The sequence below is a fragment of the Variovorax sp. RCC_210 genome (assembly GCF_041355175.1).
GTDB lineage: Bacteria > Pseudomonadota > Gammaproteobacteria > Burkholderiales > Burkholderiaceae_C > Variovorax.
Genome location: NZ_JBFUPJ010000015.1, coordinates 115,344 through 229,751 on the forward strand (window position 1 = coordinate 115,344; position 114,408 = coordinate 229,751).

103 protein-coding genes and 6 pseudogenes (1 of these 109 cut by a window edge) are annotated in these 114,408 nt (G+C 64.8%); 58 read left to right on the top strand and 51 right to left on the bottom strand.

Annotation, left to right across the window (positions count from 1 at the left end):
* From AB6807_RS31310 to AB6807_RS31360, 11 genes are all read left to right on the top strand, one after another.
* Positions 1-918: the 3' portion of a LysR family transcriptional regulator gene (locus AB6807_RS31310; protein ID WP_371087629.1), read on the top strand. The gene continues 27 nt to the left of window position 1, outside the view; the window shows 918 of its 945 coding nt (coding positions 28-945); its start codon lies off the left edge, out of view; its stop codon occupies positions 916-918.
* Between the two features lie 842 nt (positions 919-1,760).
* Positions 1,761-3,260 carry an aldehyde dehydrogenase family protein gene (locus AB6807_RS31315; protein ID WP_371087630.1) on the top strand — a complete coding sequence of 500 codons (1,500 nt, stop codon included), beginning with the start codon at positions 1,761-1,763 and terminating at the stop codon, positions 3,258-3,260.
* A gap of 56 nt (positions 3,261-3,316) precedes the next feature.
* Positions 3,317-4,282: a tripartite tricarboxylate transporter substrate binding protein gene (locus AB6807_RS31320; RefSeq protein WP_116912556.1), complete on the top strand. Its 966-nt coding sequence runs from the start codon at positions 3,317-3,319 to the stop codon at positions 4,280-4,282.
* A gap of 64 nt (positions 4,283-4,346) precedes the next feature.
* The gene (locus AB6807_RS31325) at positions 4,347-5,162 is read left to right on the top strand and encodes a coniferyl-alcohol dehydrogenase (protein WP_116912555.1); all 816 of its coding nucleotides are present in this window, start codon (positions 4,347-4,349) and stop codon (positions 5,160-5,162) included.
* Entirely contained in the window at positions 5,159-5,566 is a 408-nt protein-coding gene (locus AB6807_RS31330; protein WP_371087631.1) for a RidA family protein, read from the top strand. Before AB6807_RS31325 ends, AB6807_RS31330 begins: the two co-directional genes overlap by 4 nt.
* Positions 5,567-5,608: 42 nt before the next feature.
* Complete coding sequence (locus tag AB6807_RS31335; protein WP_116912554.1) at positions 5,609-6,598, top strand: amidohydrolase family protein; 990 nt, start codon at positions 5,609-5,611, stop codon at positions 6,596-6,598.
* Positions 6,599-6,606: 8 nt separating this feature from the next.
* Positions 6,607-7,608, top strand: a complete 1,002-nt coding sequence (locus AB6807_RS31340) for an extradiol ring-cleavage dioxygenase (RefSeq protein ID WP_116912553.1) — start codon at positions 6,607-6,609, stop codon at positions 7,606-7,608.
* A gap of 18 nt (positions 7,609-7,626) precedes the next feature.
* Complete coding sequence (locus tag AB6807_RS31345) at positions 7,627-9,171, top strand: acyl-CoA synthetase (RefSeq protein ID WP_371087632.1); 1,545 nt, start codon at positions 7,627-7,629, stop codon at positions 9,169-9,171.
* Between the two features lie 7 nt (positions 9,172-9,178).
* Entirely contained in the window at positions 9,179-9,841 is a 663-nt protein-coding gene (locus tag AB6807_RS31350) for an RraA family protein (protein WP_116912551.1), read from the top strand.
* 18 nt (positions 9,842-9,859) lie between these two features.
* Positions 9,860-10,519 (top strand): RraA family protein, encoded by a 660-nt coding sequence (locus tag AB6807_RS31355; protein WP_371087633.1) that lies wholly within the window; start codon positions 9,860-9,862, stop codon positions 10,517-10,519.
* A complete protein-coding gene (locus AB6807_RS31360) occupies positions 10,516-11,181 on the top strand; it encodes a 4-carboxy-4-hydroxy-2-oxoadipate aldolase/oxaloacetate decarboxylase (protein WP_116912549.1) in 666 nt (221 codons plus the stop codon). Before AB6807_RS31355 ends, AB6807_RS31360 begins: the two co-directional genes overlap by 4 nt.
* A gap of 423 nt (positions 11,182-11,604) precedes the next feature.
* Here AB6807_RS31360 and AB6807_RS31365 read toward each other — a convergent pair whose 3' ends face one another.
* The 4 genes from AB6807_RS31365 to AB6807_RS31380 all read right to left on the bottom strand — a co-directional run bounded on the left by AB6807_RS31365 (position 11,605) and on the right by AB6807_RS31380 (position 13,948).
* A complete protein-coding gene (locus AB6807_RS31365) occupies positions 11,605-11,838 on the bottom strand; it encodes a hypothetical protein (protein ID WP_116912548.1) in 234 nt (77 codons plus the stop codon).
* Positions 11,839-11,931: 93 nt separating this feature from the next.
* The gene (locus AB6807_RS31370; RefSeq protein WP_132748979.1) at positions 11,932-12,144 is read right to left on the bottom strand and encodes a hypothetical protein; all 213 of its coding nucleotides are present in this window, start codon (positions 12,142-12,144) and stop codon (positions 11,932-11,934) included.
* 26 nt (positions 12,145-12,170) lie between these two features.
* Complete coding sequence (locus AB6807_RS31375) at positions 12,171-12,941, bottom strand: tetratricopeptide repeat protein (protein WP_132748981.1); 771 nt, start codon at positions 12,939-12,941, stop codon at positions 12,171-12,173.
* Between the two features lie 71 nt (positions 12,942-13,012).
* Complete coding sequence (locus AB6807_RS31380) at positions 13,013-13,948, bottom strand: Ku protein (protein WP_371087634.1); 936 nt, start codon at positions 13,946-13,948, stop codon at positions 13,013-13,015.
* Between the two features lie 344 nt (positions 13,949-14,292).
* On the opposite strand from AB6807_RS31380, the gene AB6807_RS31385 reads away from it, so the two are divergent.
* The 4 genes from AB6807_RS31385 (at position 14,293) to AB6807_RS31400 (ending at position 15,764) form a co-directional block, all read left to right on the top strand.
* Entirely contained in the window at positions 14,293-14,517 is a 225-nt protein-coding gene (locus AB6807_RS31385) for a hypothetical protein (RefSeq protein ID WP_371087635.1), read from the top strand.
* A gap of 429 nt (positions 14,518-14,946) precedes the next feature.
* On the top strand, positions 14,947-15,123 hold the full coding sequence (locus AB6807_RS31390; RefSeq protein WP_286518122.1) for a DUF3606 domain-containing protein: 177 nt from the start codon (positions 14,947-14,949) through the stop codon (positions 15,121-15,123).
* Positions 15,120-15,383, top strand: coding sequence for a hypothetical protein (locus tag AB6807_RS31395; RefSeq protein WP_116912545.1), 264 nt, complete (start codon positions 15,120-15,122; stop codon positions 15,381-15,383). Before AB6807_RS31390 ends, AB6807_RS31395 begins: the two co-directional genes overlap by 4 nt.
* Positions 15,384-15,482: 99 nt before the next feature.
* The gene (locus tag AB6807_RS31400; RefSeq protein WP_371087636.1) at positions 15,483-15,764 is read left to right on the top strand and encodes a DUF3606 domain-containing protein; all 282 of its coding nucleotides are present in this window, start codon (positions 15,483-15,485) and stop codon (positions 15,762-15,764) included.
* Here AB6807_RS31400 and AB6807_RS31405 read toward each other — a convergent pair.
* Positions 15,753-15,989 carry a hypothetical protein gene (locus AB6807_RS31405; protein ID WP_371087708.1) on the bottom strand — a complete coding sequence of 79 codons (237 nt, stop codon included), beginning with the start codon at positions 15,987-15,989 and terminating at the stop codon, positions 15,753-15,755. The genes AB6807_RS31400 and AB6807_RS31405 overlap by 12 nt on opposite strands.
* A 1,124-nt stretch (positions 15,990-17,113) precedes the next feature.
* On the opposite strand from AB6807_RS31405, the gene AB6807_RS31410 reads away from it, so the two are divergent.
* Together AB6807_RS31410 and AB6807_RS31415 are read left to right on the top strand one after the other, a co-directional pair.
* On the top strand, positions 17,114-17,386 hold the full coding sequence (locus AB6807_RS31410) for a hypothetical protein (RefSeq protein ID WP_371087637.1): 273 nt from the start codon (positions 17,114-17,116) through the stop codon (positions 17,384-17,386).
* A gap of 80 nt (positions 17,387-17,466) precedes the next feature.
* Complete coding sequence (locus AB6807_RS31415; protein WP_371087638.1) at positions 17,467-17,685, top strand: hypothetical protein; 219 nt, start codon at positions 17,467-17,469, stop codon at positions 17,683-17,685.
* 271 nt (positions 17,686-17,956) lie between these two features.
* Here the strand turns inward: AB6807_RS31415 and AB6807_RS31420 are convergent, their stop codons facing one another.
* Positions 17,957-18,217: a DUF3606 domain-containing protein gene (locus AB6807_RS31420; protein WP_371087639.1), complete on the bottom strand. Its 261-nt coding sequence runs from the start codon at positions 18,215-18,217 to the stop codon at positions 17,957-17,959.
* Positions 18,218-18,717: 500 nt separating this feature from the next.
* Between AB6807_RS31420 and AB6807_RS31425 the strand changes: the two genes are divergently transcribed.
* On the top strand, positions 18,718-19,110 hold the full coding sequence (locus AB6807_RS31425; RefSeq protein WP_371087640.1) for a hypothetical protein: 393 nt from the start codon (positions 18,718-18,720) through the stop codon (positions 19,108-19,110).
* Between the two features lie 147 nt (positions 19,111-19,257).
* Here the strand turns inward: AB6807_RS31425 and AB6807_RS31430 are convergent, their stop codons facing one another.
* From AB6807_RS31430 to AB6807_RS31440, 3 genes and pseudogenes are all read right to left on the bottom strand, one after another.
* The gene (locus tag AB6807_RS31430) at positions 19,258-19,515 is read right to left on the bottom strand and encodes a hypothetical protein (protein WP_371087641.1); all 258 of its coding nucleotides are present in this window, start codon (positions 19,513-19,515) and stop codon (positions 19,258-19,260) included.
* A gap of 234 nt (positions 19,516-19,749) precedes the next feature.
* Positions 19,750-20,054, bottom strand: a pseudogene (locus AB6807_RS31435) (zeta toxin family protein).
* Positions 20,055-20,154: 100 nt separating this feature from the next.
* A complete protein-coding gene (locus tag AB6807_RS31440; protein ID WP_371087642.1) occupies positions 20,155-20,439 on the bottom strand; it encodes a hypothetical protein in 285 nt (94 codons plus the stop codon).
* 200 nt (positions 20,440-20,639) lie between these two features.
* Here AB6807_RS31440 and AB6807_RS31445 point away from each other — a divergent pair.
* Together AB6807_RS31445 and AB6807_RS31450 are read left to right on the top strand one after the other, a co-directional pair.
* Positions 20,640-20,972 (top strand): annotated as a pseudogene (locus AB6807_RS31445) (multidrug efflux SMR transporter).
* 752 nt (positions 20,973-21,724) lie between these two features.
* Positions 21,725-22,906 (top strand): porin, encoded by a 1,182-nt coding sequence (locus AB6807_RS31450; RefSeq protein ID WP_165840539.1) that lies wholly within the window; start codon positions 21,725-21,727, stop codon positions 22,904-22,906.
* A 418-nt stretch (positions 22,907-23,324) separates the two neighbouring features.
* Here AB6807_RS31450 and AB6807_RS31455 read toward each other — a convergent pair whose 3' ends face one another.
* A complete protein-coding gene (locus AB6807_RS31455) occupies positions 23,325-24,305 on the bottom strand; it encodes a tripartite tricarboxylate transporter substrate-binding protein (protein ID WP_165840538.1) in 981 nt (326 codons plus the stop codon).
* Between the two features lie 197 nt (positions 24,306-24,502).
* Positions 24,503-25,861, bottom strand: a complete 1,359-nt coding sequence (locus AB6807_RS31460) for an FAD-dependent oxidoreductase (protein WP_116913855.1) — start codon at positions 25,859-25,861, stop codon at positions 24,503-24,505.
* Between the two features lie 107 nt (positions 25,862-25,968).
* On the opposite strand from AB6807_RS31460, the gene AB6807_RS31465 reads away from it, so the two are divergent.
* The 3 genes and pseudogenes from AB6807_RS31465 (at position 25,969) to AB6807_RS31475 (ending at position 27,542) form a co-directional block, all read left to right on the top strand.
* Positions 25,969-26,853 carry a LysR family transcriptional regulator gene (locus AB6807_RS31465; protein WP_371087643.1) on the top strand — a complete coding sequence of 295 codons (885 nt, stop codon included), beginning with the start codon at positions 25,969-25,971 and terminating at the stop codon, positions 26,851-26,853.
* A 417-nt stretch (positions 26,854-27,270) separates the two neighbouring features.
* Positions 27,271-27,333: pseudogene (locus AB6807_RS31470) on the top strand (transcriptional regulator); the annotation flags it as partial.
* A gap of 86 nt (positions 27,334-27,419) precedes the next feature.
* On the top strand, positions 27,420-27,542 hold the full coding sequence (locus AB6807_RS31475) for a hypothetical protein (protein WP_371087714.1): 123 nt from the start codon (positions 27,420-27,422) through the stop codon (positions 27,540-27,542).
* Between the two features lie 373 nt (positions 27,543-27,915).
* On the opposite strand, the gene AB6807_RS31480 is transcribed toward AB6807_RS31475, so the two are convergent.
* The gene (locus tag AB6807_RS31480) at positions 27,916-28,281 is read right to left on the bottom strand and encodes a response regulator (RefSeq protein ID WP_371087644.1); all 366 of its coding nucleotides are present in this window, start codon (positions 28,279-28,281) and stop codon (positions 27,916-27,918) included.
* Between the two features lie 179 nt (positions 28,282-28,460).
* Here AB6807_RS31480 and AB6807_RS31485 point away from each other — a divergent pair, with 179 nt between their 5' ends.
* Positions 28,461-28,745: a hypothetical protein gene (locus AB6807_RS31485; RefSeq protein WP_371087645.1), complete on the top strand. Its 285-nt coding sequence runs from the start codon at positions 28,461-28,463 to the stop codon at positions 28,743-28,745.
* A 1,038-nt stretch (positions 28,746-29,783) separates the two neighbouring features.
* Here AB6807_RS31485 and AB6807_RS31490 read toward each other — a convergent pair.
* Positions 29,784-30,506, bottom strand: a complete 723-nt coding sequence (locus AB6807_RS31490) for a TetR/AcrR family transcriptional regulator (RefSeq protein WP_371087646.1) — start codon at positions 30,504-30,506, stop codon at positions 29,784-29,786.
* 100 nt (positions 30,507-30,606) lie between these two features.
* Between AB6807_RS31490 and AB6807_RS31495 the strand changes: the two genes are divergently transcribed.
* The 6 genes from AB6807_RS31495 (at position 30,607) to AB6807_RS31520 (ending at position 39,578) form a co-directional block, all read left to right on the top strand.
* Entirely contained in the window at positions 30,607-31,749 is a 1,143-nt protein-coding gene (locus AB6807_RS31495; protein WP_371087647.1) for an FAD-dependent oxidoreductase, read from the top strand.
* A 1,477-nt stretch (positions 31,750-33,226) separates the two neighbouring features.
* Positions 33,227-33,559 carry a hypothetical protein gene (locus tag AB6807_RS31500; RefSeq protein ID WP_371087648.1) on the top strand — a complete coding sequence of 111 codons (333 nt, stop codon included), beginning with the start codon at positions 33,227-33,229 and terminating at the stop codon, positions 33,557-33,559.
* Positions 33,560-33,612: 53 nt separating this feature from the next.
* Positions 33,613-34,740: an efflux RND transporter periplasmic adaptor subunit gene (locus AB6807_RS31505; protein ID WP_371087649.1), complete on the top strand. Its 1,128-nt coding sequence runs from the start codon at positions 33,613-33,615 to the stop codon at positions 34,738-34,740.
* Entirely contained in the window at positions 34,733-37,861 is a 3,129-nt protein-coding gene (locus AB6807_RS31510) for an efflux RND transporter permease subunit (protein ID WP_371087650.1), read from the top strand. Before AB6807_RS31505 ends, AB6807_RS31510 begins: the two co-directional genes overlap by 8 nt.
* A complete protein-coding gene (locus tag AB6807_RS31515) occupies positions 37,858-39,192 on the top strand; it encodes a TolC family protein (RefSeq protein WP_371087651.1) in 1,335 nt (444 codons plus the stop codon). The genes AB6807_RS31510 and AB6807_RS31515 overlap by 4 nt, the downstream gene beginning before the upstream one ends.
* A 17-nt stretch (positions 39,193-39,209) precedes the next feature.
* On the top strand, positions 39,210-39,578 hold the full coding sequence (locus tag AB6807_RS31520) for a hypothetical protein (protein ID WP_371087652.1): 369 nt from the start codon (positions 39,210-39,212) through the stop codon (positions 39,576-39,578).
* 600 nt (positions 39,579-40,178) lie between these two features.
* Here AB6807_RS31520 and ubiA read toward each other — a convergent pair.
* A complete protein-coding gene (ubiA, locus tag AB6807_RS31525) occupies positions 40,179-41,102 on the bottom strand; it encodes a 4-hydroxybenzoate octaprenyltransferase (protein WP_371087709.1) in 924 nt (307 codons plus the stop codon).
* A 621-nt stretch (positions 41,103-41,723) separates the two neighbouring features.
* Positions 41,724-42,030, bottom strand: a pseudogene (locus AB6807_RS31530) (ABC transporter ATP-binding protein); the annotation flags it as partial.
* A 451-nt stretch (positions 42,031-42,481) separates the two neighbouring features.
* Between AB6807_RS31530 and AB6807_RS31535 the strand changes: the two are divergent.
* Positions 42,482-43,219, top strand: coding sequence for an IclR family transcriptional regulator (locus AB6807_RS31535; RefSeq protein WP_371087653.1), 738 nt, complete (start codon positions 42,482-42,484; stop codon positions 43,217-43,219).
* A gap of 1 nt (position 43,220) precedes the next feature.
* Here AB6807_RS31535 and AB6807_RS31540 read toward each other — a convergent pair whose 3' ends face one another.
* The 4 genes from AB6807_RS31540 to AB6807_RS31555 all read right to left on the bottom strand — a co-directional run bounded on the left by AB6807_RS31540 (position 43,221) and on the right by AB6807_RS31555 (position 47,113).
* Positions 43,221-44,360: an MFS transporter gene (locus AB6807_RS31540; RefSeq protein WP_371087654.1), complete on the bottom strand. Its 1,140-nt coding sequence runs from the start codon at positions 44,358-44,360 to the stop codon at positions 43,221-43,223.
* Between the two features lie 104 nt (positions 44,361-44,464).
* Positions 44,465-45,112: an RraA family protein gene (locus tag AB6807_RS31545; RefSeq protein WP_371087655.1), complete on the bottom strand. Its 648-nt coding sequence runs from the start codon at positions 45,110-45,112 to the stop codon at positions 44,465-44,467.
* Between the two features lie 32 nt (positions 45,113-45,144).
* A complete protein-coding gene (locus AB6807_RS31550) occupies positions 45,145-46,809 on the bottom strand; it encodes a peptide ABC transporter substrate-binding protein (RefSeq protein WP_371087656.1) in 1,665 nt (554 codons plus the stop codon).
* 88 nt (positions 46,810-46,897) lie between these two features.
* Positions 46,898-47,113 (bottom strand): hypothetical protein, encoded by a 216-nt coding sequence (locus AB6807_RS31555; protein ID WP_371087657.1) that lies wholly within the window; start codon positions 47,111-47,113, stop codon positions 46,898-46,900.
* Between the two features lie 26 nt (positions 47,114-47,139).
* Here AB6807_RS31555 and AB6807_RS31560 point away from each other — a divergent pair, with 26 nt between their 5' ends.
* The 3 genes from AB6807_RS31560 (at position 47,140) to AB6807_RS31570 (ending at position 51,544) form a co-directional block, all read left to right on the top strand.
* Positions 47,140-47,571, top strand: a complete 432-nt coding sequence (locus AB6807_RS31560; protein ID WP_371087658.1) for a hypothetical protein — start codon at positions 47,140-47,142, stop codon at positions 47,569-47,571.
* 282 nt (positions 47,572-47,853) lie between these two features.
* Positions 47,854-49,647 carry a hybrid sensor histidine kinase/response regulator gene (locus AB6807_RS31565; RefSeq protein WP_371087659.1) on the top strand — a complete coding sequence of 598 codons (1,794 nt, stop codon included), beginning with the start codon at positions 47,854-47,856 and terminating at the stop codon, positions 49,645-49,647.
* A 562-nt stretch (positions 49,648-50,209) separates the two neighbouring features.
* Positions 50,210-51,544 carry a methyl-accepting chemotaxis protein gene (locus tag AB6807_RS31570; RefSeq protein ID WP_371087660.1) on the top strand — a complete coding sequence of 445 codons (1,335 nt, stop codon included), beginning with the start codon at positions 50,210-50,212 and terminating at the stop codon, positions 51,542-51,544.
* A 428-nt stretch (positions 51,545-51,972) separates the two neighbouring features.
* Here the strand turns inward: AB6807_RS31570 and AB6807_RS31575 are convergent, their stop codons facing one another.
* Together AB6807_RS31575 and AB6807_RS31580 are read right to left on the bottom strand one after the other, a co-directional pair.
* Positions 51,973-53,709 carry a YadA family autotransporter adhesin gene (locus tag AB6807_RS31575; protein ID WP_371087661.1) on the bottom strand — a complete coding sequence of 579 codons (1,737 nt, stop codon included), beginning with the start codon at positions 53,707-53,709 and terminating at the stop codon, positions 51,973-51,975.
* A gap of 142 nt (positions 53,710-53,851) precedes the next feature.
* A complete protein-coding gene (locus AB6807_RS31580) occupies positions 53,852-54,202 on the bottom strand; it encodes a hypothetical protein (protein ID WP_371087662.1) in 351 nt (116 codons plus the stop codon).
* Between the two features lie 421 nt (positions 54,203-54,623).
* On the opposite strand from AB6807_RS31580, the pseudogene AB6807_RS31585 reads away from it, so the two are divergent.
* From AB6807_RS31585 to AB6807_RS31635, 11 genes and pseudogenes are all read left to right on the top strand, one after another.
* Positions 54,624-56,066 (top strand): annotated as a pseudogene (locus tag AB6807_RS31585) (AMP-binding protein); the annotation flags it as partial.
* A 99-nt stretch (positions 56,067-56,165) separates the two neighbouring features.
* Positions 56,166-56,963, top strand: coding sequence for an enoyl-CoA hydratase/isomerase family protein (locus tag AB6807_RS31590; protein ID WP_371087710.1), 798 nt, complete (start codon positions 56,166-56,168; stop codon positions 56,961-56,963).
* Between the two features lie 10 nt (positions 56,964-56,973).
* Positions 56,974-58,647 (top strand): ABC transporter ATP-binding protein, encoded by a 1,674-nt coding sequence (locus tag AB6807_RS31595; RefSeq protein ID WP_371087663.1) that lies wholly within the window; start codon positions 56,974-56,976, stop codon positions 58,645-58,647.
* A gap of 50 nt (positions 58,648-58,697) precedes the next feature.
* On the top strand, positions 58,698-60,302 hold the full coding sequence (locus AB6807_RS31600) for a class I adenylate-forming enzyme family protein (RefSeq protein ID WP_371087664.1): 1,605 nt from the start codon (positions 58,698-58,700) through the stop codon (positions 60,300-60,302).
* A 6-nt stretch (positions 60,303-60,308) separates the two neighbouring features.
* On the top strand, positions 60,309-61,463 hold the full coding sequence (locus AB6807_RS31605) for a thiolase family protein (RefSeq protein WP_371087665.1): 1,155 nt from the start codon (positions 60,309-60,311) through the stop codon (positions 61,461-61,463).
* Between the two features lie 12 nt (positions 61,464-61,475).
* Positions 61,476-61,889: a Zn-ribbon domain-containing OB-fold protein gene (locus AB6807_RS31610; RefSeq protein WP_371087666.1), complete on the top strand. Its 414-nt coding sequence runs from the start codon at positions 61,476-61,478 to the stop codon at positions 61,887-61,889.
* Complete coding sequence (locus AB6807_RS31615) at positions 61,886-62,836, top strand: ABC transporter permease (protein WP_371087667.1); 951 nt, start codon at positions 61,886-61,888, stop codon at positions 62,834-62,836. Before AB6807_RS31610 ends, AB6807_RS31615 begins: the two co-directional genes overlap by 4 nt.
* A gap of 16 nt (positions 62,837-62,852) precedes the next feature.
* A complete protein-coding gene (locus AB6807_RS31620; RefSeq protein ID WP_371087668.1) occupies positions 62,853-63,716 on the top strand; it encodes an ABC transporter permease in 864 nt (287 codons plus the stop codon).
* Positions 63,717-63,757: 41 nt separating this feature from the next.
* Positions 63,758-64,537, top strand: a complete 780-nt coding sequence (locus AB6807_RS31625) for a class II aldolase/adducin family protein (protein ID WP_371087669.1) — start codon at positions 63,758-63,760, stop codon at positions 64,535-64,537.
* 8 nt (positions 64,538-64,545) lie between these two features.
* Entirely contained in the window at positions 64,546-65,688 is a 1,143-nt protein-coding gene (locus AB6807_RS31630; protein ID WP_371087670.1) for an alpha-hydroxy acid oxidase, read from the top strand.
* A 71-nt stretch (positions 65,689-65,759) separates the two neighbouring features.
* The gene (locus AB6807_RS31635) at positions 65,760-66,545 is read left to right on the top strand and encodes an IclR family transcriptional regulator (protein ID WP_371087671.1); all 786 of its coding nucleotides are present in this window, start codon (positions 65,760-65,762) and stop codon (positions 66,543-66,545) included.
* 48 nt (positions 66,546-66,593) lie between these two features.
* Here AB6807_RS31635 and AB6807_RS31640 read toward each other — a convergent pair whose 3' ends face one another.
* A complete protein-coding gene (locus AB6807_RS31640) occupies positions 66,594-67,577 on the bottom strand; it encodes a Bug family tripartite tricarboxylate transporter substrate binding protein (RefSeq protein WP_371087672.1) in 984 nt (327 codons plus the stop codon).
* 200 nt (positions 67,578-67,777) lie between these two features.
* Here AB6807_RS31640 and AB6807_RS31645 point away from each other — a divergent pair, with 200 nt between their 5' ends.
* A complete protein-coding gene (locus tag AB6807_RS31645) occupies positions 67,778-68,749 on the top strand; it encodes an ornithine cyclodeaminase family protein (protein ID WP_371087673.1) in 972 nt (323 codons plus the stop codon).
* A 615-nt stretch (positions 68,750-69,364) separates the two neighbouring features.
* Here the strand turns inward: AB6807_RS31645 and AB6807_RS31650 are convergent.
* The 5 genes from AB6807_RS31650 to AB6807_RS31670 all read right to left on the bottom strand — a co-directional run bounded on the left by AB6807_RS31650 (position 69,365) and on the right by AB6807_RS31670 (position 74,745).
* Positions 69,365-70,144, bottom strand: a complete 780-nt coding sequence (locus AB6807_RS31650) for a hypothetical protein (RefSeq protein WP_371087674.1) — start codon at positions 70,142-70,144, stop codon at positions 69,365-69,367.
* A 250-nt stretch (positions 70,145-70,394) separates the two neighbouring features.
* Positions 70,395-72,701: a HEAT repeat domain-containing protein gene (locus AB6807_RS31655; RefSeq protein WP_371087675.1), complete on the bottom strand. Its 2,307-nt coding sequence runs from the start codon at positions 72,699-72,701 to the stop codon at positions 70,395-70,397.
* A gap of 2 nt (positions 72,702-72,703) precedes the next feature.
* Positions 72,704-72,901: a hypothetical protein gene (locus AB6807_RS31660; protein WP_371087676.1), complete on the bottom strand. Its 198-nt coding sequence runs from the start codon at positions 72,899-72,901 to the stop codon at positions 72,704-72,706.
* 337 nt (positions 72,902-73,238) lie between these two features.
* The gene (locus AB6807_RS31665) at positions 73,239-73,877 is read right to left on the bottom strand and encodes an NADPH-dependent F420 reductase (protein WP_371087677.1); all 639 of its coding nucleotides are present in this window, start codon (positions 73,875-73,877) and stop codon (positions 73,239-73,241) included.
* A gap of 52 nt (positions 73,878-73,929) precedes the next feature.
* A complete protein-coding gene (locus tag AB6807_RS31670) occupies positions 73,930-74,745 on the bottom strand; it encodes an inositol monophosphatase (protein ID WP_371087678.1) in 816 nt (271 codons plus the stop codon).
* Between the two features lie 80 nt (positions 74,746-74,825).
* On the opposite strand from AB6807_RS31670, the gene AB6807_RS31675 reads away from it, so the two are divergent.
* Positions 74,826-75,779, top strand: coding sequence for a LysR family transcriptional regulator (locus AB6807_RS31675; protein WP_371087680.1), 954 nt, complete (start codon positions 74,826-74,828; stop codon positions 75,777-75,779).
* Positions 75,780-75,988: 209 nt separating this feature from the next.
* On the opposite strand, the gene AB6807_RS31680 is transcribed toward AB6807_RS31675, so the two are convergent.
* The 10 genes from AB6807_RS31680 to AB6807_RS31725 form a co-directional block, all read right to left on the bottom strand.
* Entirely contained in the window at positions 75,989-76,537 is a 549-nt protein-coding gene (locus AB6807_RS31680; RefSeq protein WP_371087681.1) for a cytochrome b, read from the bottom strand.
* Positions 76,534-78,096: an MFS transporter gene (locus tag AB6807_RS31685; protein WP_371087682.1), complete on the bottom strand. Its 1,563-nt coding sequence runs from the start codon at positions 78,094-78,096 to the stop codon at positions 76,534-76,536. Before AB6807_RS31685 ends, AB6807_RS31680 begins: the two co-directional genes overlap by 4 nt.
* An 83-nt stretch (positions 78,097-78,179) precedes the next feature.
* Entirely contained in the window at positions 78,180-78,749 is a 570-nt protein-coding gene (locus tag AB6807_RS31690) for a MarR family transcriptional regulator (RefSeq protein ID WP_207786853.1), read from the bottom strand.
* Between the two features lie 111 nt (positions 78,750-78,860).
* Entirely contained in the window at positions 78,861-79,958 is a 1,098-nt protein-coding gene (locus AB6807_RS31695; RefSeq protein ID WP_116913801.1) for a Rieske 2Fe-2S domain-containing protein, read from the bottom strand.
* Positions 79,959-79,986: 28 nt separating this feature from the next.
* Positions 79,987-80,943, bottom strand: a complete 957-nt coding sequence (locus AB6807_RS31700; RefSeq protein WP_371087711.1) for a 2Fe-2S iron-sulfur cluster-binding protein — start codon at positions 80,941-80,943, stop codon at positions 79,987-79,989.
* A gap of 25 nt (positions 80,944-80,968) precedes the next feature.
* Positions 80,969-81,682 carry an ABC transporter ATP-binding protein gene (locus AB6807_RS31705; protein WP_371087683.1) on the bottom strand — a complete coding sequence of 238 codons (714 nt, stop codon included), beginning with the start codon at positions 81,680-81,682 and terminating at the stop codon, positions 80,969-80,971.
* A gap of 1 nt (position 81,683) precedes the next feature.
* Positions 81,684-82,424: an ABC transporter ATP-binding protein gene (locus AB6807_RS31710; protein WP_371087684.1), complete on the bottom strand. Its 741-nt coding sequence runs from the start codon at positions 82,422-82,424 to the stop codon at positions 81,684-81,686.
* Positions 82,421-83,413, bottom strand: coding sequence for a branched-chain amino acid ABC transporter permease (locus tag AB6807_RS31715; RefSeq protein WP_371087685.1), 993 nt, complete (start codon positions 83,411-83,413; stop codon positions 82,421-82,423). Before AB6807_RS31715 ends, AB6807_RS31710 begins: the two co-directional genes overlap by 4 nt.
* Before the next feature lie 5 nt (positions 83,414-83,418).
* Positions 83,419-84,276, bottom strand: coding sequence for a branched-chain amino acid ABC transporter permease (locus AB6807_RS31720; protein WP_371087686.1), 858 nt, complete (start codon positions 84,274-84,276; stop codon positions 83,419-83,421).
* Between the two features lie 33 nt (positions 84,277-84,309).
* Positions 84,310-85,488 (bottom strand): ABC transporter substrate-binding protein, encoded by a 1,179-nt coding sequence (locus tag AB6807_RS31725; protein ID WP_371087687.1) that lies wholly within the window; start codon positions 85,486-85,488, stop codon positions 84,310-84,312.
* Between the two features lie 182 nt (positions 85,489-85,670).
* On the opposite strand from AB6807_RS31725, the gene AB6807_RS31730 reads away from it, so the two are divergent.
* From AB6807_RS31730 to AB6807_RS31760, 7 genes are all read left to right on the top strand, one after another.
* Positions 85,671-86,477 (top strand): LuxR C-terminal-related transcriptional regulator, encoded by an 807-nt coding sequence (locus AB6807_RS31730; RefSeq protein ID WP_371087688.1) that lies wholly within the window; start codon positions 85,671-85,673, stop codon positions 86,475-86,477.
* 92 nt (positions 86,478-86,569) lie between these two features.
* Positions 86,570-87,607: a Rieske 2Fe-2S domain-containing protein gene (locus AB6807_RS31735; protein WP_371087712.1), complete on the top strand. Its 1,038-nt coding sequence runs from the start codon at positions 86,570-86,572 to the stop codon at positions 87,605-87,607.
* A gap of 30 nt (positions 87,608-87,637) precedes the next feature.
* Positions 87,638-88,618, top strand: a complete 981-nt coding sequence (locus tag AB6807_RS31740; protein ID WP_371087689.1) for a Bug family tripartite tricarboxylate transporter substrate binding protein — start codon at positions 87,638-87,640, stop codon at positions 88,616-88,618.
* 172 nt (positions 88,619-88,790) lie between these two features.
* Positions 88,791-89,171, top strand: coding sequence for an FCD domain-containing protein (locus AB6807_RS31745; protein ID WP_371087690.1), 381 nt, complete (start codon positions 88,791-88,793; stop codon positions 89,169-89,171).
* A gap of 523 nt (positions 89,172-89,694) precedes the next feature.
* Entirely contained in the window at positions 89,695-90,087 is a 393-nt protein-coding gene (locus AB6807_RS31750) for a transposase (protein WP_371087691.1), read from the top strand.
* A gap of 337 nt (positions 90,088-90,424) precedes the next feature.
* Positions 90,425-90,793 (top strand): XRE family transcriptional regulator, encoded by a 369-nt coding sequence (locus AB6807_RS31755; protein WP_371087692.1) that lies wholly within the window; start codon positions 90,425-90,427, stop codon positions 90,791-90,793.
* The gene (locus AB6807_RS31760) at positions 90,794-92,107 is read left to right on the top strand and encodes a type II toxin-antitoxin system HipA family toxin (protein ID WP_371087693.1); all 1,314 of its coding nucleotides are present in this window, start codon (positions 90,794-90,796) and stop codon (positions 92,105-92,107) included. It begins immediately after the preceding gene.
* A gap of 485 nt (positions 92,108-92,592) precedes the next feature.
* Here the strand turns inward: AB6807_RS31760 and AB6807_RS31765 are convergent, their stop codons facing one another.
* The 13 genes from AB6807_RS31765 to AB6807_RS31825 form a co-directional block, all read right to left on the bottom strand.
* Positions 92,593-92,919 (bottom strand): hypothetical protein, encoded by a 327-nt coding sequence (locus AB6807_RS31765; protein WP_371087694.1) that lies wholly within the window; start codon positions 92,917-92,919, stop codon positions 92,593-92,595.
* A 64-nt stretch (positions 92,920-92,983) separates the two neighbouring features.
* Entirely contained in the window at positions 92,984-93,448 is a 465-nt protein-coding gene (locus tag AB6807_RS31770; RefSeq protein WP_371087695.1) for a hypothetical protein, read from the bottom strand.
* Positions 93,449-93,946: 498 nt separating this feature from the next.
* Positions 93,947-94,225, bottom strand: a complete 279-nt coding sequence (locus AB6807_RS31775; protein ID WP_371087696.1) for a diguanylate cyclase domain-containing protein — start codon at positions 94,223-94,225, stop codon at positions 93,947-93,949.
* Positions 94,144-94,440 (bottom strand): diguanylate cyclase, encoded by a 297-nt coding sequence (locus AB6807_RS31780; protein WP_371087697.1) that lies wholly within the window; start codon positions 94,438-94,440, stop codon positions 94,144-94,146. The genes AB6807_RS31775 and AB6807_RS31780 overlap by 82 nt, the downstream gene beginning before the upstream one ends.
* A 119-nt stretch (positions 94,441-94,559) precedes the next feature.
* Complete coding sequence (locus tag AB6807_RS31785; RefSeq protein ID WP_371087698.1) at positions 94,560-94,835, bottom strand: GAF domain-containing protein; 276 nt, start codon at positions 94,833-94,835, stop codon at positions 94,560-94,562.
* A 687-nt stretch (positions 94,836-95,522) separates the two neighbouring features.
* Positions 95,523-97,718 carry a putative bifunctional diguanylate cyclase/phosphodiesterase gene (locus tag AB6807_RS31790; protein WP_371087699.1) on the bottom strand — a complete coding sequence of 732 codons (2,196 nt, stop codon included), beginning with the start codon at positions 97,716-97,718 and terminating at the stop codon, positions 95,523-95,525.
* 586 nt (positions 97,719-98,304) lie between these two features.
* Positions 98,305-100,116, bottom strand: coding sequence for a tannase/feruloyl esterase family alpha/beta hydrolase (locus AB6807_RS31795; RefSeq protein ID WP_371087700.1), 1,812 nt, complete (start codon positions 100,114-100,116; stop codon positions 98,305-98,307).
* A 516-nt stretch (positions 100,117-100,632) separates the two neighbouring features.
* Positions 100,633-101,133, bottom strand: a complete 501-nt coding sequence (locus tag AB6807_RS31800; protein WP_371087701.1) for a hypothetical protein — start codon at positions 101,131-101,133, stop codon at positions 100,633-100,635.
* A gap of 93 nt (positions 101,134-101,226) precedes the next feature.
* Positions 101,227-101,580 carry a hypothetical protein gene (locus AB6807_RS31805; RefSeq protein WP_116914489.1) on the bottom strand — a complete coding sequence of 118 codons (354 nt, stop codon included), beginning with the start codon at positions 101,578-101,580 and terminating at the stop codon, positions 101,227-101,229.
* A 109-nt stretch (positions 101,581-101,689) separates the two neighbouring features.
* Complete coding sequence (locus AB6807_RS31810; protein ID WP_116914490.1) at positions 101,690-101,974, bottom strand: hypothetical protein; 285 nt, start codon at positions 101,972-101,974, stop codon at positions 101,690-101,692.
* The gene (locus AB6807_RS31815) at positions 101,964-102,188 is read right to left on the bottom strand and encodes a hypothetical protein (protein WP_116914491.1); all 225 of its coding nucleotides are present in this window, start codon (positions 102,186-102,188) and stop codon (positions 101,964-101,966) included. The genes AB6807_RS31810 and AB6807_RS31815 overlap by 11 nt, the downstream gene beginning before the upstream one ends.
* Positions 102,189-102,506: 318 nt before the next feature.
* Positions 102,507-103,490 carry a tripartite tricarboxylate transporter substrate binding protein gene (locus AB6807_RS31820; RefSeq protein WP_116914492.1) on the bottom strand — a complete coding sequence of 328 codons (984 nt, stop codon included), beginning with the start codon at positions 103,488-103,490 and terminating at the stop codon, positions 102,507-102,509.
* A 2-nt stretch (positions 103,491-103,492) separates the two neighbouring features.
* Complete coding sequence (locus tag AB6807_RS31825) at positions 103,493-104,323, bottom strand: hypothetical protein (protein WP_132749219.1); 831 nt, start codon at positions 104,321-104,323, stop codon at positions 103,493-103,495.
* A 112-nt stretch (positions 104,324-104,435) separates the two neighbouring features.
* Here AB6807_RS31825 and AB6807_RS31830 point away from each other — a divergent pair, with 112 nt between their 5' ends.
* Complete coding sequence (locus tag AB6807_RS31830; protein WP_116914494.1) at positions 104,436-105,341, top strand: LysR family transcriptional regulator; 906 nt, start codon at positions 104,436-104,438, stop codon at positions 105,339-105,341.
* Between the two features lie 286 nt (positions 105,342-105,627).
* Here the strand turns inward: AB6807_RS31830 and AB6807_RS31835 are convergent, their stop codons facing one another.
* The gene (locus tag AB6807_RS31835) at positions 105,628-106,971 is read right to left on the bottom strand and encodes an MFS transporter (RefSeq protein WP_116914495.1); all 1,344 of its coding nucleotides are present in this window, start codon (positions 106,969-106,971) and stop codon (positions 105,628-105,630) included.
* A 176-nt stretch (positions 106,972-107,147) separates the two neighbouring features.
* On the opposite strand from AB6807_RS31835, the gene AB6807_RS31840 reads away from it, so the two are divergent.
* The 3 genes and pseudogenes from AB6807_RS31840 to AB6807_RS31850 all read left to right on the top strand — a co-directional run bounded on the left by AB6807_RS31840 (position 107,148) and on the right by AB6807_RS31850 (position 114,150).
* On the top strand, positions 107,148-107,462 hold the full coding sequence (locus AB6807_RS31840; RefSeq protein ID WP_371087702.1) for a helix-turn-helix transcriptional regulator: 315 nt from the start codon (positions 107,148-107,150) through the stop codon (positions 107,460-107,462).
* A 1,000-nt stretch (positions 107,463-108,462) separates the two neighbouring features.
* Positions 108,463-108,585 (top strand): annotated as a pseudogene (locus AB6807_RS31845) (ESPR-type extended signal peptide-containing protein); the annotation flags it as partial.
* Positions 108,586-109,134: 549 nt separating this feature from the next.
* Positions 109,135-114,150, top strand: a complete 5,016-nt coding sequence (locus AB6807_RS31850; protein WP_371087713.1) for an autotransporter-associated beta strand repeat-containing protein — start codon at positions 109,135-109,137, stop codon at positions 114,148-114,150.
* Positions 114,151-114,408 lie beyond the last annotated feature (258 nt).

Here is a 114,408-nt window from a genome sequence, read left to right on the forward strand (position 1 = left end):
TCGGATGGGCTGACGCTCGATCAGGTGCAGGTGTTCTTGGCGGTGGTGGAAGCGGGTAGCTTTTCCGCCGCGGCCCGACGACTGAGCCGCGCGCAATCGGCAGTCACCTATGCCATTCAGAAGCTGGAAGAACTCTTTGGTATCGAGCTTTTCGACCGGACTGCTTATCGACCTACGCTCACGCCGGCTGGACAGGGGCTTCTTCCGCGGGCGCGCCGCATTGCGAATGAAGTTGGTGCATTTCGCGCGCAGGCACATGGGTTGGGCGCCGGGCTCGAATCCGAAGTGGCGATTGCCCTCGACGGATTGTTCCCGATGGAACGATTCGTAGATGCCATCCAACGCTTCAAGCTCGTTTTCCCATCGGTCGCCCCACGGGTGCTGGTCGAGAACCTGGGTGCCGCGACGGCCTTGGTGCTCAATGGGAGTGCGGTTCTCGGGCTGCTGTCTCCAGCAGCGTCTGAGACGCCGGCACTGGTGCGATACGCGGCAGCGCCGGTGAAGCTCATGTCCGTCGCTGCGCCGGATCACCCACTTGCCCAGATGCTCGGAAGGATCCCGGTTGAAGTTGTCAGCGAACATGTCCAACTGGTTCTCACGGACAGCTCCTCGCTGCTCGCGGGACGTGACTTTGGTGTGATCTCGCCGCTCACCTGGAGACTCGGAGATCTGAGTGCGAAGCATGCAATGCTGCTCGCAGGCTTGGGATGGGGAGGGATGCCGGAGCACATGGTGGCCAAGGATCTTGAAGCAGGCCGACTCGTGCAGATCCATCCGTCCGGACTTGAGGGACTTGGAGCGATCACGATGTACGCCGCCCATCGTCTCGGTGCCAGCCTGGGACCCGCAGCCCGCTGGTTGCTGGAGGAGTTTCATGCTGTTGATGCGCACAACGGCGACGCACATGCCGGAACATGAACGGTGGCTGAAGGCAGGTTTCGAGGCGAGCGAGTCGTCGGCTCGCTTTCGGCTTGGAGTCGCGGCAAAACGCAGATGCCGGTGCTTGGCAACGCAGCGCGCTTCGAATTCCCCCTGCCGAAACGCTGCAGTGCTGGGCGCCGCCCGACGGCCGCTTGAGTCGCTCACTTGGAACATCGCCCGCTGGTGAGGCAGATGAGCGTGCTCGCCGGTAGACCGCGGCTGAGGCCCGGCGGTCGAGTTGTCCACCGCGAAAGGCAACCTGAAACGTTGGCTCAGGCGCCTACAGCGTTCACGTCTGCCACGCATGCGGTACCGCGCCGGCATCGTTCCCGGGCAGGTCACTGACCCAGCGAGTCGAGCCGTGGGCGTCCTTCACGGCCTACCGCATTGAATCAGTCCCTCCGCCGCGGCGCTGCCGCCCACTCAGGATTTTGAAGTGCCGCCTGTGCAGAGGTGGCATCGCTGAGCACTGCGGGCCCCGCGTCGCGGGACCTGTGAGCCTGGTGATCGGCGCCTGCCGCATCTCAACTTCACGCGCCTGCGGCGGCATGGCGTGCGCGGCGCTTGTTCCAGGAACACGCGGGCCGGGGCCGCCGGCGTCCTGCTTCAGGATATTGATGACAGCTGGCGCGGCGCGGTCGTGCGCCAGCGCAGCTGATCCAAGACATCGCACCCGCAGTATTGCGGATCCCGTTTGGGACTATCGGTTCTATTGCATTGTTGAAACATGATGGTCGGCTGAAACTTCGAGTTCGCCAACCAGCGCGGACCTTTCATGCTGAACCCCAAGTCAATGAACACAAGCCATCTTCATGCCTGATACGAGACCAGAGACGTCCATGGAAGGTGCACGGATCTTTTGCGATTCGGCCGCTGTGATGCAAGCCAAAGAAAGCTGGGCGCGCGAACTGTCGTTCGGCCACACCGTCGGCGGCGCTGCGTGCGGGGGTGGTGCGTGTTTTTCGGTGGTCAATCCTGCGACCGGGTTGCCTTTCGTTGAGGTCGCCGCAGCGGGCCGCGCCGAGGTAGACCTCGCCTTCGAAGCTGCGAGCGCCAGCTTCAGCGATTGGCGCCGCACCAGCTGGGCCGAGCGTGCGGCGTTGCTGCGGAATTTCGCCGATGCCGTCTCGGCGGATGAGGAGACGCTGGCGACCTTGGTGACCCTGGAGCAGGGCCGGCCGTGGGCGTTTGCGCGTGCCGAGGTCCGGCGCAACGCGCAGGCGATCCGTCAGATGGCGGATCTGAGCGTGCTCCCTGAATGCCTGAGGGACGACGACAGCTTCCGCTCGATGCTGCACTACCGCCCGCTGGGCGTGGTAGCGGCGATCGCGCCTTGGAACGTACCGGTCACGATGGCGGTGGGCAAGCTGGTCCATGCATTGCTTGCCGGCAACACCCTGGTGCTCAAGCCGTCGCCCTACACGCCCCTGGTCACCCTGAGGCTCGGAGAGCTCGGGCGCGGCATCTTCCCGTCCGGAGTCTTCAATGTCCTGGCCGGCGGCAATGAAATCGGGCAGTGGATGTCGGAGCATCCGGCGGCCGCCAAGGTCACGTTCACCGGTTCCATGGCGACGGGGCGCAAGGTGGCCCAAAGCGCGGCCAGCGACTTCAAACGGCTGACCCTCGAGCTCGGCGGCAACGATGCGGCGCTGGTGCTCGACGATGTGGATGTCGATGCGGTCGCGGCACGCTTGTTCGGCGCAGCCTTCGTGAACAGCGGCCAGGTCTGCATGGCCATCAAACGGCTGTATGTGCAGGACGGCGTCTACGACAAGGTCGTCGAGCGGCTCGTGACCTACGCACGCAACGCAAGCGTGGGGGACGGCTTTGCACCGCAGACCCAGATCGGCCCTGTGCAGAACGAGGCGCAGTGGCGAATCGTGCAGGACTTCCTTGCCTCTGCCCGTGCCGATGGCGCCGACTTCGCAGCGGGAGGCGCCGCGCTGGATCGGCCCGGCTATTTCGTGGCCCCCACCATCGCGCTGGGTTTGCGCGAGGGCAGCCGACTGGTGGACGGGGAGCCGTTCGGCCCCGTGTTGCCGATCCTGCGTTTTCGTGACGCGGAAGAGGGCGTTGCGCGTGCCAACGCCACGCCTTACGGGCTGGGCGCCTCCGTGTGGTCGGATGACCCTGATCGGGCCGAGCAGGTTGCCGCCAGTCTGGAGGCGGGCACCATCTGGGTCAACGACCATGCCGCGCCGGACCCGATGGTGCCCTTCGGCGGTATCAAGCGCTCCGGGATCGGGCGTGAGTCGGGGCTGCTCGGGTTGAAGAACTTCATGGAGCCAGTCTCGGTGATCACGTCGCGCACACCGCGGATGTCGTGGTTCGTGCCGTGACTGTGTCCTTGGCAACCTCGAAACGAACCAGAGATAACCCATATGGAGACATCGACATGACAACTCGTCGAAGCGTCATCGCGTCGCTGATTGCCACGGGTGCGTGGACAGGCAGCGCCTGCGCCCAACTGGTGGGCGCCAAGCCGCTCACGATCATCCTGCCTTATCCGCCGGGAGGACCGGGAGACATGATGGCGCGCGCCCTCAGCGAAGGGTTGGGTGAGCGGTTGGGCCGGGCCGTGATCGTGGACTACAAACCGGGCGCGATCGGGGTGAGCGCCGCGTCGGCACTGCTGCAGCAACCGCCGGACGGCAACACCCTGCTGGTGGCGGAGATGTCGATGTTGTGCACCAACCGGCTGCTGTACCCCAAGCTCCGATACGACCCTATGACGGATTTCACTGCGGTGGCCGCGCTGCCGCGAATGCCTGCAGTTCTGTACGTCCCCTACAGAAGCGCGCTCAATTCCATCGCCGACCTGACAGCCATGTCGCACTCGCGCACCCTGAACTACGCGACCCAAGGCAATGGATCCGTCGGCCACATCCTCGGCCAACTGCTGGCGACCGCGACGGGCGCCCAGCTCAATCCGATTCCGTACAAGGGGGCTGCTCCCGCCATCACGGACCTTCTGGGCGAGCAGGTCGATTTCCTCTTCGACGGGATCGGCCCGGGACTGCAGTATGTGAACACTCAGAAGCTCAAGGTGATCGCGGTGGCGGGTCCCCGGCGACTGCCGCAGGTCCCTCAGGCGCCGACGACGGCCGAGGCCGGCGCCCCTGCGGTCTCGCTCACCGTATGGTTTGGCGCGGTAGCCCGCGCCGGCACGCCAGCTGCGGTGGTGCAACGCCTGAACCAGGAGATCAGCGCGGTGATGGCAATGCCGAAGAACGTGAGCCGCTTTGACGATCTGGGTTTTCAGTTCATCAGCCAATCAGCGGGCGCGTTCCAGAAGTTCATGGTCGGCGAGTCGGCGAGATGGGGCGCCTTCTTCAAGGAGCGAAACATCGTGCTGGAGTGACGCGGCGCACTGGCCAAGACTTCTTCGTGTTCTCTTCTTTTTCTTCGAAACGGTCCTCGATCCCATGCTCAACAAAAAGATCTTCGTCGTCACCGGCGTCAGCTCCGGCATCGGTGCCGAGACGGCCCGACTCCTCCGCTCCCAGGGAGCCCGGGTGCTGGGTGTCGACATGCGTGAGCCCGCCAGCGACGTTGACGACTTCCACCGGATCGACCTGAGCGACCGAGCCTCGCTGGATCGCCTGGTGGCCGCCTTGCCGCACGCGATCGACGGACTCGCGAACATCGCCGGGTTGCCGCCGACCCATGCCGCCGCACAGGTGCTGCGCGTGAACCTCCTGGCACCCCGGTACCTGACCCTGGCGCTCGTGCCCAAGTTGAGCGACGGCGCATCCATCGTCAATCTGGCGTCGGCGGCCGGCGCTGGATGGCCACACGCAGTGGCGGATATCCGGGACAGCGCAGCGCTCGAGTTCGAAGATGCCGAAGCGTTCTGCGTGGGACACCGCATCGAGGGCTCCCGCAGCTACTTCTTCTCGAAGGAGGCGTTGATCGCGTGGACGATCCAGAATCGTTGGACATGGCGCTCCCGGGGGATCCGTATGAATGCCGTCAGTCCCGGTCCAGTGGACACGCCCATCCTCGGCGACTTCATCCGCACGCTCGGGCCGCAGGCCGCCGAGCGGACGCGCGACCTGGAGCGCCACGGAACGCCCGCCGACATCGCCCCTGTGGTGGCATTTTTGTTGAGCCCGGCCTCCGTCTGGATGCGCGGCGCCAACCTCGCGGTCGATGGGGGGCTGTCTGCGCACATGCTCGACGAGGTGCACGGGCTGTCGGCCGGCGCATCTCAATCGCAACCACTGCAGGGTACCTGGTGAGCGCAGTATCCCCGCCGAGCGCTCGCCGCTCCATCGAGATCGATGGCGTGTCGCACAACGCGCCCATACCCGCAGGTGCTCGGGTCGGCAACATCCTCTACTCGTCCGGAATCATGGGCAAGGATCCGCAAACGGACCAGCTGCCGCCAGATGCTGCTTCGCAAGCGCGTTTTGCGTTCCAGAACCTGCACACGTTGCTCGCCAATGGCGGTGCAACCCTGAGCGACGTGGTCCGCATCACTGCCTACGTGAAAGACAACGCCCAGCGCGAGGCGCTGAACGCCGAGTGGCTGCGTTGCTTTCCGCACCCGGAAGACCGGCCCGCTCGCCACACCCAGGTGGCCGACCTGCCCGGCGGCATGCTGCTGCAGATCGAAGCAGTGGCGGTGATCCGCGAACGCTGACCGGCTTCGAGAAGAACAACACACTCCCGAGAAACCGCTTCAATGATCATCGATTCCCACGCTCACGTCATCGTGCCGCCCGAGAGCTACAAGTTCATGAGCGAACTGGTCGCCAGCAGGGCCAACCCCGCGATGTCGGCCAAGCTGACTGACAACGCGGTGCGCGAGGCGGCGCAGTCCATCCTGGACATCATGGACAGCGTCGGCACCGACATCCAGTTCCTCTCGCCGCGCCCCTACATGCAGATGCACTCGGTCAAGCCGGCTGCCGTGACCGCGCTGTGGACCCAGCACATGAACGACCTGGTCTTGCGCACTGTGCAGCTGTTCCCCAAGCGCTTCCGCGCGATCGCGGGCTTGCCCCAGTACCGTGACGAGAGCCCGGTCAACTGCCTGGAGGAACTCGAGTTCCGGGTCAAGGAGCAAGGATTCATCGGCTGCCTGCTGAATCCGGACCCGACCGAAGGCGACGGCGCGCCGCCGCCGGGGCTCGGGGACGAGTTCTGGTACCCGCTGTACGAGAAGCTGTGCGAACTCGACATCCCCGCATTGATCCACTCGGCCGGAAGCTGCAGTCCGCGCGAGAGCTACACACTGAAGTTCATCAACGAGGAGAGCATTTCCATCATCTCGCTGATGAACTCGCGGGTGTTCGAGAAATTCCCGAATCTGAAGCTGATCGTGCCGCACGGGGGCGGCGCGATCCCGTACCAGATGGGCCGGTTCCGGGCGTGGACGGTGCGCGCAGGCGGCGAGTTCTTCGACGACAAGCTCAAGCGCCTGCACTTCGACACCACAACTTACGACAAGGATGCACTCGAATTGCTGTTCAAGGTGGTCGGGCCCGACCGCGTGCTGTTCGCCACCGAGAATCCCGGCACGGGCAGCGTCCTCGACCCGAAGAGCGGCCGCGCCTACGATGACCTCAAGCCCGTGATCGAGGAGATGGCATCGCTGACGGAGCGGGACCGTCGCAACGTCTTCGAGTGCAACTGCACCCGCCTGTACACCCGTTTCCGCAAGGACGAGTGAGGAGCGGCATGGCACAAGTTGTACTTGGCATCGGCGCTTCGCACACGCCGCTGCTGACCTTGACCGTCGAGCAGTGGCAGCACCGTGCCGCGGCGGACTACGACAACCCTGAGCTCAACCTCTCCGACGGTCGGCTGTTGACGTACCAGCAGGTGCTGGCAGAGCTCGGCCCGCGCTGCACCACCGTGATCACGCCCGAGGTCCTGGCCGCGAAGGAGCGTGCATGCGCCGCTGCACTGGAACGCCTGGCCGATGAGCTCGAGCAAGCCGACCCCGACGTGGTCGTGATCGTGGGCGACGACCACCACGAACTGTTCACCTCTGCCAACCAGCCGGCCATCTCGATCTACCACGGCGTGGAGATCCTGACCAGCGATTCGTTCGGCCACGAGGATGCAGCGCCCTGGGTGCAGGACATGGGCCGTGGCTACCTGATGGATGCGCAGCACCGGCTGGCGGGCGCTCCGGCGTTCGCGCTCGATCTGATCCGCGGGCTGGTGGACGAACACTTCGATGTCGGCGCCTGCAGCCACATCGAGGCGCATGGCCATGTCGGCCTTGGGCACGCCTACGGATTCATAGTTCAGCGGCTGTTGCGCGGGCGCCGTGTGCCGATCGTGCCCATCCTGCTGAACACCTATTTCGGGCCCAACGTCCCCACAGCTGCCCGCTGCCACGATCTCGGCCTGGCCATCCATCGTGTGATCGAAGCCATGCCGGGCGACCAGCGGGTGGTCGTGGTTGGCTCCGGCGGCCTGAGCCACTTCGTGGTCGACGAGGCGCTGGACCAGCGCGTGCTTGGCGCGATCTCCAGCGGGGATCATTCGGCTCTGCGCTCGATTCCGCGAGGAGCGTTGAACTCCGGCTCCTCGGAAATCCTGAACTGGATCGTGGCCGCTGGCGCCGTTGGGTCCTTGCCGCTCGCATGGAGCGAGTACCAGCCTCTGTTTCGCACGCCGGCCGGCACGGGCGTTGGTGCGGGGTTCGCGGCCTGGAAAGCCGCTGGCTGATCACACGAGGAGAGCGAGATGATCAAAGACCCTCAACGCCAGACGCTGGCTGACCTGCTGCGCCGCACGGCGCGCCGCCACCCCCACAAGCTCGCCGTGCGCTGCGGCGAGGTCGCGTGGACCTACGCTGAGTTGGATGCCGTTGTCTCGCGCCTGGCGGCCGGCCTGGCAGCCAAGCGGGTGGAGATCGGCGACCGGGTGGCGGTGCTGGCGCGCAACTCCCACGCCTTCGCTGCGGTGCGCTTCGCCCTGGCGCGCCTGGGTGCAGTTCTGGTCCCGATCAACTTCATGCTGAATGCGGAAGAAGTCAGGTTCATTCTGGCGCATTCCGGGGCGCTGCTGCTGTGCGTGGACTCCAGTTCGGTTGCGCTCGGCCGAGAGGCCAGCCAGGGGACTGCCGCCGATGACCTGGTGTGGCTGCCGTCGGAAGACCCGACCTCACCCGAGGCGGGCCTGCTGGACTTCAATCACCTGCTACAGCACGGCGATCAAGCGCCGGAACGCGAGCTGCGCGGATCGATGCTGGCGCAGATCGTCTACACCAGCGGTACTGAGGCGCGCCCGAAGGGCGCGATGCTGACACACGACGCGGTGATCTCGGAGTACGTCACCTGCCTGGTGGATGCCGAGATCGCCGAAAGCGACACGGTGCTGCACGCCTTGCCGCTTTACCACTGCGCGCAGCTGGACGTGTTCCTCGGGCCGTGCGTGTACGTGGGGGCGACCAGCGTGATCACCTCCAAGCCCACGGCCGACAAGGTGCTGGCGATGATGGCGGCCAACGCCATCACCTCGTTCTTCGCGCCCCCTACGGTGTGGATTTCCCTGCTGCGCTCGGAGGCCTTTGATGGCACCGACCTGAGCCGCCTCGCCAAGGGCTACTACGGCGCATCGATCATGCCGGTGGCGGTGCTCCAGGAGATGCAGCAGCGCCTGCCGCAGGTGCGGCTGTGGAATCTTTACGGGCAGACCGAGATCGCGCCCGTGGCGACCGTGCTCAAGCCCGAGGATCAGCTGCGCAAGGCGGGCTCGGCGGGCCGGCCGGCGCTGAACGTGGAGATCCGCGTGGTCGACGACGAGATGAGTGACGTGGCCGTCGGAGAGGTGGGTGAGATCGTGCACCGCTCGCCGCAGTTGCTCAGCGGCTACTACCAAGACGACGAGCGCACGCGAAGCGCCTTCGAGGACGGCTGGTTTCACAGCGGCGACCTCGCCACCATGGACGCGGAGGGCTATCTCACGGTCGTCGATCGCAAGAAGGACATGATCAAGAGCGGCGGCGAGAACGTCGCCAGCCGAGAGGTCGAGGAAGCGATGTACGGAATGCCAGGCGTGTCGGAGGTGGCCGTGATCGGCCTGCCCGATGCGCGCTGGATCGAGATGGTCACCGCGGTGGTGGTGGCCAAGCCCGGCCATGTGCTGACGGAAGCCGCTTTGCTGAGCGCGTGCCGGGAACGCCTGGCCGGGTTCAAGGTGCCCAAGCGGATCATCCTCGTCGACACCCTTCCCAAAAACCCCAGCGGCAAGCTGCTCAAGCGCGAACTGCGCCAGCGTTATGCCTGAGGAAGCGATGAACAACATTCCCCAGCGCCTGCTGCGCATCGACTGCTGCGCCGTGTCCGACGCGATGGACAAGCTCGGCTTCCAGGACCGTGTTGCCAGCGGGCTCGAACAGCGCGCCACCACGCAGCGCATTGCCGGGCGCGTCGTGACCTACCGCCTGGTGGCCGCGGCCGACGCGCCGCCAGCGACCGGTGCGCCACGCCACTTGGGCACCACGGCCATCGAATTGGCGTCACCGGGTGACGTGATCGTGGTGGAGCAACGCACCGGCATCGATGCCGGCAGCTGGGGCGGAATCCTGACGCTGGGCGCCAAGGTCAAAGGCATCGCCGGCGTCGTCGCCGAGGGGCCTGTGCGCGACATCGACGAAGCGCGTGCTTGCGGCTTCCCGGTCTACTGCCGTTCGCTCACGGCCCGCACGGCGCGTGGCCGGGTGGCCGAAGTCGAGGTGAACGGCGTGGTCACCATCGGCGGCGTCCGGGTGCGCGCCGGCGACTATGTCATCGCGGATGCCAGCGGGGTGGCCTTCATCCCCGCGGTCGACGTCTTGCGGGTGCTCGACGCCGCCGAAGGCATCGCATCGCGCGAGGCGGCGATGGCGAAAGACCTGCTTGCGCACCAGCCCATCACGCAGGTCATGGGCACTGACTACGAACACATGCTGCGCTGAAGGCGCCAGGAGACATTCATGAAAGAAGACGCCAATGTGGCTCGGGCGTCCCGCCTGGACACGGCAACCCTCAGCGACGCGCTCGACCGTCACGGCCTGGCTGGGCAGTGCTACAGGATCAAGCCTCGCTCTTCCTCGTTCCGACTGGCAGGCCGCGCTTGGACGCTTCAGTACGGTCCGGCCGGTCAGCCTCCGGGCACGGTGGGCGACTTCATCGACGACATCGGACCGGGCACTGTCATCGTGTTGGCCAACAACGGTCGAGACGATGTCACTGTGTGGGGCGACATCCTTACCGAGGTGGCTCACCACAAAGGCATCGCGGGCACGGTCATCGACGGAATCAACCGCGACGTCGCGCTCGCGCTGGAGCTCAACTACCCGATCTACAGCCGGGACAGCTGGATGCGAACGGGCAAGGACCGGGTGCAGGTCGAGGCGACGCAGATCCCGGTGAGCATCGGCAACGTGCGCGTCGCGCCAGGCGACCTTTTGCGCGGGGATGCCGACGGCGTGGTGGCGATTCCACGCGCATTCGAGGACAAGGTCCTCGCCTCGGCCGAGCAGATCCAGCAGGCAGAGGATGCGATCCGGCACTCGGTGCGCTCCGGCATGAGCCTGCGCGATGCGCGCGAGCAGCACCACTACCACCAGCTGCAAACCCGGGAGGCGAAATGAGCATGCTCGCCATGCCCAGCGGCCCCGGCATCGCGCAGCAGATCACGCGGCCGTCGGCGGCCACTCTGGACGCGGCACGCCAGCTGCCTGTGGCCACCCTGCACGAGGCTGGCGGGCGCATCGGCGTCATGCCGCACCAGATCAAGCCTGTGGCGCCGGCGTTTCGTCTCTGCGGGCCGGCCGTGACGGTCCACTCTCCGGGCGGTGACAACCTGTGGCTGCATCGGGCCATCTATGTCGCACAGCCCGGCGATGTGCTGGTAGTGCACGTGAGCGATGCGCATGATTTTGGCTACTGGGGCGAGATCATGTCCGCTGCGGCCCGGGCCCAGGGTCTGGCAGGCTTGGTGATCGACGGCTGCGTGCGCGACGGCGCCATCCTGGCAGACTTCGGTTTTGCGGTGTTTGCGCGCGGGCTGTGCATCCGCGGAACCGGCAAGGATTTCGGCGCCCGTGGTTGGATCAACCACCCCATACTGTTCGGCAACCTCATTGTCCAGCCGGGCGATCTGATGGTGGGCGACACGGATGGCGTGGTCGCCATCCCCCGCGCGAGGGCCGATGAAGTGGTGAAGGCGGCGGCGGCGCGTGAGCGCAAGGAGGCGGATGTGATCGAGCAGATTCGGCGTGGCGCCCGCACCCTCGAGGTGTATGGATTCTGAGGCGCTTTGAAGCGTGTCAGGACACCGACATTGAGGATGAAACCGCTGTCCACAAAAAATGGAATTCATGCCGTACGTCCCGGCCGAGGACACGCCGATCTGTCAGACATTCAACGCGCCGACACGGTGGGCGTTTTCCAGGTCGAAAGCCGGAGCAAATAACCACGCTCCCGCGCACGAAATCGGTCCTTTTCTATGACCTGATCTTTAAGGTGATGGCCATTGTCCGGCCGGGCACGATCCACGGACCGAGGTCCACCTATACCTTCCCCGGCGCGCTGGCGAAGAAGCAACCCGGGGCAAGTCGGGGCGCTCCGAAGCTATCGATAGCGCCCATTCGGCGCCAGGCGGTGGCCACCCCACAGGAGATGGTCGCCTCATGTCGTTGAATTCGAATCAAGGTGGACGGCTGCCCGATCACGCTCACTCGTCGCGCTGCGGCTTTTCCTTGCGCGAGCGATCGGAATAGGGAGAACTGCCTTCGTTCTCGGTCGTCCCTACGCCCGCATCCCCCTTGCGCACAGGTTGCGACGGCTCAGGTGTGCCGGCCTGATCGTCCGGCCCTTCACCTCGCTCGCTTGAAGTCTTCGCTGTCTGCTTCATCGCCTTCTGCGCGGGAAGCGCATGGTCGGATTCGGGCTTCGAACGATTGGTCATAGATGCTTGTCCTTAAAAATTCGACCCTCTATCCACACTCGATGCAATGGTGTCGGACGCCGGCCTGTTTGCTCGTGGCCATGCAGTCCCGCCTCACCGCCTCTTAGCGATGCGCTGCGAAGGCAGCCCGGTAATCAGGTGATCGGTGAGCGAAAGCCAGGTCTGATAGTCGATCACCAGGATTTTTCGCTTCGGGTTTTGCACGCGCCGCTTTCCAGCCCGCCCTCGTGCTTCTCGGACAGGCGCCGTGAGATTCAAGGCGTGCTGATAATTTTCTTTCATACCGTTGAAAATGATGGTGAGCAATCACTGGGTGGCGGGGCGTCACTTGGCTATAGAGACTGCCCAGCTTGAAGACGCCGAAACGCACTGAAATGCCGGATGGCCTTTTGCTTCTCCCCGACATCCGCGTAGAGCAAGGCAGCATTGCGGTGAGCATCAAGAAGATCCGGTTGCAAACGGAGCGCCTCCTCATAGCTCACCAGCGCACCTTCGACGTCGCCCGTGCCTTCATGCGCGACGGCCCGATTGAAATGCATCAACGGATCGTCGGGGCAAAACCGAATCCCATCCTCGTACAGCTCGACCGCAGCGTGGCAACGTCCTGCTTCACAGAGCATGAATCCGAGATTCAGGTACGCATGCGCGTGGGTCGGCTCCTCCACCAGGATCTGCCGGTACATGTCCTCCGCAGCATCCGGTGCGCTCTCTTCCAACGCTTCGGCCCGGGCGAACAGGTCACTGAGGTCGACGCCGCTCTGCATGGGCAGCGGAGGCGCCGGCAGACGGCTGACGGAGCCGACACCGGCCGCAAGCTGCAGGTCCAGGATCAGCTGACCTGTTTCAGGCTCCCAGTGCGCTTCTGCAGAGCGCACTGTCAGCCTGTCTCCCTCGGCGGTGATGCGAATGCCTGCCAGAGGAACTTCCGGCGGCATCGACGCCTTGAGAAGACGCAGTGAACGCAGAATCTGCCTCGTCGGAATGCGCGCTGCTCGCAGCTCGTTGGCAGAGCGCAAAAGGACCTGGTCTTGAAAGGAAAAGCGCCAGCCCTTGCCTTCTTCCTTCTCGGGCGCGACAAACCCCAATTCGATGAGCCGGAGCACGGCGTGCCTCGAGAGGCCAAAGAATTGGCTCACAGCGCGCTTCGCAGTGGTGGAGGAAGTCTTCGTTCGGGTCACCGCTTCATCTTCGCGCGGGCGGTGGGCGTCGTCTTCGTCGGCGCCACCGCTTTGGGTGCCCGCTGCGCCTTGGCCGCGGGGCGCCGCATCGGTGTGACCACCTGGCTCGAAGCGGCCTGCGCAGCTCGCGGTTTTTTCGGTGCCGTGCTGGACTGCTTATCCAGGCTGGCCATCAGCATCTGCGTGAGGTCGATGATCTGGGCCGAGCCACCATCCTCGGCGTGCTCCGCGGCGATGATTTCTTCACCGGCAATCTTCGCGTCTATCGCCTCGAGGATGCGCCTCTTTTCCTCGTCCTCGAACATCGTCGCGTCGTAGGCGTCCTGCGAAATCTGGTCGATCAGCTGCAGCGCCAACTTGAGCTCGGCCGCAGAGGGCTCGAGCTTCTCGATCTTGAGGTCCTTCAGCGAGCGAACTTCCTCCGCGTACAGCAGCTGCTGGAGCACCAGGCCGTCTTCCTCGGCGCGCACCTGGACCACGTACTGTTTCGACTTCCACGCCCACTTCGCCAGCGCGCAGCGGCCACTTTCCTGCATGGCCTTCTTGAGCAGGTTGTACGGCTTGCCGCCGCGCTTGTCCGGCGCCAGGAAGTAGGGCTTGTCGTAGTAGATCGGATCGACTGCATCTGCAGGGATGAAGGCCACGATATCGATGAGATGGCTCGCGCCTTCCTCGAGCGCTTTCAATTCTTCCGGCTTAAAGATCACGAAGCGGTCTTCCTCGAATTCATAACCCTTGACCATCTCCGCGCGCGGCACGATCTTCTTTGGGTTGTTCGCGGCGACGTACTGCTGCTTGACCCTTGAGCCTTCCTTGGAAAGCATGTTGAAGTGGACTGCGGCTGAGCTCTCCGTTGCGGTGTAGAGGCGCACCGGGATCGACACGAGACCGAAGCCGAGAGAAAGCGAAGCGATCGAGCGAGGGGCGGCCATGTTGTGCTCCTTGTGCTGGGAATAACAACATGCCACTTTTCGAAGCGCCCGGAAAGAGGCGGGATTCCCCTCCTTTGCGGCGTCCCGGCGGGCAGCATGGCTCATGCCGTTACAAAACCTCCCCGGACGGTCAGCCTAGCGAAGAGGGGGGCAGCGCACCGTCGCGTTTCAGATCGAGCGCTCTTTCGGCCAGGCCCGGAGGGCAGGGCAGGGCCTCTTTGTTGGTGGCAGCTGGGTGCCGGCTGGCTGGGCGAACTCGGACCTGGGACATCACTGTTCGCACCTTGTAGCGCGTCGAGAGGTCCCCATCTCACGTCGGTTGAAAAAATGAGGAAGCCAGAAAGATGCCAACGGACTTTTTTTGCAGGATCGAGAAGGCGGACTTCCCGTTGACGGTCGAGGAGTTCGCTGACGTCAACGGTGTGGCCGTCCTTCGGGCGGCCGGACTGGTCGAGGCAGAGACGGTTGAAGCGGTGGATGGTGACCCCGAAGCAGCTTGCGCCATCGTCCTTCGAATGACTCCTGAAGGGCATGCCGCGCTTGCCGGGAACGTCCCCCCCGACCTCTAGCTCGGAGGCGAAAGGCGCGCCAGGAAATAAAGCAGGCTGTCCATCTCGGTGGACTTGTCGAACACCGCGTCAGCGCCCAGCGTGGGGGCGCGGCGCCGAATCGCCCTTCACGCCGCCCATCGCCTGTTGTTTCAGAGAATCATCTTGTGGCGTCCGACCCGCTGCGCTTGCGAAGCTGCACCGTGCCGCGGTTGAACTCTGCCGTCGCCTGTAGCCGTCGCACTTGATCTCCTAAATTCACCCTTGCTCCTCGAAGTCGAGGGGCCGTTTGCAGCATGGGCGGACAGTCGGCAAGGTGCGGCATGGCTGCAAAGTCGTGCGCGCGTAGGAGACCCGCTGTCAGCCGGAATCGCTTTTCGACGATAGGCAGGGCCCTGCCGCGGTCCCATGTTCATGGCTCGGCGCCGTGCCGAACATCAGAGGAACACCATGACCGACGACCCGAAAAAGACCGGCCTCGACAGGAAGCTCATCGCCCTGAATGAGCCGCACGAGGTTCTCTCGTGGACCAAGTCCCTTGGCTGCACGGAGGCGCAACTCCGAGAAGCTGTCAGAGCCGTAGGCAACTCAGCAGAAGCCGTGCGCGTCTACCTGAAGAAAAAATGACTTCGCACATCCGACGCATCGCTGTCCACGTCGACGAGCCCGACCCGGGGCGCTTCTACTGGGTGCTCATGGAAGAAGGTGACGACGCTTCGCAGTGGCGCGAACTGGAGTCGGCGCCCGAGGGCTACGACATGTGGCTTGATGCGCTGCAGGCCGGGACAACTGCACTCATCAGGTATGCGCCAGACGAACGCATCGGCCCGCGTGAAGAGAGCGGCGACGATGAAGATGCGGCGCCCGTAGGCCTACCTTTGACGTGATTCGAAATGGCTCTCTACGCCTTGTTATGCGGCTGGCGAAAGATGGCACGGTATTGGCGCAGAGGGCCGCTCGCATAACCTTTTTCGCGCTGTTTTACTATGCGGCCCCGTACCAGAACTCAAAACATTTCTGCAGGAACTGCGAGCGAAGCAAAAGCTTGGGCAAAGCACCTTGGCTGCAGCGTCGCAGAGTTGCGCATTGCAATGCGCGCAGTTGGAAACTCAGCCGAGAACGTCCGAGCTTATCTTGACGCCTTAAGTGGCGATGCGCGAACGCAAGGACCTGCTTCAGCCCAACAAGCAGTTGCCAGCGTAGCGGCGTCCCAGTCGACCGAAACGACTCCGCCGCCTTGGCCGCCTGCATGGACGTCAAATTCCTGAGAAATCAACGCCACTTTTTCCTTGTTCACTGAGTCGGCTCAATTCTGCCCGCCCCATGGGCGTGATCCGAAGCACAACACCGCTTTTCCCTGGGACAGCGCCAGGGTCCGGAAGGTTCGCCTCAATAAGTTGAGCCGCGGCCAAAACGGCCGCGCACTGAATGTCGCCCTCCTCGTGGACTGCCAGCGGAAACGACGCGTGCTCGATGCGTCGCAGGAAATTCATGGGCACTACATCACTCCTCGTCGTTTTGTACGGCACGAAGTTTTGTATGCCGCTCCCAATGGAGTGTCAATGTCCAAAATCAAAACCGCAAGCTGGTGACGTAACGCGGAGAGTTAAGCAGTTGACCTACAAATTACGCTTCTTTGCCTTTCCTAGACTGCGCGTGGGGCAGCGCTTCCGAACCTCCCTTGACCACAAGCCTGCCTCCTTGGCCCCGCTCCGGCGAGGTTTCTTTTTGATCCGCGCCTCACCCGCGAAGGGGGATTCCGCGACGACAACAGCACTTTCGGACTTCAAAAGTCGCTTGTGCAAAGACGCAGCTTCGGTGGAAAGAAACAGGGCGAAAGCACTGGCTTCCATACCGCCCTATCCCGCCAAAGGCGAAACGCCCGCGCTTCAATGCGCGCCGGCGGGTTGGCAGTAAACAATTTCGAGGGGATGAAAGGGGAGTCCTGCATCATTTCCTGCGAGCCTGACGCGAACCAAGTCCCCGCTCATGCCGGTAATGATCCCTGAGCGGCCGTTGACCTGGACTACGCCGCCTCGCCGGGCAGGGACGCCGAACTTGGCGCGAATCGACGTCAGATTGTCTGGTTTCTTTTTGCCCATAGAAACCAAGGTACTACTTCCTCACGCTTTATAGGTAGGACGTTGGCGCAACGTCCTGCCTCCCCAGCACTCTGCGTCGAACAGCGCACTTCAATTCGCCGCATTGGTCCGGATCACGTCTGGCGGGATGTGGTGGGCTAGGGAATTGGCGAGACACGGGGTACCAATCGAAGCCGCTTTGAGCGGCTGAGCAAGCTGAGGCAACCGCAGCGCACAGGTTCCGTTTCCGACAATTAGGGTTTTGCGGCCTTTTGGCTTACAGTGGAAACACGCTGAAACAACTAGGGTCGGCGTCGAGATGCTGCTTTTCGCGGCTTGCGCCGTTTTCATGAGCACCGTGTTCGTACCTCGATTCTCATTTCGAGTGGCATCTCACCCAATCTCGCACACCGCCCCTAGTCGCTGTGCAACACGATCGGAAGCGCAAGCACAGCGTTATGCGGAACATTCAGGCAGGCAGCGGACGCATCTTCTCCGCAACGGTTGAAGGGCCATGTCCGACCTTCCGAGACACGATGGTGGCTGCCAGCGTTTACGTCGGGCACCTGGAGGAAGCGTTTCCCGACGCTGCCGAACTGATCGCATGCTTCTGCGCCTGGCAGCAGGAAGAGCGCCCGCATCGAGACGGCTATTCTCACCTCGACTCCGACCGTTCGCTGAGGTGGCAAAAGGCGCGCAACGCAGCGGAACACGCGGGGCGAGCATGGCTCAGTAATCCCATTCAGCAGACATTTCGCTTCCAGTTGCATCCGGCCGCGACGTCGACTGGTCAGCCGCTTCGCGCATAGGGGCAAAACAGTTCGCCGACGCGCGAGTGCTCTTCGCGCGCCGCAGACGACCACTTCGGTCCGCTGACGACAATCGTTCCATGAGCCAACCTGACTTTTTCAAAGATCAAATCACAATCCTGCGTGCGCCGTCTTGGCTGGGCCGGGACGTGAGCGAAGACCGCCCGATTCCGCTGAGCCCTGGCGACTACAAGGTGACGCCTGGCGACCGCTGGACCGTCACGTCCCTGAAGACAAACGAGGTCATCTATGACGGCATCGGGCCTGTCGAGATCATCCGCGAGCGTGCGAAGGCCTGACCCGATGGCATCGCTGTATCTCTCGATGACTAAAGCCGTCTTGAACCATTGGAAGGCGCACGGCAACGCCTACCCGAAAAAATTCATCCTGACCCCATAGCCGCAGGCGGGATAGTGGAGTCGCGTCGCGCCGGCATTGGCGGCCTCAAGGCGAACGTCGGCGAGCACGCATTACCTCGAGCACTCCGGGCGTCCAAGAGCTTCTCCGGCTCCTTCATGCTGAAGCGTGTGCACCTGTCCCGCCGTCGCACTAAGCTTTCTTCAGAACATCCTAGGCGCCCTTGATGCCCAACTTGCCGCGCGCAATGGCTGCTGCGGTCATCTCCTGGGCTCGCACATGCGGCTTCGTTTGGTCGCGACCCGCTTGAACGTCTCTGATGAATTCGCGAACCCCAGGCACATCCGGGCCGCACGCATCCACAGCCGCCCGGATATCGTCGCGCCTGCAGACAAGCTCGGCCGCCCAGTGGCGAACGTCCAATGGGTTTTGAATGTCGATGCGATCGGGCAAATCTTTGGGGTCGGTGCTCATGGCTTTTCGGTCGTGGTCGTGGTCGTGGTCGAGGAGCGAAGATAAGAAGGCCTGGCCGCCAGGCTTCGGCGAGTTCGTCAGCGGCACTCGCCCTGTCCAACCCTCGGTCATGAGCGGTGCTGCACCATATCCGCTTTCTCGCGAAGTCGTCTATGGTCCTTTTGCACCTGCGAGCTTGGCCTATTCCTGGAGCGAATGACTTTCTCAAGACACCGTCGCAAGCGCGGCGTGCAGCGCGCAGCGCCGCTCGGAGGCGCCACGATAGAAGCCCGAAGGTGGCGAGACATGCGAAGCGCCGGCTCGGAGGCAACGCCGCGACAGCGCGGTCCCGGCATTGCTGGTTGACGCACCTTGAGCTGTGAAGGAACTGGGTGCAATTTGGAGCTGCGAATGCGTTGGCGACCATGCAAGGCTCCCATCCCTGCTTCCATTCATGAGAGCTTTGGCTATACTGTATTTTTGTACAGTATGCTGCATATCAAGGTGAAGGAGGCTCGACCATGACCGCTCCCAGCACATTCGTTGCCCGGGTTGAGACAACCACAGGGGCCATGTCCATCAGCATTTCAGACATCGACAAGGACACTATCTCCAGCCGGTTTGAGGCCTTGATGGGCATGCTGGGACAGGTGGTAAACCCCATCGTTCTCACGAACGATCACATCCGCCTAGACGAGGTCCGGCCTGGAACGGTGTCGGCTGACCTGAAATTCAAGTTCGTCGGAAGCAAGCGTGCACGGTTCGCTTCCGAGACAGCCTTCTGTGAGTCCATGAATGAAAACCTGGCCCTGAAAGTCTTCCAATGCGTCACCGACATGGTGAAGCTGCCTGAGGGCGATTTGGACGTGCACTTCGAAGTCTTCATGCTCATGCAGGATGAGGCCCGTCACTGAGGATCGACGCCGGATCGACCACGGCACTTGCGATGGGTGCTTGTGAAATCCTGACTGCTTGGCCCGCGCGAGCCTTTGAAGGCGCGGTTGACGCACAGGCCGCGGCAAACTGGCCGTGACCCTTGGGAACGGCCTCGTCCACCGGCGTCACCGCGAAGTCGAGTTCGCGTGGTGCAAAGGCAGGGCGTTGCGCAACTGGCTCGCCTGCGCCGCCGCGTTCAATTCGGCCTCTGTCGCATTTCGGCCTGGTGCACCCCACATCTTCTGAATGCGAAGCCATCCTGCCATGTATCTCTGGTGCTCGGGCATCGACCAAGGCCTGTCCCGCTCGATTTTCAGCGCGTTTTGAGCCTCGGGCGACTGACGCCATTCGTCAGCCACGAGCACGTTCGCATAGATTTCCACGGCTCCACGTCGGTGGACGCCGAATGCTGTCCGCGAGCTTCGCGCCCTCAATCCGTTCCACAGTCAGCAGCATGCCGTCGTAGGCGTCCAAGTGCGACTTGGACGTCTGTCATGCGGCCGTTCTGAACTGGGCCCTCTGCTTCTCGTACCGCTCCACGATGCCTTGGTGGCTCATGTGCTTGCTGACGGCACGAGCCCGGGCGTTCACTCGGCCACCCTCCTGCCTGAATCGGGTCATCGTCGTGGCACCACGTCACTCTGCCGAAACGTGCCCACCAGCACCACGTTGTAGCGGCTCGAGTCGGCGTGCTGGATGGCGTTCTCGACCCAAGGTCCGGCATCGAGGTCGGTGTAGAACGCAGCCTTTTGATCGTCGGAAGCGAGGAGTCCCCATACTTTGGATGAAAGCTGCGCAGGTCATCGCCGATGATTTCCACGCCGCCGCCGTGCGCCTTGATCACCGCGACCTCGTCGGCGATGGCAGCGCTCTTGCCGGAGCCGGGCTGGCCGCCAAACAGCACTACAACAGGATCGTCCACGCGCGCGGCATCAGCAAAGAGCCGTGGGAGGATGGAGCGCTCGAAAATTCTCTGGTGGTCTGCTTCAAAGGCAGTGCAGCTGGCGGTCGAGTTCCACTGATCAGGCAATCAGCAGTTGCTTGTCGCGACGCTCGGCCAGACCTTCACGAACCAAGGGAGCGTAGGCGGCGAGAGTGCGCGCGACGCCCTCCACGTCGGTAGGCGTCAGCGCCGATCGCTCCTTGAAAAGAGTGGTGATCTCGGCGTTGATTGCGAGGGCTTGCCGGGAATCAGGACCGTGTTCGGCCTCCGCCTGAACCAGATCAGCAGTGAGGATGGACATGAGCGCCGTGATGCACTCGCGCGCAGTTTCAAACGCGATTCCTTGCTCTTGGGTCCACTTCATTGCGATTCTCCATTTGGGGCGCACGCGCGCCCTGATGAGTGATTTTGACAAATTCAGGGGGCAAGTGCTCAACATTGCGGCATTCCTATTTTCGTAGCTGGGGTCAACGACTTCTTTCTACAATTTGAGGGTTCTGGGTACCGCTTCTGTTTCCTCCCGATCCTGCCCGGTACAGCGCAGGGTCCGAGACAGGGGTTCCCATGCGTTACTACGCACTCGCTTGGCTGCTGCTTGCAGCCAGCATCGCCGCCGAAGTGGTCGGCACCATCGTCTTGCGCTATGCCTATGGCTTTACCCGCCTGTGGCCCTCACTGGCTGTCTGGTCGCTGTATGCGCTGGCAATCTGATTGATGTCGCTGTCCGTAAGGCATCTGGAAGTCGGTGTGGCCTATGCGGTGTGGGCCGGGGTCGGCACCGCACTCACGGCGGTGGTGGGCATGCTGTGGTTCGGCGAGTCTTTCCATTCGATGCGCCTGATCGGCCTTGCCTTCGTTGTGGCCGGCGTGATCTGCCTGAACTTTGATTGGCGGTAGTTCTGCTCGTGGCGAATACGCCGACTGGCGCGCGTTTGGATCGCGGCATCTCGGGTGAACCGATGCGACGGCTGGATGGCGACGGTGATTGCGAATCGCCTTTCCGGAGCGAGCCCGTCCCGGCACAAGGCCCGAAAGTTCAACCAGTTCGCTGCCTCTGGCCGTGGGGCCTAAAACGCCATGCGCACCCTGTCGCAGCGACTGGCCGACAACCGCAGCATGCACAGGTGCGCTTCAGAGCGCCGATGCGGCGCGCACCGCGGACCCTGGTCGATTCTCCGAACCCCATCGCGACGCGTTCCTCGCCCGTGCCGCAACAGCGACTTCGCGGAAGACGGGGACGCCGTCGTGTACAGCGCTCGCCGCGCCTTGGCCATTTCTGAGCCGGCCTTCGGGCCCCCTGCACGCGCCCCAGGACCCACCGGCGAAAGCCAGTCGGGCTGTCCTGCGAAATGCGCTGCGCTTGATCTCGCGTTCCGACGATCCGCTTGTTCCCGGGTCACGCTCGCGCAGCAGCACTTGCGAACCCTCGGGCGCAGCCCTCGTGCGTCAGCACTCGACGCGCCTCTGTATTTAGATTCACGTTTCTCAATATTGATGGAATGGCATTGTCCAAATAGTGGTGCGAAACCAGACTTTCGCGGCCCAAGCGCCTTTCTTTGGTTGCGCGGGCGCTGCGAACCGTGACAGCGCACGGTGTCCGGATGGCCGGCTGCGGTTCGATCTATATCAATAATCGGAGACAAAGCATCATGAACACACTGCGTTCTCAGACGAATTCGTCCAAAGCCCTGGAGCGGGGCAGGACCACAGCGGGCACGCTGGCCTGCGCCACACTTGCACTCGGTGCCTCAGGCGCCGCGGCGCAGAGCAGCCTGACCTTGTACGGCAACCTGGATGCGAGCGTCGTGTCGAGTCGCAGCGGTGCATCGGGCATGGGCACGCAGACCTCGCTTGCCTCGGGCGTGGGGTCCTCGTCGCATTGGGGGCTTCGCGGAACAGAAGACCTGGGCGGCGGCATGAGAGCGGTGTTCCAGTTTGAAACGGGCTTTGATCTGGACACTGGCGCATCCAAGCCGTACACGGGCGACTACGGCAGCGCCACACCCACGGCGCCCACCGGAAGGCAGGTCATCGGATTCAACCGCCGATCCGTCGTGGGGTTGGAGACCCCCTACGGCACGGTGACTGTCGGCCGCGACTACACGCCCTTGTTCTATACCGCCGTGACCACCGACACCATCCGTGGCGCCCAGTACCTGGGCAACATCCAGCTGCTGACTTCCTTGCTCGGGGGGCCGGAACGCAGCGCGCGCAACAGCAATGCCTTCGTGTACACGTCGCCCGTTGTCGGCGGGTTCCGCGCGCGTGCGGCCTACGGGCTGGGTTCGGAGAGCACCGGCGCAGCAGGTCAGCCGCCGCGCCACGCCAATGAATTCATCGGGTTGGGCGCTGACTACGTAGACGGTGGATTGACCGTCAGCGGTTCGCTCCAGCAACTCAAGCAGCCACTGACGGCAGGCACGCCGCCGGTCTTCACCGTGAACGCCCGCCGCACGGACATGGCCCTGGGTGCGCGCTATGTCTTTGGCGACTACTCGGTTTCGATGGGACACTTCCGCGTGAACGGTCCGTTGGACGGGTCCGACACCTGGCTGGGCGGGTCGGTCGTGTTCGGTGCCAGCACTGTGTACGCCCAGGTGCAGCGCATCCGGCAAGACAACCCGAGCGGCTCCGAACGCCGAGCCACCAGCCTGGGCCTGACCTACACGTACAACCTGTCCAGGCGCACCATCGCATACACGTCCTACGGCCGCACCTCGAACAATGCGACCGGCCAATTCGCGCTGCTGGGCAACGACGTTGTCTTCGCCGCGGGCGCGCCGGGCACCAAGCCGCGCGCCGTCGCCATCGGGATGCGCCACTCTTTCTGATCGGAACTTCGCCCCCGGCACGCCGCCCTGTCGGGGGTTCGCTATATGCCGGGGCAAGCTCCTCGGGCATCAGAAAAGCTCATGCTCTGCATCGCCTCGCCTCGTGGTGGACGCAGCGCTGAGTTTTCACTCTCAGCCGAGGGCACGCGTGCGCGGCAGATCGTCGCCTGCGCAGCGAGAGACAAGCCTGTTGTGGCAGGGGCAGTTGGCAGGACGCTGTGGCGCCGAGAACAGCATGGCGTGACACCGTGGCGGCAGCGCCTTGCAGGCGCCATCGCCACGATCTTCAGGACGTTGGGTGCGACGATGATGCGGGCGAAAAGTGAAGGTCGGCCAGTGGGAATCAAGGAATGCGGCCACCGGCCATGGCCAACCCGCTCTGCGTGAGAAGGCCAGCCGTGCGGCCACCGGTCTCGAATCAGTCCAGCGTGAGCTGGATCGCCTTGGCAATCCGTCCCCACTTGGCGGCGTCCGCGATGCCTTGTTGAGCGGCCTGCGCCGGCGTGTTAGCCACCACCAGCAGGCCGGCGTCCAGCAGGACTGCCTTGGACTCGGGTGCCTGCAGCAGCGCTGCCACGTCCCTTTGGATCTTGTCGATCACCGCCTGAGACATCCCGCGCGGCGCCTGCAGGGTTTCGTGAAAGGTCGCGTCGAAGCCTGGCACCGCCCCCTCGCCGACCGTCGGCACGGTAGGGAATTGCGGCGACCGCTTGGCACCGGAGACGGCCAACGCGGTCAGCCGACCGTCCTTGACGAAGGGCCATACGCTCGTAGAGCCAAGGAAGGCGCAGTCGACCTGTCCGCCGGCGACGTCCAATGCTGCGGGACTTGGCCCGCGGTACGGGACGTGGATCATCTTTGTGTGGGTGGCACCCAGCAGCATCTCCATGGCCATGTGGCTCGGACCACCGGCCCCGCTGGAGGCATAGCTGAGCGTGCGGCTGCGCGCGGCCTCTAGCAGCGACGCAAGGTCTCGCAGCCCGGTCCTGGGATGACACACCAGCACCTGGTTGAAGGCGACCAGGTAAGTGACCGGGACGATGTCCTGGCGCGGGTTGAAGCTCAGCTTCTTGTACAGGGCCGGGTTCACCGTCACGATCGTGTCGGGCCCGCCGAACAAGGTGTGGTCGTCGCTGGCGCGCGCGACCTCCTGCAGGGCGATGTTGCCGCCCGCGCCGGGTTTGTTCTCGATGACGATCGGCTGGCTCCACAGCGCCTGCAGCTTCGGCTGCAGCAGCCGCAGGATGAAGTCGATGGCGGCCCCTGGCGGGGCCGGCAGCAACACGCGCACCGGCTTGCGGGGCCAGGCCCTGTCCTCCTGCGCGTTGCTGGGTCTTGCCATCAGGCCGAATCCGAGTCCAGCGGCTGCCGAGATGAGCGTGCGTCGTGCGGTGTTCATGGGGTCTCCTGGCGGTGCCATCCGCCCGATCCGCAGCGCGGACTCGCGCGCACGCTTGCTTCAGCAGGACTCATGGGTAAGGGCCTCGACGACGGCGTCGCTGTTGTTGAGGTTCCCGTGCCGTTGGCGCTGAAAGATCGTCGCCCACGCCCGTGGCGCGGCGTTCAGGCGACGGCTTTCCCATGGCCGCTTCCGGATCACCGGATGTCGCACCCGAGATAGGCTCCTGCGGCTTCCAGCCGCCGCTGCAACTGGGGGACCGGGAGGTTGCGTGGTCGCACGCCGGCTTCCAACGCCAAAGCCGCAGCCGTGCCAGCCGCCTGGCCCATCACGAAGCAGCCGCCGGAGACCCGCGCAGCCGCCTGGCCCATGTGTGTCATCGAAGCGCAGCGGCCTGCCACGAGGAGGTTGTCCACGCGCTGCGGCAGCAGCATGCGGTACGGCAAATGGTTGAATCCTCGGCAGTTGGGGATGTCCTGCCATCGGAATGAAATGTTCCCTGCCACATGCTCCTCGATCATCCAGCCGTTGACGCCGATGCTGTCCCCGAAGCTGGTGCACTGCAGCACATCGTCCTCGGTCAGCTGGTATTCGCCAACGATGCGGCGGGTCTCGCGCACGCCGACCTGCGGCGCAATCTCCAGGATGTACGAGTTCTCGAAACCCGGGGCGGACTCTCGGAGAAACTGGAAGAAATCGACGATCTGCCGGCGTCCTTCGACTTCGGCCGCGCTGAGTTGGGCCGCGTCGGTGCCGTCGACCGGGTGACCGTCGGCATTCGCCAGTTGCGTGACATTGGCGCGCCATTCGGAAGGGTTCTTCTGCGGACGGATGATGGGCGTCTTGCGCGGGAACCTGCGGCCGGTCTTCTCGGCTTCGTTCATGAGGTGGCCGAATCGGTCGTAGGCCTCACCCGCGACCGCGGCGTCCACGCCGTTGACCCGGAACATGGTGGACGGAAACATCATGTCGCGCGCGCTCGTCCCTTTTTCGAACGGAACTCCGGCCAGCGCCGCAAGATCGCCGTCGCCCGTGCAATCGATGAAGGTCTGGGCCCGCACCGCATACCGGCCGGACTTGGTCTCGATCAGGGCTGCATGGATCTCGTCGGGGCTGTTCATCACGACGCCGACGAGGCGGGCGTGGAACAGCAGTTGTGCGCCGCTGCGCAGCACCAGATCGTCCGCGGCCACCTTGAAGGCAGCGTTGTCGTAAGCCTGTGCGGCAATCTTGCCGAGGATCACGTGCGGCGCACTCAGGCCGTTCAACGCATCGATGCCGGCCAACAGTTCGTCGGCCACGCCGTGCACCACCTGCTTGATGTTGCCGTACACGTTGGCGTGCAGCCCGCAGAAGTTCGTCACGCCGGCAGCCGTCCCCATGCCACCCAGGAACCCGTAGCCCTCGATGAGCAGGGTGGTGCGGCCGAGGCGCGCCGAGGACGCGGCAGCTGCGATGCCGGCCGGCCCGCCTCCGAGGACAACGACCTCGTAGTCGCCCCACACCGGGGTCTCCCGGCTGGGCTCGTTCACAGTGGCCCTCTTGGTGTCGTGCATGCGTAGGTTTCCAGAGTCAGCAATGTTCATGATTGCCGGCATTCTGTTTTTGGCACACTATTTGAGCAATGCGATGCGTCGAATAACTGAAAACGGAAAGATAAATAGTGGATCTGAAGCTCCTCACTGTGTTCGACGAGGTCTACAAGACCCGCAGCGTCTCGCGGGCCGGGGAAAATCTCGGCATCGCCCAGTCCTCCGTCAGCATCTCCCTGGCGCGGCTGCGACGCCACTTCGGCGACCCCCTGTTCGTGCGAACCGCCGACGGGATGCAGCCGACACCGCATGCCACTTCGTTGGTGACGCCGGTGCGGCAAGCCTTGGAGTTGCTACGTGGCATCTCCCGGAAACAAGCCGTGTTCGAACCCGCCACAGCACAAAGAACGTTCCGCATCTGCATGACGGACATCACGCACCTGGCGCTGCTGCCGCCGCTGATCAACCGGTTGCGCCAGATCGCGCCGGGCATCAACGTGGAAATCACTCACATTTCGGCCCAGACACCGAAGGCGCTGGAGTCGGGGGAGGCGGACCTGGCGGTCGGCTTCATGCCGCAGCTCGAGGCTGGGTTCTACCAGCAGAAGCTTTTCGAGCAGGACTTCTCCTGTGTGGTGCGCAGCGGCCACCCACGGGTGCGCACCCGCCTGACCGAAGCGATGTTCCGGCGGGAGAACCACGTCGTGGTGACTGCGTCCGGGACCGGCCAGAACCTGGTCGAGGAAGAGCTGCAGCGGCTGGGCGTGAAGCGGAATGTCGCGCTGCAGATGCCCAATTTCCTCGGGTTGGGCGGGCTGGTTGCCAGCACGGACCTGATGGTCACCGTGCCGAGCCGCGTGGCGAAGACGCTGCTGCGCATCGCCGACGTCAAGGCCGTGCGGCCTCCGTTCCAGCTGCCGACGTTTTCCATCAAACAGCACTGGCACGAGCGTTACAAGCAGGACCCGGCCAATGCATGGCTTCGCGCCCTGGTCTCCGATCTCTTCCTCGAGTAGCCGGCGACCACACGGGGGCTTGCCAACGTCAGAGCGCTCGGAGCCAACGGATTGCCGCGCGCGTGCCGGCGGCTGACCTGGTTACTGACCGTCATGCGGCGCTCGTAAACTTACCGAGTTGGACGCCGCCCCTTCAATGAGCTTCATGAAGATGCCACCCGGCAACGACCTTAAGTTTTATGAGCTCCATGGCACCTCAGGATCAATCAGCAGTGGCGGCTGATCTTCAAATGGGGTGAGTCAGGCCCCTACGACGTGCAGATAAGTGACCCACACGGACAACGCCGACGCCTGGGGGCGTTTCTCTCCGGGCACATCCGCCCACTGGGGCAGCAGGGGTTATGGATGTCCAAGAACGGAACGCGCCCGGTTCACCTTGGCGAAGTCCTCCGCGAGGACTGTCTGAAGCCGCTCGGCATGACGGCAAATGCGCTGACCAAAGCGCTGCATGTACCCGCTTCGCGGATCAATGGCACCGTGCTCGAACGTCGGGGCGTGACGCCTGACACCGCTCTGCGCCTGACCCGATTTTTTGGGCGAAGAGGCCGACACAGGGCTGGAGCAACATGCAGGCGACCTACGATTTCAAGGTTGCACAAAAGGAGGTCGGCAAGGTCATCGCGAAAGTAAAGCCGCGTGAGGAGGCAGTGTCCGCACCCAACGACGAGCGATTCACACTGGCTCTCTGACGGGCGCTTGCTCGCCGCGTCTGCGCGCTGTTATGCCAGCATCACTATCGGGCCCGTCAGCGAGGACCTTCAGGTCTTCGTGCGCCCCTACTTTGAACTCCGACTTCCCTCGTTCAACTTCTGCGCAGGGGCTTGCCCTTACCCTTGCAGGAGGCGACCACGGTCTGCCACGAGCCTGCGGGCGGTGAGCGTCCAGCAACCCCTTCTTTGACTGAGCCTCTGTAGCGTGCCTCAGTGCATAGCGGCAGCGCAGCGCATGTCCGCGATCGTCCAAACCGCACGGTGTGGCGACGTCGCGAGTTATGGACGTCGTTGTCGTATTCCCGGAAGATTCGCGGCAAACGCGACGTGCCTGCTTCCGACGGATTTCGGTTCACGGCAAGTTGCACCATTCAAAGAACAGGTCAAGTTCGTTTGACTTGTCAAAAATCGCGTCGGCACCGAGGTCCATGCTGCGGCGCCGCATTTCTTCGGTAGGGTAGTTCGTCAACACTACCACGCGCTGGTGGGCCAGACGCCCTTGGCAAGCGCGCAAGACGGTGAGACCAGACCCCTCGCGCAGGAAGAGATCGACCACGATCAACTGCCATGTTTCCTTGAGACTTTCAAGAATGAACATGGCCTCGCTTGCCGTCTCTGCGATTCCCACCACGTTGACGTCGGAAAGCTCCGTCAGGGCTGGAATCAAGTTGTCCCGGATGACCTTGCTGTCTTCGACCAAGATGGTTACGAGTGGCATGGCGATTGCGCAAGGGCGCCACCTCACGGTTAAAAGATCAGGCTGAAAACTAGGCCGTCGCTATTTAGACGTGCAAGTCACGCCGTGCCTGTAGGCCTAAAGCTCAACTTCTGTACAACGTGTTGGTAATCTTGCATTCTTGGCTAGCATCAGCAAAGTCGCTCAATCCGAGGAAAGCCATGCCCAAGCAAAAGCCACTTTCAAGCACTCAGAGCGCAACCGGGCTTGCCGAAGCGCTGAAAGAAAACAAGGAGGCGACACAAGCAGTCGAGAAGGCAGCGGACGACCTGGCGGTCGTGCACGCCGTTTTAGACACCAACCTGCCGAAAGCTACCGTGTCATCCGATGTGGATCGTGCAGTCGAGCAGACAAGTGCATTGGAAAAGCAGCTCAGTGCTTCCAGTAAGAAGTTGAAGAAGGTGAATGAGTCACTGGAGCGGGAGCTGACCGATGACAAAGCCTAGATTCCAGGCCGACGGACGCAGCGTGGCCCCAGAGCACAGTTTGCACGCGATCAGTTGCACCCTACGCTCCAGCTGGTGACTCCGTTCGCTGCCAAGCTTTTTTCATCGTGACACGAGCCCAAGCGCGTCGGTTGGGTAGATCCGAGTCCGGCGCCGCATGCTTCGGTAGCCACCATACTGGCTGCGCGCTCTCCGCAGCCTAGCTCCTTGAAGTACCGCTCTGCATGAGCTGCGCACAGCGCCGGCTGCGCTGCGGAAGGACCTTGGCGTACAGCACGGCGTTGTGGCGTGAGCGCTGGTCCTCTCCTCGCGTCTTGGCTTCATCTCGGCCTCGCACCCATCGCCGCAGCAGATTGGCGCTGATGCCGTAAGCCATCGGTACTGCGGCATCGACGTGCCAGGCTGCGCGCAGGCCGCCAGCGCCCTTTGTGTAGGCCATGACGGCGGCAAGCTTCTGTTTCTCTGTGTACCTGGTCACTTCGATTCCTCGGTTCGTCCAGGTTTCGGGGGCAGATCGGAGTCGAGGTGGACACGAGGCTCCCATGCTCCCCGCCCGCTTTCAAGATGGTCGGCGTGAATGACGCTTACTGCGGGTAGCGCTGTTCGAGAATCATCTGGACGCGCATCACGCTCATGTGGGAGCAGATGTCCCGGCGCTGATCGAGCTTCAGATCCACGGCACCGCGTTAAAGGAATCGGGCTGAAGTTCGAGACCTGCTCGTACCGTCTCGGGACGATGCTGGTCGACGGTGACCGTCCATGGGGCGCGATTGTGTGGTTGGTACGGTGTGAGAGTCCATTGGCGTTGCGCACCTGCACGCCTGAGCGGACTTGCACGAGCGGACACCCGATCAAGGTCCTGGCCCATGAGAGGGCTTCGCCAGGAGGCTGGCCATCGCGTGGCGTCAGGGGCCTGGCTTGATCGTCAAAGTGCGCGAAAGAACTCGGCGTTTTTTCAATCCACCATCTTCTGCGCACGCCAACGTTGTTGGGCAGGTTCATTCAGCAGTGCCAGTGCGGCGACCAGCGTTCTTGCGCCTAGGGCCGCCGTTCGTTGCGCGCAGCGGGACGTCTGCGCGCATCTGGTGCGGACAGTCCCCGCAGTCCGCTCAGGATCAGGTCGATTCCTGCGACAAAGTCGCCCAGGTCATCGTGGTCCCTCAACTGGTCCGCCGCGGCGCGCGTGAAAGGGTACTCCGTAGGATCGAGGGCGCGCCAGGCTGCGGAGACGCTGCCCAGCATATGCGCCCGGTCAATGCCGCGGGTTTGCGCCCACGTCCGGTTCCCTGCGTTTTGCCCACCCACGCCAAGGATGTAGTGCAACAGCGTTGACGCCGCCGTCCATTGCGCGGCATCCGGCACACCGAGCGCCTGAACTTGTTGGCCGATGCGCTCGAACAAGCGCACCATGGGCGACTGCCCCGGCGCTTCGAGCAGCGCCGATCCTATCCAAGGATGTTCGTCCATGGCGGCGAACATCCCCAACGCGATGGCGCGAATCCTGGCCTCGGGCGCGCCGGCTTCGTCCACCGAAGCCATGGTTTGCGCAATGAGCGCATCGCAAGCGGACACCAGGAGTTCGCTCTTGTTGGCGATGTGCCAATAAATGGACCCGGGCCCGGTCGCGAGCACGTCCGAAAGCGCGCGAAAGGTGAGCCCGGGTTCTCCGGCACTGTCGAGCAGTTCGATGGCTGCTTCGACGATGCGATCCCGCGAGAGGGCATCCTCGCGCCGCGGGGTTGAAGGTGATTTCTTTGCCATGCGCCATCTTGACACATATGGAACGACGCTCCATGATCCATGGAATGACGTTCCATGCGCCTTGATGGCGGGATGGCTTTTCCATTGCAAAGGATTTCACATGACTCAAACGATCGCCATCGTGGGCGCCGGCCTTGGCGGCCTGATGCTTGCCAGGGTGCTCCACGTACACGGCATTGCCTCGACGGTGTACGAAGCCGAGGCGTCGCCTGCAGCGCGCACGCAGGGCGGGATGCTCGACATCCACGACGACAGCGGACAGGTCGCCTTGAAGACCGCACAGCTGTACGACGAGTTCGTCGGATTGATTCATTCCGGCGGCCAGGCGACGCGAGTGCTCGACCGAGACGCCACCGTGCTGCTTGACCAGCCCGACGGCGGTTCCGGTGGCAGGCCAGAAGTCCGAAGGGCAGACCTGCGGGCACTGCTGCTGAAGTCACTGCCCATCGGAACAGTGCATTGGGGGCGCAGGGTCGAGTCGGTCCGCGCAGCGGCGCACGCGCGGCACGCGATGACCTTCGCGGATGGCAGCGTTGTGAAAGCCGATCTCGTTGTAGGCGCTGACGGTGCCTGGTCGAGGGTTCGGTCACTGGTTTCCGGCGCGACGCCAACGTATATCGGCGTCACCTACATCGAGACCTATCTGGCAGATGTCGAAGCCCGACATCCTGCAACCGCGCAAGCGGTGGGCAGCGGCGGATTTTTTGCGACGGCGCCGGGACAGGCCATCTTCGCGCATCGCGAGCCGGATGGCAGGTTGCACACCTACGTTGCGGTGCGCAAACCGTTGGCCTGGGTCCGGGAGATGGAGGCTGCCGATCCACAAGATGCACTGGTCCGCACCGCGGCAGAATTCGACGGATGGCACCCATCGCTCACCGCGCTCATCACAGAGGGTCAAACGGACCCGGTGTTTCGACCTGTCCACACCTTGCCTGCGACCCATCGATGGGAACGCGTTCCTGGAGTGACGCTGCTGGGAGACGCCGCCCATGTGATGGAGCCCGTCGGGGAGGGCGCAAATCTCGCGATGATCGACGGTGCGGAGCTTGCGGAGGCCATCGCCGGGTCGCCTGGGGACGTTGAGGCCGCCCTCTTGGCGTACGAGACAAGACTCTTTCCTCGCAGTGCGGCCGCGTCGGCCGGCTCAGCTCAGGTTCTGAACCTGTGTCTGGACGACGACGCACCGCACAGTCTCGTGCGGTTTTTTCAGAGCGCGGGGCCTTCAACCCAGGACGGTTGAGCCACATGGTCGGGGCCGGGCGCCCCCGCCTGGATTTTGTGGCGCAGGCCACGCGCGAAGGCGGCGTCCCGATCGGCCTTGATCACTGCTTGGCGTGAATTTCGGCGGGTCTGTGCGAAAGCAAGCCCGCAGCGTCAGACTGCTGCTCCTTTCAGCACGGATTTGCCGCACGCGCATGGTTGCCCGTCTTTCGATATTCCCAAAGAGGTCGAATTCAGATGGACTGAGACCCCCATGCGAGCGGGTCGTCCTCGACCCTCCTCTTCAGTCCACTTCGGGAAACAACGCGTGGTCGACGGGTGCGCCACCTGTGGCCCGATTTGACGCGTTGCGCTTGATGGCCGCCAGTCGGCCAGCACCGAGCCTGTTCGCTCCCCGGGAAGTGGACGAGGAGCGCTGAGGCGCCTGCGTGACGGACGCGTGTTTTATCCACCAACGCCTTGCTCCGGCGACTGCGCTGCGTGCTGAGGCCACGGCTCGCCGCAACGACGAGCAGTACGTCCGTCGTAGTTGCACATCACAGCCGATATTTCCGGGAGGTCTGCCTGGAGAGGTCGCAAGCCGTATTCCGCCTCTGCATTGGGGATGCTCTGCGCTCAGCCATCCCGTCGATCATTGAGAGAAGCCGCCCTGCAACCACGTGACCGTCGCGTTCAAGTGCGCGCGATTTCGAAATCGGGTAGCCCCCAAGGGAGAGATAAGGCGCCATGAAAAATGGAAAGCCTACGCGCGTGGATCTCATCGACCCAACATCCAATCGCATCGGCCGAGCGCGTCTTTAAAGGGGAGAGGGTGCCTACTGTGCAAGTGAAATCTGCCCTGCGGACGCGTGGCGCGGACGGCATCGGAGGGTGGGATGACCTGCGACAGATGCGAACTTGCGACTCGACTTTGAATGACCGAATTTGACAGCTAAGTATTTGGGAAAGTTGGAGAGAATTTGTTGACGCGTGCATTGCTGCGTTGCAATAATTCGTCCATCTTATTTTTTGGAGCGCAGTGCGTGGACAGTGCCAGTTGTTGCAGCAGTGATGTGAAGCGTGCCGTGATGGCCGCTGTTGACTGCCCGGCTTCCTGAACGCCCGCTTCCAGGGTTGAAGGTCGCCGAGCCGACCGCAGCCTTTTCGCCGATGCCCTGTCTCCCTCCTCTGGAGGCTCGGCGTCGCGCGCCCATCTCGTTTCGTCCAATCATTGATTCTTCCTCCCTCTCGGGGAGGCCACGTCGCGTCCGCGATCCTTGGCCTGCTTCCGAGCGGTGTGCGCGCGCGCGTCCATGCACGGAGCTTCCGTTGCATCAATCGGCTCAGCAGAGCCCAAGGAGAAGTCGATGGACCCAGACCCTAGTTGGCGCTCGCGCGCACCCGCCATTTCTTCCACTCATTCATTGAACTTGCATCCGGCGCTGACCCGGAGGCCTCGAATCGCCTGAACGAAGGCGTGAGGACTCCTGCGCGCCGATGCCGCAGGAGTCCTCATCATGTTCGCCCTCTCGCACCGCCGCGAGGCATTGGGCCGCGCGCAGCATGTCGCGCTGACCCATCATCGCCCACTGGCTTTGCAGGCTCTGCTGCAAAGCCACGGCCCAGCCGCTTTCGCGGCCCCCCTCCCGCTACGCTCCGGGCGCGTCATTGCTGACGCGCTCTCGACGCTGCCGGCCTGGCAGCGCGACGAAGTCTTCCGCCGGCTGACGCGTCCGGCTCGCCGCCGCTGCGCCGAGGCTGGCGGTCGCGCGTTCCGCGCTTCTGTTCGCACGGGGCTGCTCAAGCGGCTGCTCTCCTTCTGCGTGCCGATGCGGGGCGTGCGGCTGTGAGAGCGGGGCACATCGCCACAACAACAGATTTCTCGATCCCCAGGAGAAGAACCTTGAACAAAACCCTTATCGCCGCGCTGGTCGCGGGTTTCACGCTCGCCGGATGCGACGCGGACAAGAGGATCGCATGGACTGCTGCTGCCCGGTCCGCGCCAACGGTTCGCACCGTGGTGCACGACGGCCCCTTGGTCGTCGTTCCGGAGAACTCGCCGCTGCGCGTCACGATCCAGGTGGCTGCGGTCGAATCGCGTTCGGTGGAACGACCGATCTCCGCGCCCGGCAGCATCGAGGCTGCGCCAGAGAAACTCGTGAAAGTCACCTCGCCAGTGACGGGACGCATCGTCAAGTTGGAACGCGCGCTTGGCGACGCCGTGAAGACCGGCGATGCGCTTTTCACGCTTGACTCGGCCGACCTCGGCAGCGCCTACGGCGATGCCACCAAGGCCGATGCCACGCTGCGTCAGGCGCAGCGCGACTTCGCGAGGCAGAAGCTGCTGTTCGATGCCGACATTGCCGCGCGCAAGGACTACGAAGCGGCCGAGCTCGCTTTCGGCGCCGCTACCAGCGACGCGCAGGTTGCGCGGGGTCGCCTCGCTCAGCTCGGCGCCGGAGTCGGTGCCGCGTCGCATCGTGCGTACGTCCTGCGCTCGCCCATCAATGGCCGCGTGATCGACATGTCGGGCGCACAAGGCGGCTACTGGAACGACATCAACGCGCCGATCATGACCGTTGCCGATCTTTCGACTGTGTTCCTGACGGCCAATGTTGCTGAGAAGGACATCGCGGCGTTGCGTGTGGGCCAGAAGGCGCGTATCGACCTCAGTGCCTACCCCGACCAATCCTTCGGCGGCACTGTGAAGTACATCGGCGAAGTGCTCGACGCCGACACGCGCACCGTGAAAGTTCGTGTGGTCGTCGACAACCATCAGGGACTCTTTCGCCCGGGCATGTTCGCCAAGGTGGTGTTCTCGGGCGACGCGCATCCGGCGCTCACTGTGCCGGCCTCGGCGCTGGTGCAAAGCGGGCTCTACACCAAGGTGTTCGTCGAGAAAGCGCCCTTCAGTTTCGAGGCTCGCAGCGTCACGGTGGGCCCGGTCATCGGTGAGCACATCGAGATCTTGTCGGGGCTTCAGGCCGGCGAGCGCATCGCCGTGAGGGAAGGAGTGCTCCTCAATGATTGAGCGTCTCGTCACCCTTTGCTTTCGCCGGCGCGGCATTGCGTGGATCGTCTTCGCGTTCGTCGCGCTCTACGGCTGGGTCTGTTGGACGCAGTTGCCCATCGAGGCCTACCCCGACATCGCCGACGTCACCTCGCAGGTGGTCACGCAGGTGCCGGGCCTCGCCGCCGAGGAGGTCGAGCAGCAGATCACCGTGCCGCTGGAGCGCGCGCTGCTCAGCACGCCGGGGCTGCGTGTGCTGCGCTCCAAGAGCACCTTCGGCCTGTCGCTGATCGTCGTGGTCTTCAAAGATGGGGCCGACGGCTACTGGTCGCGCCAGCGGCTGCAGGAGCGCATCAGCGGTGTCACACTCCCCTATGGTGCTGCGCCGGGACTGGATGCATACACCTCGCCCATCGGCGAAATTTACCGCTACACGCTCGAGTCGAAGACACGCGACCTGCGCGAACTATCGGAACTTCAGTTCTGGACCGTCATCCCGCGGCTGAAGAAAGTCAGTGGCGTGATCGACGTGGCCAACTTCGGCGGGCTGACGACGCAGTTCATGCTGTCGCTCGACCCCGCGAAACTGGTGCAGTACGGCGTGACGCTGCAGCAGATCAAGGACGCCATCAATGCCAACAACGGCAGTGCCGGCGGCAGCCTCATGAACCGCGGCGAGCAAGCCTATGTGGTGCGCGGATCAGGCCTGATTGGCTGCTTGCAGGACATGGGCAACGTGGTGGTCACGGCCAAGTCGGGAACGCCGGTGCTGGTGAAGGACCTGGGCACGCTGAGTTTCGGCAACGTCGAGCGGCGCGGCATCCTGGGCAAGGACGACAACCCTGACAGCGTGTCCGGCATCACGCTGCTGCTGAAGGATGCGCAGGCATCTCAGGTGATCCAGTCCGTGCATGCGGCCGTGCAAGACCTCAACGACAACCTGCTGCCCAAGGACGTCAAGGTGGTGCCGTACCTCGACCGCGCGGCGCTCATCGACGCCACCACGCACACGGTCGGCAAGACGCTCATAGAGGGCATCGCTCTGGTCACGCTGGTGCTGCTGCTGTCACTCGGAAGTCCGCGCGCAGCGGCCATCGTCGCGCTGACCATACCGTTGTCGATGCTGATCGCCTTCATTTTCATGCGGCACCTGAACGTGCCGGCCAACTTGCTGTCGCTGGGCGCGATCGACTTCGGCATTCTGGTGGACGGCGCGGTGGTGCTGGTCGAAGGCATCCTGCGGCGGCGCGAGCAGGCGCAAGACAGACCCCTCACCCCGACCGACGCCATTGCCGCCACGGTGCAGGTGGCGCGGCCGATCTTCTTCGGAATGCTGGTCATCATCGCGGCCTACTTGCCGCTGTTCGCGTTCCAGCGCATCGAGTACAAGCTGTTCTCGCCGATGGCCTTCGCGGTCGGCTCGGCGCTGGTGGGTGCACTGCTGGTGGCGCTCACCCTCATTCCGGGGCTGGCGTACCTGGCGTTTCGCAAGCCGAGCCGCACGTTCCGCAACCGACCGCTGGAGCGGCTCACCGAGCGCTATGAAGTCTTTCTCGCGCGCGTGTTGGGCAAGACGCGTTGGGTGGTGGTCGCTTGCGGGATGGCATTGCTGGGCGTGGTCGGGCTGGGCAGCACGATCGGGCGTGATTTCCTGCCGTACCTCGACGAGGGCTCGCTGTGGCTGCAGGTGACGATGCCGCCGGGCATCACGCTCGAGAAGGCCACGGGCCTCGCCAACGAACTGCGCAAGGCCACGCGCGAGTTTCCCGAGGTCTCGTACATGGTCACGCAGACGGGCCGCAACGACGACGGCACCGACCCATGGACCGTGTCGCACATCGAGGCCAGCGTGGGGCTGCATCCCTACGGCACGTGGAAGTCGGGTCTCAGCAAGCAGGAGCTCATCGCCAAGCTGGCCGAGCGCTACAAGCAGCTGCCCGGCTTCACCGTGGGCTTCATGCAACCCATGATCGACGGCGTGCAGGACAAACTCTCGGGCGCGCACAGCGACCTGGTGGTGAAAGTCTACGGGGACAGCCTGGACGAGATGCGGCGCATCGCGGGCGACGTGGTCAGCGTGCTCGAGAAGGTGCCGGGGGCGGTCGACGTGGCCATCGACCAGGAGCCGCCGCTGCCCAACCTGAAGATCGAGGTCGATCGCGCGGCTGCCGCGCGCTACGGTATCAACGTGTCGGACGTGAGTGACCTCATCTCCACCGGCATGGGCGGGGCGGCCATCGGCCATGTCTACGTCGGCGAGAAGAACTACGACATGTCGGTGCGCTTCCCCGAAGTCACGCGCAACGACCCCGACGCCATCGCCGGCTTGCTGCTGACCGCACCGGGCGGCGCCAAGGTGCCGCTGGGGCAGGTCGCGAGCATTCGCACCGTGTCAGGTGAGACCACCATCACGCGCGAGTCGTCGCGCCGGCACCTCACGGTGAAGCTCAACGCGCGCAACCGCGATCTATCGAGCTTCCTGGCACAGGCGCAGTCGACCATCGAGCGCGAGGTGAAGTACGACCACCTGCGTTATCAGATCGCCTGGGGCGGCCAGTTCGAAAACCTCGAGCGCGCGCAAGCCCGGCTGATGGTGATCCTGCCGATGACGCTGGCCCTGATGTTTTTGCTGCTGTTCGCCGAGTTCGGCAACCTGCGGCAGCCGGCGATGGTTCTGCTGGTGGTGCCGTTGGCCATGCTCGGCGGCCTGGCTGCGCTGCACCTGCGCGGCATGACGCTGAACGTCTCGAGCGCGGTCGGCTTCATTGCGCTGTTCGGCGTTGCAGTGCTTAACGGCATGCTGATGATCTCGCAGATCAATCGGCTGCGCCGCGATGAGGGGCGGCCGCTGCGCGAAGCGGTGATCGAGGGTGCGCGCAGCCGCATCCGCCCGGTGCTCGTGACCGCCACTGTGGCCGCCTTCGGCCTCACGCCCGCCATGCTGGCCATGGGCCTGGGCAGCGACGTGCAGCGTCCGCTGGCGACCGTCGTCGTCGGCGGCCTTGTCACTGCGACCCTCTTGACGCTGGTGCTGTTGCCAGCGCTCTACCACCTTATCGAAACCCAGGCGGAGGCCGCTGCCAAGCGGCGCGCTGAAGCCGAGACCGCCGCGCAAGACGCGGATCTCCTGGAGCAGGCATGAAAAAGAACATCCATTGGCACCGCGTCTGCGTGGCGCTGCTTTCGCTGTGCACGGGCATCGCCTGCGCGCAAGGACCGGCTACGGTCACGACCACCGATGCGACGGCCGTCAATTTCGCCAACTATCTCGAGGCCGTAGAAAAGCACAGTCTGGATCTCGCATCTCAGCGCCAGTCGATCACCGCCGCCGAGGCTGGGGTGTCGATCGCCGGAGTCAGGCCCGACCCGAAGCTCACCCTCGGCTACGGCCCTAAAGAGTTCAGCAAAACCGTCGTGCTCAAGCCGCCGGTCAGCCGGACGGTCGCACTCGAATGGGAGATCGAGATCGGCGGCAAGCGTGACAAGCGAATCAGATTTGCCAAGAGCAACGTGAAGTTGACCGAAGCGAATGTGGAAGGCTTCAAGCACCAGCTCTATAGCGATTCGGCCTCAGCCTTCGCGGAAGCCTGCCGCACGCGCGAAGCGCTGGTGCGGCAAGAGTCCTCACTGCAATCGCTGTCCGAGGTCGTGCGAGTCAATGAGGTACGCCGCAAGGTGGGTGATGCAGGCGGGCTGGAGTTGTTGCAATCGCGGACTGAGCGAGACCAGTTCCAGGCTGGTGTGCTCAAAGCACGCGCCGACGCACAGGCTGCGATGCGGAACCTTGAGGTGCCGCTGGGACAGAATCTCGGCGAGCTGTTCGGGCAATCCCGCCTGAACTGCGAGTTCGTCGGTTTTTCTCCGGACGAGGACGTCGACGCCCTGATCCGCCAGGCGCTCGACGCGCGCGATGAGGTCCTGATCGCACGCGCGACCCTTAGCAGCACACGCGCCAACGCGGAACTGGTGCAGGCCAACCGATATGTGAACCCGACCGTGAAGTTGACGACCGGCCGCACGCCCATGGGCCGCAGCACCTTCGACGGCGACGGCAAGGAGACGCGTGGCTCGCCGGTCTCTCGCACGTTGGCCTTGGAGGTTTCGATGCCGCTCCCGTTCTCGCGCCTGCAGGACGGTGAAGTGATTCAGGCCGAGTCGGCGGTCACTCAGGCGATGCTGGGCCTGCGCGCAGCTGAACTCAAGACCGATGCCGAGGTTCACGCCAGCTTCGCGCAGTTTGTTGCCGCGCGCGAAAACCTGCGCCGTTACCGCAAATCGGTGTTGGCCGATTCGCAGAAAGTGCTGTCCGGAATTCGCCTGTCTTACCGCAACGGACAGTCCTCGCTGCTGGAGTTCCTTGCTGCGCAGCGTTCGGCCGATGACGCGTATCTCGCCTATCTGCAGGCACAGGCGGACCTGGCTTCAGCCTCTGTCCAACTCCAACTCAGCGTGGGCATGCGGCCTGCGCTCTGACAGCAAGGAGATTCGCTGTGGCTGAATTCGATCCCGGACCGGCTGTCCGTCTGCTCCATCACCGCCTGACGATCATCGTCCACGCCGACGCGCTGGGCGCTGCGCGCGACTCCATGCGCTGCGGTTTCTTCGACGCCCACTTGCACTGGCGCCGCGCGGAAGAGCAGCCCCTCGGCTTGCCGCCGGTGAAGTGGGCGCTGAGCGGCGAGTTCCAGGGGCCTTTGGGCACCGCGACGCGGCTGGTGCAGTGCCTGGCATTGCACCTCACCACGCTGCCTGTGGTGCTGGTTCGCCTTGAAACCTTGGGTGGTCTCGCGTCGCCCATCTCTCCTGCCTTCGCGTGGCGTGACGCCACCACATCCTTCCAACCTGGAGTGGTTGCATGAACGTCTTCAAGCGCTGGTTCAGTGCATCATTTCGCGATCGCCAGGCGCCTCGGCTTTTGGCCGACATGCGATGCTGGAGACGGTGTCCTGCATCGCATCCGCGCCCTGACTTCGCGTTCCGAGCGGACGCTGAACAGGATGAACAAGCCTTCGGTGATGTGTCGGGGCTGCGTCGAGGATAACCAGGGGGCTGCTGCAGCGCGCTCGCGAAGCATCGGATGCAGTTCACCACTCCAGGCAGGTGGCGAATTCCGTGCTCGACAGCTCAGCGCCGCGTGAGTGGAGGCGAGGCAGCGTCCGTGCTCGACAGCTTTTCCTGTTTGGACCTGAGAGTAGTTCCGCGTTGAACGCACCTGGCCACGCGGCAAGTCCAAGGACAGCTCTTACTCGCGATGCCAGCTCTGCACAGCATTCGTAGTCGGGTCACCCCACCGAAGAATGGTTGCGGCAACCTGTTTGCCGAGCTTGAATCAGGGCTCGACGGCTCGGCTGCGCCCTTCGTATGAACAAAAGAACTCTCTTCAAGACAGTCTAGGAATTCTGTCGTTTCCCCATCGGCTCACTTTTACTTTGGCGGAGAGCCTGTTCATCAACTCACCTTTACGCGAAAGTTCCACAAATGCTAGATGCAAAAAGAATCACTCCGGTCGTTATGTTCGCCCTGAACAGTTTGAAATTCAGGCCCGGCTGACTCACGTCGATCTGCCATGCTTGCCATGCCAAATGAGAGGCGACGATCAACATTCCGGCGAAGTACAAGGGCGACATGGAAAGAAGCCATCCCCCCAGTGTCCAAAAGAGCACCGTGGCCGCGTAGAACCCGCCGATCCATTGGCGGCCTTTTTCCGCGAAAAGTATCGCGGTTGAGCGAAGTTTGAGTCTCGCGTCGTCTGCGACATCGACATACGCATAGATCGTGTCGTAGCCGACTTGCCACGTGATCGCGCCAAGCCACATCGCGATCGAACCTGCTGGGACCGTTCCCTGTGTGTCTGACCACGCCATCAGCATTCCCCAGTTGAAGGCCGCACCCAATGGCACTTGTGGCCAGTGCGTGAATCGTTTGCAGAGCGGGTAAACAAATACCAGTGGCAGGAGACTGAGGGCGAGCCATCGAGACAACGGATTCAGAAATATGAGAAGCCCGGCGGCGAGTGCCAATTCCGCCAGCAAGAACATCAATGCCTGCCGCGTTCGTAACGCCCCACTGGCCAGTGGCCGAAAGCGCGTTCGCTCGACATGGGCGTCGAACTTCCGGTCCGCAATGTCGTTCGCGGTGGATCCGGCACTGCGCATGATGAGCGCGCCCAGGGAGAACACGACCAGCCGAAGAACATCGGGCATGCCGCCTGCCGCTTGAACGAGAGCTGCGAGGCAAGGCAGCAGGGTGAGCCATGTCCCTACTGGCCGGTCAAGTCGAGCAAGGCGTGCATATGGACGCCATCCTCTAGGCAGCCAGCGATCAACCCAGTTTGTGAACTGAATGTCGCTGAGGTCTGATTTCTTCAAAGGCGTTTTGATCATTCGTTCTATCTTGCGGGTGTTGACGAGTCCGATTGCGTCCAGCGCCGTAGTCTCTGCCGGTCTGCTTGATATCCGCTCCTGTTGCGCCAGGGCGTGATGCCGCGATGAAGCGGATTCCAGAAAAACGCGTGCCGCACCGCCAATTTCGACAGAAGTGCTGCTGCGACGCTCCGAAGGTCTTTCGCAAAGCCAGTGTGTTGACCCGCGCGACTGCAGATGCGCGAGCAGCGCATGCATATCTGCAGTTCGAGACGGCATCCGTGAAGATGTACGCAGCGGGGCTTCCCATCGCGTTCTAACGCAGGCGCTGGTGCCGGCTGCGCTCCATCGACAGCTGCACCAATTCCGGTGTCATTTCCAGACGGGACTGAGTCGGCAAGTGCCGCCCGCCGACGGTCACGGCTTGATTGGCGCAGGACGCGCTGCTGGCAATGTGTATCGCACCCGCAGGCGGAGAAAACGTGCCTATGTATCGGAACGCCTCTAGCTGCGAGATCCGCAAGGTCCCCACCACTCTCGCGTCGCTGGCGTGTCATCGGATGCACTTTTGCACCGGCCGAGTGCAGCACCGCCGCGTTGCCACAGCCGGCGACGACGCCTTCGAACTCGAATGCTGCCACCTCAGACATGCGCAGCTCCCGGGTGACCAAGGCAAAGCTCGCGAGCGCGAGGATCAGCGGCTATTTCGCCGACCGTTCCTCCGGTGAGCATCTGCCTGGCAACCTGCCCTAGGATGCGCCGCGAGAAACGAAAGCCGAGGTTCATATCGTGTTCGATGGAGAGAGCGCTGATGTCCTGGCAATTCGGCAAGGACGTCGAACAGTTCGCCGCTCTCGTCCTCCGGCACGCCGGCTGCAGGCTCGTCGAGCAGCAGGAGGCGAGGGCAGGCGGCGATGGTCAGAGCGATCGCAAGCATGCGCCGTTTGCCATCGGTTCCGATCGCCTGACTGCACTGCCCTGCTGATGATAGCAATATGAAATATGTTTATGTAATACTTGCCGGCAAATGGACTCGAGTATGGGATTCCCCAGATCACCCGCTTCGGCAACGAAGCCGGCGCTTTGCGCTGGGCCCGCCGAAATCGCGCGTCATGGGTGCGGTAGGGTCTGCATCGAGAGGTGCCGGACCAATTCTCTATCGGGCGCGCCGGCCATCGTGGCGCTGGTTGTCGTGACCCTGGGGAAGCAACTGCGGGTTTCGTTGAAGCTCGACACCTGTTGCCGCGGCGCAGAGGGTCCTCATCGCAACATCGGGTCTCGCTATGGACGCACTGGACGCGCGACGGCGAAGCCGAGGCCCCGGCCTTCGCACCTCTGAGGTAGATCGCATCCCATACGCACAAGACCAGGCGCAGCGGGCGGCCGCAACCAGCCCCTTGATGGTGACGTCGGTGCATAAGGCGTTTCGTGTACTCGGCGCGTTCAGTCGGACCGAGCCAAGGCTGACGCTCAAGCAAATCGCGCACAAGCTGTCCATCGACAAGAGCACGGCGCAGCGATTCATCCACACGTTGATCAGCCTGGGCTATCTCAGCAAGGACCCGGTGACGAAGATCTTGAGCGTGACCGTGAGCGCAGTGAGCTTGGCCCATGTCTATCTGTCCACCAACCCCTTGATCACTGCCGCCATGCCGAGTCTGGTGCAGCTGGGCAGGGAGACCGGTGAGACTGTCAACCTGGTGGTGCTCGATGGCTCCGAGGCTGTTTTCGTCTCGAGGATCCTGGGCAAGCACCTGCTGTCAACCGGCGTCATGATCGGCACGCGAATCCCTGCATTCGCCAGCGCGGCGGGGCTTGCCATGATGGCGGCGCTGCCGCAACCGGTGGTGAAACGCCTGCTCGAAGAGACCGCGTTGGGGCCCTTCACGTCCCAGACGGTCCACGAGCCGTCGCAGATTCTCGAGCGGCTGAGCGCCTGCCGCGCCAAGGGCTATGCCATCAGCGTGGGCGACTACATTGCCAACGACCTTTCGCTGGGAGCGTGTGTGAGTTCACAGGATGGCCGGTTGGCCGGTGCGATCTCGCTGTCCGTCTCGGGCGATCGATTCACCCCAAAGGAGATCGAAGGCAGGTATGCGAGGCTGGTCGCGGCGGCGGCCGGCTCGGTCGTCGTCTGAGTCATCGATCGGACCCGTTGGACCCGCGTCGGCGATGTGCGCACCAGGCGCCCACCGCCAGCAGTGCGGCGCCGCACCAGAACACGGCGAGCATGCCGACCGCCGAGCCAAGGCCGCCCAGGAGGGTGGGAAAGACCGTCTGGCTCACGCTGCTGATCGTGCCGCGCACGCCCGCTGCCTCGCCCACTCGGTCGCGCGGTGCAGCCCGGTACAGCAGGGTCATGGCCACCGGCTGGGCGCAACCCAGGCCCATGCCCACCATGCACGCGGCGAGCAGGAAGGCGCTGAAATCAGTAAGCAAGGGGTAGACGAAGAAAGCCACGGCGCAAAAGCACATCGCGGCAGCCATGACGGACCATTCGCCGAAGCGGATGGTCAGATGGGGAGCGGCCAGACGGACCGAGAACATGCCGGCGGCGAGGGCAGACAGGATGGCCGCAGCCGCCGTGGGGCTCAGGCCGGCCCGGATGCCTTGCAGCGGCGCGAAGAAGACGAACAGGTCCCAGCCCATCGAGAACAGCGCGCCGGCCAGGAAGACCGCACGCAAGCGGGCGTCCTTCAGCAGATCGAGCGACCCGAAGGCGGTGCGTGGCGCGGACGGCATGCCGGTGAGGGGGTACTTGCGCAGGCATGTTTTCAGGGTGAGGGCCGCGGCCATCAGGAACAGGCAGAAAAGAAGATACGGCGCGCTGTGGCCCAGCGCCTGAAGTGCCGCGCCGGCGATCAGCGGCGCAATGAAGCCTGCCACCGAGGCCGCCATGGCAACCAAGGAGAACGCCCGGGTCATGTGCTCGGCCCGCGTGAGCTTGGCGATGGCATTGTTGATCGCCGCGAAGACCGCCATGAACCCGGTACCGACCAAGGTCCCCGAGAGGTAGAGCGTGGGCAGCGCAGGCACCGCCGCGGCAGCCACCGCGCCGGCCAGCATCATCGTCAGTCCGCTGCCGGCGACAGGCGCGCAGCCCAGCCTGTCGGACAGCCTGCCGATGCGCACCGAGAACAGCATCGGTCCGACGGTAAAGGCAGAAAGGAGCAGGCCGAGCTGCAGTGGCGTTGCGCGCAGGAAGAGGGCGTGCAGCGTGACCGCGAACCGAATCCCCGTGTAGGCGATGTGCGTCAGCAGCAGGACCGCCACCAGCATCCGCGGGACAGGTCGTCGCACGGCAGGCGCCGATGCCGATGGTGTCATTCGGCGATCCGATCCCTGTGGCGGCGTCGGCCGGCGCTCTCGACCATGCGCGGGACCTACCGTAGCCTGCGGCGGGCCCACTGCAGACGCAATGCGTCGAGCGCACGCAAGGGCATTCGGGCCTCGATGGCGGCCGCCAGCTGATGGTCCAGCTGCACGATTTCGTCCGCCTCGTACAGGATCTCTGCAACTCTCGCGCGGGGCAGGACGACCACACCGTCGTCATCGCCTACCACCACGTCGTTCGGGCTGACTTGCAAGCCGCCGCACTCGATCTCGATGTTCGACTCGCCAAGGCTCAGCAGCTCCGAATAGCCCTGTACGGAAACGCCTTTCGAAAAAATCGGAAAGCTGCGGCTGCGCTGCACCGCGACATCCCGCACGCAGCCGTCCGTGACGATGCCTGCCAGACCCGAGTGCTGGGCGAAGCACGACATGTTCGCGCCGCTGATCCATCGCGGGGCGCCGACCTGGACGACCAACACGCTGGCGGCAGGGGCGGCTGCCATCACGTCATAGAAGCTGCCCGGGCCTGCGGGCCCGGATGTCTTGCTCACGAAACGAACGGTGTAGGCGGGGCCGACCACCTTCATTCCGGGCGCCAGCGGCGCGACGCCGGCCAGGCCGGCATCGATGCCCAGCCGCCTGGCCGCGTCGTACAGCGTCGACGTTTCGTGTGTTTCCAACCTGGCGTGGCTTGTCATGAGGACTTGCTTTCCGCGGGCGTTCACCGCGCTCAGGCCCAGTGCCAGCTGCCGATGTTCCAGGTGTTGCAGGTGACATTGGGATTCGAGCGGTAGCCCACCAGCTTGGCCTTGGTTCCCTCGACGGGCTGCGTCTGGCAGATCGGCAAGATGACCAGGTCGTCGCGCAGCAGAGCCTGGATCCTGCCGTACGCCTCCTTGCGCTCCGCGCGCTTGAAGCTTGCCTGTGCCACCGCCAGCAGCCGGTCGACCTCAGGATTCTTGTATTGGTAGAAGTTCTGCCCCGAGCCGCCCTGGGCGGGAATCGCCGCAGAACTGAATCGCTGGGTCGGGTCCGGATCGGCACCGGTACCGTAGGTCGAGGACAGCAGCAGGCAGTCGAACTGCGACTTGGTGTAGTACTCGCCGAAGACCACCGCCGCCGGCATGGTCTTGATCTGCATGGCGATGCCCAGTTTGAGCCAGTCCTGCTGGAGCAGTTGAAGCACCTGCTCGCGCTGCGGGTTGCCCGAGACGGTGGCTGCCGTGAACTCCAGCCGCTGGCCTGCCTTGGCGCGTGTGCCATCGGCGCCGCGCACCCAGCCCGCTTCGTCCAGAAGTCTGTTCCCGAGTGCGAGGTCGTAGGCGTGCTTGGGCAAATCCGGATTGAATGCCCACGATGAACGCGGCGTGATCGATTCGGACTCGGTCGGCAGGCCGTAGTAGACCGAATCGATCAGGGCGCGCTTGTTCATCCCCGCGTACAGCGCGCGGCGCACGGCTTTGTCCTGGAAGATGGGCTTGCCCAGGTTCATGGCAATGCCTTCGATCTGGGAGAACTTGATCTTCTCGACCTTGCGATCGCGAAGCGAGGAGGCTTCCTTGACGTACTGCGACGCAATGCCGTAGTAGCCGATGTAGTCGATCTGGCCGGTCTTGAACTGCGTGTAGAGCATGTTCGAGTCAGGGATGTAGTTGAAGATCACCCGCTCCACGTACGGGCCATCGCCGAAGTAGTCCTTGTTGGCCTCCAGCGTCACACCCTGGCCGGCCACGCGCTTGCCCCACTTGAACGGCCCGGTGCCGATCGGCGCTGAATTGAAAGGCGCGGTGTTTGGATCGGTGGTCGCGCTCAGCACGTGCTTGGGAACCACGAAGGTCCAGGCCAGCAGGGCGAGGTAGGGCGCGTATGCCTTGGACATCTTCCATGTGATCTCATAGGGATCGGTGATGGAAATATCCTTCACCAGGCTGTGGCCCTGACGGGTGTAGGCCTTGAAGCCAACGTTGTTGATCAGGTCCAGCGTGTACTTCACATCCTCGGCGGTGAATTCCTTGCCGTCATGCCACTTCACTCCCTTGCGCAGCTTGATCTTCCAGCTCAGGCCATCCGCCGAGATGCCGCCGTTCTCCAGGCTCGGCACTTCGACGGCGAGCTCGGGCGTCAGCGTGCCGTCCGGTTCGGCGCGCCACAGGGGACTGAACAAGGCGAACCACACCCCCTGGTCGACTTCCACGCGGGGCATGAGCGGATTGAAGACGGTCGGCTCCTGCGAGACGCCCACGACGATCTGCCCTTTCTGTCCCTTGGGCGCGGGCGCTTGCGCCATCGAGAGGCTCGGCAGCATCAACGCTGCGGGCAACACCAGCACCGATCGGCGGGAGACACAACGCAAGCCATCCGACGCCCGATCCTGAGCAACAAGTTCCGTGGACATGATCGATCCTTAATATAAAGTATTGGATTACAATATCGCGAATCTTAGGCAATTGGATTCCCGAGTCAAGGGGTATGTCCCGTGGGCCTCACTTTTTGCTTCGGGCTTCATTGCCTTGCGTGTGGTCGAACGCGCACCCAGTTGGCTTCGAGCGTGGCCGGGTCCCACCTGGCGAGAATGCATAGATCTCCAGAGCTTCAGGGGTGCTGACAACGTTCAGCACCGGAAAGCCGTTGCGGGCGAAGCCGCGAATGGTCGGAGACTGATCGAAGGCCTGTTGCGCATCGCGCTGCAGGCGATCCATCTCGGGCCGCGAGGATCCAGTGATCGATGAACAGCGAAAGCTCCATCGCGTTGAACGGAGCGCCGGGAACGTTCCCGGCGCTGCCGTGGAGTGATCTGGGTGCTGCAAAGCGCGTGTCAAATGCCATCCTTGCAGCTGACGGGCAGTGCCTCTCCGGGGCCTCGCGGGGTCTGGGCGAGCGTGTCAGTCGAGGGCGTCCTGGTCCGGCTGTGAAAATCCCCGGCACAATCTCGTCCATGATGGAGTTGGAAGCGCTGCCCGATGCGGAATTGGGCGAAAGAGCAGCCGAGTGGCGAAGACGGGCGCTGCAGGGCGAATGGGAGGCGCGCGGAATTGCGCATCAACTCGAAGCGGAGCTGCGCCGCCGCGCTGGTTCGGCCTTTCCGGCCTACGACACCCTGGACCTGCGGCCGCTCGAGGCCAAACAAAAGTCGCGCCACTGGTGGTGGCCTTGGTAGCGCGCGGAGCCATTGCCCGTGCAAACTCGCTCCGCGTGAATGCGGTGCTTTCGACCTGAAACGAGACAGGCAAGCCGGTATCGGCTCACACATGGACACCATGGGCGCCGATATCGTTGTGCGCCCCGGCGCGCCCGCCGGCTCGCAACAGACTCAAAGACCCATTGCAGAGATCGCATTGGCACAAAACGGTGTTGTCCGAAGCCTGGTCGCCGAAGGCCAGCTACGGACCGGTTCGCGTGCCAGAATCCGCGCGACCTGCACTTTACGCCCAGTCCTGCGTTGAACACTGCCACCAGCGACACGTCCAGCAGCCTGCGGGTGCTGCGCGAGCATCTTTCCTCGGCCTATGCGTCGCGCAACGCCGGTGTTTGCGGTCATCTCTGCTTCACTTTCATCGGCGGCGCGATGGGCTACTTCTATTTGAAGTTGCCCATGGTGCTGCCCTTTGTGGCGATGCTGGTCTGCGCGAACCTTTACGTGCTGTGCGCACCTCGCTGGCACGCCGGGGTGCCACTGGCCGATGGACCCCGTTGGGCACGCAGGCACACCCTGCAGATGACCCTCATCGGCGTGGCCACCGCACCCGTGCCTTGGTTCTTCGTATCGACACACAATCCGGAGGTGACGGCCCTGATGGCCATCCTCATCATGGTTGGCTGCGGCCTTGCCATGCAATCGTTGTGGCCCCTGACGACCTCGCTGTTCGGCTACGGCATCCCGATGATGGGAGGATTGATTGGTGCATTGCTCTGGCACAACGATGGCGTGAACCTGTTCCTGGCAGCCGTAGGCACGGCCTACTTGCTGTTTGCGCTGCGCCGAGGCGTCTTGCAGCACAAGCAACTGACCGATGCGCTGATCCTGCGCTTCGAGAACGAGTCGCTCGCAAGTCGCCTGACAGAGCAGATCGCGGCGACCGAGCGCGCCAGCGTGGAGAAGACACGCTTCCTTGCGGCCGCCAGCCACGATCTCCGCCAGCCCCTGCACGCCATCGCACTGTTCGGTGCGGCGCTGCAGAACGCGCTGCACGACCACCCCGAGCAGCCGAATGCCGAGCGGCTCATGCGTTCGGTCAGCGCGCTGGGCCACTCGCTGGACACCATGCTCGATGTTTCCCGCCTCGACGCCGGCGTGATAACACCGGAGATGCGGCCCGTCGCGCTCGACACGCTGCTGGTGTCGCTCAACCATGTCTTCCTGGCGCGTGCCGAGCAGGCGGACCTGCAGCTGCGAGTACAGGCCAGTGGTGCATGGGTCTACAGCGACGCGCATCTGCTGCAGAGGATGCTCTCGAACCTCGTTGACAACGCGCTCAAGTACACGGTGCGCGGCGGCGTCATCGTGCGGGTGCGCTCGCGCGGCGAGCGCCTGTGGGTCGAGGTGTGCGACACCGGCATCGGCATGGCGCCCGAGCAGTTGGGTCGCATCTTCGAGGAGTTCTATCAGATCAACAATTCGGAGCGCGACCGTGCACGCGGCCTTGGCATCGGCCTGTCCATCGTGCAGCGGCTGTCTCGACTGCTCGATCATCAGGTGCAGGTGCACTCCCGCGTGGATCGCGGCACCCGTTTTCGCGTGCACCTGCGCGCAGCACGTCCCCCGCCCGCCGCGCCACTCAGCCCGACGCCGGACGCCCTGCTGCCAGGTGGATTGCCGCGCCCGATGCCGCCCCGGTCTCGGACGCCAGCCTTGCCGCGGCGTGTGCTGCTGATCGACGACGAGGCCGAGATCCGTCAGGCGATGTGTGCGTTGCTGCGCGCATATGCGTTCGATGTACAGGCGGCGGTCGACGAGGGAACGGCGGCCATGGCACTGTCTCAGGCGGAAGCCGAGGGGCGAGCGTTCGACCTGCTGTTGTGCGACTATCGATTGGCCGATGGTGGCAGCGGACTCGATGTTGGCCTGCGACTGCGTTGGCGCACTGGCACGCGGATGCCGCTCCTGCTGATCACAGGTGAGACCGCGCCCGAGCGCCTGCGGCGGGTGCGTGAATCGGGTGTCCCCGTGCTGTTCAAGCCTGTCGATGCAGGCACGCTGCTGCACGCCATCGACAAGCTGCTCGGTCGCACCTGAACACGCCACAAGCAAGTTCTAAAAAAGTCGGGTCGCGTTCGACCGTTTGTGGAAGCCGAGGTCGCGGCCTGCACCGTCGACGCGCTGCGCGGGCAAATGCAGACCCCCTGCCCACCACCTGTCTGGCCGTGACGCCTTCACGTTCATCGCCTCCCGCCAAAGCATTCGGGCTACCTTCGCTCATGAGCACTTATTCGACCCACGAATGAAGTTGTCGCGCGCCCGCCGCTGATGTGATCCAGCACCGATGCACCGTGCATCGCCTGTGGCCCCGCACGATCGCCAAAGAGGCCAGCACCCTCAAGGGTTCGGGATGCCGCGGGGCCGAGTTCGCTCGTACGACGCGCCGCGTTCGGACATCCAAATCTCGCTGCGGCGACGCCATAGTCGCATTAGAGCCACCTGCAGCGGCAGCGAGGGCTAAACCCATGACACGCCGTCTGCATCGGCACACGTGCGACCGTGAAAAACATCACGTTCGGCAGCAGTCGGGCCAATCTCTTACAACCACGTAAATATTTGATGCTTAGAGTAATTAAATCTTACTGGTTTTTTTTTTCTCATGGCGTATCTCACATCCCTGGTTCCTTTTTTGTGGGGCCGCCGCATTTCCGCGCAGCGACAGCTGCAGTCGCTCTATCGCACCCAGGCGATCATCGAGTTCGAGCCGGACGGCACGGTGATCGACGCGAATGAGCCCTTCCTGGCGTTGATGCGCTACTCCTTGAAGCAACTCCGGGGTCGCCACCATCGCACCTTTGTCGACATGGCCGAGCAGGGCTCGCCGAGCTATGCACAGTTCTGGAACCGGCTGCAGCGCGGCGAGGCTTTCGTCGGGCGTTGCAGGCGTATCACGGGCGATGGCGAGGGGGTCTGGCTGCAGGCCAACTACAGCCCCGTGCTAGACGCCTCAGGCAAGGTTGTGAGGGTCGTCAAGTACGCCATGGACATTTCGGCGCAGGTGCTGCGCGACGCCGAAACACAAAGCCAACTGGCCGCGGTGGGCCGTGCGCAGGCCGTCATCGAATTCGACCTCGGAGGCCGCGTCTTGCGCGCCAACCGCAACTTCCTCGACGCTATGGGTTATCGCCATGAAGACGAGATCGTCGGCCGGCACCACAGCCTGTTCGTGCGACCCGAGCAGCGCGATGGGGCCGCGTACAAGGCCTTCTGGCAGGACCTGGCGCGCGGGCAATTTCACCAGGGCCAGTTCGAACGCGTTGGCCGCGACGGCAACACGGTGTGGATCGAGGCCAACTACAACCCGGTGTTCGACCACGCCGGCCAGCCGTTCAAGGTTGTCAAGTATGCGATTGACATCACCGCGCGCTTTGAGGCGACGCGCATGGTGCAGGGCGCGTTCGAGGAACTGCAGCAGCTGGTGCGGCACAGCGCCGGCCAGGCCGGCGACGCGCATTCGCACACCCGCCAGGTGGCCAGCGTCGCGCTCGACGGTGCCGACGCCTCGGCGGACGCGATGACGACGATGCAGCAGATCCAGGCCGACTCGAAGCGCGTCGCCGACATCGTAGGCCTGATTGACGGCATCGCCTTCCAGACCAAGATGCTCGCGCTCAATGCGGCCGTGGAGGCTGCGCGCGCGGGGGAGCAGGGGCGAGGCTTTGCGGTGGTCGCGGGCGAGGTGCGCAGCCTGGCGCACCGCAGCGCCGCCGCCGCGCGCGAGATCGGCGGTCTGATCTCTGCGTCGACCGCGCGCGTACAGGTCGGCAATGAAAAAGTGCAGGCCTCGGGCCGCGTCATGCGCGAGATCCAGCAATCGGCGCAGCAGGCGTCGAAGATCATGGAAGCGATCGTCGACGCCTCGCGTACCCAGGACCTGCGCCTGGGCGCGGTGCACAAGGCAATGGCGCAGTTGGAGGCGGCGGACAGCCGGTGACAGGCACACACCCGCTGCGTGCTGACCGCTCGTGCACTTGAGCGAAAGCGGTGCAGGTTTGGCGGGAAGCCTTGAATACGGCATGGGTTACATCATCGAGCCCACGCGCTCAGACGAACGGAGTGCGTTCACTCTCGCGGGCACGCGGAAAAATTCGATGGGGCGGCGAAGGGGTTGACCCGACCGAATCCAGGGCAGTCACCCGCGGAATCGACGCACGATTCGAACCGCGGCCGACAACAACCTCACCGACGAGACACGGACGTCCGCGGCGGCGCGTCGACGTAGACGCTAGGAGCCGGTGCTGAATGACACTGTTCTTTCGCCTGCGCGCCATTGAACTCTCGTCTTCGCACACGCGCTTGGCGCGCTCTGGCGTAGCGAGGTTCACTCAGCTGTATTGTCGTGAGTCCTTCTTTCCACACCTCTTACCACGCATACCCCGCCTGCACCCGAGCCGCCACCCTGCTATTGCTCCCGCTACTCGTAGCCGTCGAAACCCCTACCCCCAGATTCAGGTTGTCATTGACCTGATACCCAAACGCGAAGCCGACAGCCGATGCACCCGCATAGTTGCCAACCGCAGCGCCGATCCATTTCTTGCCCACCGGCAGCGTTGGCATCGACGGCATGGCCAGCGCAGCGGCCAGGCCCTGCGCAGCAAATGCATTGGCCTGGCTGGTTGCGTTGCTCACTGCTCGCTGCAACTGATTGACGTTGACTGCGTCAGTGCCCAGCACCCCCGGCGCGACATTCGTGATGCCGCGCAACTGACCGGTGGCGGCGTTGCCCACCGACACGGTGTTGTCGCGCTCCGCCACGGAACCCTGGCCCAGTGCGACCGCATTGTTGCCAGAGGCCAATGTGTTGGCGCCCAGCGCCACGGCATTGTTGCCGGTGGCGGTGGCGTTGTTGCCAACTGCGGTGGTGGGATCGGCCAGCGCCTTGGCGCCTGCACCGATGGCGACCGAGCCCGCATTGCTGGCTTGCGCCCCGTTGCCGATGGCCACGGTGTTCTCGCCGTTGGCCTGTGCGTTGGCGCCCATCGATGTGCTGCCCGCGCCGCTGGAACTGGCGCCGGGGCCGCAGGCTACGGCACCGCCAGCGTCCACAGCGCAGACGCCGCTGGCCAGGGCCTGGTTCATCAGCGTCTGTAGCGCCGTCACCTGCTGCACGGTGAAGTTGTTGGCCGTGGTGATGGCCGTCTGTTGTGCCTGCTGCACTTGACCGACGTTGGCTGCATCGGTGGTCGCCTGACCCGCGCTCACGTTGCTGATGGTGGTGCCGGCGCCGCCGTTGGCGTTGAGCTGCAGCGTTGTGCCGCCCGCGCCGTACTGCGCCGAGTTCTGCGCGAGGGACCGCGCGGTCGACGCGGTCTGCTGCACGGTGTAAAGCTGGCTGCCGTTGACGGCGTCGGTGCTCGTGGCGTTCACCGCGCCCGCGTTGACGTTGACGAGGGTACGCGTCTGGCCCGGCGAGCCGAATGAAACGGTGTTTGCCGCGGTGGCGACCGAGTTGGCGCCGATGGCTGCGCTATTGGTCGCGCCGCTGGCAACCTGGCTGCCCGTGCCGACGGCCACGCTGCCGGTGGCCAGCGCCGACGCACCGGATGACCCGTTGTAGGCGCCGCCAATGGCGGTGCTGCCGTTGCCCAATGCCGCGGCGCCCTGGCTGGCGCCCGAGGCACTGCCGATGGCGACCGCCGAGACGCCCGATGCCTGCGCGCCGCCGCCGCCCGCTTGGCCGCTGAAGCCGCAGCAGCCGTCCGTGCCCTGGCCTCCCGATCCGACGGCGATGGCGCCGTTGGCCGAAGCTTGTGCACCGCTGCCGCCGTTGCCGCCCGTGCCGCCCGCGATCCCCTGCCCGGCGGTGCCGCCGCCGCCGATGGCCGTCGCGCCGTTCCCGTTTGCGCTGGCGCCCGCTCCACCTCTGCCGCCGGTCCCGCCGGCGGTTCCGTTGCTACCGTCGCCGCCCGCTCCGATCGCGGTGACGCCATCTCCGGAGACCGTGGCTGCGCCACCGCCGCTGCTGCTCGTCGAGCCCGGCTGGTTGGGGCCGGGGTTACCGGCATCTCCGGCAACGTAGCCCGCTGCGTGAGCGCTTCCCATGGTGAGCAGGGCGACGGCCGCCAAGTACCGGCGCGAGATCTGGAGTCGAGTGAGCATGGTTCTTACCTTGCAGGAACGGATAAGACAAAACGCGAGCGAGTGTGTCTTTTTGCTTTTAGAAGAGCCATACCCGAGAACTGGTAGATCCGGCTCCGGCAAGGCTCGGCGTCAGGTTGAGCGCGTCACATTCCCAGCCGGATCATTCGCGCGGGATGTGGTGTACCAACCGAGCCGCGAGCAGAAAAATGATCGCTGCATGCTGGCGCTCGCTGCCTGCCGCACTGGCGCTCACTCTCTCGCAGCTGATGAGCGCCAGCCCCAGGCTTCCGCCGCGAGTGCCGGAACAGCCCGTCAACGCCATCGCCGATTTCTCGGCCACACCGTTGAACGCGATGACGCAGAAGGTGCAGCTCCCAGATACCGGCTCGAGCTTCCAGCTTTTGCCCAATGGCACCACTTCTTCGCCACCCGCGTCGCAATGGCGAAGCTCGCCGCGCACAGCCTCGACGTGCAGTACTGCCTGCCGGCCGCGGACAACACGTGTCGCCATCGTCGATTCATCGCACGAGCGTCACGACAACTCGGGGATGTCCGAAAGGTCAAGGGATGGTTCCCACCGATGTGGGAGGGGGGTCTCGAGATAGGCGGTGCCACACGAAGTCGCTTCGCCTGCCGCCCTGCGGCCCGCCGGCGCACCAGCGCTGGTCCGCCAACGCAGCGCCACCGCCAGCACACGGTGCGGGGCTCGCCTGGCGCGCCGCGGCCGGTCCACTCCCGGCCTCGTATCGGATCGGCCTCGCAGATGAACGTCAAGCTGCTGGCCCGTGCTTCGCGAGGGGCGGCGCAAAAAAAAGTGCGCGGCTATTGCAACTGCTGCAGCCTCGCCGTATATTACTCTGCATTACCAAGTATGGCATTGCAATACCGCGGAACGCGAAGACAGAGCTTTCCAAGTGCTGCAGCCCGGAGACATGACTGATTTTTCGAACTACTTCCCGCAGCGAATTCAGTGTGATCGGCTCGACGTCATCCCGCTGCTGCAGCAAGGCCTGGAGCGCGGCGGCGAGCGCTGCGTCCTTGCATACGAGGGCCACGAGGTCAGTGAAGCGGAGATGCGCGCACGCGTCATTGACGTGCAGGCCCAGCTCGCCGAGGCGGGCATCAGGCCGGGAGAACGCGTGGCGGTCATGCTGTCCAACTCGATCGAGCACGTTGCCTTGATCTACGCGCTGATCCTCTCGGGTGTCGTGTGGGTTCCAGTGAATGTGCGCCTGCGTGGTGCAGGCCTGGCCTACATCGTGAGGCACTCGCGCCCGGCGTTTTTGGTTTTCGACGCCGAGTTCGAGCAACCGGTGGCAGGGCTGCAGGACGTGAGGACGCTTCGTTTGCGGCGGTTCGCAGGCCCGGGGAGCAACCCCGGCGCGCTGGTGTGCAACCACGCCATCCCGCACGGTGCGCCACTGTGCATCATCTATACCTCCGGGACGACCGGCGCGCCCAAGGGCGTGGTGTTCACCCACCGGATGCTGCGCATCGCAAGCGAAGCCGCGCTGATGGTGGCGGACATGGGGGCCGGCGATCGCGCCTTTCTGTGGGAGCCGCTGTGCCACATAGGCGGCGCGCAGATGCTGATGGTGCCCTTTCTGGTGCCGGCCCGGCTGCACGTGGTCAGGCGTTTCTCGGCCAGCCAGTTCTGGAGCCAGTGGCGGGCCGCCGAGGCCACGCACCTGCACTACCTGGGCGGCGTCCTGGATGTGCTCATGCAGATGCCCGAATCCGGCGCGATCCGGGTGGCCTGGGGTGCGGGTACTTCAGCGCAGGCCTGGAACCCGATCAGGGAGCGCTTCGGCTGTGCGTTGCGCGAGTGCTACGGCATGACGGAATGCTCGAGCTTCGCGACGCTGAACAGCAGTGGAACGCCGGGCTCGATCGGTGCCGCACTGCCGTGGATCCGCGTCGAACTGCTGGATACGTCGGGCCAGCCGGTGGCGGACGGGCAGCCGGGGGAGATCGTGCTGTCGACACAGGTGGAGGGCGCGTTCCTTCCGGGCTATCTGGACGATCCTGAGGCCACACGCCAGGCGCTGCGCGACGGCAAGCTGCACACCGGCGACATGGCGCGCCGGCTGCCCAACGGCGAGTACGCGTTCGTGGGCCGCCGCACGGATTCCATGCGTGTGCGTGGAGAGAACGTGTCGGCCTGGGAAGTCGAGCGCGTCTTCATTGAGCACCCCGCCATCCGGATGGCCGCTGCGGTGGGCGTGCCCAGCGCCATTGGCGAGCAGGACATCTTCTTGCATGTCCTCTTCGAACCCGGCGCCACCGTGGGCTGGCACGAACTGGTGGCCTGGGCGCAACCGCGCCTGGCCAGTTTCCAGCTACCGCGCTACTACACGGCGGCCGAGGCATTCGAGCTGACCCCGAGCGAACGGATCCGCAAGCACTTGCTGTCCAGCAATGTGGCCGACGCGTGGGACCGCACCCTTCAACACAACCTCCCAGGAGCCATGCCCATGTCGAACCTCAACGAACGTGTCGTCGTCCAGCGATGCGATGCCGTCGGCGTCATTCGCCTCAATCGTCCCGAAAAGCTCAATGCCTGGACCGTGGCGATGCGCAACGAACTCATGCGCGCGATGAAGGCCTTTGAAGCGGATGGGGATGTTCGCGCCATCGTGCTCACTGGTACCGGCGAGCGGGCTTTTTGCGCCGGCCAGGACCTGGAGGAGGCGCACGGCTTCAGCGTTGACGAGGCGGAGGCGTGGATCCGCGGCTGGGACGTGTTCTATTCCGTGCTGCGCGGGCTGTCCAAGCCCTTGGTCATGGCGCTCAATGGTCTGGCGGCCGGCTCTGCGTTCCAGGCTTCGTTGATGGGCGACGTGCGCGTTGGTCATGCCGGCGTGCGCATGGGGCAGCCGGAGATCAACTCGGGCATCGCCAGCATCACCGGCCCTTGGATCATGAACCAAATGCTGGGCATGTCCCGCACCGTCGAGCTGACCCTGACCGGCCGGCTGATGGAGGCCGACGAAAGCCATCGACTGGGCCTCATCCATCACATCGTCCCGAAGGAGGACGTGCTCGCGCGCGCGATCGCGATCGCGAACGAACTGGGCTCGAAGCCGCCGGTCGCGATGGCCCTGGACAAGGCGCGTTTCCGCGAAATGACCGAACCGTCGTTCCGAGAAACCATCGAGGCGGCGGTCCGGGCGCATCGCACGTCCTACGAGAGCAACGAGCCGCAGCGCATGGTCGAGGCGTTCTACAGGACACGCGGGGGTGAGTTGCCCGCGCAAGCCGCGGCGGCGTGAGCACATGGCAATGACACTCGTCCCGCCCGTGCAGGCGCCCGCGACGCCGGTGCTCGCCATTGAAGGCCTCACGATCGAACTGCCCGCCGGCGCCGATCGACCCTATGCGGCCAGGAGCCTGGATATCTCGGTCTATCCCGGTCAGACAACATGCATCGTGGGCGAGTCCGGCTCCGGCAAGTCGCTGGCGGCCATGGCCACCATGCGGCTGCTGCCGCATGGGGTGCGCATGAGTGCCGGGGCGATACGCCTGAACGGCACGAACCTGACGGAGCTGACGGACCGCCAAATGCGCGCGGTGCGGGGCAGCGACATCGGCATGATCTTCCAGGAGCCACTCACGGCACTCAACCCGGTGATGCGCATCGGCGAGCAGATCAAGGAGGTGCTCGAGGTCCATGGCCAGGGCACGCGCGCCAGTCGCACCGCGAGGGCGCTGGCGCTGATCGCCGAAGTGGGATTGCCCGATCCGCAGCGGATCATCCGCGCCTTCCCCCATGAGCTTTCCGGTGGCCAGCGCCAGCGTGTCGTGATCGCCATGGCGCTGGCGCTGGAGCCCAGGCTCCTGATTGCGGATGAGCCGACCACCGCGCTGGACGTCACGACCCAGGCGCAGATCCTCAAGCTCATTGGCGAACTGCGCCGCAAGCACCAGATGGCGGTGATGTTCATCACCCACGATTTCGGCGTGGTGCGCGAGATCGCCGACCGGGTGATCGTGATGCGCCATGGCGAGAAGGTTGAGGAGGGCAGTGCACAGGCCGTGCTGGGCAACCCGCAGCATGAGTACACCCGCAAGCTGCTGGCGGCCGTGCCGACCATGGTCCCGCCGCCGCCGCGTGAGCTGCCGGCCGAGCTGGCCCTGGTTGTCAAGAACCTGAACAAGACCTACGGCCAGCGCCAGCTTTTCGCGGGCAAGCGCACGGTGCATGCGGTGTCCGATGTGAGCTTTTCCATCCGCCGCGGCGAGACCCTGGGCCTTGTGGGCGAATCCGGCTCGGGCAAATCGACGGTGGGTCGCTGCGTCATACGGCTGATCGAGCCCGACGACGGAACGATCCGGGTGGGCGACCTGGCCTTCGACAGCCTTTCCGTGCGCGCGCTGCGGCCGCAGCGCCGTCGGGTGCAGATGGTGTTCCAGGACCCCTTCGGCTCCTTGGACCAGCGCCGCACCGTGGGTGCGAGCATCTCCGAAGGGATGATCGCCAATGGGGCGTCCAGGCAGGAAGCGCGCGCGCGCAGCGTGGAGCTGCTCGAACTCGTCGGACTGCAGGGCGCGGCCGTGGATCGCTATCCGCACGAATTCTCGGGCGGTCAGCGCCAGCGCGTGGGCATCGCGCGCGCGCTTGCAATGAAGCCGGACGTTCTGATCGCAGACGAGGCGGTTTCCGCCCTGGACGTCTCCGTGCAGTACCAGGTGCTGCAGCTTCTGCGGGAGGTCCAGGCCAAGATGGGCCTGGCCATCCTGTTCGTGACACACGACCTGCGGGTGGCCGCGCAGATGTGCGACCGGATCGCCGTGATGCAAAAGGGCAAGCTCGTGGAGTTGAGGGACACGCACGAGTTGCTTTCCTCGCCGGCGCACGCCTACACGCAATCGCTGCTGGCCGCGATTCCCGGCCACGAGCTGTCCCCGCCTCGCGATGCGTCAGCCGCGACGTTCCTGGAGATGGCATGCGAGTAGCCGCCATACACCGGCGTCCCGCTGCCTGGGCCTATGCCGAGAGCCAGCCCTTGCCGGTCAGCATCTCGGCTTTGCTGGATGGCGCGGCGGCCGATCACCCCGAGCGCGTCTTCTGGAACGCCATCGAGGACGAAGGCGCGTCGCTCAGCTATGCCGAGTTCGCGCGTCTGACGCGGGTGTGCGCGGGGCATCTGCGCGCCGCCGGCGTGGGCAAAGGCTCGCACGTGGGGCTGATGCTGCCCAACGTCGCAGACTTTCTCGTCGCATGGATCGCGTTGTGCCGCCTGGGTGCCGTGGCCGTGATGGTCAACACATCGAGCACCAGCGCGGAACTGGCGCGGATGCTGCGCGTCACCGATGCGACGTTCCTTGTGATCGACGCGGCCTATCTCGACGCCTACGCGGACATGCCCGGCGAGTCGAAGCTTCGGGCAGGGCATGTGTTCGTTCGCGGGGGCTCGGAGACACGCCAGGCACAGCCGCCAATGGTGGATTTCGAAAGCCTGCTGCTGGGCGACCCTGAAGACGCGGGTGACGTGGAAGACGCGCAAGACGTGGCAGAGGGAAATGCGCACCGCACGGTGACGCTGGACGACATCGCCAGCATCCAGTTCACCTCGGGTTCCAGCGGCATGCCCAAGGCTTGCATGCTGTCGCACCGTTACTGGCTGACGCTGGGCAAGGCGCGCTCGTGCGTGGGTCCGGCGCCGCGGCGCATGCTGATCGACGCGCCCCTGTTCTACATGGGGCCGCTGTGGCGGGTCGTGATGTCCATGTATTGCGGCACCACGATGTGCGTGGCCCGCAAGGTCAGCCTCAGCAGGCTCTTCGATCGCATCGTCGCGCATGACATCGAAACCTGCGCCGTGACCTACCCGGTCGCCAAGCTAGAGCCGGATCCGCGCCTGCTGCGATCCTCGCTCAAATGGCTGGCCACCTACGGCCTGGCCAAGGAGCTCCATGCCGGCATGGAGAGGATGTTTGGCGTGCCCGTGCGGGAGATCTACGGCATGACCGAGGTCGGATCGGTGCTGGCCATGCCGGTGGAAGACGCGAGCATGGTGGGATCGGGCTCCTGCGGGCTGCCCGCGCCGTTTCGTCGCTGCAGGATCGTCGTCGACGGTCGGGACGTGGAGACCGGTTCGGCCGGCGAACTGTGGGTCGCGGGACCGGGCATGTTCTCGGGGTACTACGGCGATCCGCAGGCCAGCGCGTCGGCGTTCGAAGGCGAATGGTTTCGTACCGGCGATCTCTTCAAGTGCGACGAGAGCGGCTACTACTACATGCTCGGGCGCATCAAGGACGTGATCCGGCGCAGCGGCGAGAACATCTCGGCCGCGGAGATCGAGCTGACGGTCAACGCCATCGACGGCGTGCTCGAAGCCGCGGCCGTGCCGGTGCCGGACCCGCTGCGCGGCGAGGAAGTCAAGATCGTCGTGGCCCGCGCTCCGGGCGCCAGCGGCGAACGGCTCTCGGCCCAGGCCATCGTCCAGGCATGCCAGGCCGCCTTGTCCCCCTTCAAGGTGCCGCGCTATGTGCAGTTCCTCGATGCGCTGCCAAAGACGGCCAGCGGAAAACTCGACAAACCCAGTCTCAAGAACGCGCAGGCGATCGGCGCCGACGTGTTCGATGCACGACCCGAAAAGCAAAGGTAGACACACATGAAATCAGATGACGTTGGAATCATCGGCTACGGAAGTTCGGCCTACGAGAAGGACGGCACGCAGCCGACCTTCGCGTACCTCGCGGACGCCGCGGCGGCCTGTCTGGCCAGCGCGGGCATTCCGAAATCGATGGTCGATGGCCTGGCATTGAGTTCCTTTCATGCGCCGCCCGACAACGCGGCGACGCTGGGCGAGTACCTCGGCCTGGAACTGAACTGGGCGCATTTCTTCTCGGCGGCGAGTGCGGGCCCGGTCATCTCGGTGATGGAGGCGGTCCGGGCCGTGGAGTCGGGGGTCGCCAACTGCGTCATGTGCCTGGGCGGCGACAGCCGGACCATGGCCGATTTTCGCCACCTCATCTCTCGCTTCAACGACGCGGTGGCCAACTACGCCGCGCCGCTCAACTTCGGCGGCATGAACGGCTTCTTCTCGATGATCCAGCGCCGCCACATGCATGAGTTCGGCACCCGGCGCGAGCAGCTGGGCCGCATCGCCGTGGCCCAGCGCTACAACGCGCTGCGCAATCCGCAGTCGCTGTTCAAGAAGGCGCTGACGATCGACGACTACCTGAACGCGCGGATGATCGCGGACCCTCTGCGCCTGTACGACTGCCCGATGCCGGCCTCCGGCGCGGACGCCATCCTGGTGGCACCGCTGGACCGGGCGCAGCCCGGCAAGGGCGTGCGCATTCTCTCGGGGTTTCAGCGGCACAACCACCTCCCCGGCGAGATCACGCCGCTGAGCGGCGGCTGGGAGGCCTTCCGCGAGAACTTGTTCAGCGAGGCGGGTGTGTCACACGACGAGCTGGACCTGGTGCAGCTGTATGACGACTACCCCATCATGGTTTCGATCCAGTTGGAAGACCTGGGCTTTTGCAAGAAGGGAGAGGTCGGGGCTTTTCTGGAACGCCATTCCTTGACCTTCGACGGGAGCTTTCCGCTCAACACCAGCGGCGGCCAGCTGTCCTGCGCTGCAACCGCCGGCGGCGGCGGCCTGATTGGCGTGCTGGAGACGGTGTGCCAGCTGCGTGGCGAAGCCGGCGAGCGCCAAGTCAAGGATGCGCGCACCGGGCTGATCAGCGGGTTCGGCATGGTGTCGTACGGCCACGGCCTCTCGGCCAGCGCATTGATTCTTCAGAAAGCGGAGGCGTAAATGGAATTTCCTATGCCGACCGAGGATTCGGTCAACCGTGCCATGTTGCAGGCGTGGCGCACGCGCGGACAGCTGATGCTGCAGCACTGCAGGAAGTGTGCGGCCGTGACCTACTACCCGCGCAAGCGCTGCCCTTCGTGCTGGTCAGATGCGCTGGACAACCAGCCGTCGGGCGGCCAGGGGACCGTGATCAGCTATTCGGTTGTTCACCGCGGCGTTGACGAGGCGTTCCGGCAGCTGGGCGCCACCGTGACGCTGGCATCGGTGAAGACCGACGAAGGCCCTCAGATCATCACGCTCATCGTCGGGGACGACCGTGGCGAGGTCGCGATCGGGGGCCGGGTGAAGCTCGCGCAAGGCGCCGACCCCCAGCGCTATCCGTTGCCGGTCTATGCGCTCGCTGACGAAGCAGGAGGGGTGCCATGACGCCCTTCCTCGCACGGCGCCTGATCACCGCGGCATTCCTGCTGCTGGGCGTCTCCGTGATCGGCTTCCTGATCCTGACGCTGGCGCCCGGCGGGCCGCTCTCGATCCTGGCCGCGACCGGCGACATGTCGCAGGAAGATCTGCATCGGCTCGCGGTCCAGATGGGACTGGACGATCCGCTGCCGGTGCAGTACCTGCGCTGGCTGGGCCACCTGCTTCAGGGCGACTGGGGCCGGTCTTACCGCGACCAGTTGCCGGTGCTGGAGATCATCGCATCGCGGCTGGGCAACACGCTGCTGCTGATGCTGACGTCGACGGCCATCGCGGTGGTCGTGGGCACCTGGATCGGCGTGATCAGCGGGATCAGCCGAGGCGGCAAGTTCGACATGGTCACGTCGGTGGTGTTCGTGACGCTGCTGTCGATTCCCACCTTCTGGCTGGGCCTGGTCGCCATCTACCTGTTCTCCGTCCAGCTCGGATGGTTGCCGGCGGGAAATCGCGAGACGCCGGGCGACGGGTCTTTCACGGACATGGTTGTGCACCTGCTGATGCCTGCCCTGGTCCTGGCCTTGGTCCATGTGGCGGTGTGGAGCCGGTACATGCGCGCTGCAGTCATCGACGCGATCTCACAGGATTACATCCGCACGGCGCGCTCGAAGGGCATGTCGGAAGCGCAGGTGCTTTGGCGGCACGTGCTTCCCAATTCGCTGCTTCCGATGATTTCGATTGCAGGCATGCACATTCCTGCGCAGCTGGGCGGCGCCCTGGTCACGGAAACCGTGTTCACCTGGCCGGGCATGGGACGGCTGTTCATGGATTCGCTCAACTACCGTGACTATCCCGTGGTGCTCGGCGTCCTGATGCTCACGGCCATCCTGACGCTGCTGGGCAGCCTGATTGCGGACATCTGCTACGCGGTGGCCGACCCCCGGGTGCGTCCCGCCTAAGCCTCCAGGAGTCCCCATGAAATCTCTTGCTACCACCGCCGGCGGCCTGGCCGGGTCCGCGGCCGTTCGCAAACCTTCGCGCGCGCTGTGCGCGGCAATCTTCATCATCGCGATGATCGCCGTGTGCGTGTTCGTTCCGCTGCTGCTGCCCTGGACCGACACGCAGGTCGACATCGTCAACCGTCATCTGCCGCCGGGCTGGGGCGTTCATCCCGCCGGGACCGACGAGCTGGGCCGCGACATGCTCGCACGGCTCATGGTGGCCGGGCGCATCTCGCTGTCCCTGGGGGTGGCGGCCATGGCCATGAGCATGTGCATCGGCGTGAGCCTGGGCCTGCTGGCGGGCTTCTATGGCGGCAGGATCGGCAACGCGATCATGCGGATGGTCGACGTCGCGCTGTGCTTTCCGAACGTCTTCCTGATGCTCACGCTGTCAGCCTTGCTGCAGCCCAGCGTCGTCACCCTGATCGTGCTGATCGCGTGCACGTCCTGGATGGAGATCGCGCGCGTCGTGCAGGCACAGGTTGCCTCGCTCAAGGAGCGCGAGTTCGCACTCGCGGCCACCTCGGTGGGCTGCAGCGACGCGCATCTGATCTTCAAGGTGCTGCTGCCCAACACCATGCCCACCATCCTGGTGGCCGCGACGCTGAACGTGGCGCACGCGATCCTTGCCGAGAGCTACGTCAGTTTCCTGGGCTATGGCGTGCAGCCGCCCACGCCCAGCTGGGGAAACATGCTCAACCAAGCGCAAGGCTACCTGGACTCCGCGCCGTGGATGGCCATCCTGCCCGGCGCCCTCATCACGCTCACCGTGCTGAGCTTTCACTTCCTCGGGGAAGGCGTGCTCGACCTGTTTGACGTGCGGTCGCGCAAGCGCTGACCGACCCTTTCCAACCCGCATCGATTCCGAGAGGATTTCAAATGAATGCATCCATAGACAACGTGCTTCGCTATCCCGAAGTCAGGCAGAAGGTTTCTGTCGAAGAGTGGGAGCAGCGTGTCAACCTGGCCGCCGCGTTTCGCCTGTGCGCGAAGTACAAGATGACCGACCTCATCTACGCGCACCTGTCGGCCAAGATCCCCGGCAAGCCGCGCCAGTACCTGATCAATGCCTACGGCCTGTTGTTCGACGAGGTCACGGCCTCCAACCTTGTGACGGTCGACTTCGACGACAAGATCGTGCACGACCCCACCGGCCTGGGCGTGAACCCCTCGGGCTACGTGGTGCACGGCGGCCTGCACAAGGCCCGCGCCGACGTGCAATGCGTGATGCATGTGCACACCATGGCTGGCGGCGCCGTCTCGGCGCAGTCGCATGGCCTGCTCAACCTCACCCAGCATGCGATGCGGTTCCACAACCGTGTGGCCTACAACGATTTCGGTGGCACGGCGACGAACAACGAGGAGGCCGTGCGCCTGGCCCGCGACCTGGGCCGGCACAAGGTCATGATCCTGCGCAACCACGGGCTGCTGACCTGCGGCGACCAGGTGCGCGAGGCCTTCGAGCTGATGCACTACCTCGAGTCGGCGTGCCAGATGCAGATCGGCGCGCTGCCCGGCGGCAAGGTCTTCATCTGCGACGACGAGACCGCCGAGAAGGTGGCGTCGCATTTCGACAAGCCCAACCGGGTGGGCCCGACGAAAGACTGGCCCGCGCTGCTTCGCATGCTCGACCGGATCGACCCGAGCTTTCGCGATTGAGGAGCCAGGTGGACCAGATCAACCTACGAGACATGCAGGCGCTTGCCAAAAAGCGCCTGCCCCGCCTGCTCTACGACTATCTGGACGGTGGCACGCACGACGAGCTCACGCTGAATGGGAACATCGGTGATTTCGAGCGCTTGAAGTTCATTCCGCCGGTCCTGGCCGATGTGAGCCAGGTGGATCTGAGCACCACGATCTTCGGCGAGCGCCTTTCGATGCCCCTGATCCTGGGGCCGGTCGGATCGCTGGGCGTGCTGTCACGCCGCGGCGACATCGCGACGGCACGCGCAGCGGAGGCCTGCGGGATCACCTCCTGCCTGTCCACGACCGCGGTGGCTTCCGTCGAGGAGGTGTGCGCGGCGCGCAAGGAGCCGATCTGGTTCCAGTTGTACGTGATGAAGGAGCCGGGCCACCACGACCAACTGATCCAGCGTGCCAAGGCTGCCAGGTGCAAGGCGCTCGTGTTCACGGTGGACTCGGCCGTCTCGGCGCAGCGCGACCGCGACCTTCGCCACGGCTACAGCTACACGGGCAAGGTGAGGCCCTCGAATCTGCTGGACATGCTCACGCGTGTCGCCTGGATCCGTGACGTGCTGTTCGGGCCGCGCCTGAGCTTCGGCAGCATGCCCGGCGGCAAGAGCAACTACAAGCGGATCATGGCCAAGGCCGGCGGCGGACTGATCGCCAAGGATGTGACCTGGGACACGTTCCGGGAAATTCGCGCCAAGTGGGACGGGCCGCTGGTGATCAAGGGCGTGATGACGCCCCAGGATGCGCTCAAGGCGCTCGGCTACGGCGCCGACGGGATCGTTGTGTCCAACCACGGCGGTCGCCAGCTGGACAGCGCGATTTCCTCCATCATGGCGCTGGGACCGATCGTGGATGCGGTCAACGATCGGGCCGTCGTGATGATGGACGGCGGCATCCGCCGCGGCCAGCACGTGGTCAAGGCATTGGCCATGGGCGCGAAGGCATGCCTGATCGGCCGGGGCTATGCCTACGGGCTGGCGGCGCGCGGGCAGGCGGGTGTGGAGCAGAGCATCGAGATGTTGCGCAAGGAGATGGCGATGACCATGGGCATGCTGGGCTGCCGCGAGGTCGGGGAGTTGCGGCGCGAGCTGCTGCACGACGGGCAGTGGACGTTCTAGCGAGGGAAGGCTGGTAGTGCAATGCACTTCCGGGGAACGGCATGCAATCTCTGGATGCAATAATGCCGCCCATGGTTCAGAAGGCACAACAACCCAGCGCGGCTGCCGACAGCCCCTTGATGGTCAATTCGGTCCAGAAGGCCTTCCGGGTGCTGACCGCGTTCAGCCGGACCGAGCCGCGCCTGACGCTCACCCAGATCGTCGACAAGCTGGGGATCGACAAGAGCACGGCGCAGCGCTTCACCCACACCCTGCTGGTCATGGGCTACCTGGACAAGGATCCGGTGACCAAGATGCTGAGTGTGACGGTGAAGCTGGTGGACCTGGCGCACGTCTACCTCTCGAGCAACCCCCTGATCGCCGCGGCGATGCCCTACCTGATCCACCTGAACGGGGAGACGGGCGAGACGGTCAACCTGACCGTGCTGGACGGCGCCGAGGTGGTGTTCGTCTCCCGCATGGTCGGCAGCCACCTGTTGTCCACCGGCGTGGTGCTCGGCACGCGCCTGCCGGCCTATGCGACAGCCAGCGGCCTGGCGATGATGTCCATGCTGCCCGACCCGGAGATCAAGCGCCTGATCAAGGCCAGCGACCTGCGCGCCTTCACGCCGAAAACGGTCTACGAGCCCGCGAAGATCATGGAGCGGTTGAAGACCGCGCATTCAAAGGGCTACGCGCTCAGCGTGTCCGACTACTTCGCGAACGACATCTCCCTGGGTGCGCCCATCCTGTCGCGCAACGGGCTCGTCCAAGGCGGCATCTCGCTGTCGGTCTCCGGCGACCGCTACACGGCCAAGGAAGCCGAGGCCAAGTTCGCCAAGGTGGTGTCGGCGGCGGCCAAGTCGGTGCTGGTCTGACTGCGGCTGCGGCGCCCCGCCGGAGCGCCCGACAGAGCATCCATCAGGCTATCTGAGCGTCTTCTCGGCGATCGGGCTCCAGCGCGCGTACTCTGCCTTGACGAAGGCATCGAACTGCGCCGCGGCCATGGGCGTGTAGGACGCGCCGTTGGCCTCGACCTGGGCCTTGAACGCCGGGTCGTCGCGCGGGTCGTTCAACGCATCGGACAGCTTGCGGAGGATCTGCGGGGCGGTTCCCCTGGGCGCGAACAGGCCCGTCCACGACAGCGCTTCGAACCCCGCGAAGCCCGGCGTCTCCGCGATGGTGGGCACGTTCGGGAACTGCGGCAGGCGCGTCGCGGTGGACACGGCCAGCAGACGCAAGCGCCCTGACTTGATCAGGGGCGTGACCGAGGAAAGGATGTCCATCATGAAGTCCACCCGGCCGGCCACGAGGTCCAGATGCGCGGGAGAGCTGCCTTTGTAGGGCACGTGCTCGAGCTTCAAATGGGCCATGGCGCCGAACATCTCCACGGCCAGGTGGGTGGTGGAGCCTGCGCCGCCTGAGGCATAGACCAATCCGCCCTTGCGCGTGCGTGCGGCTTCCACCAACTGGGCGACGGTGGAGATCGGCGAACTCGCGGAGACGACAAGCGCATGAGGCGCGCTGGAGAGCAGCGCGACGGGCGCGAGTTCTTTCATGGGATCGAGCTTCAGTTCCGGAAAGAGCGTCTTTGCGGAAATCTGCGTGCCCACGCCGCCGGCGGCCAAGGTATACCCATCAGGCTGCGAGCGCGCCACCATGAGCGTGCCCAACCCGCCTCCTGCCCCGGGGCGGTTCTCGACGATCACATGGGCCGAAAGGCGCTCGGCGATGCGCTGCGCCATCTGCCGTCCGGCGGCATCGGTGCCGCCGCCCGCCGGGTAGGCGACCACGATATGGATGGGCCTGTCGGGGAAGGGCGCACCCTGTGCGAATCCTCGCGGGGCGACACAGAGGGCGGCCGCCGCGGCCACGGCATTGAAAGACCGACGAGAAAGCAGAAGTGTCATTGGGTGACCGGGCGCCCGTCGTGCAGGCGCACAAACGCTCCAAAAATCTAGCATTGATGCGCAGCGCGCACAAGAAAGCCGGCATCGCAGTCCACCCGCAGGCACTGCGCATCTCCGAGTTGGATCTGCGCGCCTTGTGCGGATCGATGGTCACAAATATACTGCATAGCACTCCCAAATATTGAAATTCAATACTTCGAATGTCTACTGCCGACTTCCTCCTCCATCTGACCGACACGGACATCAACCGCCTGGACCTGGATGTTCGAAGTGTCCGGGGCGCCATTCACAAGGCTTTTCTGGCCTACAGCAAGGGCGAATTGCAGACACAGCCCAAGACATCCATTGCCATCGGGCCGGGACATGCGTTCCAGAGCCTGGTCGCTGTCGATGCCCATCGCGGGTTCGCGGCCCTCAAGTGGGTGGGCATGGTGCCCCCCGGGGGGGCTGCGGCCGTGAACATCAACGCGAGCATCCTCCTGTCGGACACGGCAAGCGGGCAACTGCGCTGCCTGCTGGATGGCCGGCGTGCCACCGCACTGCGCACGGCCGGCATGACCGCAGTGGCCGCGCAGCACCTGGCGCGCGAGGACAGCACGAGCATCGGATTGGTGGGCGCGGGTGTGCAGGCCGAAAGCCACCTGGTTGCGCTCAAAGACCTGCTGCCGGCGCTGCGAACCGTCTACATCCACAGCGGCACCTCACCCACGGGCGAGCGGCTGGCCGAGCGCGCTCGCGCACTCGGCTTCGAGGCCACGGTCACCGGCGCACGGGAGACCCTCTCGCAAAGCGACGTCGTCGTCACCACGGTGCCGATCGGCCCTGGCTTCGAGCCGTTCCTGGAGGCGTCGTGGATCCGGCCTGGCGCCTTCGTCGCCGCGGTCGATCTGGCCCGCTCGTGGAAGCACGAAGGATTGCGCGATGTTGACCTGACGGTGGTCGACGAAGAGGCGATGAAGCACTACGCCAAGCCGGGCAACCTCGTTCCCGCCCTGGACCATGCCGATGCGACCTTGGCAGACCTGGTGGGTCAGCGCCATGCCGGGCGCGAGGACGACCGGCAGCGGGTCATGCTGTTCAGCAGCGGCTCGGCGGTCGCCGACCTGGCCATTGCGATACTGATCTACGAACGCGCCGTTTTCGCCGGCATCGGCACCCGGCTCGACGCTTGAAAGGCGGCGCGGCCGCTGCGGCCGGCGAGGGCTGCGAACGTCGACTCCAGCCCTGCGTCCTCCGCGCCATCGCCAAGGCCGCGCCCCGGCCCGAGCGGCTGACCGGCTCCCCCCCGCAGTAGCGCCTGGCGCGAAGCACGCGATGCCGTGCTGTGCGCACTGTTGCGCTGTTGCGCGCACCCGGCGACGCAGCCACGCACTTCTGTCGGGGCGCCGAACCCCGCCGGCGCGCACGTGTGCGCCGTGCTTCGTGTCTTCCGTTGAGCTTCACGGGGCGTGGAACTCTTTCCCCGTTTGGAGTCAACGACTTACGCGCGGATCAATCATTGAGGACGGAGCCGCTGTTTCACTCAAAATGGAATTCCCCGGGCTTTGCCTCACTGATTTTGGAATTCAACGGCTAAATTGCTGCGTCCGCCGGCGCTAGTCACTGCGGCGCGACGCCAAAAGACCGCCATCCGCCAACATCAGTCGTTCACTGTCCATTCCCGATGAAGATGAGCCGTGTGGAGAAGATGTTCTCCCTGCGGCGCCATCGGTCAACTGCTATGGCGCTCAGAAGCGCAGTTTGTTCACAAGCGAGCATGCACAGCATCATGTGGATTGGGGCCGACTTCAATGCTTCTGCTGCTCCATGTCGAAAGGCGTGATGGAGCGAAGGCGGTCGAACCGCAGTTCAACCTCGCCACACCACCCGAGGATCAGCGTGATCATGCGACGCACCCCCTGTCCATCCTTCACCCGTCCCACAAGGTCGATCGGCGTCTGTTTCCCGAACGCCAGGCCGAGCTGGACCAGTTGCTGATGGATCACCGAGGCCTGGCCCGTCACGGCTCCGACATCCCAGCTGTCCCGTGCGCTCACCACAATCCGGCTGAGCTGAGCTAGCGGCTCGCGGACAACGTTGCGCTGCAGCAAAGTGGACGTGCGGATCTCAATGTAGGGCTCGCCGCTTTGCGGATCCACGAAAAAGCGCGTTTCGCGCAGCCGCCCGCCAAACCAGCGCATCCGCATCAGCTTGCACCCCAGCCAGCACATGAAGGCGCCTGTGGCGACCACAGCCAACGTCAGGGCGACAAACAGCGGCCAGTGGTACCAGGCATCGAACGGCTGGTGCGCAAGCGCAACAACCATCATCGGCATGACCAAGAGCATCGCCAGCCCCATGAGCAGGACGCCCAGGCCCAGGAGCCACCACATGAACCGACTGAAGCGGACGTGGCGCGGAAAAAGCCGCAGCTCGGTTCCCCGGGGCTCGCAGGTGTAGCCCGCCTCGAACAGGAGGCGGTCCGGTGCAAGCACGCTTGCCAGCATTGCAACCAGGCCAAGCACACCCAGTGGCAGAGCGGCCCAGACGGTCAGTGTTTCCGCGACGAGAGAAAGATCCTTAATCATGGGTGGGCTTGTCGTTGCTTTGGCTTGTGGTGCACAGGAGCACTTTGGCGCGTGCAGCATACCCAAGACGGGTGGGCTGGCCGTCGGTGCCTTGTGGAGCTGGGGACGGGGGGCGCTTGCGCGAGTCGCTTTGTGCCGGGCCTACGACCCGGCAACGCTGTTCACCAATGAGTTCCTCGACCCGGCCGTGCGGATGTCGGGGAACTGAGGCCACCCGCCACGGCAGGCTGCCGTGGAAAACCCCCCGCCGCTATTCGTAGTGCAGCGTTCCCAGCTGCACGCGGCGCGGCGGACCATCGTGCCGAGAGGGCGCCTCGTCCTCCAAGTCGGCAGCCGCTTCTTCGAGCGCGCTCCCAACGTCTTCGAACGCCGGCAGCAGTGCCGAGCGGATGCGGCGCAGCGCCTTTGCATCGCACACGTCGGCCAGGGCGCTGACGGCCGTGGACCGAACATGCGGGTCGTTGTCCTCGAGGCTGGCCACCAGATGCGACAGCACTTTCGATGGGGTCAAGAAGCTCAGCGCCCACACGGCCCGCCGGCGGACAGGCGCCCACCCGTCGTCCAGCAGCGCCGCCAGCGGCGCGATGGCCCGATCATCCGCAAGGGCCGCCAGCGCCAGCGCCGCCTCGCCGCGCACATCCTCGTCGTCGTCGCCAAGGAGCGCCAGCAATGGCGTCATTGCACGCGGATCGGGTCGCTCGCCCAGCGCCTGCGCGGCCGCCGCACGGACACGGCCACTCCTGTCCTGGACCAGTCCGATCAGCACGGGCAACGCGTCGGCGCCCCCTCGGCGCGCGAGGGCCTTCGCCAAGTCGCACTTGGCAAAGGGGTCGCCATCGGGGGCGGCCAGGCAGGCCAGCACTTCGGGAGGTATCGGCCCGTCTTTCGGCAGCACCAGGAACCTTGCGGCCGTTCTTTGCACGTCGGTATCTGAATGGGCCAACCCCTCCAGAAGCAGCTTCTCGCCGGCGATGGGGTCGATCCTGGCGATGGCTTCCAATGCCGTTTCGAGGGGCACCTCTTTGTCGTCCTGCGCGGCCTGAATCAAGAAAGGCAGCGCACGCGGATCCTTCAGGCTGCCCAGCCCGCTTCTGGCCGCTTCCCTCACGCTGCACTCGGTGTCCTTCAATGCGGCGCACAGCGGTTCCAGGGCCAGGCTGCTGTCGGGGACTTCCGGGTCCACGAGCGCGTCCAGCCCTTGCGCCGCGGCTTCCCGGGTCTCGGCGTCGGCGTCTTGCAATGCCACGCACAGCGTCGGCAGCGCGGCGAAGTCCTGGGTGTTGCCGAGCGCGCGCACTATCTCCGAGCGAACTTCGGAAGAGGTGAGCTCGTCGTTGAATGCGTCGATCAAATGGGCTGTCGCGCCGGCATGCCTGAGGTTGCCCAGCGCGGAAGCCGCGCCGCCTCGCACCTCCGCGTCAGAGTCGCTGCGCAGCAGCTCCGCCAGAGCGTCGACGGCTTGCCAAGCATCGAGTGTTCCCAAGGCGCCGATGGCTTCCTTGCGCACGTCTGCAGCCTGGTCAGCCAGCAGCGCCACCAGCGCGGGAACCGCTTCGGCGGATGAATACCGCAAGGCCCGCGCCGCGCTTTCCCGCACGCCCGCCGACGCGTCGGACAAGGCTCGAACCAACGCCGTGACGATCGCCGGCGTCTCGCTGGTTTGATGCTCGCCCAAGGCGCAGGCAACGGCGCTTCGCACGACCGGGCTTTCGTCGTCGAGTGCTTGGATCAAGTCGTCGATCGCGCCCTCGGGCTTCGATTGCTCCAGGGCCAGAACCGCGCACGCCCGGACCTCCGGTGCCGGGTCGTGATGCAGGCAGCGAGTCACCGCCGCGAGTGCATCGTTCGTCATGTGCGACCCGAGCGCAAGGACCGCCTCCTTGCGCACGTCGGGGCTCGCATCGCTCAGGGCTGCGAGAAGGGTAGGAGGGGCTGGTTCGATGTCTGTCATGCCAAAAAGTGGTTGCTCGAATTTCCGCTTCGCGAACGCTGCGTGGAGTATCAGGCCTTCGCCAACAACAGCATCAAGCCGCTGAACAGCCGGGCGACATCGTCGTTGCAAGGTGCGCTGTGCGCCAGGCGCACGTTCATCGCAAAGCCGTCGAAAGCCATGAGGACGAGGTTGGCCAGCATGTCGCTCTGTGCCACCGGGATGTCGAGGCATTCCCCCGATACATCCTGCCACACGGGCCTGGAAGAACTGCCGCAGTTCCGGGCTGTAGTCGCCATTGCCGCTGCTGGAGGAGACCGCCTGCATCACATTGTTCGTGAAGCCGTTGTTCTCGCGGGGCAGGGCGACCCGGTGGTCCACCGTGATGTCGGTCGCCACGCCGTCGTGCCGCACGCGCTTGAAGGCGGCCACCAGGTCCGCTTCGCTCTCCAGTTCGCAGGCCAAGTGATTGAGCCCGGCGTGCAGGCCGATGCTGCCGGGCAACTGCAGCAGGCCGTCCTCTCCATAGCGGTCGACACCGTTGGTCTTCTGGATCATGCCCAGGTCGTGCGGCGTATGCCCGGTGCCGAGGAAGGTGGCGACGAGGTCCGGCTCGGTGAAGTCCACCTTCAGTCCGCACACGTCGCGCTGGTGCTGCGCTCAAAGTTGTCCCAGGCGCGAAGGATATTCATTTCGGCCTCCAGCTGCTGTTTGACTGATTCGTCGCGCGGGCGCCCTGTGTAGGCACGTCGCATGCCCTCAGCCGTGCGCGGCATGTTGGCGGGTCGGGTGATGGTCCAAGGGTTGGACGGAAGATCCGGATTCATGAATCGATTGCCTGCGCTTCTGGGGCCACGGGTCGCGGGTTAACATCCCGGCCCCGATGCCCAAGACCTGCACCTCGGCTCCGACGCCGGCGGCAGCAGCGCTGCAGTGATTTACACGCTGATCGGCTCCGCCAAGCTCAACGTCGCCAACCGCGAGGGGGTGCTTTCGCGGTGCCGTCCCCGCTGCGGGCGGCAGCCGGACAGTGGCTGATGCCCTGCGCTTCTTCTTACGTGACATCTTCCGAAAGTCGGACTTTCGCCCTGGCCAGTTGCCAATACTCAAGCGTGGCCTTGCTGGACTTCCGTTCGCGCAGCACTGGCGGGCACAGGGCGGTGCTCAGCGAGCGAGGCTCAGCGCGAAAGGCTTGAACCCGTACCGCCGCAGCACGTGCGGCACCATCAGCATCAGGGCCTCGGTGGCGCGCGCGCTCGCAATGTCGCCCAGGTCAACAATCCAGTCGGCCGGCCAGCCCAGGTCACCGAGCAGCGCGACCACGGTCGCCTTCGCGCCTTCGTCGTTCCCCGAGACAAACACGCTCGCAGGCACCGACAGACTGCGTGGGTCGGCCATCACGCTGAACAGCATGGTGTTCAGCGTCTTCACGACGCGCGTGCCGGGCAATGCCTGCTGGAGGCGCTCGCCGAGGCTGCCCTCGGTGTAGAGCAGCCCGGCCGGCATGCCGTCGGCGCCGCGCGCCGAGGCGTTCGAGATGTCGATGAGGATCTTTTCTTCGAGCTCGGCGCGCAGCTCAGTCAGACGCGCGAGCGCGCTGTCGCCCGGTGTCGCGTTGACGACGATCTGCGCGCCGCCAGCGGCCGCGCGGGTGTCCATGTGGCGCACCGCAGGTCCGCTCCACTTTGCGGCGGCTGCGACCGGGTCGCGCGAGCCGATGGCGATGTCATGGCCGCTTGCGGCGAGCTTGCCCGCGAGTGCGCCGGCGACGCGGCCCGAGCCGAGGATGGAGATGTGGTTCATGGATTTCCGTTGAGCGTGGAATGACAGAAGGTGAAAGGTATGGGAGCGAGCCTCAGGCGACGACGGAAAGCGCTTGCACGGCCTCGCGCTGCAGCCCCGGCGCGGCGGCCAGGAAGTCCTCACTGTCCAGGCGCCAGGGCTTTCCGCGCAGGTCGCTGACCGCGCCGCCGGCTTCCTCGACAAGCAGGGCGCCCGCCACCAGGCCCGAGCGCACATTGCTGTGCTGCCAGAACGCATCCATCTGCCCACCGGCCACCATCGCCAGCTGGAAGGTCGCGGGCACTGTCACGCGCACCACCAGGGCTGCTTCCAGCATCGCGGTGACCGATTGGCCGATGCGGCGGTAGGTGTCGCTGCTTTCGCCGGGGCGCGCCTGGCCGGTGGCCACCATGGCGCTGCGCAACTCGGTCTTGGCCGATGGGCGAAGCGGCACGCCGTCGACGAAGGCGCCGCCGCCGCGCACGGCGGTGTAGGTTCGCCCGGTGAGTGGCACATGCGCGACGGTCAGCACCGGAACGTTGTCGCGGACCAGCGTGGCCGTCACCCCCCAGTCCGGCTGGCCGTGCACATGGTTGATGTTGCCTTCGACCGGATCGGTGATCCACCACTCGCCCGGCGGCAGGGCTCCGCCTTCGAGTTCGTCCTCGACCCAGCCTGCGCCGGGCCGTGCAACCCGAAGCGCATCGCGCAGGCAGTCCAGCGATGCAGAGTCGTTGGCGTGGATGGCCGTCACGACGTCGTCGAACGTGGCGAGCGGCGCGGTGTGGCCGAAGCGCTCGAGCAACCGGGCGCCGGCCGCATGAACGGCGGCGATGACCGCGGGCAGCAGCAGGTGGTCGGTCGTCGGGGAAGTGGTTTCTGCGGGCATCGAAGCTCCCTGCTTGTTCAATGCGGCGGACCATATCAGTTAACCTCAAGTGCATCTTTGGTAAGAATGGAGTTACCTGAATGCAACTGGATCTAAACCTCTTGAGTGCACTCGATGCCCTGCTCGAAGAGGGCAGCGTGGCCGGCGCGGCGGCGCGCATGCATGTGTCGGCACCGGCCATGAGCCGCACGCTCGGGCGCCTCCGCCGTGCCACCGGCGACCAGATCCTGGTGCGTACCGGCTGGACCATGACGCCCACACCGCATGCGATTGCAGTTCGCAGCGAGGTGCATGCCCTGGTGCAACAGGCAAACGCCGTGCTCTCACCGCAGCGCCCGTTGGATCTGGAGCAACTCGAACGCACCTTCACGCTGCAGTGCCATGACGCCATCGGCACGGCGATCGGCCCCGCGCTGCTGGCCATCGTGCAGGCCCAGGCACCGGGCGTGGCGCTGCGCCTGCTGGCCGAAGCCGCCACCGACACCAACGACCTGCGCCACGGCCAGGTCGATCTGGAGATCGGTGCGGCCGCGCCGTCTCAGCCCGAAATCCGCCACGAGACCATCGGCGAGGACCGCTTGGTGCTCGCCGTGCGCAGCGGTCATCCGTTGGCGAGCGGCAAGGCCGACCTTGCGCGCTATGCACGTGCACAGCACCTGACGGTGTCGCGCCGCGGTCGTCTCAGTGATCCGGTCGACAAGGCGCTGGCCGCGCTGGGCCTGCGCCGGCGCGTGGTCGCTTCGGCGCCCACGAGCACGGCTGCCCTGCTGCTCGTGCGGCAGAGCGATCTGGTCGTGGTCGTGCCCGAGCAGATGTGCCGTTCGGCTGTCATTGCACTGGGGCTGCAGACCTTGCCCCTGCCGCTCAAGATGACTGCGGTGCCCGTGCACCAGGCGTGGCACCAGCGCTACGACACCGACAACGCGCACAGCTGGTTGCGCGCGCAGGTGCGCGAGGCCACGCGCACGGTGTTCGACGCAGACCACCCTGCGCGCAGCGGGGTGCGCAAGCCACGCGCCCCACGTACCTCCTGAGGGGCGCTGGATGCGGGTCCCCTTGAGGAAATGCAGGTACAGGAGCGCCTGACATCGGGGCGTCATGGCGATCGCGTCGAGATTGTTCTTGGGCTGGTATCCCAATGCGGTTGGCCATTCGCCTGCAGCGCGCACGTCTAACCGCCGTGGGCGTTGGCAGGGCGCCAGGTCAACTTAAAACAGATTTTGCTGCGCGTCCGATCACTTGACTATCGGCGCATTCGCTCGCGGCCAAATGTCATGGCCTCGAACACGCCATCCCTTCGAATCCAAGCATGAAGCAGTGCGGCGGCGAGGTGCAGCAAAAACAACGCGAACAAAATGAAGGCAAGCGCCCTGTGGGCGGCCCACAGCATGCTGTGCAACTCGGCGCTGGGTGGAGCGATCGAGGGCAGCCGAATTCCGGCTAAGAAGACGGGATAGTCCGCGGCTGACAACATGGACCAACCCAGCAGCGGCATCGCGATCATCAGCACATAAAACGCCACATGCGACAACCTTGCCGCAAGCTTCATCGGCTCGCTCATGCTCGCCGGCAACGCCGGTGCCCCACTGCGCCAGCGCACGGCGAGACGCAGCAGCGACAACACAAGGATCACAACGCCCAGCGGCTTGTGGATGCTCACCAAAACCAGATATGCGCTATCGACGGTGGACATCATGCCCACACCGATGAACAGCATTGCGAGTATGCCAACCGCCATGGCCCAGTGGAGCACACGTTGCAAAACGGAAAATTTCATGCTGGGACGGCTCATGGCTTGCCTTCGGTCTGCGTACGCGGATAGTGTTCCGACTCAGCAGTGCGGCGGTCATAGGACACGGCATATGCAGCCGATCGCGCTGCCGGGAACGGATCGTCGGAGGTGTGAATTCCCTCCGGCAGCACAGTGGGGTCGAAATTGATGTCGCGACATGCTCCGTCGGCCTCGGGAACGATCTTTGTGACCACCAGCATGCCCGCATCTATCTGACGACGATCTTCGGGCCAGACCTGAGTCGGATCAGCGGTGGGATCGCCCGGATTGGCAAGGATCAGGACCAGCTTCCATTTCTGGGGTGCGGCAGCGGTCCGTTCGGTAATTTCCTTGAAGAGGAAGTCAGGGTCACGCTTCTTCAATTCTTCCGGGGGCACCGGCACCGCGGCCGCCGTGGGAATGAACGACCACCGAACAACCTGAGTACGACCCTGCGCGTTCGTAAACACGAAGCTGTTGAGGCTGTTGAAGCGATCCTCCGCGTAGGATTCCGCATATGGAGCCGTGCCTGCCCATGCCCCGAATGCGCGCAACGCTGGGTGACTTGCCGCGAATTGCTTGGCCGCAGCAGGATCCTGTTTGTTCGCAGTAGCCCGCTGAAGCGCGTAGAAATCACTGGGCGTGGCGACTGGAAAAAGCGGCGCATTGATCATTGCGGTGCGCCACTCCTGGCCATCTGCCGCCTGTATCCGCAGGCTCAGGCCACGCACACGGCCGGTGCCATCCGCCATGGACGGAATCGGGCCGGCGAGATTGAATCGCCCGGTGACGGGATAGGTGCCGACCTTGAACAAGGGCGCCCGAGAAATGGCAACAGCCTCGCCATTGGCCTCAAAACTTCCGGCAAAGCAGATGCCTTTTGCATGGTTGCGCCGGTATCCCTTGATGGGTCCGCCAGCAGGAGCGAGCGAGTCAACCATCTTTGTTGGTGTCAGACGCGCAGGCGTCAACCACCCGGCCGCATAGGCGAAAGCGCAAGAAGCAGCCATGACCAAAATGATGATCGCTGCAAGGCGAACGCTGATCGGCATAGCCGACGCTGTTCGGCCCCAGACCGGAATGGCCAGTCCACCGACGATGGCCCCGAGACCTATGCCGGCGTTTGCGGCCGACACGTTCAGCGTACCGGCCAGGGCCTTGGCATGAGAGGCCGCCTTCATCACACGGATCTGGCAGACCGGATACAGCGCCGTGTTGGCGACGCCCCAGATCGCCAGTGCAAGGCAGAGCCAGAACCGATCCGATGCAAAGTCCATGCTCGCAGCCATGCCGATGGCCAGCAACATGCTGAAAAGTGCGGTCGCACCGAGCGGACGGCTGTCCACCCACCGGCCGCCCAACCAGTTGCCGAACAGGCCGACCGCTCCAAAGCCCATCAGCCACCAGCCAACTTGAGCTTTTGGCACGAGGGCGGCATTTTCCAGTGTGTCGGCGAGGTAGGTATATGCGGTGAACATCGCAGTGAAAACCAGCACCGAGAGTGCCACGTTGGCAACGAATACCGGATCGCGCAGGATGCGCAGTTGTTCGCTGATGCGCAGACGTTGCTGCGAGCGCACGGAAGGCATCCAAGAATGTGGCCATGAACCCCTGACCGGTGGTTCCTCTTGCAAAAACAGCAACGGGGGCGAAGAGAGAGTGTTCAGGACTCCGAATCCTTAGGCCCTCTCCGCTTCAATGCGTGAGGGTGGTGCCGGCTGAAATGATCGCGGGTGGCGGCCTCGACCGCCGGCAGGTTTTCATGAAGGCGTCGCAGCAGGTCCAGCAGCACCTTGCGCTCGGTCGCCGACAGGACCGACAAGAAAGCCCGCTCGCGTTCCATGGCGATGTCCCGGATTTGGTCGTGCACAGCGCGGCCGGCCGGCGTCAGCGTCGCGATGCGGGCGCGTCCGTCCTGAGGATCGAGACCGAGTTCGATGAAGCCGCGCGCTTGCATGGTTTTGAAGCAGCGGCTCATCGAGGCCTTGTCCATGCCGATGATGCCGCAGGCCTTCTGTGCCGAGATCGAGCCTTCGATCGCCAGCAGCACCAGCACCCGCCAGCTCTCGATGCCGACGTCGAAGGCGGCGAGGTAGGCCTGGGAGGCACCGCTCGACAGCTTGTTGGCGATCCAGGTGAGATAGGCGGGGGCGTAGTTGTCGAGATTGATCACATCATCTGCCGCGGCCTTCGAGGCGGTCTTTCGCGCGGATGGGGTCTTGGTACGAGGCATCGGAAGAGAACCAGAGTTGCTGTCGCCACTGTAGCTTCCCCCGCGGGCCGCAACGGGGTCGGCATTCACGATGGGACGCGCCGCGGACTCACCGCTGGGGCTGGCCGTGTTCTAGGATTCGATGGACTCTGCGACTGCCTGTTTCTTGAGCAGTTCGGCAACGATGCGCCTGGCGCGATTGGCTCCGGCATCGACGTGAATGTCGATCCAGTTCGCCTTGTCGCCGAACGCTCGGATGTTCCGGTACTGCGCCTCGATGACGGTGCGGTCTTCATCGAAGGTGAACGCCGTTTGCTGGACCACGGCGTCGATGTTCTCGGGCATGTCGGGATGCTTGGTGCTGGCCATGCTCCAGAAGTAGTGGCAGGTCTCGTCGGTCTCGGGCGTGATGCCGTGAAAGCCGCGCATGTGGAAGCCGCCGCGGTCGGGGTCATCGATGGCATCCGTGCCGGGCTCGACGGCGCCGGTCCAGATCCGCAGGTGCGTCACGTCGAATTCGATCTCCTGCCAGCGTTCGCACTTGTCGCCGAAGGGCCAGGCCGCGCGGTAGGTAGGCGGCGGCGCAGAGTCGGGCATCAGGCGCACGACCTTGACCTGCTCACCTTCGGAGCTTACCTTCATCGGCGCGTTCATGTGCAGCTTGGCGTCGCCCCCGATGGTCTGCAGATGAACGTAGCCCAGGTGGCTCAGATCGAGCAGGTTGTCGTGGATCAGCTGCCAGGGCGATTGGTAGTGGTAATTGCCGCTGCCGAACCTGTAGCGAGGGTCGTCGTGGAACGGGTAGTCCGGTGCCGTTCGCGTGGGCAGGGCAGCTTCGTCGCGGGGCATCCAGATCCAGATGATCTTGTTCTTCTCGACCACGTGATAGGCCTTCACTCTGGCCTTGGACGGAACGCGCTCTTGGCCAGGTATCTCGATGCACTGCCCGCTCGGTGCGTAGAGCAGGCCGTGGTAGCCGCACCGTACGCCGGCGCTTTCGACGGTTCCGCACGACAGCGGCAGCGAGCGATGGCAGCACCGGTCTTCCAATGCCGCGACTTGTCCTTCGCCGGTGCGAAACAGCACGACCTTCTGGTTGAGAAAGGTTCGTGCAATGGGCTTGTCGGTGAGTTCGGAAGAGAAGCCCGCCACGTACCACTGGTCGAGCGGAAAGCGGCGGGTGTCGGTGTTGTCGGCGGCGTTCTTGATGGGAATGTAGGTCGTGGTCATCGGGGTTCTCCTTGAAGGGGCGGGCGGATCAAAGGTCGAGCACCAGCAGCGGCGACAGTGCCCGCGAGCAGCAGGGCGTGAACTGGTCGTTGGCAGCGCGCTCGGCGTCGGTGAGAAAGCTGTCGCGGTGGTCGGGCGTGCCTTTCAGGACGCGGGTCAGGCACGTCCCGCACACGCCGGCTTCGCAGGACGTCGGCACTTCCACGCCATGCGCTACCAGCACCTCGATGACTGTCTTGCCGGCGGGCACCTGGCAGCTCAGGCCCGTGCTCGCCACGAGAATCTCGAAGCTGCCGTCCGTCGCCAGGGCCGTGGCCACGCCGGTGAAATACTCGCGGTGCAATTGGGTGTCCGGCCAGCCGAGGGCCCTGGCGGTTTCGAGGACGTGGTCCATGAAGCCATTCGGCCCGCACACGTACAGGTGCGTGTCGCCAGCGGGCTGCGACAGCACGCGCCGGGCGTCGAACTTCTGACCCGGCACGTCGTCGGCATGGAGGACGACGCGGCGCGCGAAAGCAGCGGACGCGAGCTCCTCGAGAAACGCCATGCGGCTTGCGCTGCGGCCGCAGTAGTGCATCTCGAAATCCCGGTCTTGCGCATGCAATGCGCGCGCCATGGCCAGGATGGGCGTCACGCCGATCCCGCCGGCCAGCAGCAGGCTGCGAGGCGCATCGACCAGGGGAAAGTGATTGCGGGGCTTGCTCACGCGCAGGACGTCACCGGCCTGAACGCTGTCGTGCATGCCGGCCGATCCGCCACGGGAGGCGGGCTCCCGCAGCACCGCGATCCGGTAGCGGCCGCGTTCGGCGGGATCGTTGCTCAGCGAGTACTGGCGAATCAAGCCGGGCGCCACATGCACATCGATGTGCGCCCCCGCCGAGAAGGCGGGCAAGACCTGGTCGTCCTGCGGCACGAGTTCGAAGCTGTACACGCCGTAGGCTTCTTCGACACGCCGGGCGACGCGCAGCATCAGTTCATTCGTCATGGTGTTCATCGCGTGGTTTGCGTTTTCAGTGCACGGCCATGCCGACCCAGCGCTCCAGCGTCTGGGAGTCGTCGAGCAGCGTCGAGGCGCTGCCGCTGTGGACGACAGCGCCGTGGTCCAGGATGAGCGCGCGTTCGGCGTAGCCGAGTGCCTCGTCGACCTGTTGCTCGACGATCACGACAGCGATACCGGTCTGCTCGCTCAGGTTGTGGAAGGCCTGCAACAGCTCCAGCCGGATCAGCGGCGCGAGGCCTTCGAGCGGTTCGTCCAGCAGCAGCAGCGAGGGCTGGCCCAGCAGTGCACGGGCGACCGAAAGCATCTGTTGTTCGCCGCCCGAGAGCTGGGCACCGCCATTGCGGCGGCGCTCGGCAAGCCGGGGAAACAGCGTGTAGGCCTCGTCCAGCGCGCTGCGCGAGCGCCGCTTGAGCCCGGCCAGCAGGTTCTCCTCGACGGTCAGCGACGGGAAAATATCGCGGGTCTGCGGCACGTAGCCCAGGCCGAGGGCTGCGCGCTGATGCGGTGCGAGTGTGGAGATGTCCTGGCCCCTGAACCTCACGCGGCCACTGCGCAGTGGCACCAGTCCCATGATGGCCCGCAGCGCGGTGGTCTTGCCGACCCCATTGCGCCCGACCATGGCCAGGCGCTCCCGGGTCGCCATCTCGAATGAAAGGCCATTGAGCACGGTCGTGGGGCCATAGCCGGCCACCACGTCCTCGAGTTTGAGCATCGGTTCGGGCATTTCAGTTTCCCAGGTAGGCGGCGCGCACCTTGGGGTCGCGGCGGATGTCGTCGGGAGAACCGTCGGCCAGCACGGCCCCTTCGGCCAGCACCACGATCCGGTTGGCAAAGCGGAATACGAGGTCCATGTCGTGCTCGATGATCAGCACGGCCAGGTCGCCCGGCAGCGAATCCAGTGCGGCTAGCAGACGCTCGCCGTCGCCTTTGGGCACGCCGGCCATGGGCTCGTCGAGCAGCACGACCTGCGGTCGCAGCGCCAGCGCCAGTGCCATTTCGATCAGGCGCTGCTCGCCGTATGCGAGGTCTTGCGTTGCCGTGGCCGCATGGGCGCGCAGGCCGAAGCGGGTCAGGATGCCTTGCGCCTCCGCCTGCAGGGCAGGGTAGGCATCGATGCTGCGCCACATGCGGCCGGTCATTCCTTCGCGTTCGAAAAGCGCGAGTTCGATCTGCCGCTGAACGGCGAAGTGCGGCGCCAGCGTCGTGATCTGGAAGGTGCGGGCGAGGCCGGCGCGCACGCGCCTGGCTTGGCTCAGCTGCGTGACGTTCTGTCCGCGCAGCCAGATCTCGCCGCTGTCGGAGGCCAGCACGCCGCTGAGCTGGTTGACGAGCGTGGTCTTGCCTGCGCCGTTGGGGCCGATCAGCGCCAGCCGGTCGCCGGCCTGCAGCGCGAACGACACACCGCGCGTCACGTGAAGCCCGCTGAAGCGCTTGTCCAGCGATTTGAGTTCGAGCAAGGCGCTCATCGCACACCTCCGCTGCGGCGAAGCAACCAGGCCCACGCCTTGGCCGGCGACACCAGGACCACCAGCATGAGCAAGGCCCCCACCACGAACAGCCAGTGGTAAGGGTTGATCGAGGCCGCCGTGTGATGCAGCACCGTGAACACCGTGGCGCCGATCAGCGCGCCGGTGAGTCGCCCGGCACCACCCAGGATGAGCATGACCAGCGCTTCCGCGGACAGCGCGAACGACAGGCTGTCCATCCCGACCACGGCATTGGTCTGCGCCGACAGGGCCCCAGCGGCGCCGGCCATCGCGCCGGCCACGGTGTACAGCACCCACAGCCGCGCGAACACCGGTGTGCCCAGTGCCGCCATGCGGGCGCGGTTCTCGTGGATACCGCGCACGGCCAGGCCGAAAGGCGAGTCGACGATCCGCCGCGCAACGTAGAAAAGCACCGCCAGCACAGCCAGTGCATAGAGTGCCGCGACGCGGCCCTCGAGATCGAACTCGAAGCGCCCCAGCAGCGGCCCCATTACGAAGCCCGACAGGCCGTCGTCGCCCCCGGTCCAGTGCCGGGCCTTCTGCGCCAGGCTCAGCAGGATCTGCGAGATCGCGACGGTCAGCATCAGGAAGGTAAAGCCCTGAAAGCGCAGCAGGAATGCCCCCGACAGCACGGCCAGGCCTGCGCCGGCGGCAATGCCGACCGCCAGGCCGACCAGCGGGTCTGGATGGACCTGCAGCGCGAAGAGGCCCGCTGCGTAGGCGCCCATGCCGAACAGGGCGGCGTGGCCCAGTGTGGCCAGGCCCGCGACACCCACGACCAGATCCAGCGACAGCACGAAGAGCGCAGTGATGAAGATCCGCGTCATCAGGCCCAGCTGGTCCGGCAGCAAGGTGCAGGCGGCGATGCCGACCAGCAGGACGCCGAGGGGCGCACGCCAGGCTGGCACGCAGCGCGGTGCCGCGGCCTGGCCAGGTGCTGCGGCGAGTACCGGAGTGAGGGTTGTCATGGTGTTCATCGTTTCAGCAGACCGTTGGGACGCCAGGTCAGAAGGAGGGCCATCGCGACAAAGAAGAACAGGCTTCCCCATTCGGACGCGAGGTACTTGCTGGCCGTCTCGATGACGCCCAGCAGGACGGCCGCCAGCAGCGACCCGGTGATGGAGCCCATGCCGCCCACGGAGACGACCACCAGGACCAGCACGAGGTACTTGAGCGCGTAGTAGGGCTCCAGGGGCATCAACTCGGCGCCGAGGATGCCGCCCAGGCCGGCCAGCGCGGCACCGGCGGCGAAGCTCGCGCATTGCACCGTGCGGATCGGGATGCCCAGCGACGACGCGGTGCCGCTGTGGTCGACCGCCGCGCGCAGCCAGATGCCGAAGCGGGTGCACGACACCGTCCACGCGGCCAGCGCCGCCACGGCACAACCGGCACCGATCACCAGCAGGCGTTGCGCGGGCAGGGTGCGAAAGCCCAGGTCGACCGAGCCCGCAAGAAGCGGCGGCAGTGGAATCATCTGCACCTGCGGACCGACCAGGGCATTGGTCGTGGCAATCAGCACGAAGCTCAGGCCGATCGTGAACAGCACCTGCTCGAGTTCCTTTCGACGGTACAGGTGGCGCAGCACCAGAGCCTCGAGCAAGCCGCCCAGCAGCGCCGTTGCCAGGACGGCGGCCGGCACCGCCAGCCAGAAGCTCCATTGCGCCTCGCGTGTGAGCAGGGCCGCGCAGTAGCCCCCGACCATGGCGAAGGCGCCGTGACTCAGGTTCACGAAGCGCATCAGGCCCAGCGTGACCGACAGGCCGACCGCAATGACGAACAGCACCATGCCGTAGGCCAGCCCGTCGATGAGGATGTTGAGTAAGGTGTTCACGGGAATGTCAGAAGAGACGCGTCGCGCGCGAACTCACTTCTCCAGCCCGAAATCGGCCTGCGCACCGAAGCTCTGCAGTTCCTTGTTGACCAACGAGTCGCCTGCCTTCTCGACCTTGCGCAGGTAGACGTTCTGCGTGATGTGCCGCGTCTTGGGGTCGATGCTCACCGGCCCGCGCGGGCTTTCCCAGGCGAGCGCGCGCGCTGCAGCCATGGCCTTGGCGCCGTCCTTCCTGCCGCCGGTGGCCTCGATCATCTTGTGGATTACGTACATGCCATCCCAGGCGCCGACCGATGCGTAATTGGCGACCGCATTCGGGTCCTGCTTCTTGAGCGCAGCGACGAACTTCCTGTTTTCTGACGAGTCGTGTGCGCCCGAATAGTGGAAGACCGTCGTCAGGCCCAGCGCGGCATCGCCGAACTTCTGCAGGTCGTACTCGTCGGTCTCGGCCGAGCCGAGAAACTGCACGCCGGCCTTGGCCAGACCGTTCTCGTTGTAGGCCTTCACGAAGCCGAGGTTCGGCGGGCCACCCGGCAAAAAGGTGTAGACGGCCTGCGCGCCACTGGCCTTGATGCGCTGGACAAAGGGGCCGAAGTCCGTGGTGGCGATCGGCATGCGGATGCTCTCGACCACGGTGCCGCCTTGCTTGGTGAACTCACTCTTGAAGGCCGTCTCGGCATCGATGCCGGGACCGTAGTCGGTCACGGCCGTCACGACCTTCTTCATGTTCTGCTTGGCCGCCCACTGTGCCGCGGGAACCGTGACCTGCCACAGCGTGTAGCTCGTGCGAACGAAGTACTCGGACTTTTCGGTGATGGCCGAAGTTGCGGCGTTGAAGATGACCGTCGGCGTGCGCGACTGCTGGATCAGCGGTGCCACGGCCATGGCGTTGGGCGTGAACACGAAGCCACCGAGGTAGTCCACCTTGTCCTTGACCAGCAGCTCCTGAACCAGGGTCTTGGTCAGGGCAGGGTTGGGGCCGCCCGTGTCGCGGTAGATGAACTCGACGTTCTGTCCGGCCAGCGTGCCGCCCTGGCTTGCGACATAGGCTTGCGCCGCTGCCTTGAACAGCGAGCCGTAGTGGGCGAACGGTCCCGAGAAGGGGCCAATGATGCCGACCTTCACGGTTTGCGCCATGGCCTGGGGGGCGGCGAGCGACAGCGCAGCCGAAGCGAAGAGCGCGCACGCAAGGGCGCGACGGTGGAATTTCATCGTGTGTCTCCAGTAGTGATTCGTGCCCGAAATGCCGCCGCGTTGGACTGTTTCGGCCGGCCTATTTTGGTTGCAATGCCAACTAGTTGCAATATCAACCATATGGTGTTTACCCGGAGCAAAACTTCGCTGAGGGCATTCACCCTGTTGATTCGCCAGCGGCTTGCCTATATTCCGGCGTCATGGCTTCAACCTGGCTGCTCGACAATCCGCCGGCAGGGCACATGCTCGATGCCGCTGCGGTCGCGCGTCTGCTGGACGCCGGCGACGGACGCGCGCCGGCGCTCGAGATGCTCGACTTCGTGAATCACGTGGTGCCGGTCGAATACATCTCGCTTGTCGAATACGTGGACGGCGTGCCGTCCCAGGTGGAAGGGCATTCGACGGGGCGCCACCAGAACATCACGGCAGAGTGCTTCTCGCTCTACAAGAGCCGATTCCGGCAGGCCGACGAGCTCACGCGCCTGGCGATGCGCAGGGTGGGAGAAGCTTCGGTGCACGCGCCCGTGACCGCGCTGCTGTACGACGTGGCGGACATTCCCGACGCGGGGTGGCGTGACCAGATCTTCGTGGGGCGGCAACTCACCGGCCGTTTGAGCTTCCTGTATGTCCCGCTGCCGCGAACGCTGTTCGCGATCAATCTCTATCGCGACCAGCACGACGGCAGGTTCGAAGAAGCCGATGTGCAACGGCTGCTGGGGCTGGCGCCGATTCTCAAGAGAGCGCACCGCAACGCGCTCTTCGCGCATCTGGCATCCCCCGACGCAAGCCTGCGCGGGCTCGAGATCGAACGCGCGCTCCAGCGCACGGCGCCGCTGCTCTCGCCTCGGGAGCGCGCGGTGTGTGCGCGGATCGCTTGCGGCATCGGCACCGACGGCATTGCGGCCGACCTGTGCATCGCGGCGTCGACCGTCGCGACGCTGCGCAAGCGCGCCTACGCCAAGCTGGCGATCCACGGGCGGCAGCAGCTTCTGCGCTTCATTCACTAGCCGCCAGACCGCGCGGTGCGTTTGTCCCCTTCTGCGGGGACAGACGGCATGACCTGCATTTCCTACAGTGCCTGGACTTTGTGGAGACAGGCATGTGGATACGAAATTGCTGGTACGTCATTGCGTGGGAACACGAAGTTCCCGCCGAGGGCATGTTCACGCGGCGCGTGCTCAACGAGCCGATCCTCGTCTATCGAACCAGCGAGGGCGGGCTGGTCGCGATGCAGGACCGTTGTTGCCACCGACAGGCGCCGCTGTCGCGCGGACGCCGTGATGGCGACTGCGTGCGTTGCGGCTACCACGGCCTCAAGTTCGACGCCGCCGGTGTCTGCGTAGAAGCGCCTGGCCTGGAGCGCATCCCCGTCAAGGCGCGTGTGCGGACCTATCCCGTGATTTCGCACAACAAGTGGATCTTCGTCTGGATGGGCGACCCGGCCTTGGCCGACCGGGCCTTGCTGCCCGACAACTTCTCCTGCGACCATCCCGACTGGTCGTACAAGCCCGGCTACGTGCACTACGACACGCCCTATCTGCTGGTCTGCGACAACCTGCTCGATTTCTCGCACCTGAGCTATGTGCACGAAAGCACGCTGGGCGGCTCGACGGCGATCGCGCAGGCCATTCCCACGATCGAGCAGATACCCCGCGGCATCCGCGTCACGCGCCACGTTCCGGATGTGCCGCCGTCGCCATTCTGGCAATCGTTCCAGACCTTCGATCGCCATGTCGACCGCTACTTCATCTACGACTTCGTGCTGCCCGGCACCTTGTTGATGCGATCGGGCGGGGCGCCCGTAGGCCAGGCGGAAGGCGACCTGCACGGCGGCGTGAAGCTTCACAGCTGCCAGACGCTGACGCCGGAGACCGAGACCACCACGCACTACTTCTTCCAGCAATCGCATCGCAGCAGCATCGACGACCCGGCCGTGACGGACACGATCTACCGCGGGCTGGTGACCGCCTTCGAGGAAGACCGCGAGACGATCACAGCCCAGCATCTCAACATCGACCCGGCGGTCCCGATGCTGCTTCTCGGGATGGACCAGGCGCTGGTCCGTTATCGCCGGCTGGTGCAGCAGGAGTTCGAGCGGGAGCGCAGCGCGCCTTCGCCGGTTCGCGAAGCCGCGTAGCCCTCGTCAACACAAAAAAAGGAGACCCCGATGCGCCGCACCTTCCTGGCATTGAGCCTGACGACCGCCCTCGCCACGTTGCCCCTTGGTGGCTTCGCTCAAGGCACGTTCCCGACCAAGCCCATCCGCATCGTCGTCACCGCGCAGGCCGGTGGCGCGAATGATTTCGTGGCGAGGCTCATCGGCGAGCGCGTGGCCAAGTCCCTGGGCCAGCCGGTCGTGGTCGACAACCGGGCGGGGGCCAACGGCGCCGTCGGCTTGGGGGAGGTCGCCCGTGCCGCGCCCGACGGCTACACGATCGCCGTCACGCTGGGCGATTCGCTGATCAACAATGTCGCGCTGTACAAGAGCCTGCCCTACGACCCGCAGCGCGATTTCGTCTTTCTCACGCAGGTGGTGCGCAGCCCTGCCATCCTCTCAGCCAACCTGCAGTTGGGGGTGAAGAACATGGAAGACTTCCGGAAGCTGGCAGCAAAGCCAGGCCAGCAGCTGAGCTACGGTACGTGGGGACCCGGCGGCCTGGGCCACCTGGCAGGAGAGGCGCTCAATCGCAAGCTCGACGCACGCATGGTCCATGTGCCACAGCGCGGGGAAGCACCCGTGATGGCCGACCTGTTGAGCAACACCGTGAGCGTCGGCCTCACCTCGGCCGGTCTCGCCCGCCAGCATGTGCAGGCAGGCAAGGTGGTGCCGCTGGCGATCATGGGGCGCGAGCGCTCTGCCGTTTTGCAGCAGGTGCCGACGATGCGCGAACTCGGTTTCGACGACCCCTTGTTCGAAGCGGCGGTCTGGATCGCGTTTGTCGCGCCAGCAAAAACGCCGCCCGCGGTGGTCGAGCGATTGACCACCGCCCTGCGCGCCGCGGCCGCGATGCCGGACGTTCAGTCAAAGATGATCGAGCGCGGCCTCGAGATGCTCAACACGACGCCCGAGCAGTTCGATCAGAACTACCACCGGGACTTCGAAGTGATCGTCAAGCGGATGCAGGAGTTCGGCATCGAGGTGCAGTAGGTTCTGGGCGAGACGTCGGAAGGGCGCGGTAGTCGAAGAGCGCTCCCGTGCCCGTTCGGGAGGCACTCAAGATGCTGACCTCCGAAGGTCTGCTGGTGAACGAGCGTCACAAGGGCGTGATCGTTGCGCCCTTGTCTCTTTAGAATTTCAGAGAGATCACGATCTGCGACTGATGCTGGAGCCTTACCTCTTGCGTTGCTCGGCGCCAAAGCTGATACCCGAGCAACTTGACGCTGCAGAGGCGCTTCTCGCTGAAGGGCATGCGCACGAAAACGCCGTGACGCACGCGAGAAGACACTGGGAATTCCATCAGCAGCTCTACTGCCGCGCCGAACGGCCGCGCACGCAGGCGCAAGTCGACGTGCTCTATGTGATCATCAGTCGTTACTTGCTACTCGCATGGACCTCGGCAGGCCTGAGCGAAGAGTGGGAACACTCGCACCAGGACATCGTCACGTCGCTGAGAAAAGACGACGTGGAGGGCGCCGCAGCGATGATTCAGAAGCAGATACAGCAGGCCGCTGCACGCGTCGTGAAATTCTTCGGACATTGAAGAGGCGCAGGTCTGAACAGGTGTTTCGGCGAGCCTGTCCCGACTTTTGTGTGCGAGGCATGGCCTGACGGCCAGGACCATGTATGCCGATCAGCAAGACGAATAAACCGTAGGTCGCGGCCAAGTCCTCGGCGTTGCCCAAGATTCCCAAGGAGCCGCTTGGCCATCCCTATTCGGCGGACAAAGGTGGCGGGCATGCTCAGGGGTGTTGATCCGGTTGGGCATCCTGGGTGGATTGGGTGTTTGGCGACTTCCAGCCTCTCAAACCCAATCCGGATGAGCACCGGCCACAACCTGTTGGCGCTTCACCGCTAGTCCATGGAGACGTTCGCCTTCGCGACCACGTCCTTCCAGCGCAGCATGCCGTCGCGGATGACCCGCGTGACCTCTTCGGGGCCGCTCGGCTTCACCGCATAACCGAGCTTCGCGAGAGACCACTGCTGGAGTCGTCCCTGATCTACGGAGAAGAGAGCACGGTCCAGGCACTGGAGGAGCCCGGCGCAAAGCCCAGACGAAGAGGTTTATGTGGGCGCCAACGGGAAGTGGCGCGGGTCCATCGGTGCGACTGTTCGCCTATGCACCAGCGCGCGGCGCCGCGTGCGCCGAGAAACTGTATGCCGGCATTCGTCACGGCACCACGTTCATCACCGACGGCTATGAGGTCTACAACGGCATCGCGAAGGCCGGTGGTCTCATGCACCTGGGGCGTTGGGATCATGTACATCGACCGTTCATCGTATGTGTGGAGTCGACCCCGAAGGCCGCTCGCTCGCCGGGTCAAGTCGTGAACACGCTTCGTGCAGCTGATTGGCAAGCTTTACGGTGCAGAGTCCTTCGCCAAGGAGCGGGTCCTCGCGGCTTTTTCCGTCAGTCACTGGGCATCCTCGCTTCACTGGTCGCGCCGTCTGTGCGCTGAGCTTGCGACCATGGCATTCTGGTTTTTGATGCACGGGATGTGGGATGCGTCGGGCCGGCGTGCTGACCGGGGTGAATCAGAAAGCGGCTGATGATGGGGATTTCGACGCGCTGACAGGGCGCGCGTGTCGGCGAAGCACGAGATGCACCACAGCGTTGACCAATCTCTTGGCCGTTAGGACGCCCGCTCCGGGCGGATTCTTTGGCCGGCCTATGCGGGGGTGTTGGGTTTCGGCAGGTTGTTCAGCCCGCATCCGCCTTCAGGACCCGGCGGCCGCCGGAAATCCTCGTACAAATAGAATTGAACCTAATGGTCTTTTTCGCTATACTTTATTTGTATGCCGAAGACTGCTCGCGCCATTCGTCAATTGCCACCCTCAACGATCGCCACCCTGGAAAAGCTCGGTGCTGATCTTGCGGTGGCTCGTCTGCGGCGCAAGGAATCGCTCAAGACCTGGGCGAAACGGCTCGGCATCACCGTGCCGACATTGTTGCGGCTTGAGGCCGGCGATCCAGGCGTCAGCATCGGAATCGTCGCCACTGCTCTGTGGCTGATCAGACGCGACGGGGAGTTAGCTCACCTTGCGGCGCCAGAGCATGATCAAGGCGCCATCGAACTCGATGTGCGCCAAGCCATGGAGCTAGGTCGCGCACGTGCGCGCGCCAGTGCCGAAGTGCGCATCACAGCAGGCCAAGAGAGAACGTAAATGCGGCTGGATGACTTGTACCTTTGGCACCTGGGCGAGTTGGCCGGGCCGCGGTACGTTGGCGCTCTGAAACTGGTCGCGGCAGGCAAGGGCGTTTCCTTGCACTACGGCCAAGAGTGGCTTGCAAGCGGATTTCCGCTGAGCGAAGACCTGCCCCTCATCGATACGGAGTTCCTTCCTCCAGGTCGAATGGAGGCGCACGCGCAGCGCGCGGTGGGGGCGGTCGACGATGCCCGGCCAGACCGCTGGGGCGAAAAAGTCATTCGCTTTGTCGTGAAGCCCGCCCGTCTGTCCTTGATGGAATTTCTTTACTACGCTGGCGACGATCGATTTGGCGCGCTGGGAGTCTCGACATCCAAGGACTCCTACGTCCCCCATGGCGCTGGCCCGCTGCCGCGATTGGAAGACGCGCAATACCTCAGCGAGGTGGCTGCCAAGATCGAGGCGTCGGACCCTATTACGGCCTTGGAAGCCAAGATCATCGCCAGGGGCGGGAGTCCGCTGGGCGGTGCGAAGCCCAAGGCGCTGATTGACATTGGCGGGGACCAGTGGGTCATCAAGTTCTTCAACAATGAACCTGTTGACGCGCCGCTCATCGAGCACGCGACCATGACGCTGGCCGCCAAGGCCGGCATCACCGTGGCGGAAACCAGGGTCGTCGACCTAATCGGCATGCACGCCGTTGCAATCCGCCGATTCGACCGCGACGAGGAACGAAGAATCCACAGCATCTCGGCCGCAACTGCGATCAGGGCGGCCACTCAGCCTGGCGCAGAGCCAGAGATGGGCTATCCCGCGCTTGCGCAGATCCTGCGCCGCGTGGGCATCACGCAGGACGACATCAATGAGCGAGACGCGCAGGAGCTCTTTAGACGCATGGTCTTCAACATTCTGATCGACAACACCGACGACCACGAAAAAAATCATTCGCTTCTGGTGGCGAACCCCTTCGCCAACGGCAGGATGAAGCTTGCGCCAGCCTACGACGTGCTCCCCACAAACTCGGGACATGGCTATCAGGAATTTATTTGTGGCGCTGAGGGCAGGGACTCGACCCTCAAGAATGCCATGTCGCAGTGTGTTGCCTTCGGTCTTTCGAACCGACAAGCCGCAGCCGCGGTGGCGTCAGTGATCGCCGTAGTGAACACTTGGCGGGAGCACTTTGCGCAAGCTGGCGTCACGCCGAGGGACATCGACAGCTTGGCCGAGCGCATCGACGGCGAGCAACTCCTCAAGCAACGAACGGGGTTCGACGCAGCGGACTATGAAGCCGAACCAGCACCCCGGAGGCGACCGAGCCTTTTCCAGCGCTAGAGCGCAGTCACTGGCGATAGCAAGCCAGGCTGCCTGTCTGCCTGACGATGGAGCCTCGGGGTACCAGCCCCATTGCTTTCGCAACGATCGATAGGTGACTTCTGCGACAGCGTGCGGTCGATGTGCATGAGTCGCGGCACCGAAGGTGGCCTGAACGACACGATGGCGCCCTGCAGTACGGCGATGAAGCCCAGCAGGTCACGCCGCCCTTGCCTGCCATGCGCGACAAGCGATGCCTCCACCGCGCCGGCCCCATCACTCGGATCGCCGCTGGGCCGGTGGCGAAACGCCTGCGGTAAAGCCAAAGGGATTGACCAGGCCGCTCATGCATTCACCGCCGCGGCGTGGTTCTTCTGATGGGCGTTGTATGGGCGCTACCAGCGGCATAGGGAAGTGCATCGGAGCATCAAGGTCGAGCCGAATTGCGCGCGATGAAACCAATCTCTTCGGCGCGGGCGCTTTGTGGCGCGTGGTTGCCAGCCTGTTTACGGGCGTCGCGTTCTCCCACCTGAGCGGCGTGCTTCGCCCGTGTGGGGCGAATGGCCCCTGATGGCTGACTTCGGTCCTTGATCCGCCAGAAATGTGAGCCGAAGGAGAGCGCAGTCCGACGCAAGCAGTTCGGCGATCTGCGCAGCCGCCGAGGGGGCGAGGTCGGGGTAACCATTCTGCAGATACTCGGTCACGACATCCGCTTCCCAAGGGCCAAGGGACGCGTTGTAATCGAAGAACTCATCCTGAATATCCCGCCAAGATGGGTAGGTCTTCTTCGACAGGAACATCGCGGTTTCGGTGTAAATGATTTGAAGCAACATGGCAGGTAGGTTGATTCGGTGGCCTGGCGGGAGCGTGTGCTTGCGGCTGCCCTCGGCACCGCGGTCAAACCGAGCGCTGTTTCAGCACAGTTGGCTCAAGAGGGGAACCCAGCCAGAGCTGAATAAGGTAATGATCATTGCCCTCAAGCCCATCTGCCGACAGCGTATTCAGACCAGAACATGACAGCCTGACTCTGTAGGTGCCGGGCTCCAACGCAAAGCGCTCGGCATCAGGAAAATAGTCGGTGCAGCCGGCGAGCACCAGAGAGCCGGTGGTGACGACCAACGCCCCTTCAACGACGTGATCGAAATCTGGGAGATTCTGCGGAGGCTCTGCATCATGGAACTCAAGCGTGACAGGGACTTCCATGTTGCGCGTGGTGCCGATGCCGATCATCCCGGTTGTGACTGCAAACATCCGCTGCGTTGCTGCCTCATCCCAGGCCTCCCCCAAGTTTGCCTCCGCAGCCTCGTCCTGTAGATAGAGCTGGAAATAGTCGGCAAAAAGTTCGCGTTGATAGGATTTCATTGAGCGCCCGCATTGACTGAAATGTGCCCGGAGCGTTAGACGTCCGGCTTGGCTGGATTTTGACTCACACCCACCGCGCGGAATCTCAGGGCTGCGCGAGCCGCTGCTCGAGGTCGCCGTCGCTTTCCCTGGTGAGTCCTCCAGCGATCGGCCAAATGGTGCATCTCATTGGGGATTCTCAAGGAGCAATGCATGGCTCCCGGCCGACGTCCTCTGCAGCCAGTACGTAGTGCTCAGAAACATCAAACTGCATCGAATCCCTCCATTGACAGCGTGGTCCACGAGACCGCTCTGGCCGATGAGGCCATTCCCTTGAGAACCGCAGCCTGTGGTGCTCGGCGGAGGCTGCCGGAGCTTCCACAAGTGCGCGCCAAACATCGCGTCCGGTGTTCGCACGAAATGGATGCAAGGCTTGTGAGGTGCGATGCAATCTCGCCTCAGGTCGGTCGGCCTTGGCGGTCTCGATGTCCCACACCAGAGAGCCAAGAGGCCATGTGCTCAGGGCCGCTTGTGCCTGCTGCAGTTTTTTCCGCGAGCGCGAGCAACGCATTGCGACCACGACCATCCATCGAAGCGGCGCACGCGGTTGCGACCGTCTCGCTTGGCAACGTAGAGTGCGCGGTCCGCGCGCGTGAGCATCACGTCGGGAGAACCATCTTCGTCAGCTGCAGCGGTCGCGACACCGATACTGGCAGTCACTTCGATATCAGGCCAGGACGCCTGCTCGAGCGCGCGACGCAGTGGCTCGGCGCATCGCTGCGCCATTCCCGCATCCATACCGGGCAGCACGATGCAGAATTCCTCACCCCCGAAACGGGCGGCGGCCCGTCGTGGCCGATCTGGTCGCGAATGATGGCCGCGGTCTGCACCAGCACTCGATCGCCGGCAGGATGACCGTGGCTGTCGTTAATGCGCGTGAAATGGTCCAGGTCGATCATCAGCAGACTCAGCGGTGAGCGCTCGCGGGCACGAAGATCCCAGGCTGCATGCAATCGCCGGTCCAGATTGCGTCGGCTCCAGTGTGCTCAGCGGATCGGTCATGCTCTCGAGCTCCAAACCGGCCATGGTCCTGGCGCAGCTCGCGCTGCGCGACGACCTGCCGGGCGAGCGACTACAGCGCCTTGCGTTCGGACGCCGACAAGGCGCGCGGTTCGCGATCGATCACGCAGACGGTCCCGATCGGGAGCCCGTCCACGGTGACCAACGGTGCACCCGCATCGAAACGGATGCCGGGTTCGCCCGTTACGAGAGAGCGGCCGGAAAAACGAGGTTCAAGGTGGGCATCCTGTACCTCGAACACCTCGTCCGGCTGCAAAACGGCGTGCGCACAAAACGCGAGCTCGCGAGGCGTTTCGCTGGTCTCCAGTCCGACGGGCGACTTGCCCATTGGCGGTCCTGGTCGATGAGCGAGATGAGCGCGATGGGGTCTTGCACACGGCCGACGCGACTATCGTGACATCGTCGTATGCCTGCTCCGCCGTGGTGTCGAGCACCAGGCAGTGGTACAGGTTCGCGTGGCGCTGGTCTTCGTTGAAGGGCTGGCGGCACCGACCGTGCCCAACGCGATGGGCTCATTCGGGGCAGTGTCTTCAGAAGCGGGTTCCGTACTCTGGATCAACGTGGATTCCTTCTCGCTGGAGACGCGCATCGTGCGCCGTCACCCGGCACTTACGGCCTTGTGTGCAGTCTGCGACGGGATTAGCCACTGAACGCGAACCGCAGGCTTGCGGCGCAGGGCAGCTTGCCCCGCATCACTGGCTATCTCAGGCTTGAATGCTGTTTCTCAGATTGTCACGCGCTGTCTCATCCCGCATGCAAGGAACCGGCCGCTGCCCCACGGGCACTGTCCTCGCGCGTGGTTTCGCTAACGCGGACGGATGCTCGGCGCGCGGCATCCGTCGGACGCGCCGCGGGTCTCTTCCTGCGCCGAATTGCAAGGCTGTTGGTGCATGCGAAGCGTCTTGCCGCATAGAGGCCTGAGCGCCGGCTTCGCTGCAGTGAGCCCTCCTGCTGCGGCTGAGCCGCTCCCTGGGCGGAGTGCTTGCCGCAAGCCGGGACGAGACCGGGAGCGAACTCAATCGAACAGGGCGTCGACTGGCCACAGGGTGCGATTCTCGGTACAGAGCTGCGCCCAGTGCTCGAAGTCGCCGGCTGCCATCGGACGGGCGATCAAGTAGCCCTGTGCCCCGTCGCAACCGCAGCTCGCAGCCAGGTCCAACTGCGCCTGGGTCTCCACGCCCTCGGCAACCACTACCAGTTCCAACGCGTGCGCCAGCTGAACAATGGACTGGAAGATGATGGCGTCGCCGGCGCTTTCCGTGGCATTGGCGATGAAGCTTCGATCGAGCTTCACGGACGTCAGCGGCAACCGAGGGAGTTGGGACAGTGTGGAATAGCCCACGCCGAAGTCGTCCATCGCCACCCGGAAACCCTGGTGGCGGGCCCGCTGGAGGGCAGTCACCGCGTGCGCGTCGGCGAACACGCTTTCAGTCACTTCGATGCAGAAACGCTCTGCGGGCAGTCGCCGACTTGCCAGCAGTGCGACCAGCTCCGAGATCACATCGCCCGCAGCAAACTGTGCGGGCGACACGTTCACGTTGATCACCGGCCACTGCCCCGGCGATGCGTGCTCCCACTCGGCGGCCTGGTCGACAGCCAGTGCGAGCAGCTTGCGCCCCAGTGCAGCAATCAGGCCCTTGCGCTCCGCCAACGGGATGAAACGGTCCGGCGCGATGGCGCCGAGCCGTGGGTGACGCCACCGCGCGAGCGATTCCACCGCCATCACCTTGCCGTCGGTGACGTTGACGACGGGCTGAAACGAAAGCCAGAGCTCGTCGTCGTTGTTCAAGGCCAGGTGAAGGTCCTGCTCGAGTTCGACCTCCTGCTTTCGCATCTCATGCATGTCGCTCGCGAACGCCACGGCCTGGTTGCCGCCACGGGCCTTGGCCGCATACATCGCCTGGTCGGCTGCCTGTGCGAGGTCCGTGCCCTCGGCGTCTTGCGTGTGCGCGGTTCCGACGCTCGCAGCCAGGCGAAAGCTTCGTCCGCGCACCTTGTAGGGCTGGGAGAGCGCGAGCGTGACTGCGTGGCCTAACTGCTTGGCTTGCTCCGTTGTCAGGTCCGCGCAGAAAATGGCGAACTCATCTCCGCCGATGCGACCCACCGGGTGACCGGCCGCAACGGCACGCAGCCGCGCCGCCACCTCGACCAGCACACGATCACCCTCTTCGGGGCCGAACGCTTCGTTGACGGCACGAAAGCCATCCAGATCGATGAGCAACTCGCTGGCGCATCCGCTCGCGGCCGCCGCCCCGGTTCGCCGCAGATGCATCATCTTGTTGCGCGTGAGCAGCCCGGTCAGGCCGTCGCGATTCGCTGCTCGTCGCGTCAGTCGCTCGGCGATGCCTCGCGTGCGGTCCATCCCATGGGCACGCAACGTAATGAAGGTGACGACGCCCCAGGTCAGGGCGATGATGAAAGCGCTCTGATAGACCAGCAGCACCGTGTCGGACGGCGGCCGGACGTCAGGGTTGCCGAACCAGCTCGAAACGAGCCATACGCTCAACGCCAGGATCAGCGTGGTGCTGCCGAGCAGGCGGCGCGCCAGGCGCCCTGGCCCGGACGAGGCTGTGAGCGCCCTCATGAAGGACCGGCGCGAAGTTGCCAGCAAGAGCGCGATGGCCAGCGACGCGGTTCCCGCCAGGGTCCACGGGGCCATCGCCCCCTGGAAGACCGACAGGCCGGCGAGGTAGCCGGTGAGCGCCACGAAAAGCATGGCCAACGAGGAGGCGGCGAGCAGTTGCGAGGCCAGGGAGTAGCGCATCCGCCGCGTGACCTCTGCGAGACCAAGCAGCAGCAGGGTCCAGGCGACATTCAGCGGCATCGAGACGGCCTCGCCGGTCACCCCTCGATTCGTCTCGAGCGCCGCGCCAAACGGCGTCAAGGCACTGAAAATTCGTTCACCGCTCAGGGGCACGAGCAGCCGGACGGCAACGAGGCACAGCGCCGCGGCGACCGCGATTCGGGCCACCGCTCGGGGAAACCCCGTGGTCCTTCCAGGCACGAGCGAGAGTGTGAGGGTCAACAGGCACAGCGCCGTGTAAGGGTGGGTTGCGGGCAACCCGGCGACCGGGCGCCACATGCCGGGCACGTTCAACGCGTAACCGAGCAGCACCCACACGGCGATGCTGCCGCTGAGTGCGGTGCCAGCTACCCGAGCCACGCGCGGAAGGCGCCACCGGGCGCGCAGCCCGGCGCGACGCTCACCCATATGTCACTCGACGTGAGGGAGGCGCCAGACCCGAAGGGTCCGAGGCAGGGAAAGCTGGATCTCCTGGACGTGGAGAGAAATGCATCGGCGCCCGAGTCCGCAATCGCCGGCGAAAGCCGATCCGCATCGAAGATGCCTTTCGCCCCACTGTACAGGAGCGGGCCTTGTCACTCGAAGATTCGTCGTCGGAGTGATACAGCGGCCCTCGAGATGTCTCACCAATCCAGGTATTCGGGGGACCTGCGCCGCCTCCTGCGCGGATCTTTCCGCAGCTGCGAAGCCGATCGTCATGAGGCTTCGCGCCCAAGCGGCGCTGGCCAAGGTTGTTCATGCGTCGCACAGCCCTCACCGTGGTGCAGGCGCGCCTGTCTCCCTCCAACAGGTGCGGTTGCCAGGCCCCAAAGGCATTGCGGGCGAGAGCGCAAGGCCTGTCCCGAGCGCCTCGTCACCCTCGAGCAAAGCGCACGGGAGGACGCGCATCTGGACGGAGGTCCTCAGCCCGGGGGCGGATTTTTTCGGGTTCGGCCCATGTGGGAGCGGGGCGGCGATGTGTCGCGAAGATCGACTGTATCCGCCTCACGCCGAGCTATGGCGCAGCGCAGCGATAACTCTGTGCCCTTGTTGCATCGCCCAAAACATAAGCCGGGTAGTTCGGGTAGCGGCACATCGGGCGCGTTGCAAGGGTGGTGAAAGGGGCGGCGGACGCGTTGCGCACCTGCACGAGCGCGTCGGCCGGTGCGCTGCCGCTCATGACCCAGTGATCGAGCGCGGTGAGCAAATCGTGGTTTGTGGGAATCTCGACGCCCGTTGTGAGGCTCGCCGCGGTGCCGCCGTGATTGGACGCGGTTGACACGTACAGTCGCACGAACTCTTCCACAACGGGCAGCGTCAGCTTGTCGACCACGCTCTGGTAGTACTGAATGCCAGCCAGAGGGCTCTGCGCCCAATCCCCGGCGTTCTCTCGAATGATGAGCTTTCCCCCGCGTGCGCGGAACGCCGCGAGATCGGGGTCGGTCGAGTCCATGAGCGCGGACACCGCCTGAATGCGCGCTTGGAAGTTCGACGCGTTCCACGTGCGGATGTCGAAGCCTGCGTCTTTGGCGATCACGTAGCGGGCATAGCTGCTGCCGTAGATCACACCGCGAGCATCGGCCACAGTCGGCGGCAGATTGGGAACGAGGCCTGTCGTCACCCAGCGTCCCACGCCTTCGCCGCCCAACTGGATCTCGCCGCCGTACAAGCGACCGGGATAGGTAGTGAGCGCGTTGGCGAGCGGGAAAGGCATCACGGTCGGTCCGTACGATGCCTTGAGCACGGCAAGTTGCGCGTCAGAAAGGCAGGTGTCCCCGGTGTCCTTGCCGCCAGGGCAGCGCAAGGTCTGCAGGTCGACACGCGACGGGCAAGCGAGATAGTTGCTCACCACGCCGTCGGCACTGTTGTCGAGCGCGTCGCATGCGTTGTTCACGTGGTTGGCGAGCACGCGTACCTTGCCGGCGTTGATTGCGCCCCCGGAAAACTGCGGCAATTGGTAGTTGATGAAGCTGTTGAAAAGCCCTGTCCAGTGGATGACTGGCACCACGGACACGATGCCATCGAAGTCTTGCGGATAGCGCTGGGCCATGGTGAGACCTTCGCGCCCGCCCTCCGAGCCGCCGTAGAAATACTGTTTGGACGGTGCGCGCCGGTAGTACTGCTGCATCAACCCGTGCGCGACGTCCTTGACCTTCTTGTATGACTGATGCGCAAAGTTCAGGAGCATCTCGTCGTTCAGTGCGAATTTGGCGGGGTCTGTCGCTCCGTACGTTGTGCCGTCGTGACCGGAGTCGGTGCCAAAGGTCGCGAAACCCTGGGTGACCGGCTGCGCTTGGCCGGGCGCCGCGTCGCGAAGCGGGGCAACAGCGTCGATCACTGTGCCGTTGAAGCCGCCTCCGCCCACCATGACCGCCTTGCCGTTCCAGGTGGTCGGCAGGTTGAGTTGAAAGCGAATCGGATCTGCACCCGCCGTGAGGGGCGCGATCGAACCTTGAACCTTGCAGTATTCGGCGAATGCAGGGGCGGAGTGGACTTCGGGCACCAGCACGGCCGACGACACCCTGGCGTCTCCGCTTGCAAGGCCGATCTGGCCCGCCGAGACCATTCGACCGGCCATGCCAGCGCACGCCTGCGCGAGCGTCGCCTTGGTTGGCAGGGCGGCAACAAGGACGCCACTGCCGCCCCCTCCGCACCCGGCAAGCAACATAGCCCACACGGTGACGCTGCATCCCGCAATCCAACGATTTGAAAGTCTGCCAATCTTCATGGCTGTCCCCTGAGATGTTTTCCAGACGGTCACCGGTTCGATCACCTGGATTGACCCGACGCGCCGCTTGAGCAGCAACGTGCTTTTGGCTGCGAGCAATTTATTGCCTGACCTGTTGGGCGGCACCCAGCAATCTATGCAATATCATGCATATCAATGGATGAAGGCGGCTTGGGGCAAACCCGGGAGGCGGGTGCGTGACACACTGCGCTCGGATGGTCACTGGCGGCAAGTGCAAGCCAGGCCTGATCAACCGACGCGCGCAGGTGGGGGGAAGCCGGAGGGCAGGCGTTCTGGTGCATCCGGCGATGCGATCCGGTGATTCGCATGCCGCCAAAGTAGGAAAAGGCGGATTCGGTCGATATGAAGCGCTGCTGTATGAGCGGGCTTGTCGCGTCATCGGGTGAACACGTGAAGCGTGCAAGCCGGCCTACGTTTTTCGGACCATGCGGGCCACTTTCGTTGACCTGAATGAGTTCGCCCGCGCAGGAGCGCCAATTGCGCGGCTGTTGCACCTGGACCGTGCGCTGCTTGCGTGAACGCCTTGAGCCCGCGCCGTCGCAACAATCACTTTGCGGGGTGGTTGCAGCGCTTCGGTCGGACCCGGCCAAGGCGTCACTTTTTCGTCGGAGTGACGTAGTACTCGATCTTCGTACGGTCTCTGTACGGATCGTTATCGAAATACTTTAATTCCTGGGAGATCTTGATCTCGTAACCGTCGCGCATGCCCCAGATCCTGCTCGTGCTGTCGTCTGTCACAGGTGCAAGCGTAGCCCTGTGAAACTCGGCGACCGTCTTGAAATTATCGGTACTGAAGGCCTTGATTGACGCGCTCGTCAGGCGCCCAGCACTGTCCGTGTCCGCGCTTACGTCAGTCATCGCAGTATTCGGCGGGACCGAGATCAGGCGCGCCAGCGCGGGAGGCAGGGCCTTGGCGCCGCCTTTTTCCTGGATGCGGTAATGCAGGCCGCCCCTCTCGTTCGGTTCGCCGTTGGCGGCTGCCGAACTCTCGATGCGGCTCACAAACCACGCAGAAACCAGGAGTATCGGCAAGGCGATTGCGCCGACCAACAGCAGAAAACGAAGGCGATCCTTGGTATGAAAAAACTCGATCATCGGCGTGTTCTCCGTCTTGGTTCCAAACTGTTCAGGCTGAGCGGGCGACTGGATCTGGCCAGGCTGCGCTGGTGATTCAGCAAGCGGCGCCTGTCAGTCGGACGCGCCTTGGCGCTTTCGTCCCTGAAGAAAGCCGACCATCAGCAGCACGACGCCAAAGCCCATCAGGAACAGGGCGAAAGAGTTACCACCGATTTCGCGGTTGTTGGCTGCGCTGATCGCCTTTGCCGCGGCGTTGGCGTCCGTGGCCGTCATCGCGGTCGCGAAGGCAACTTCCTTGCACTGGGCCAGCAGGGCGGTGTCCGCGTTCCGAGCCGTCATCTTCGTCCGGCACTGCGCCGCGAGCGCGGCATCCGCCTCTGGCGGGCCTCCGGTGAAGCCAAGAATGGCGCCAATCAGCAGCGTGATCGCGCCAGTGAGCATGAGCATTCGAGCCATGTTTTTCATTCGTCTCCCTTGTGTTGAAAACCATGATAGTCGGGGCAGCGCGTGTTTCCTGAAGATGGGGCGCGAGAGATGCCTGGAGGACGCGGGCAGCGGCCGGGCTGCATATCTCTCACTTCGCCGTGCCGGGGCGCACCGAAGCAGGCGGTGAACTGCCTGCTTCCGGCTTCGACGGAAGGCAGTGGGGTGCATCCTCAGGTCGGCCGGCACCCGACGCCGCGGCACGCTCGGCACGCAAGCAGGCCATCAGCGTGTCGTCCTTGCGCGACCACAGGCCCTTGTCCTGGCGGCGCGTGGCGCGTGTGGCCCGCAAGGCGACCGCATCGCTGTCGCCGACCTGCAACCAGTTGGACTCGTGCGCGAACTCCTCGGCGCTCTCGCGGCTGTCAAGCGTCACGGCGCCGGTACGCTTGCGCGACCCGATATTCGTAGGCCAGCACCGCTTCGGGCGTCGCGGGAGGCGCGCCCGCGCCGACCGTGCCGTTGCCGCTGTTGTCGGTGCTCGCAGCCACGGCGGGGGGCACCGAGTTGCGGGTCAGGCGGCTCATCACACCGGAGAACAGGGCACTGGCCAGCAGCAGCACGAAGAAGCCGCCGAGCAGCGTGTTCACGGTTTTGCGTCAGATGCCGACGTCCTCGCAGCCAGCGATGAACATCTCTCCAAGGGGGCCGGGATCAGGCGGTTGGAGGGCAGCGCAAGGCGAGTGCTTTTAGGCGATCAACGCGTCGTCCACCACGCCAGCGTCGATGTAGCGGTCCGACTGGTAGCCGATTCCCCGGCGCTGCTGCGGATGTGGTGCGTTGTAGCGGTCGAAAGCCCGCAATCGCGGCAGCCGCGCGCGACGCTGCGCGATGCGTTCGCAAAAGCGTGTGTCGCGCCCTTTTGGTTGGCGTAGTAAAGCCAGGTCTCCGAACTCTGCGCTGTCGCATTATTCGATGGAGACCTTCGCTTTCGCAACCACAGTCTTCCAGCGCTGCAGGCCGTCGCGAATCGCGCGCGTTACCTCTTCGGGGCCGCTCTGCCTTACCGCATAGCCGAGCTTCGCCAGCCGCGCGGCCAGATCCGCATCGAGCGCCTTGCGCGTCGCCTCGCGCACGGCCGCAAGCACGGGTGCCGGCACTGAGGCGGGCGCCAGTACGCAATACCAGACTTCGTAGTTGACCGGGGGCCCGCCGATCTCCTGCAGCGTGGGTACGTCGGGCAGTTGGGTACTGCGATGCTCGCCAAATACCGCAAGGCCGCGCAGCTTGCCCGCGGCGATCTGCGGGGCGACCGAGGGCGACGTGGCATAGACCATGTCGATCTGGCCGCCCATGGCATCGTTCACCGCCGGCGCGGTGCCTTTGTAGGGGACGTGCAAGGACCGCAGCGGCGAGATCGTCGAGAGGTACTCGCCCACCAAGTGGGGGGACGTGCCTGCGCCAGGTGTGCCATAGCTCAGCGAGCGCTGCTTCGACAGTGCCACCAGCTCCTCAAAACTCCTCGCCGGAAAGTCCGGTCGCACTGCCATTACCACCTGCGTGGTGCCAACCATGCTCACCGGTACGAAATCTCTCAGGGGGTCATAGCGCACGTTGCGATTCACGCTCGGATTGGTCGAAAGATAGTCGTTGGCGAACAGCAGCGTATAGCCGTCGGATGCCGCGCGCGCGACGACATCGGTACCCATGTTGCCGCCGCTGCCCGGACGATTGTCGACGATCACGCTTTGCCCCAAAGCCTTGCCCAGCCGGTCTGCGAAGGGCCGTGCGATGGTGTCGAAGCCGCCGCCGGGGGGAAACGGCACCACAAGCGAAATCGCTCGGCTCGGAAAGTCTTTGGCCCACGCGTGGGGCATGGGTGTGCTTATCAGCGCGGTACCCAGGCCGAGAAGAGCGCGGCGTCGACCGCTGTTGAAGTGGCGTTCGACCATGTTCACAGCCTCGGCAAGCTAATTTGCAGCAACTCGCTGGCGTCCTCGGCTGTCAGCACTGCGTCCGTGTCGCCGCTGTACAGCGAGGAGCGTGCTTCCCAACGGTCACCGGCGCCGGCCTGTCCTTTACCCTGAAGCACGAACACGATGGTGTTCGGAGGTATCTCCACCGCGCTGCCCTTGGCCAGTGCAATCTGCGACAGAGTCGTTTGTGCCTCGGAGAAGGTTCCCAGGTGCTTGCGCGAAACGCCCGGGCGTGCGTCGTCGGCCAGCCAGTCAGCGGCGGCGGGGCGCATGAAAACCGGCTTGTCGTAGCGGCTCTCGGGGTAGCGCATATCGCGTCTATTCACATGCTCCCACACTGCTTCGTAGGCGTCCTGGTTGCGCGTGCCACCCTCAGGCTTGGCGACTTTGTAGACGCCCGCCTCGAAGCGACCGGTTTCCTTCAGTTCGCTGATGCCGTGCTGGAAGGCCTCTTCCGAAAGATAGCCGTTACGGCTCGCGCCGCCGAATTGCAGCACCAGGGTGAGCGACTCACCTTTGATGCTTTGTGGGCCGTAGTACACGCCCTCGGGAAAATACCCGACCATTCCCGGCGTCATGACGCCGTCGCGGGAGAAGTCGGCATCGCCTTCAAGTTGCACTCGCACCTGATCGAAGTTGTGGCGATGGCGTGGAGAATCGAAGTCGTTGAAGGTATTGGAGAGCTGCAGAAAGAAGTTGCCTGGCGTACCTTCCTTGCCCGACAAAAGTGGGTAGTAGCGGAAGCGGCCGCCGCGCGCATGAGTGCGCTCGATCATCGTGAGATCGCGTAGATTCAGGATTTGTTGCATGGGCAAATGCTTGTCTCTGATGTTGGAATGGCTCGCATGCTGACGCAGTCGCCACCATCTGCCCAGCGACATTTATGCACAGCGGCCTTGCCATTTCGGCAACGTATACCCGATGAAAATAAGACGCCCCTTACTGGACAATCTCAATTTGGCAACGTTGAGGCTGATCACCGCCATCGAAAGGGAAGGCAGTTTGTCGCGTGCCGCGGCAACGCTGCATATCGTGCCTTCGGCCGCCAGCCGTCGCATCACCCAACTCGAGGCCGCCATGGGCATCCCGGTGCTAGAGCGCACGGCGCGGGGCGCGGTGCTGACTGCCGCAGGCCTCTCAATTGCTCGCTGCGCGCACGCGATGATGGATAACGTCGAGGCCCTCGACGAAGAACTGCAGGACCTCCAGGCTGGCGTGTCCGGTCGCATCCGGCTCGTGGCGTCGATCTCGGCCATCGTGCAGCACCTGCCTCAGGACCTTGCGTTGTTTCTCGGCCAGCATCCGAACATCAAGGTGGAACTGGCCGAACACACGAGCGCAGAAATCATCGAGCTGCTTTTGCAGCAGCGCGCCGATGTGGGCGTGTTTGTGGCCGACGGAGAGATTCCGGGTCTTTCGCTGCACCCTTACCGAGACGAGCGGCTGGTCGTGATCCTGCCAACGAGTCACCGGCTCGCGAGGCGCAAGCGTTTGCGCTTCGAGCAATTGCTGGAAGAAGAGTGGGTTGAGTTGCCGCCGGGCACCGCGCTGGCGGCCCGTGTGGCCAAGGAGGCGCTCACGCATGGCGTTCGCCTGCGCACACGTATCCAGGTCAAGGGCCTGGATTCGGCCAGCCGAATGGTGCAGTGCGGGCTGGGCATCGGACTGCTTCCGCAGGCGAGTCTCGAGCAACAGGCGCGGTTCGGGAATCTTGCGTTCGTGCCGCTGGACGAGCCGTGGGCGCATCGCGTGAGTTATCTGGCGATACACGCACTCGGTGAGCCCACGCCAGCAAGCCGCCTGCTGATGCAGGCGTTGATGCGATAGAGCACGCAATGTTCAGCCCCTTTGGGTTTGCTTGGGGGCAGGCGGCAATCGATGTGCTCGCGTCGGTGTAATCGAGCGAGGGGTTGAGCGAAGAAGAGATTGCTGCTGGGCGCATATGCGCTGGTGGCTGAGAGACCTAACTGTCGGTGACCAACCGTATGACTTCGCAGCCGTCACCGGTCGCGGTCAGATGTTGCTTGCATCGCGCCAATTTAATGGTTTGCTCAGAACGGTGACTCGACGTGAAGCGCCGGCATCGAACGGCCGATGCCTTGCGCGGCCGGCCTCAATCGGCGCGCGCTAGCGGTGCGTCCAGGGACGCGGGCGCGCGCCGGGTGCAGCGCAGGAACAGCAGCGCCGAGGCGCTCAGGAATAGCGCGAAGTAGGTGAACACCGGTGCCAGGCCGAACGCCGAGGCGATCGCGCCGCTCGCCAGTTGATGGAAGGCCGTGCCGCAGAAAAACATGAGGTTGAGCGCGGCGAGCGCCTTGCCCGCGCTCTCGCGTGGCGTGGCGGACTGGCCCATTGCAAAGAGCAGCGGCTGCGTCGACATGCAGCAGCCGAAGACGAAGAAGACCCAGGCATCGAAGGACGCCGACGCGCGCCAGCCGTGCAGCGGGCCATCGCCCAGGGTCGCAGCAGCAACTACTACGAGTAGCAACCCCCCGGCGGCCAGGTGACTGCCCGCGAGCAAGGCCCGGCGCGCACCGGTCAGCCTGTCAAGGGTGCCCGCGACCAGTGGGCCGATGGCTACGGCCAGCGTCAGCGGAATCAGCGCGTTGCCGGCATCGATGCGCGACAGGCCCTTGACTTCCATGAACCAGGGCCCCCCCCAGACCCCGCGCACGGCTAGCACCGCGGCCAGCGAGGTGAAGGCCAGCACCACGGGGCCGCGCAGGGACGGGGACGCGGTGATCGTCAGCACCTGGCGCAGCTCCGTGCCCAGCCGGCGCGCAGGGGACGCGGCGGCCCTGTCGCTGCGCGGTACCACTAGCGCCACGAGAGCGCCGATGCCAAGCGCCATGGCGGTGGCCACCCAGAAGCTCGCGCGCCAGCCGTGGCGTTCGATCAGCCAAGCCGTGGGCGTCGCGGACAGCAGCATGCCGCAGTTGCCGATGCTCAGGATGAACCCAGACCACAGGGCGAAGCGCGCCGGCGGCAGCGTACGCGCCGCCAGTGCGAATGGGCACAGCAGCATGCCGCAGCAACCGATGCCCAGCAGCGCCTGCGCCGCGAAGAAGCCCACCGGCCCGCGTGCCAGCGCCGCGGCGACGCAGCCCAGCGCCGTCATCGCAAATAGCGACAGCGACACGGTGCGCACGCCTAGACGGTCGAGCATCACGCCTGCGGGCAACTGACCCAGCGCAAAGAACAGGTGGTAGGCACCCGTCAGCAGCCCCAGCAGTGCGGTGGTCGTGCCCATGTCCAGCGACATGACGTCAGTGGCCATCGCGGGCAGGGTGCGCAGGAGGTTCGAGAGCGTGTGACCGAATGCGAGGACGACCAGAGGGACCGCGGTGTACAGGGCCGTGGGCCATCGCCCGGGCGGTGTGGGATGTTGCATGCGTCGATCTTGCCCGAGTCGGCCCGTGGCGCCTGGCCAAGCACAACTGCAGAAACGTCGCCGCATGCGGATGCAGGCGATAGTCGTAGAGTGCCTCAGTCGAGCAACGGCCTAGCCGCATGCGTGTCCGTAATCACAGGCTTTAAATCCGTTCTGACTGGGATTGCGGTCTTTCGCCCAGCGACGATAAATGTCTGTAATTCCAGTCACGAAACAAGCTAAGGAATGTCATTGGAGACATCATGAAATATGACGAGACGCCTCTGCTTCAGGCGGCTCGCATGACCGCGGCAGCAGGGCTGCGTCAACGCCTGACAGAGTTACGCCAAGCCTATCGGCTGCAGCAAGCGGATGTCGCCGCCCGCGCAGGGCTCTCGCGCTCGACGGTCGTACTCATCGAAAAAGGAGATCCGGGCCGAACCATGGGCCAGATCCTGCGCTATCTGAACGCGATCGCTCCCGCCGTCACGCTGCACGCGCTGCTCGAAGGGAGGTTGCTCGCGCTGACCATGCTGCGTTCGCAGGAGCGCACACAGCGATTTGCGAGTCCTCAGTAAGAAGAGCTCAATGACCTCGATTGCTAGATGCCTGCGGGTTCGAGCAGCACCCAACCAGGCAGGGCCGCACTGATGGCATCTCGTCGACCATTTCGAGACGTGACGGTCTTCGCGCACATCCCTGTCAGCCAAGACCCGGCCCATCGCTTCGTGCCCGCAGGCCGGCTGGCGCGCGCACAGGGTGCTGCCAGCGAGCCCGATGCGATGAACTTCGCTTACGGCACGCAGTACCTGGATCGGCCCGATGCGTTCAAGGTCGAGCCGCGCGCTCTGGGCCATCGAGACCGCACAGAACCGCATCGCAACGCTGCCGGCCTCACCGTGCGATGGGTTCGGCGTGTCGCCTGGCGTCCATGTGGGGTAGGCGGCGCGAGTTCGCAAGGGCAATCGCTTTGCCCGCGCCCATGGGGCCAACGTTGTTTCGCGCGCTGACGACAACGGTAGGTCTGACGTCCGTAGGAGCCGAGTTGCGTCGGCAGTGGCTTCCGATCGTTCGTCGCAGCGCATCTTCCGCTCTTCGCGGTGGCCGTCTTCGTTTCCTTGATCCAACCATGGGCAGTCAGGCTTCCGGCTTCTTGCCGTCGCAGCGTCTGGCGGCGCACCGAGTCCAAGCACGCCTCGAACTCAGGTTCTGGAATACCGCAGTCGTTGCGAGCCTACGCGGCCGCCGCGTCAACTTGAAAACTGCAAGGCGGCTCATTGAGCAGCCGCTGTTGGATATGTGCGACAGCAGCGCGCGGCGTTTGGGGTAGCCCCTGTTCAGCGCACGGCGAGCTGACGCCGTGCGACATGCCAGCGGCGCGGGCGCAACCCACGGACCCGTACGGCGATGCACATCACCGCAACGCGCTCGAGGGGCGAGGGCGGGGGATTGGATGAGGAAAACACGCAGAGACAACACAGTTGCTTTTGTTTACATTTGGAGATCTCTGCTGGAATGGATTGCCCGTTCCTCTTTACCAAAAAGCAAATGCCTGGCGCTTGCGAGGCAGTCATCGTCATGAACCGAACTCACCGCATCGTCATCAATCGTCGTACCGGCGCGCGCCAGGCCGTAAGTGAAACCGCAAAATCGTCCGGCTTCGGAGGCGCGCTGGCCATCAGTGCTGCGCTGCTGACTGCGGCACTGTCGCCTGCTGCCCATGCCGTCGACTGGGCGGGGAACACGGGCAGCTGGCTTGACGCTACCAACTGGCTCGGAGGCGTACCTACCAGCGCTGATGACGTTGAGATCTACGGCCCTGGCACGGCCTTGGTCTCGGGCAACGGGTCCAATGCTCAGGGCCACTACGTATCGATCGGGCGGGGCGCGCCAGGCTCTCTGTCCGTGACGAGTGGCGGCAAGCTGTCCATCACCAAGACGTTTGTCGGTGACATTGGTTCGTCGACCGTGCTTGTCGACGGTACCAACTCTTTACTCAGCACCGGAGGCTTGGTGTTGGGTACCGCCGGGCAAGGGGCCCTGACAGTTTCGAATGGCGGAACATTGCGAACGGGTTCGATAGAAATCGGGTTGCAGCCCGGTGGCCAGGGCACACTGAATCTCAACGCCGGCGGTACGGTGGAGACCGGGAGCATCTACGGACTGGTGGGCCCAAACCCCGGCGCTACTGGAATCTTTAACTGGTCCGGAGGCACGCTGCGAGTGATTGGCAGTGAGCTGGTAAGCGCCATGGACGCTACGCTCTCGGGCAGCGGTTCTACGATCGACACCAACGGCTATGGCGCGACGTTGTCGGGCGTGCTGTCCGGTTCCGGCTCTTTGGTGAAGACAGGCGCGGGGGCGCTTGCACTGTCTGGCGTCAATACTTACGCTGGCAGCACCACGATCAACGCTGGCGAGGTGCGCCTCGGCAACGGTCAGGCATTGGGCACGGGTGTCATTTTCCTGTCCGGCGGGAGCCTGGTGGGCACCGCGGACCTGACGCTGGCCAGCCCCCTCATGCGCGTCAGCGGCACGTCGGGCATTGCCGCCGCCACCGGCACCACGCTGACGTTGAACACGCCGATGAATCTGCAGGCCGGCAGCAGCTTGGTGTTCGGCAGCAAGTCGGACGCGGGCACGGTGGAATGGTCCCAGCCGTCCGGCAGCGGATACGCCACCAACCAGGTCCCGACCTTGCGCGTCGCGGGCGGCACCTTGCGCGCAAGCGATGCGTCTTTTGGCAACTGGACGGGCGCTCTGACATCGACCACGGTCGACGCCGGCGCCAGGATCGACCTGAACGACTTCAGCACCTACATCCAGAACCTGCAGGGCGCGGGCGAACTCCTGACCGGCACCACCACCGCCGCCGCGGCGCTGGTCAACACCGGCAACTTCAGCGGCGTCGTCAGCGGCGCGGGTTCGTTGACCAGCGGCTACGGCCATGGGCTGACCACGCTGACCCTGTCGGGCCAGAACACCTACACCGGCGGCACCACCGTCGAAGGCGGCACCCTGGCGCTCACCGGCACCGGCAGCATCGCCGCCTCCAGCGGCGTGGTGGTGGCCAACCTGGGCAAGTTCGACATTTCGGGCGCGACCGCCGGCGCGTCGGTGCAGTCGCTGTCGGGTGCAGGCGGCGTGACGCTGGGCTCGCAAACGCTCACGCTGACCAATGCTTCCGGCACGTTCTCGGGCGCCATCACCGGCACCGGCGGCCTGACGCTAACCGGCGGAAAACAGTCCCTCACAGGGGCTAACAGCTACAGCGGCTCGACCCAGGTGAACAAGGGCACCCTGGCGCTCGCAGGCGCGGGCTCGCTGCTGGCCAACGGCGCGGTGAGCGTCGGCGCCTCGGGCATCCTGGACATCGCGGGGCTGACCGGCAGCAGCGCCAGCATCGGCACGCTGCAAGGCAGCGGCGGCGTGGCGCTGGGCGTGAAGACGCTCGCGACGAACGCGTCGAACGACACGCTCTTCAACGGCGTCATCGACGGCAAGGGCTCGCTCGTGAAGCAGGGCACCGGCACGCTGACGCTGGACGGCATCAACACGTTCACGGGCGGCACCACCGTGCAGGCCGGCAAGCTGGTGGTCGGCGGAGCTGCCGGCTCCAAGGCCAGCCTGGCGGGCGGGGTGCAGGTCGACTCCGGCGCGGCGCTGGGCGGACACGGCACGATCGGCGGCAACGTGGCGCTGGCCTCGGGCGCGCACCTGGCGCCTGGAAACTCCGTCGGCACGCTCGCGGTCAATGGCGACCTGACGCTGGACAAGGGGAGCGTGCTCGACTTCGAACTCGGCGCACCGGGCAGCAGCTTTGCCGTGGCCGGCCTGAGCGACAGCGTCACGGTGGGCGGCAACCTGTCGCTGAACGGCGCCACGCTGAACCTGAGCAACGCCGGCGGCATGGGCCCCGGCCTGTACAACCTGTTGAGCTACACCGGCACACTCAGCCAGACCAATGGCGGCATCGCGTTCGGCGTTGTACCCGGCACCGGCTTGACGCTGCAGTACCTGACGGCGAGCAAGAAGATCAATGTCGTCAACGTCGACCCCAGCCTGACGCTGACCTTCTGGAACGGCAACGGCATGGCCGCACCGGGACAGCTGGGCGGCGGCGACGGCACATGGAGCACGACAGGCGCCAGTTGGAGCGACGCGAACGGCGCCACCACCGCACCGATGCAGCCGCAGCCGGGTTTCGCGATCTTCGGGGGCGCGGCAGGCAACGTAGCGGTCGACAACACCGACGGCGCGGTGGCCGCCAGCGGCATCCAGTTCGCGAGCGACGGTTACCGGCTGTCGGGCGACACCCTCACGCTGGCGGCGACCAAGGCATCGCCCGGCCCGGTCGAAGTGCGCGTGGGCGACGGCAGCGCAGGCAGCGCAGCCTGGACCGCGACCATCGCCAACGTCATCGCGGGCACTGACGGCCTTCAGAAGACGGGCGCGGGCACGCTCGAACTCACTGCCGCCAACACGTACACCGGCGGCACCACCCTCAAGGCCGGCACGCTGTCGGTCGCGAACGATGCGACGCTGGGCGATGCAGCGGGCGCGCTCACCTTCGACGGCGGCGCGCTCAAGGTGACCGGCTCGGCGTTCAGCACGCTGTCGCGCGGCATCACGTTGGGCGCCGGTGGCGGCACCCTCGATGTCGACAGCGCGTTCAACACCCTGGAAGTGACCTATGTCGTGGGCGGCCCGGGCCGCCTGGTCAAGACCGGGGTCGGCACGTTGACGCTGGCGTCTGCCAACACGTATGCGGGCGGTACGGCCATCGATGGCGGTACCTTGAACGCGATGGTCAGCGGCGCGCTGGGCACTGGCGCAGTGGCAGTGAACGGCGGTGGCGGGCTGGTTTTCCGCGGCACCGCGGATGCCGGCAACCTGAGCATTGCCATGGCTGCGCGCGACGGGCTGATCAATGGCGGCTACGTGGAGTTCAAGGACAAGAGCTCGGCTGGAAGCGCGACCCTGGTCACTGCCGCGGGCGGCAACGTGACGTTTGCCGACAGCTCCACGGCCGGCAACGCCTTTATCGAGAATCGCGGCGGTGGCACCACGGTGTGGAACACCGCCACCGCCGGCAAGGCGCACATCACCAATTTCGCCGGCGGGCATACCGATTTCCTGGACACCGGCTCCGCCGGGCAAGCCACGCTGGTCAACGAAACTGGCGGCCTGGTCGACTTCTTCGACACCGCCACGGCCGACCAGGCCACGGTGATCAACAACGCGGGCGGCCGCGTGCGCATCAGCCTGCTCGGGGCGAACGGCGTATCGATCGGCTCGCTGTCGGGCGCTGGCAACGTGCTCCTCGGCACCAAAGCACTGACCACCGGCGGCCTGAACACCGACACCGAAGTCTCCGGCGTCATCTCCGGCAACGGCGGCTCGCTCGTCAAGGTCGGCACCGGCGCACTCACGCTCTCGGGCGCCAACACCTACACCGGCGGCACGTCGCTGCGCCAGGGCCGCCTGAACGTCGGCCACAGCCTGGCGCTGGGCACCGGTGCGCTGTCGATGGACGACGACACCACGCTGGGCTTCAGCGCCGACGGCGTGGTGCTCGCCAACGCCGTGAAGCTCACGGGCCAGAACGATCCTGTCATCGACACCGGCGCCTTCAGCGCCACCCTCGCGGGCGCCATCAGCGGCGGCGGCTTCATCACCAAGCAGGGCACGGGCACGCTGACGCTGTCGGGCGCCAACACCTACACGGGCGCGACCAACGTCGCGCAAGGCACGCTGAAGGCGGGTGCAGCCAACACCTTCAGCGCGGCATCGGCGCACAGCGTGGCCGCTGGCGCCACGCTCGACCTTGCCGGCTTCAACCAGAGCGTGGCCGCGCTCGCCAACAGCGGCACCGTGTCGCTGGTGGGCGCAGTGGCGGGCACCACGCTCACCGTCAACGGCAACTACGTCGGCAACAACGGCGTCTTGAAACTCGGCACCGCGCTCAGCGGCACCGGCCCTTCGGACCGGCTGGTGATCAACGGCGGCACCGCCAGCGGCAAGACCAGCGTGCAAGTGACCAACCTCGGCGGCCTGGGCGCGCTCACCGCGGGCAACGGCATCGAGGTGGTCACCGCGCAAGGCGGTGCCACCACCACCGCGCAGACCACGAAGGACGCCTTCGCGCTGGCGGGCGGCCATGTCGATGCGGGTGCCTACGAGTACCGGCTGTACGCGGCGGACGCGAGCGGCGCGGGCGAGAACTGGTTCCTGCGCTCCAGCATTCCTGCAGCGACGTCGCCGACCAGCCCGGGCGCTCCCGGCGTGCCGATCGTCACCTACCGGCCCGAAGCCTCGCTGTTCGCCTCGCTGCCCAGCCAGCTGCGCCAAGGCAACCTCGCGATGCTGGGCGACCTGCGCAAGCGCGTGGGCGATGACGATGTGAAGGGCACGGCGACAGCCCCGACGGGTTCGGACCGCCGCGCCTGGGCCCGCGTGCTCTCCACCGACATCGACATCCAGCAAGGCGGCGCCGTGTCGCCGAACAGCAAGGGCCGGCTCACCGGCTTCCAGGCCGGCACCGACCTGCTGGCCACATCGAATTGGCGCGCCGGCCTGTACGTCGGCCAGCTCGACGGCGACGCGCGCGTGAGGGGCTTCGCCAGCGGCATCCAGAACCTGGCGGTGGGCCGCAACGACCTGCGCAGCCAGTACGTGGGCGTGTACGGCACCTACACCGGCGACAGCGGCTTCTACGCCGACGCCGTGGTGCAGTCGGGCCGCCACCGCTACACGGTGGAGCCGCTGCTGGGCTTCGGCACTGGCGGCAAGGGCAACAGCCTGCTGGGCTCCATCGAAGTGGGCCAGGCCTTCGCGCTGGGCGGCAGCGGCTGGAGCGTCGAGCCGCAGCTGCAGCTGATCCACCAGCACATGGACCTGGGCAACTCCGTCATCACCGGTGCGGTGGTGCAGCCGCAGGCCGACAACGGCTGGATCGCGCGGGCGGGCGTGCGGCTGAAGGGCCAGCTCGACACCGGCGTGGGCACGCTGCAGCCGTATGGCCGCTTCAACGTCTACAAGACGTCGAGCGGCGCGGACATCGCGCGCTTCGTCAACGGCGCCACCACCACGGACATCGCGGCGCCCACGGGCGGCACGAGTTCCGAGCTGGCGGGGGGCTTCACGCTGGCGTTGAGCCAGTCGACGAGCCTGTACGGCGAGCTGGGCAAGCTGTGGGCATCGGGGGGTAATGCGAAGGTGAAGAGCTCTGTCAACGGCTCGCTGGGCGTGCGGGTGAAGTGGTAGCGACGGCAACGGGAACGGTATCGGGGCCCATGCGAACCTGAGCTACGCTGCGCTGTGCCTCTGCACCGAACCACGCGAAGCAAGAGCGACGTGAGAACGGCGCACAGAAGCAATCGTCCGCAATCCCCGCTTCGCGTGCGTTGGGATGAGGTGTGGGCATAGGCAGCGACTCCGGATGGCCGACACGCGCAATCACGGGCCTTGCCACACAGCGTCCGATGTTGAGGTGCGCTCGGCAACGCCGGAGCTGGGGAACCG

Bases quoted from the DNA above. Each gene is read 5' to 3' on its own strand.
- AB6807_RS31315 (WP_371087630.1), top strand. From the start codon at position 1,761: ATGGAAGGTGCACGGATCTTTTGCGATTCGGCCGCTGTGATGCAAGCC.
- AB6807_RS31320 (WP_116912556.1), top strand. From the start codon at position 3,317: ATGACAACTCGTCGAAGCGTCATCGCGTCGCTGATTGCCACGGGTGCG.
- AB6807_RS31325 (WP_116912555.1), top strand. From the start codon at position 4,347: ATGCTCAACAAAAAGATCTTCGTCGTCACCGGCGTCAGCTCCGGCATC.
- AB6807_RS31335 (WP_116912554.1), top strand. From the start codon at position 5,609: ATGATCATCGATTCCCACGCTCACGTCATCGTGCCGCCCGAGAGCTAC.
- AB6807_RS31340 (WP_116912553.1), top strand. From the start codon at position 6,607: ATGGCACAAGTTGTACTTGGCATCGGCGCTTCGCACACGCCGCTGCTG.
- AB6807_RS31345 (WP_371087632.1), top strand. From the start codon at position 7,627: ATGATCAAAGACCCTCAACGCCAGACGCTGGCTGACCTGCTGCGCCGC.
- AB6807_RS31350 (WP_116912551.1), top strand. From the start codon at position 9,179: ATGAACAACATTCCCCAGCGCCTGCTGCGCATCGACTGCTGCGCCGTG.
- AB6807_RS31355 (WP_371087633.1), top strand. From the start codon at position 9,860: ATGAAAGAAGACGCCAATGTGGCTCGGGCGTCCCGCCTGGACACGGCA.
- AB6807_RS31360 (WP_116912549.1), top strand. From the start codon at position 10,516: ATGAGCATGCTCGCCATGCCCAGCGGCCCCGGCATCGCGCAGCAGATC.
- AB6807_RS31365 (WP_116912548.1), bottom strand. From the start codon at position 11,838: ATGACCAATCGTTCGAAGCCCGAATCCGACCATGCGCTTCCCGCGCAG.
- AB6807_RS31380 (WP_371087634.1), bottom strand. From the start codon at position 13,948: ATGGCCGCCCCTCGCTCGATCGCTTCGCTTTCTCTCGGCTTCGGTCTC.
- AB6807_RS31385 (WP_371087635.1), top strand. From the start codon at position 14,293: ATGCCAACGGACTTTTTTTGCAGGATCGAGAAGGCGGACTTCCCGTTG.
- AB6807_RS31390 (WP_286518122.1), top strand. From the start codon at position 14,947: ATGACCGACGACCCGAAAAAGACCGGCCTCGACAGGAAGCTCATCGCC.
- AB6807_RS31395 (WP_116912545.1), top strand. From the start codon at position 15,120: ATGACTTCGCACATCCGACGCATCGCTGTCCACGTCGACGAGCCCGAC.
- AB6807_RS31400 (WP_371087636.1), top strand. From the start codon at position 15,483: ATGCGGCCCCGTACCAGAACTCAAAACATTTCTGCAGGAACTGCGAGC.
- AB6807_RS31405 (WP_371087708.1), bottom strand. From the start codon at position 15,989: ATGAATTTCCTGCGACGCATCGAGCACGCGTCGTTTCCGCTGGCAGTC.
- AB6807_RS31410 (WP_371087637.1), top strand. From the start codon at position 17,114: ATGGTGGCTGCCAGCGTTTACGTCGGGCACCTGGAGGAAGCGTTTCCC.
- AB6807_RS31415 (WP_371087638.1), top strand. From the start codon at position 17,467: ATGAGCCAACCTGACTTTTTCAAAGATCAAATCACAATCCTGCGTGCG.
- AB6807_RS31420 (WP_371087639.1), bottom strand. From the start codon at position 18,217: ATGAGCACCGACCCCAAAGATTTGCCCGATCGCATCGACATTCAAAAC.
- AB6807_RS31425 (WP_371087640.1), top strand. From the start codon at position 18,718: ATGACCGCTCCCAGCACATTCGTTGCCCGGGTTGAGACAACCACAGGG.
- AB6807_RS31440 (WP_371087642.1), bottom strand. From the start codon at position 20,439: ATGAAGTGGACCCAAGAGCAAGGAATCGCGTTTGAAACTGCGCGCGAG.
- AB6807_RS31450 (WP_165840539.1), top strand. From the start codon at position 21,725: ATGAACACACTGCGTTCTCAGACGAATTCGTCCAAAGCCCTGGAGCGG.
- AB6807_RS31455 (WP_165840538.1), bottom strand. From the start codon at position 24,305: ATGAACACCGCACGACGCACGCTCATCTCGGCAGCCGCTGGACTCGGA.
- AB6807_RS31460 (WP_116913855.1), bottom strand. From the start codon at position 25,861: ATGCACGACACCAAGAGGGCCACTGTGAACGAGCCCAGCCGGGAGACC.
- AB6807_RS31475 (WP_371087714.1), top strand. From the start codon at position 27,420: ATGCAGGCGACCTACGATTTCAAGGTTGCACAAAAGGAGGTCGGCAAG.
- AB6807_RS31480 (WP_371087644.1), bottom strand. From the start codon at position 28,281: ATGCCACTCGTAACCATCTTGGTCGAAGACAGCAAGGTCATCCGGGAC.
- AB6807_RS31485 (WP_371087645.1), top strand. From the start codon at position 28,461: ATGCCCAAGCAAAAGCCACTTTCAAGCACTCAGAGCGCAACCGGGCTT.
- AB6807_RS31490 (WP_371087646.1), bottom strand. From the start codon at position 30,506: ATGGCAAAGAAATCACCTTCAACCCCGCGGCGCGAGGATGCCCTCTCG.
- AB6807_RS31495 (WP_371087647.1), top strand. From the start codon at position 30,607: ATGACTCAAACGATCGCCATCGTGGGCGCCGGCCTTGGCGGCCTGATG.
- AB6807_RS31500 (WP_371087648.1), top strand. From the start codon at position 33,227: ATGTTCGCCCTCTCGCACCGCCGCGAGGCATTGGGCCGCGCGCAGCAT.
- AB6807_RS31510 (WP_371087650.1), top strand. From the start codon at position 34,733: ATGATTGAGCGTCTCGTCACCCTTTGCTTTCGCCGGCGCGGCATTGCG.
- AB6807_RS31515 (WP_371087651.1), top strand. From the start codon at position 37,858: ATGAAAAAGAACATCCATTGGCACCGCGTCTGCGTGGCGCTGCTTTCG.
- ubiA (WP_371087709.1), bottom strand. From the start codon at position 41,102: ATGATCAAAACGCCTTTGAAGAAATCAGACCTCAGCGACATTCAGTTC.
- AB6807_RS31535 (WP_371087653.1), top strand. From the start codon at position 42,482: ATGGTGACGTCGGTGCATAAGGCGTTTCGTGTACTCGGCGCGTTCAGT.
- AB6807_RS31540 (WP_371087654.1), bottom strand. From the start codon at position 44,360: ATGCTGGTGGCGGTCCTGCTGCTGACGCACATCGCCTACACGGGGATT.
- AB6807_RS31545 (WP_371087655.1), bottom strand. From the start codon at position 45,112: ATGACAAGCCACGCCAGGTTGGAAACACACGAAACGTCGACGCTGTAC.
- AB6807_RS31550 (WP_371087656.1), bottom strand. From the start codon at position 46,809: ATGTCCACGGAACTTGTTGCTCAGGATCGGGCGTCGGATGGCTTGCGT.
- AB6807_RS31555 (WP_371087657.1), bottom strand. From the start codon at position 47,113: ATGGATCGCCTGCAGCGCGATGCGCAACAGGCCTTCGATCAGTCTCCG.
- AB6807_RS31560 (WP_371087658.1), top strand. From the start codon at position 47,140: ATGAACAGCGAAAGCTCCATCGCGTTGAACGGAGCGCCGGGAACGTTC.
- AB6807_RS31570 (WP_371087660.1), top strand. From the start codon at position 50,210: ATGGCGTATCTCACATCCCTGGTTCCTTTTTTGTGGGGCCGCCGCATT.
- AB6807_RS31575 (WP_371087661.1), bottom strand. From the start codon at position 53,709: ATGCTCACTCGACTCCAGATCTCGCGCCGGTACTTGGCGGCCGTCGCC.
- AB6807_RS31580 (WP_371087662.1), bottom strand. From the start codon at position 54,202: ATGGCGACACGTGTTGTCCGCGGCCGGCAGGCAGTACTGCACGTCGAG.
- AB6807_RS31590 (WP_371087710.1), top strand. From the start codon at position 56,166: ATGTCGAACCTCAACGAACGTGTCGTCGTCCAGCGATGCGATGCCGTC.
- AB6807_RS31595 (WP_371087663.1), top strand. From the start codon at position 56,974: ATGACACTCGTCCCGCCCGTGCAGGCGCCCGCGACGCCGGTGCTCGCC.
- AB6807_RS31605 (WP_371087665.1), top strand. From the start codon at position 60,309: ATGAAATCAGATGACGTTGGAATCATCGGCTACGGAAGTTCGGCCTAC.
- AB6807_RS31610 (WP_371087666.1), top strand. From the start codon at position 61,476: ATGCCGACCGAGGATTCGGTCAACCGTGCCATGTTGCAGGCGTGGCGC.
- AB6807_RS31615 (WP_371087667.1), top strand. From the start codon at position 61,886: ATGACGCCCTTCCTCGCACGGCGCCTGATCACCGCGGCATTCCTGCTG.
- AB6807_RS31620 (WP_371087668.1), top strand. From the start codon at position 62,853: ATGAAATCTCTTGCTACCACCGCCGGCGGCCTGGCCGGGTCCGCGGCC.
- AB6807_RS31625 (WP_371087669.1), top strand. From the start codon at position 63,758: ATGAATGCATCCATAGACAACGTGCTTCGCTATCCCGAAGTCAGGCAG.
- AB6807_RS31635 (WP_371087671.1), top strand. From the start codon at position 65,760: ATGGTTCAGAAGGCACAACAACCCAGCGCGGCTGCCGACAGCCCCTTG.
- AB6807_RS31640 (WP_371087672.1), bottom strand. From the start codon at position 67,577: ATGACACTTCTGCTTTCTCGTCGGTCTTTCAATGCCGTGGCCGCGGCG.
- AB6807_RS31645 (WP_371087673.1), top strand. From the start codon at position 67,778: ATGTCTACTGCCGACTTCCTCCTCCATCTGACCGACACGGACATCAAC.
- AB6807_RS31650 (WP_371087674.1), bottom strand. From the start codon at position 70,144: ATGATTAAGGATCTTTCTCTCGTCGCGGAAACACTGACCGTCTGGGCC.
- AB6807_RS31660 (WP_371087676.1), bottom strand. From the start codon at position 72,901: ATGAATCCGGATCTTCCGTCCAACCCTTGGACCATCACCCGACCCGCC.
- AB6807_RS31665 (WP_371087677.1), bottom strand. From the start codon at position 73,877: ATGAACCACATCTCCATCCTCGGCTCGGGCCGCGTCGCCGGCGCACTC.
- AB6807_RS31670 (WP_371087678.1), bottom strand. From the start codon at position 74,745: ATGCCCGCAGAAACCACTTCCCCGACGACCGACCACCTGCTGCTGCCC.
- AB6807_RS31675 (WP_371087680.1), top strand. From the start codon at position 74,826: ATGCAACTGGATCTAAACCTCTTGAGTGCACTCGATGCCCTGCTCGAA.
- AB6807_RS31680 (WP_371087681.1), bottom strand. From the start codon at position 76,537: ATGAGCCGTCCCAGCATGAAATTTTCCGTTTTGCAACGTGTGCTCCAC.
- AB6807_RS31690 (WP_207786853.1), bottom strand. From the start codon at position 78,749: ATGCCTCGTACCAAGACCCCATCCGCGCGAAAGACCGCCTCGAAGGCC.
- AB6807_RS31695 (WP_116913801.1), bottom strand. From the start codon at position 79,958: ATGACCACGACCTACATTCCCATCAAGAACGCCGCCGACAACACCGAC.
- AB6807_RS31700 (WP_371087711.1), bottom strand. From the start codon at position 80,943: ATGACGAATGAACTGATGCTGCGCGTCGCCCGGCGTGTCGAAGAAGCC.
- AB6807_RS31705 (WP_371087683.1), bottom strand. From the start codon at position 81,682: ATGCCCGAACCGATGCTCAAACTCGAGGACGTGGTGGCCGGCTATGGC.
- AB6807_RS31710 (WP_371087684.1), bottom strand. From the start codon at position 82,424: ATGAGCGCCTTGCTCGAACTCAAATCGCTGGACAAGCGCTTCAGCGGG.
- AB6807_RS31715 (WP_371087685.1), bottom strand. From the start codon at position 83,413: ATGACAACCCTCACTCCGGTACTCGCCGCAGCACCTGGCCAGGCCGCG.
- AB6807_RS31725 (WP_371087687.1), bottom strand. From the start codon at position 85,488: ATGAAATTCCACCGTCGCGCCCTTGCGTGCGCGCTCTTCGCTTCGGCT.
- AB6807_RS31730 (WP_371087688.1), top strand. From the start codon at position 85,671: ATGGCTTCAACCTGGCTGCTCGACAATCCGCCGGCAGGGCACATGCTC.
- AB6807_RS31735 (WP_371087712.1), top strand. From the start codon at position 86,570: ATGTGGATACGAAATTGCTGGTACGTCATTGCGTGGGAACACGAAGTT.
- AB6807_RS31740 (WP_371087689.1), top strand. From the start codon at position 87,638: ATGCGCCGCACCTTCCTGGCATTGAGCCTGACGACCGCCCTCGCCACG.
- AB6807_RS31745 (WP_371087690.1), top strand. From the start codon at position 88,791: ATGCTGGAGCCTTACCTCTTGCGTTGCTCGGCGCCAAAGCTGATACCC.
- AB6807_RS31750 (WP_371087691.1), top strand. From the start codon at position 89,695: ATGTGGGCGCCAACGGGAAGTGGCGCGGGTCCATCGGTGCGACTGTTC.
- AB6807_RS31755 (WP_371087692.1), top strand. From the start codon at position 90,425: ATGCCGAAGACTGCTCGCGCCATTCGTCAATTGCCACCCTCAACGATC.
- AB6807_RS31760 (WP_371087693.1), top strand. From the start codon at position 90,794: ATGCGGCTGGATGACTTGTACCTTTGGCACCTGGGCGAGTTGGCCGGG.
- AB6807_RS31765 (WP_371087694.1), bottom strand. From the start codon at position 92,919: ATGTTGCTTCAAATCATTTACACCGAAACCGCGATGTTCCTGTCGAAG.
- AB6807_RS31770 (WP_371087695.1), bottom strand. From the start codon at position 93,448: ATGAAATCCTATCAACGCGAACTTTTTGCCGACTATTTCCAGCTCTAT.
- AB6807_RS31775 (WP_371087696.1), bottom strand. From the start codon at position 94,225: ATGGATGCGGGAATGGCGCAGCGATGCGCCGAGCCACTGCGTCGCGCG.
- AB6807_RS31785 (WP_371087698.1), bottom strand. From the start codon at position 94,835: ATGGGCAAGTCGCCCGTCGGACTGGAGACCAGCGAAACGCCTCGCGAG.
- AB6807_RS31790 (WP_371087699.1), bottom strand. From the start codon at position 97,718: ATGGGTGAGCGTCGCGCCGGGCTGCGCGCCCGGTGGCGCCTTCCGCGC.
- AB6807_RS31800 (WP_371087701.1), bottom strand. From the start codon at position 101,133: ATGATCGAGTTTTTTCATACCAAGGATCGCCTTCGTTTTCTGCTGTTG.
- AB6807_RS31805 (WP_116914489.1), bottom strand. From the start codon at position 101,580: ATGAAAAACATGGCTCGAATGCTCATGCTCACTGGCGCGATCACGCTG.
- AB6807_RS31820 (WP_116914492.1), bottom strand. From the start codon at position 103,490: ATGGTCGAACGCCACTTCAACAGCGGTCGACGCCGCGCTCTTCTCGGC.
- AB6807_RS31825 (WP_132749219.1), bottom strand. From the start codon at position 104,323: ATGCAACAAATCCTGAATCTACGCGATCTCACGATGATCGAGCGCACT.
- AB6807_RS31830 (WP_116914494.1), top strand. From the start codon at position 104,436: ATGAAAATAAGACGCCCCTTACTGGACAATCTCAATTTGGCAACGTTG.
- AB6807_RS31835 (WP_116914495.1), bottom strand. From the start codon at position 106,971: ATGCGGCGACGTTTCTGCAGTTGTGCTTGGCCAGGCGCCACGGGCCGA.
- AB6807_RS31840 (WP_371087702.1), top strand. From the start codon at position 107,148: ATGAAATATGACGAGACGCCTCTGCTTCAGGCGGCTCGCATGACCGCG.
- AB6807_RS31850 (WP_371087713.1), top strand. From the start codon at position 109,135: ATGGACGCTACGCTCTCGGGCAGCGGTTCTACGATCGACACCAACGGC.